Source organism: Pantoea sp. EKM101V, from assembly GCF_011800325.1.
GTDB classification, from domain to species: Bacteria; Pseudomonadota; Gammaproteobacteria; order Enterobacterales; family Enterobacteriaceae; genus Pantoea; species Pantoea anthophila.
In genome coordinates, this window is record NZ_JAALFP010000012.1 from 1 (window position 1) to 115,343 (window position 115,343).

Sequence of the window (115,343 nt, forward strand, 5' to 3'; positions counted from 1 at the left end):
ATCAGCGCGCTGCAGAACACGCAGGCGGCGCTGAACGGGGTGCAGGCGGCGCAGGCAACTGAGCGGGACAGCCTGCAGAACGGCGGAGCGGGCGGGACCAACACCATCGGCGTCAGCGCTTCGTACGGCAGCCAGTCGTCGAAAAGCGAAACCCGTACTGAAAGCCGCCAGTCGCAGGGCAGCACGCTGACGGCGGGCCGGAACCTGACCGTCACGGCAACCGGCAAAAATGGCACGGCCCAGAGCGGCGACATCAGCATCACCGGCAGCCAGCTGAAGGCGGGCGGCGATATGAGCCTGGAGGCGTCGCGTGACATCCTGCTGCAGTCGGCGCAGAACACCCGGAGCACCGACAGTAAGAACAGCAGCAAAGGCGGCAGCGTCGGGGTCGGAATCGGCGTGGGGTCAGGCGGCTACGGCATCACGGTATCGGCGGGCGTGAACGCGGCGAAGGGCAGCGAAAAGGGCAGCGGGCTGACGCACAGCGAAACCACGCTGGACGCGGGCAACCGGCTCAGCCTGACCAGCGGGCGCGACACGACGCTCACGGGCGCGCAGGCAAACGGCAACAGCGTGAAGGTGGACGCGGGCCGCAACCTGACGCTGACCTCGGAGCAGGACAGCGACCGCTACGACGCGAAGCAACAGAGCGCCAGCGCGGGCGGCAGCTTCACCTTCGGCTCAATGACCGGGTCGGCGAACGTGAACGTGAGCCGGGACAAGATGCACAGCAACTGGCAGAGCGTGGCGGAGCAGACCGGGATTTATGCGGGTCAGGGCGGCTTTGACGTGACCGTGGGTGAGCACACGCAGCTGAACGGTGCGGTTATCGCGAGTACGGCAGATGCCAGCCTGAACAGGCTCGACACCGGAACGCTGGGGTTCAGCGACACAGAGAACCATGCGGAATATGAGGTGCAGCATCAGAGCGCAGGCATGAGCACCGGCGGCGGCATCGGCGGGAACTTTGCCGGTAACATGGCGAACGGGATGCTGGCGGGACTGAACGACAGCGGCAGCGCCGACTCGGTGACGAAGTCGGCGGTAAGCGAAGGCACACTCGTTATCCGTGATAAGGAAAAGCAGGTGCAGGACGTGGCGGACCTCAGCCGCGACGTCGAAAACGCGAATCCGGGTCTGGACGTCATCTTTGACAAGGAGAAGGAGCAGAACCGGCTGAAGGCGGCGCAGCTGATAGGCGAAATTGGGGCGCAGGCGGGAGATATCGCGCGGACGCAGGGCGAAATCATCGCGACCCGTGCCGCCAATGAGAAGATATCCGGTGTCTCGCAGGCCGACCGCGACAGGGCGCTGGCGGAGCTGAAAGCGAAGGATCCGACGAAGCAGTACAGCGAAAGTGACGTTAACACACAGGTTTACAGCAACTTTTACAATCAGGCGTTCGTTGACAGCGGGTTCGGGACCGGCGGTAAGGTGCAGCGTGCCATCAGCGCGGTGACGGCGGCGGTGCAGGGGCTGTCGGGCGGGAACGTGGCGCAGGCGATAAGCGGCGCGTCGGCACCTTACCTGGCCGAAAAGATACATGAGCTGACGACGGACGCGAAGGGTAACGTCAATACCGAAGCGAACCTGATGGCGCACGCGGTACTGGGTGCGGTAAGCTCGTATGCATCCGGCAACTTGGCGCTGGCAGGCGCATCGGGCGCGGCGATGGGCGAGTACATCGCGCAGCAGCTGTATCCAGGCGTTAAACGTAAAGACCTGAGCGAAGAGCAGCGGCAGACGATAAGTGCGCTGGGTACGCTGGCGGCGGGCCTGGCAGGCGGCGTAGTGGGAGACAGTTCGGCGGGTGTTGTGGCGGGCGCACAGGCGGGTAAGAATGCGCTGGAAAATAACGCACTAAGTGATATTGCGCAGGCGCAGTCTGAAGGTAAAACGCCGGAACAGAAGGCTGGTGAGTACGTTGAGGCCGAAAACGAGCGCTATAAAGAGGCCAACTGCGGCGGCATGAGCGCCGAAACCTGCTCGGTGAAGATGTACACTGAACGGCGTGAAGCACTGAAAGATATGGCTTCGCTGGGCACTGACTTCGTGCCTGTTGTGGGTGATATCAAAAGCTTTGCGGAGGCGCAGTCGGCGCTGGATTATCTGGCGGCTGCGGCAGGGATTATCCCTGGCGCAGGTGATGCGGCCGGTAAAGTGATTAAGGCAGCGGAAGCGGCGCTGAAGAAAGGGGATGTTGCTGAAGCGTCGAAGCTGATTAATAAGGCCAGCGATAATGTTACTTCAGTAAATTATTTTGGTCAGGATCGTAAATACTGGAGCGCTGAGCCGGTTAATATTAACGGGAATAAGGTTTATCAAAGGAACGACTTGTTTGATCCTAATGCGGTTGACTCCAGAGGAAGATCAAATATTCAAAGAATGGAAAAAGGATTGGCTCCTTTAGATGCAAATGGTCAATCAGTAAACCTTCATCATATGTTGCAAAAGCAGGATGGCCCGATAGCAGAAGTTACTCAGAGTTTTCATAAGGATAATCATAGCATTATTCATATTAATGATAATAGTATACCTTCAGGTATTGATCGCAATGAATTTAATAAATGGCGTTCTGATTACTGGAAACAAAGATCAAATGATTTTAAAAAGTAGGTCAATATGAGCATCGATAACGTCAGGAAAGCTATCTCTATAATAAATCAGCACCAAGATGATGCTGATTTTGAGGGAATTAAAGAAGAAAGCTTGATTGCTCTTGCAGAAAAGACTCTTGGTGTTGAGTTCCCGGATAGCTATAGATTTTTCCTGCAAAATCTGGGCTGTGGTGATATAGCTGGGCAGGAATTTTATGGAATAATCAAAGCAGATTTTATTAACTCTGGTATACCTGATGCTATATGGTTAACTATAAAAGAACGACAAGAATCAAATCTATCTGAAAATTATGTGATTATAAATGCGACAGGCGATGGTGATTATGTTGTGTTGGACTGTAGCAAAGGTGGAAAAAATAAAGTTCTGCTATGGACTCCGGGAATAAAAGACCTAAAAGCTGCTTTTAAACCATATTATGATGATTTTGGAGATTTTTTTTACGATCAAATTGTTACTTCACTTAATTAATGAATCCCAGCCAACCGGATGGGATTTTAATGTTATCAATCAGTTATCCCTCATTCGCCAGTCGGATGATCAGCTGTCCCGGCCCGGTGATCACCTCGGTCTTCTGCCCGGTCGTAAAGCCCAGTGCTTCCAGCCATCGCCCCTTGATAGTGAGCTGTGGCAGCGGGTTCGGCTGGCCCCTGTTAGGCCGGTATCCGACACCTTAACTGGCTGCCCGGTCGCAAACCCCGCCTCTTCCAGCCATTGCCCTTTAAGGTTAAGGGTTGGACAGCGGCTGTAATAGGTGGGCGTATCATTACGGTCTGCGTGTCGGATGCTGGTAGATCCCACCTTCGTTGAGAATAACTGGCTGCACGTTAGTGAGAAGACGGGACTGGAGATAGCGAAGCAGAAACTCAACAGCAAAGACCCAGCAGAGCGCGAGCAGGCGCAGCAGCAGATAAATGCTCTTCGAAGGAAAACAGGCGCAGGACGCGGCAAAAGCAAATCCGGGTCTGGACGTTATTTTCGACAAGGAGAAGGAGCAGAACCGGCTGAAGGCGGCGCAACTCATTGGCGAAATCGGGGCGCAGGCGGGGGATATCGCGCGGACGCAGGGCCAGATAGCGGGCCTGAAGGCGCAGCAGGACCCGGCAGCACTGGCGGCTGCCAGGGAAGAGCTGGCAGGAAAAGGGAAGCTGAACCCGACGTCAGATGAGATAGCGAAGCAGGCTTACGACACGGCGATGAAGCCGTTCGGGACGGGTTCGTCCCTTCAGCAGGGCATCAGCGCGGCAACGGCGGCGGTGCAGGGGCTGTCGGGCGGAAACCTTGCGCAGGCGGTAAGCGGCGCGTCAGCACCGTATCTTGCGGAACAGATACACAAGCTGACGGAAGGCAACCCTGAAGCACAGGCGATGGCACACGCGGTACTGGGTGCGGTAACCTCATATGCATCCGGCAACAGCGCACTAGCGGGTGCAGCGGGCGGGGTCAGCGGCGAACTGATGGCGCAGCTTGTTATGAAGCAGCTGTATCCGGGGAAAACGGTCAGCGAACTGAGCGAGACGGAGAAACAGCAAATCAGCGCCCTTGGGACGCTGGCAGCGGGTCTGGCAGGCGGCGTAGTTGGGAACAGCACGGCGGATGCGGTGGCGGGTGCGCAGGCGGGTAAGAACGCGGTTGAGAATAACCTGCTGGGTGGCAGTGAAGAGTCACAGGCTGCGTGGATACGTCAGCATGGTGTCGATATGGCGAGCTGTTCTGATAATCCTGCCGGAAGCGCATGTCAGAAAGCAAAAAATGAACATGATGCGGTAGAGTTAGCGCTGGCTACAGGCAGTGTTGCTCTCCTGCCTGGTGGTGCTCAGACTATGTGGGGGCTTGGTGCTGGCGCTAATGCGGGGATTAGCTACTGGGCGGATGGAGCAATTGATCCAGCTAATGCGGCTATTGCAGGCTGGGTGAACGTTATCAGTATGGGCAATGGCCTTGCGAGTACAGTCGGCTGGAATGCCGCAGGTGGTGCGCTGGGTAATTGGATTGATGACAAAGACCCACTGTCTGGTGCGCTCATCAATGGTGCTGGTTCTGGTATCGGCTATGGCATTGGTAAAGGGCTCTCATGGGGAGTGAATGCCGGGACAAACTGGTGGAAAGGTGGTTGGGATCCGAAGTTTAATCCGACTTTGCAAAAGTATACTGAGATTAAAGGCGATTTTGGCATATCAAAAGAAGTAACACCCAGTAACATTCCTGGCAGTTTTGGCGACATTGGAGCGTCTTTCTCTTCCGAGTATGGAGGGAAAAAACTCGAACCAATCATTGAGAATAAATTGAAATGAAAATCTTCAATGAGAAAATATTAAATCTGCTGATTCTATTTATCGGTTGTATGCTGGGGATTGTGGTTAGTTTCCTGTGTATAGCCTTGTCTATAGACATTTTAGTTTGGATGCTAACAGGATCTTTCGATTTGACAAAAGCCGATATACTTAAAATCATTAAAATTGGTTTTGTGATTGGTACTTTCACTGGTGTTGTTTTTGTTATTGCCAGGCTATTTAAACTAAAAGGATTTTAGAGTGAAGATAGGATAAAATTTCATCCACAGAGTTGGGATTGTTGTTGAGAATAACTACCTTAGCTACGACGAGGCTCATGCTTTTGACAGAGAAATGACTGCCTGTCGTAAAGCCGGCCGTGAATGCGGAGATATTCAGAACAAGTATGCTGTAATAAGTGCTGATAACCGACTGAAATTGCATATACGCATCCGGCAACTCAGCGCTGGCGGGTGCAGCCGGAGCGGTCAGCAGTGAGCTGATGGCGAAGCTGGTGATCAACCTGCTGTATCCGGGCAAAGCGGTCGGTGACCTGAGCGAGACGGAGAAACAGCAAATCAGCGCCCTTGGGACGCTGGCAGCGGGTCTGGCAGGCGGCGTAGTTGGGAACAGCACGGCGGATGCGGTGGCGGGTGCGCAGGCGGGACAGAACGCGGTCAACAACAATCTGTTTGGTGGTAACGAAGAGGCACAGGCAGAAAAAGCCAGGGAGCATGGTGCTGATGTTCTCGCCTGTAGTGATAATCCTTCCGGTGAAGCTTGTAAGCGCGGCCTGGCGGAAAATAAAGCCTATGCGGCTGCACTGGCTATGGGCGGAGTGGCATCTTTAACCACTTCTGCCCAAGCTATGTGGGCGCTGGGAGCAGGTGCTAATGCCGGGATGCAGTATATTGATAATGGTGTGATTAATCCGGTTAATTCTGTGATAGCTGGCTGGGCAAATGTTCTTACCATCGGAAATGGCCTGACCGGGACAGTTATCTGGAATGCCGCCGGAGGCGCTTTAACCAATCAGATAAATGGCGATGATCCACTAACTGGTGCTATTACAAATGGATTTGGTGCGGGAGCTGGATATGGGGTTGGCAATTATATTGTGAAGCCGATTACAAATACTGCCGGTAAATTGATTACCGGAGGCTGGGATCCCAAGTTTAATCCTGAACTACTGAGATACACTGAGATTAAGGGACAGCTGGGGATCTCAAAGGAAATGTTGCCGAGTCAGATTCCCGGAGCGCCAGGAAACGTTACCGGCTCCTTAAGTTCCGAATATGGCAGTTCTGAGGCTCAGAAGATTATTGATAAGGTCAGCAAATGAATCTCCAGCATGATGTTTTAAAAAGAGAGCTTATTCTAAGTTTTTGCATATTCTTTATCTGCTTAATCTCCGTAATTATCGCTGGATTATTAGTAAAACTCTTTTTTGTCACAATCTTGTGGGTTTTAACAGACGAGTTTGGATTGACATGGAATGAAGTTTTACGAGGAGTGAAAATCGGTGGTGTCGGAGGGGCTATATTAGGCGCTGGAATAGTGTTGTTCCGCCTATTTAAAGTGAAAGGCTTTTAACTTCCACTGAGAAGATCCCGACCACACAGCGCCGGGATTTTTTTATCTGTCGAGCATGCCTCAGCCAGCCGGATGATCAACTATCCCAGCCCGGCGATCACATCGTTATACTCTTCCTTTGCAGTTTTCTACTGTTCAAATATACATCGTCTGCTTTGTAAACTCGCCGAAAGCTTCGGAAAAGATTGCGAGGCATCTCTGAAAAACGGATTTTTTCCGATGGTTAATACTATCTCCAAAAGCGTTTATCCCACTGCTATGAACGAAATAAGCATGCAGTTAATAAAGGTCATGGCTTCTCAATTTTTTAACTAATCCTCTTTAATTAAATAATTAATTACAGTTCAGCATGGGCAATTTGTAAGTGAAATGCTTATATATGGTAACCTGAATTGCCATATCGTAACGTATGATGCACTAAAGTGTATTTGATTAAACGTTGACAGGTATCTGTATCAAAATCCTAACCAGCGATGTTAGATGAATGATGATTCTACGAAATAAATAAGGGTTATTATATGGTCTAAGTGTTTTCGGGTGTTTTAGAATTACAAGCTTAATGGAAAGTTTATATAAAAAATAGCTGCTCATTTATGATGTTTGGGTATCATGAAAATGATGTACTCAGGAAGCAGGAAGGGTGAAATGAATAAGGATGTGAGGATCACCGTATTAAAGGGACCATTCAAAAAAATACGGGAGTGGAACCGAAGAAAAAATTACTATCTCAAAGAGGTGAAGCTCAAAGTAAGAATCGCAATTGCAAAGCTTCTGTGGGATAAACGGACAAAAGTCACCTTTAACCCAGACTCTGTGAAAACCATATTGCTTGTTCGAAATGAAGGCAAAGTGGGTGATATCATCGTTTCGACTCCACTCATCAGGTTGCTTCATCAGGCTGGCTATGCAGTTGATGTGCTGGTAAATGAAGCCTGTTACGACGTAATAAAATATAACCCTTTTATCAGACATGTTTATAAGGCGAGAAATTGCAGTTATAACCATTACCTGAAGTCTTTGAATCATAACGTTTCAAGGGCAACGATAAAGATGCTAAATAGAAATGAATATGATCTAATTATTGATCCTTGTTTATCCGAAACGCCGGTGCATCGGATGAAACTGTTTAATGATATCAATGCGAGGTTCGTTATTGGGTTAAATAAAAAATCTGATATGGGACATTACACCGTTTCAGTACCTTTTAAAAATGAAAAACAGCATGTTACAGAATTATTGTCTTTGTTCTGCATAATGATTGGCGTTAAAGCTACAGGCAGCGTCGATTATAGTTTATATTTTCCTGATGGCGTGCTTAATGAGGTAAAAGACTTTCTAAAACCATGGAAAAATAAGAAAAAGATTATTATTAATGCCTATGCAGGTACCCCAGAAAGAAGCTTCTCACAACAGCAATTGCTGGATCTTATTCATCTGGTTAATAATAAAGGTAAAGAAATAAAGTTAATCGTTCTTGATCATCGTAACGAATTATTAGTGCCGCTCCCTGATGGTGTTATAAAAAATCCCTTTTGTACATTGCATCATGTGATGGCATTGATCAAAGAATCGGATGTGGTCATAACACCTGATACTTCGATAGTACATATCTCTGCTGCGTGGAAAAAAACACTCATCGCCGTTTATAAAAACTTACCTAATAATAATATGTGGGCACCAGGGTATGAAAACGCAAGCCACCTTATTGTTCATGATGATAAAACTTCTGATGCTGATAATATTCCTGAGCGTATTTTCAACGAGATTGTCCGCAGAAATTTACTGGACAGGCATGAGATGAAAATCCAGAACCCAGTATCGGTGACCGAGTTGAAAGAACCTGTTAGTAAGTACGGTTATCATGTTCCGGAGCGCTCTATCGCCTCCTCTGATCAGCTCTGCTGCTGACCAGCAGATAAAATGTTCTACTGTGCCAGACACCATTGCCACTCTTAATAGGTCTGGCTACAGCACCCTCACGCCGCAGGCGGCGTTGTCATTGCAAAGCTCTCACGCTGAAACAGCGTTTCCGCCAGCTTCACCAGTGCCGGACGCTCAACACACCAGTTAGGCACCACGCGGCGGAAATTGAGATAGCCAATCATGCAGCCGGTGGCGATATCCGCCAGATTGAGCTGACCGTTGTTGAGCCATTTTCCCTCTGCGGCTTTCGCTTCCAGCATGTCGAGGCTGCGCTGAATCTTTTCCCGATTGCGCACCAGCACCTCCTCTGACTGCAAATCCCCCGGCCGCAGCTGCTCGCGCACGATCACCAGCGCGGCATCGCAGATGCCATCCGCCAGCTTCTCCAGCTGACGGATGTTAAGCGACGCAAGCGGATCAGCAGGCAGCAGGGCAGGCTCTGCCCCGCGCAGTTCCAGAAATTCCGCGATGATGCTGGAGTCGAACCAGATTTGCTTATCGTCAGCGACCAGCGCCGGGACTTTGCCCAGCGGATTGTAGTGCGGTACGTGGCTGTCATCGCTGTAGGGCGAGGCGTTGACAAATTCAAACGTAATGCCTTTTTCCAGCATGATAATCGAAATCTTACGCACAAACGGGCTGGTATAGCTGCCAATCAGTTTCATCGGGTTCTCCGGATTCATCGCCTATTCGCCAGGAAACATAAAGGGGTTGAGACTGCTGCGAGCAAAACCTTCCTGCTCCATCCGGGCATCCAGTATCAGCGACGCCAGATCGTCGGCCACCGGTTCGATGGCCGGATCTTTCTCCTGATAGAGCATCTTCAGGTAGGTGCCACAGTCGCCGCAGCTCTCTGCCTTCACTGCCGCCAGCTCGCTGTTGAGCGACCAGTAGTGCAGATCGCGGGATTGCTCGCACTGGGTACACTTACTGCGTACCACATGCCATTCACTTTCGCACAGATTACAGTGCAGGTAACGCGCGCCTTCATCACTGCCCATATGGACCACGCTGGCGACCGGCATACTGGCGCACACCGGACAGAACTGCCGCTGATCGCCCATCTCCGCCCGCGCTTTGCCCGGGATCAGGGCCGCCATCTGCGCCCAGTAGAGCGAGAGCGCCGCCCAGATAAAGGGCGCTCTGTCGCTGCTGACCTGCGCATAATCGACGGTAAACAGCGCACTGGCCAGCGTCTCCAGCTCGGTGGCGGAGGCTTTTTCCAGATTCTCCAGCACCGCCAGCGCCTGACCGCTCATCTCCGGCTTCAGTTCGGCAATCAGCGAGTGCAGCAGCCGCTGCCAGTGCGGATCGCGCGGCAGGGTGTGGATGTTCAGCGGCGGCTTACCCTCGCTGGCGCTCTGCGCCAGTCGGGCATGCAGATCGATATGCAGCGGGTGGTCATACAGCACAATCTCCTGCGCTTCGGCGATCGTTGCCGCAAAGCGCAGATAGTCGCCGAGTGGATTTTTCGCCGCCAGGTCGCGCAGTCGCGCAGCACGACGGCTGTATAAATTTTTCAGCCGTGGAAAAAGTAACGGCGGAATCCTCTCCGCCGTGTTCTTTTCGCCTTTCTCCAGCTGATCTTGCGGGATTATGCGAATACTCATCAGGGGCGTTTATCCTGTTTTTCTGGCAGTTTACGCTGCTCACGAAACCAGCGGGGATGGTGATGTCTGGCCCAGTCGGCGCTGACCCAGCCCTCAACCATCGCGGTCAGTGTGCCTTTGACCCACAGTGCAGCATAAACATGCACCATGATGACGATGATCAGTACCACTGCTGACACCGAATGCACCACCAGTGCCAGACGAATCAGCGGAATGGCGAAGGCATCAGCAAAGTAAGGTCGCCAGATCACAATGCCGCTGGCAAGCAGCAGGACTAAGCTGATGATAGCAGCCCAGAACACACACTTCTGACCAAAGTTATATTTACCGGTATCACCCACCTCTTCATTGCGTGCAATCCGGTGAATATTTCTGGCCCAGCAGAGGTCATCACGATTGATCAGGTTCTCTTTCCAGTAGCGCAAAAACATCAGCATAAAAGCGGCAAACATCACCACACCGGTGAAAGGATGCAGAATACGCGCCAGTTGTGGCGTGCCGAATATCTGCATCAGCCAGTTGAAGGAGGGAAAGAAAAAACCCAGACCGCTTAAGGCCGTGATGACAAAGCAGATTGCGACGATCCAGTGATTAATGCGTTCCGGTGCGCGGTAGCGCACCAGACGATCGGGCTTGTTCATTATTTACGCTCCTCAGGCTGATCGTCGTTATCGTGCGCGTCGGTGACGCGATTCGGACCGACGCCGACATAGTGGAAAATGGAGGCGGCGAACGTGGCGGCAAAACCCACCGCCGCCAGCGGTTTCCAGATCCCCTTCCAGAAGGTCACGGTGGGGCTGATGCCCGGATTCGCCGGCAGGCCGTGATAGCGCTGGGGCTTGTCAGCATGATGCAGCACATACATCACGTGGGTGCCGCCTACGCCTTCCGGGTTGTAAAGACCCGCCTGTGCAAAGCCGCGCGACTTCAGCTCTGCTACGCGCTCCTCCGCCAGCGTCAGCATGTCGCTTTTGCTGCCGAAATGAATGGCACCGGTCGGACAGGTCTTCACACAGGCGGGTTCCTGGCCGACGCTGACGCGGTCCACGCACAGGGTGCATTTATAGGCGCGGTTATCCTCTTTATTGATGCGGGGCACGTTGAAGGGACAGCCCGCGATGCAGTAGCCGCACCCGATGCACTGCTCTGACTGAAAATCGACGATGCCGTTAGCGTACTGGATGATGGCGCCTGCTGACGGACAGGCCTTCAGGCAGCCGGGATCGGCGCAGTGCATGCAGCCATCTTTGCGGATCAGCCAGGCGAGCCTGCCGTTCTCTTCCACTTCTGAAAAGCGCATCACCGTCCAGGATTTGGCGCTCAGATCGGTGGGATTGTCATAGACCCCGATGTTATGACCGACCTCATCGCGGATGTCGTTCCATTCGGAGCAGGCAACCTGGCAGCCTTTGCAGCCAATACAGGTGGTGACGTCAATAAGCTTCGCCACTTCGCGCTGATGATCGCGCGCCTGCGGCGGCGGGGTAAAGCCACTGGTCGCAGAGCGACGGATAATATCTTGTGATTGATAAGCCATGGTCATCCACCGTTACGCTTTTTCGACTTTCACTAAAAATCCCTTGTACTCCGGGGTCTGCGAGTTGGCGTCGCCAACGGAAGGCGTCAGCGTATTGGCGAGGAAGCCCTTACGCGTGGTGCCCTCAAAGCCCCAGTGACAGGGAATACCCACGGTATCCACCGGCCTGCCATCAATCATCAGGCGCGGGAGACGGCGGGTGACCACCGCTTTGGCCTCGATATAACCCCGGCGTGACGAGACTCTGACGCTGTCACCGGCCTGAATGCCTTTCTCCTCCGCCAGTTCGGTGCCGATTTCGACAAACTGCTCCGGCTGCGCAATGGCGTTCAGCAGGGCGTGCTTGGTCCAGTGGCGGAACAGCTCAGTGATGGAGTAGGTGGTGGCGACGCAGGGATAGTCAGCGACCTCGCCCAGTTGTGCGACGTCACTGCTGAACAGACGAACGACCGGGCTGTGACGCTGCTGCGGATGCAGGGGGTTGTCGGCGAGGGGACTCTCCATCGGCTCATAGTGTTCCGGGAACGGGCCATCCGCCATTTTATCCAGCGCAAACAGGTGACCCATGCCGTCGGGCTGCATGATAAACGGCCCGGCCTGCTGCTGAGGTGGCAGCGTGACCGGATAGTCCGGCACATCGATGCCGTGCCAGCGTGCGCCGTCCCACTCAATCAGGCGGCGCTGCGGGTCCCAGGCTTTACCCTGCGCATCCGCAGAGGCGCGGTTGTAGAGAATGCGGCGGTTGGCCGGCCATGACCAGGCCCAGCCGGAGACCGCGCCCAGCCCGGAGGGATCGGCATTGTCGCGCCGCGCCATCTGGTTACCGTCCGGCGTCCAGCTGCCGCTGTAGATCCAGCAGGCGCTGGCGGTGGTGCCATCGTTACGCAGCTCTGAAAAGCTGTTGAGCTGCTGCCCTTTTTTCAGCATCAGTTTGCCACTGGCGTCATAAATATCGGCCAGCGCCTGGCCGTTGCTCTCCTGCGCCACCTCTTCCGGCTCAGGATTGAACGGATCGCGGTAGTCCCAGCGCATGGCCATCAGCGGCTCAGGGTTTGCTCCGCCTTCGAGACGATAAAGTTCGCGCAGCCGCATAAACAGATTGCCGAGAATTTTTCCGTCGTGCAGCGCTTCTCCGGGCGGCTCGGCGGCAGCCCAGTGCCACTGCAGCCAGCGTGACGAGTTTGCGACCGAGCCCGACTCTTCCGCGAAGCAGGAGGAGGGCAGGCGGAACACTTCGGTCTGGATTTGCGCCGGGTCGACGTCGTTGAACGCGTCGTGATGTTGCCAGAAGCTGGCGGTTTCCGTGCTGAGCGGATCGATCACCACCATAAACTTCAGCCGGGAAAGGGCCCGCACCGCCTTATTTTTGTCCGCGAAGGCGGCCAGCAGGTTAAAGCCCTGAATCAGACAGCCATTCAGCGCGCCCTGCTCCATCATCTCCGCCTGCGCCATGCAGTCGTAACTCTTGTCCCATTTCGGCAGCCAGTCGTAGCCCCACTGGTTTTCCGCCGTGGCCTTATCGCCGTAAAAACTCTTCATCAGGCTGACAAAAAATTTATCGGTGTTCTGCCAGTAGTTGACCTGCCCCGGCAGAGGCGCAACCGGCGTGGCCTTCTCCAGCCAGCTGGCCAGTGTGGTCATCTTCTCGGAGGGCAGCGGCAGATAGCCCGGCAGACTCTGTGACAACAGGCCGAGATCGGTAAACCCCTGTACATTGGAGTGACCACGCAGCGCATTGATGCCGCCACCCGGCATACCGATATTGCCCAGCAGCAGCTGGATCATTGCCGCCGTGCGGATAATCTGCGAGCCGTTAGTGTGGTGGGTCCAGCCCAGCGCATAGAGGATGGTGGCGGTGCGATTCGGCACGCAGGTCGACGCGAGCTGTTCGCACACCGCGATAAAGGCGTCCTGCGATGTGCCGCACAGGCGCGTCACCATCTCCGGCGTATAGCGGCTGGCATGGGTTTTCAGCAGGTTCAGCACGCAGCGGGGATGAGTGAAGCTCTCATCCCGTCGTGCATGGCCGTTTTCATCCAGCTCATAGTGCCAGCTCTGGCGATCGTACTGACGGGTGTCGGCATCGTAGCCGCTGAACAGACCGTCGCTGAAGCTGAAGCCGTCACTGACGATCAGGGCCGCGTTGGTGAAGGCGCGAACATACTCCTGCTGGATCAGGTTGTGCTGCAGCAGATAGTTAATCACCCCCATCAGGAACACGACGTCGCTGCCCGCCCGCACGGGCGCGTAAAAATCGGCAACGGCGGCAGAGCGGTTAAAGCGCGGATCGACCACAATGACCTGCGCCTTGTTCCGGGTTTTCGCTTCAATGACCCATTTAAAGCCGACCGGATGCGCCTCGGCCGGGTTGCCGCCCATGATCATCACCACATTGGCATTTTTGATGTCGTTCCAGTTGTTGGTCATGGCTCCGCGACCAAAGCTGGGGGCAAGTGCCGCCACGGTCGGGCCGTGACAGAGACGCGCCTGGTTCTCCAGCGCCAGAATCCCCAGCGAACGGGCAAACTTCTGGTCGAGCAGGCCGGTCTCATTACTGGCGGCGGAGGAGCAGAACATGGAGGTGGTTGGCCAGCGGTTTACCGTGACCCCTGCGGCGTTTGTGGTCTGGAAGTGGGCATCGCGATCCTGCTTCATCAGGCGGGCAATACGATCAAATGCCTCCTCCCAGCTGATGCGCTGCCATGTGTCAGAGCCCGGTGCACGGTATTCCGGGTACTTCAGCCGCTGCTCGCTGTGAATAAAGTCGATCACGCCCGCGCCTTTGGGGCAGAGCGATCCGCGACTGACCGGATGGTCCGGGTCACCTTCAATATGGTAAATCGAGGCGCTGGCATTTTTAGCGCCATCCCCCAGGCTGTAGATCAGCATGCCGCAGCCGACGGAACAGTAGGTGCAGTTATTCCGTGTCTCTCTGGCGCGAATGAGTTTGAACTCCCGGACACTGGCTAAGGCTGCGGTGGGGGCAAAACCGAGCAACGCCGCGCTGGTTCCCGCCAGTCCGCCCGCACAGATCTTAAAAAAACTCCGTCTGTTAATTTGCATGTTATCGTTCTTCTTTTCCGGCTCCATTGCGAAGCCCTGCAAAATAACAGCCCTGATTGCCTGTAAGTTGACCGGGGTCAACAGGTTAGCGATTAGTAATTCTTTTTCTAAATTTTGTTAAAAACCTGCGGCGGCGGAGCGGCATTGCAAGTCCATTTTCAGCGTCAGCCGCGGATGGCTGGGGTGATTTGCTCCCGGATGTTAATGCCGGAGCCGTGCCCCTTCTCATTTTGCACACCCGCGGCCGTGGCTGCGCCCCTGGCACACCTCAAACCGCATGAATTGCCCCGCTGTTTATTTGCGCTGTGCCGGGCCTGCAGGCAAAATCAGACGATGTCAGCCCCTCGCCGTGCAGCCGCACCGGCAATTATTTTTTAACAACAGGTCCTATTTTTTGAAAGCTATCCAGCCTGACTCAGGCGAAGATTTAACAATTCAGGCCGGCGTCAGCACAGCGCAGGTCTGGCAGCGTGCCGATCTGATGACGGCTCAGCCTGACTGGCTGGCGGATGAGGTGCCGGTGGCGCTGGTCTATAACGGCATCTCTCATGTGGTGATGATGACCACCCCCAAAGACCTGGAGGCGTTCGCGCTGGGTTTTTCGCTGTCAGAGGGCATTATCGACGCGCCGGGCGATATTTTCGGCATGGACATCGTGCCGGGCTGTCACGGTATTGAAGTCCAGATTGAGCTTTCCAGCCGCCGCTTTATGGCGCTGAAAGCGCAGCGTCGTGCGCTGGCGGGCCGGACCGGCTGTGGCGTGTGTGGCGTTGAACAGCTGGATCAGATCGGCAAGCCGCTGTCGCCGTTACCCTTTACCCAGACCTTTGCGCTGGATCAGCTCGATCGGGCGCTGGGACAGCTGAAAGAGTTTCAGCCTGTCGGACAGAAAACCGGCTGCACCCATGCGGCGGCGTGGATCCAGCCCGATGGTCAGCTGGCCGGCGGCTGTGAAGATGTGGGTCGCCATGTGGCACTCGATAAGCTGCTGGGCTATCGCAGCCAGGCCGCGTGGGGGCCGGGGGCGCTGCTGGTCTCCAGCCGCGCCAGCTATGAGATGGTGCAGAAGTCCGCCATGTGCGGCGTCGAGATCCTGTTCGCCGTCTCTGCCGCGACCCGTCTGGCGGTTGAGGTGGCTGAGCGCTGCAACCTGACGCTGGTCGGCTTCAGCAAGCCGGGCCGGGCCACGATCTACAGCCACCCGCAGCGGCTGCGTTAAATTACCTGCCGTTGCCGCTTCGCTAAACCACGATCAACCGGGGCAGCGCCTGCTGCAACGCATCCAGTTCGGCACCGTTATCCCCGCCGCTGTCGGTAATCAGCAGGCTGATCGCCTGCGGCGGCGCGTAGATTGTCCGGCTGACCACGCCCAGCTTGGTGTGATCGGCCAGCAGATAGCAGGCGGCGGATTGCTGAACCATTGCCCGGGCGATGGCCGCTTCATGCGGATGAAAACTGCTGGCACCACAATCGGCCTCGATGCCAACCGGCGACAGCAGCGCCACATCGGCGCGGTAGCGGATGATTTCGCCCACGGTGATCTCACCGCGCGTCTGTTGCGCCCCGGCGGACATATTCCCGCCCAGCAAAATAATCTGATTATTCAGAGGCTGGTCTTCCTCTCCGGCGCTCAGCGCCAGCGCGGCCTGCAGGCTGTTGGTCACGATCGTCAGGCCGGACAGAGCGTGCAGCTCTTCTGCCAGCAGCGTGGTGGTACTGCCCGCATCAAGGAACAGCGTCTGTCCGGGCTGCAGCAACTGCGCGGCGGCGCGGGCGATCGCGCGCTTCTCCCGGGTCTGCGTACTGCGACGTTCCGTCAGCGGCGGCTCCGCCGAGGGTTCTATCGCCACCAGTCCGCCATGAACGCGGCGCGCCAGCCCCAGGGCTTCCAGCTCGATGATATCGCGGCGCGCGGTTTCGCGTGAGACCCCCAGCTCCCTGATGATGCGCTCGGTACTGACCTGATTGAGTCGGGTCAGCAGGGCGCGGATGCGATGAAGGCGCGTTTCCTGCAGCATAGCGGTTTCCTTTTTAAGCGCGAAGAGCACGGATAATACGCCAGTGAGGCGCAGGAGTCCGTCTGAATCAGGCATCAGCTTAACGCGGCGATCTCCCTGCGTCATGTGTATTTTGTTGTATTTGTGTATTTGGTTGCATTTTATTTTCAGGCAGGCATGATGGAGGGGTCTGATCTTCCTCCTTCATCCTTGTCACGGGAGTCATTATGGCCACGCGTTCCACCATTATGGATACCAACAGTTTTCGTGCCGAACATGCCGATGCGCTGGACAGCGACACGCGCAAACTGACCGATAAACGCAGCAAAGTGCTTGGCGAATCCTATCGTCTGTTCTATCGCAAACCGGTTCATCTGGTGCGGGGTGAAGGGCAATACCTGTGGGATGCCGCAGGTGATAAATATCTCGATGTGTATAACAACGTGGCGAGCATCGGCCACTGCCATCCGGCGGTGATCGAGGCGGTGACGCAGCAGATGAAAATGCTGAACACCCACACCCGTTACCTGCATGAAAATATCCTCGATTACAGTGAAGCGCTGCTGGCGACCACACCTGCGGCGATCGATCGTGCGATGTATATGTGCACCGGCTCGGAAGCGAATGACCTGGCAATCCGCGTCGCGCGCGCCTTCAGCGGCGGCACCGGCATCATTGTCAGCAAGGAGGCCTATCACGGCACCAGTGAGCTGACCTCCGGTGCGTCGCCGGCGCTGGGCAGCGGACAGCCGCTGGCCCCCACCACACGGCTGGTGATGCCGCCGGATGCCTACCGGGTGGATGCGCCCGACCTTGGCGACTGGTTCGCTGACCAGATTCAGCAGCAGATCGATGACATGGCGGCGCACGGCATTAAATTTGCCGGTTTCCTGGCGGACTCGATTTTCTCCTCGGACGGTGTGCTGCCCAACCCACGCGGCTTCCTGAAAAAAGCGGTCGATGTGGTGCACGCCAACGGCGGGATCTTTATTGCCGATGAAGTCCAGCCTGGCTTTGGCCGCACCGGCGACGCCTTCTGGGGCTTTGGCCGCCACGATGTGGTGCCCGATCTCATTACCACCGGCAAGCCAATGGGCAATGGCATCCCCGTTTCCGGGCTGCTGGCAAAAAGTGATGTGCTGGCCGCCTTCAGCGACTCGATTCCTTACTTCAACACCTTTGGCGGCAATCCGGTCGCCATGGCCGCGGCGCAGGCTGTGCTGAAGGTGATCACTGAAGAGGGGCTGCAGGAACACAGTCGGGTCGTCGGCGCGAAGCTGCTGGCTGAGCTGAAAACCCTGATGGATCGTTATGAGTGCGTAGGGGATGTGCGCGGTGCCGGACTCTTTATCGGCTTCGAGCTGGTGACCGATCGACACAGTAAAACGCCGGATAAAACCCTGGCGCTGGATTTAATCGAGAAGCTGCGTGAACATCGCGTGCTGACCTCGGTCGCGGGCCCCTATGGGAATGTGCTGAAACTGCGTCCGCCATTGGCATTCCAGGAGGGTGACATCGACTGGCTGGTCGGCGCACTCGACAGCGCACTGCGCGAGCTGGGCAGGTAGTCCGCAGGCCAGGGCTGACGCGGCAGGCGGGCGGACAGACCGCCTGCTCTGCGTGCGGGATCGGCATCCCGGTCCGGCGGACGGAGAGGGTCAAAAAGGCAGGGTGAAGCACAGCATCTTGTAAAAACAACGGGTTGCTATTGCCGGATTTCTCAATTCCTTAGGTTTTATAGGGCATTGATTACCCTTTTACGCTACATGAATTTAACTATAATGATTCGACTGCTTACGCGGCACGTCCTGAATCCGTCGTGCTGCACCCACTAAATGGAGAGGAAGAACATGAGTTATTCACTGCCATCCCTGCCTTACGCATACGACGCACTGGAACCGCATTTCGACAAGCAGACGATGGAAATCCATCACACCAAACATCACCAGACCTATGTGAACAACGCTAACGCGGCGCTGGAAGGCACTGAATTTGCCAATCTGCCGGTTGACGAGCTGATCACCAAACTGGATCAGCTGCCAGCAGACAAAAAAGGCCCACTGCGCAATAACGCAGGTGGTCACGCTAACCACAGCCTGTTCTGGAAAGGCCTGAAAACCGGCACCACGCTGCAGGGCGACCTGAAAGCCGCGATTGAGAAAGATTTCGGCAGCGTAGAAAAATTCCAGGAAGAGTTTGAGAAAGCGGCAGCCACCCGTTTCGGTTCTGGCTGGGCATGGCTGGTTAAGCAGGGTGACAAACTGGCTGTGGTGTCGACTGCAAACCAGGATAACCCACTGATGGGCGAAGCGGTTGCCGGCGTGTCTGGTTTCCCGATCATCGGTCTGGACGTGTGGGAACACGCTTACTACCTGAAGTATCAGAACAAACGTCCTGATTACATCAAAGCGTTCTGGAACGTTGTTAACTGGGACGAAGCGGCTGCGCGTTTCGCTGCTGCTCAGTAAGTTAACCAAACGTAAACATAATGAAGATAAACCGGTAAATTCTATTTTGCCGGTTTTTTTTATCTCTATTTTATGCAGTCTCAAATTGAGCCAGAAATCGTAAAATATCCGCTTTAATGTTATCCGATATTAACCTGCCGTTGATATTGGCCATGTTATTTTCAGTGACATCGTTGCTTAACTCTTTGTGTGTCGCTGATTATGTCAATTATAACTACTCATGAATCCACGACCGATTCAACTGCCTCGCTTTTTTTCCAGTTAATCAGTGGGAAATATGTGCCGGATAAACTCTGGCTGAGTAAACGCTTCCGGCTGAAATTTGTGTTAAGAACATTAATATCGCCGCTGACTACGCTGCATTATCTGGATGCGCTGTCGCAATTACCACAGCGCGCCCTGCTGATGAGCACCCAGGGACTGCTGCCAGCCAAGCTGCACCGGCCCTATCTGCGCTCGGGGATGAGCATTGCGGCCCGCGCACAGGCCATTCTCGATCACTACACCCTGATGAATAATCTGGCGAATCCGGCGCTGCGTCAGCTGCTGCAGAGCGCGTCTGATAATCCGCTGGCGACGCTGACCGGTAAAAATGGCGAGAAATTCCTGCTCTCCTGCAGCTCGGGTTATTTCGACCGTGAAGGTGAAGTGACGCTGGTATTGCGTTATAACGACGACGTGATCGCCTCGCTCTCTTTTTCTATTCTGAACGAGAATAACCAGCGCACCTTATTAATTGGCGGATTACAGGGCCCGCGGAAACATATCAATAATGAGGTGATCCGCGAGGCGACCAAAGCGGCGCAGGGTCTCTTTCCGAAACGCCTGTTAATGGAAGCGGTATTTATTGTGGCGAAGCAGTGCGGCGTGGAAGCTATTCTGGCGGTGGGCGATGAGACGCACGTCTTCCGCAGTCTGCGTTATCGTCACAGCAAAGGGGATAAGTTCTTTGCCAGCTACAGTGAGTTCTGGCTGTCGCTGAGTGGCGAGGCTCGCCCGGACGGGATGTTCAGACTGCCGCTGAGCCTGCCGCGTAAAACGCTGGAGGAGATCGCCAGTAAGAAGCGGGCAGAGTATCGCCGTCGCTATGAACTGCTGGATTCGCTGGCGGAGCAGGTTTATGCCGCCGCCGGCGAACACCAGGCCGATGTCGATCAGGCTGCCGCCTGATCGCGGGCTCAGAATGCGGTTCTGGCGAAGCCGGTCATTACTTTCAGACCCATTTCACGTCCCAGCGCGGTCATTGGATGCACCACGACCAGGCCGCGCACGCTTTTCTTCAGCGCACCCAGATTTGCCTGCTCTTTTTTGGTAATTTCGCGGCTGAAGCCCATCTTTTGCAGCTTCTGCGCTTCAGCACTCAGCTTTTCAACCCGCTGATTGCGCAGACGCTCAATTTCCGTGACCAGCGTTTCTTTCTCTTTTAGCAGCGCGCCCAGTTTTTCAGCATCACCCGATTCCAGTAACTGCGGCTCTTTGCGGTTCAGTGCGTCCAGCTGATCGCTGAGACGTTTGATTTCGTTCTTTTCTTGCTCTTTCATGACAACAACTCGTTGAGGAAAACAGGCCAAGGATACACCAAATCTGGCGCCGGTTCCCGACAGGTTAAGGCAAAAAAAGCGCCGCAAGGGCGCCTGACAGGATTAGCTGCCGGACTTTTTAAACGCCTGCTTCATACTGATGCGGGCGATAAGCTCGGTGAGGGAGAGAACCATGGTGGATCGCACCATCTGCAGATAGCGCTGCTGCTGCATGCTGCGCAGTTCTGCATCGTCGGTGTGAAACACCGGTGCGGGCGGCCAGGCGGTCACGCAGTGCAGCTCGCCAAAGGGGCCCAGAATTTCATCGTCGGTAAAACGATACTCTCCGGTGTCGTGATTCAGCTCTTCGCGGAGCGCCAGCAGCAGCTCAGCATCTTCATATTCGTGCCGGCTGATGACGCCCAGGCCGTAGATCAGCTTCAGGCGAACCGAGAGTTCGCCTAGAGGCCCATCGCCCAGCAGCAGCGGTTCTACCGCATATTTGACCGCATAGTCATCTTTGCGGAACACCTGCAGCACCAGCAGATTGACGGCTTCCGCCAATAGCTCAACGGCGGCGATCAGAAAGCTTCTCACCGAACGACCGGCGTTCAGGCGCTCAAGCACCCGGTTCTCAAAAGCTTGCTTCTCTTCCATTATTGCCTGCATGGGTTCAATACCGCCGTTGGGCGCAGGCGAACTGCGCCCGGCTTGCGTCACTAACACGCGCGCATTATGCCATAGCGTGCCAGGCGCTCACCACCGAAGCCACGACCTCGCTGTCAGCATCCAGCCCTGAGATCTCCGCCAGCGTCGCCTGTGGACCTTTCTCTGCCAGCAGCGCAGCCAGCTCCTGCGCCTGCGGGTCCTGGTCGCTGTGATAGTGCATCGCCGCCGCAATTCCCTGCACCAGGCTGGCGTGCGGTAACCCGTACTCCAGCGTCCCCAGCGTCGGCTTGATCAGGCGATCGCCCGCACTGAGTTTACGCAGTGGCTGACGTCCGACGCGCTCAACCTCATCTTTCAGATAGGGGTTTTCAAAACGGCCGAGGATCTTGCGGATGTAAGCCGCATGTTTCTCTGCGTCAAAACCGTAGCGCTTAATCAGGACGGCGCCGCTCTCCTCCATCGCGCCTTTCACCACGGCCCGGATTTTTTCGTCAAGAATGGCATCGCGAATGGTCTGGTGGCCCGCCATCTGGCCGAGGTAGGCGGTAATCGCGTGGCCGGTATTCAGGGTGAAAAGCTTACGCTCGACAAACGCCATCAGGTTGTCGGTCAGTTCCATGCCCGGAATAGCTGGCAGGTCACCTTTGAACTGGGTTTTATCCACGATCCACTCGCTGAAGGTTTCAACCGTCACCTCCAGCGGATCGCTGCTGCCCGCTTCGGTTGGCGGCACGATGCGGTCAACGGCAGAATCCACGAAGCCGACATGCTGCTCCAGCCAGGCGTGATACTGTTCGGGCAGCGCCTTGAGCACATGCTGTTTCAGCTGGCTGGTGCCGCGCACCATGTTCTCGCAGGCGATGATATTTAACGGACGGGTATTACCGTTGTCGCTGCGTTTTGCCAGCCCTTTGGCTACGCTACCGGCGATACGCTCCAGGATTTGCGGCCCCACGGCGGTGGTGACCAGATCCACCTCCGCAATCAGGGTGACGATCTCATCACTGGTGCTGTTTACCGCACTGACGCCTTTAACGGTTTCTGTTCTGGCCTGCTCGCCAACCACATGAACGGGATACTCATGACGCGCGTTCAGTGCATCCAGCACCGCCTGATTCACATCAGCAAAAACCAGTTCGATACCTGCATCAGCCAGTAATTTGCCGATAAAGCCGCGACCAATGTTTCCTGCTCCGAAATGTAACGCTTTCATAATTTTTGACCCATATCAAATGACGATGGGGCGGGCAAACCCGCCCCAGGAAATCGGGACGGGCATGACCGCCCCAGGGAAAAACAGCCTTGAATTACGCGAGTGCCGGTTTGCCTGACAGCAGATCCAGCACTTCCTGCACGCTGCTTGTGTTCGCCAGCTTCTCAATCACGCTGTCATCATCCAGCGCATTGGTCAGGCTGGTGATGACCTGAATGTGCTCGTTGTTGCGGGCAGCAATACCAATCACCAGGCGCGCCACATCATCCGCATCTTCGCCGAACAGGACGCCTGCCGGATACTGGCAGAACACCACGCCGGTTTTCAGCACGCGATCTTTGGCTTCAACCGTGCCGTGCGGCACCGCGATCGACTCGCCGAGGTAGGTCGGCGTCAGTTTTTCACGCGCCAGCATCGCCTCAACATATTCAGGCTCAACGTAACCGCCTTTCACCAGCTGCTCACCCGCAAAGCGGATGGCCTGCTCTTTGTTGCTGGCGCTCAGGCCGAGGAAGACGTTATCCGCGCCCAGCTTAAATAGATGTGCGTTGCCTTCATCGTAACTGTCAGACAGGGCAGTGTTGACCGTTTCACGATGGAGGTCGCTGCGGTTTGCCGCCACCAGACGCTCGGTCAGGGTGCTGTAGAGCGCGCTGTCGAGGAAGTTGTTCAGCGAAATATGCTGTGCATGCGGAGCCTGGCGAATGGCGCGTTCGGTCAGGTCGCGGTGGGTGATCACCAGGTCGACATCGCCTGGCAGAGCGTTGATGGCGGTATTGGTTACCGAAACATTGCTCAGACCCGCGTCCTGCACTTTCTTGCGCAGCACGCCTGCGCCCATGGCGCTGGAGCCCATACCGGCATCGCAGGCGACGATGATTTTACGGACGTGATGCAGATCGACGCTCATGGCATCGCTGGCGATAGCGCCACCTGCGGCACCCTGACCTTTCGACTGCGCTTTCATCTCATGCATGCGCTGGGTTGCCGCTTCGATATCGTCATCTTCTTTGACTTTGCTGGTTTTCAGCAGGATCGCAGAGACCACGAAGGAGACAGCGAAGGCGGCAGCAATCGCCGCGATGTTGGCGAAGTAGGCACCTTTTGGCGTCATCGCCAGCACCGCCAGGATAGAACCGGGTGAAGCCGGAGAGACCAGGCCGCCGTTCAGCACGGTCAGCGTGAAGACACCGGTCATCCCGCCCAGGATCACCGCCAGCAGCAGGCGAGGGGCCATCAGCACATACGGGAAGTAGATTTCATGGATGCCGCCCAGGAAGTGGATAATCGCCGCACCCCCCGCAGACTGCTTGGCACTGCCGCGACCAAAGAACATGTAGGCCATCAGCACGCCCATACCCGGACCCGGGTTGGCTTCGATCAGGAAGAAAATCGACTTGCCCGCTTCACTCGCCTGCTGGATACCGAGCGGCGAGAAGATGCCGTGGTTAATGGCGTTGTTCAGGAACAGAATTTTCGCCGGTTCAACGAAGATGGAGGTCAGTGGCAGCAGGTTGTTCTGCACCATCAGGTTCACGCCGGCGGCGAGAATGTGGGACAGACCTTCCACCAGCGGGCCGATGGCCAGGAAAGCCAGCAGCGCCAGGATCATCCCGATAATACCGGCCGAGAAGTTGTTAACCAGCATCTCGAAGCCGCTTTTGATTTTGCCGTCGATCGCCCGGTCAAACGAGCGAATGGCCCAGCCACCCAGTGGACCGGCAATCATCGCGCCGAGGAACATCGGCATATCGGCACCCACGATCACACCCATGGTGGTGATAGCACCGACCACGCCGCCGCGATCGCCGCCCACCAGACGCCCGCCGGTAAAACCGATCAGCAGCGGCAGCAGGTAGGTGATCATCGGGCCGACCAGTTTGGCCAGCGTTTCGTTAGGGATCCAGCCGGTTGGAATAAACAGTGCAGTGATGATACCCCAGGCGATAAACGCCCCGATATTTGGCATCACCATATTACTCAGAAAGCGACCAAAGCTCTGTACTTTGACCTTGACTGATGAGGACATAAACCCACCCCTTATTGAGACGCGCTGCAATAGGAGAGCGCGTTTGTTTTTGTTTAGCCACCCCGACCAGAGCCGGTGGTATTACTGTATGCACGCGGACTCTATCACGCGAATCTGGCACTGCGTAGGGCCCGGAATAAGTGTGATCCACATCACTCATTTGCGGTGGGGACGGGGGCTATTAGCGTGACTTTGATCACAAATACAGAGGCGGGCACGGTGACTTTGCCTGAATTATGACCGGTGCACCGGCTTATCTGTGATGAATATCACATTCGTGATGGCAGGGTTTGTTATGTAAATGTGACTGAGATCACAAACTATTTTTGGTCGAAAATGCGCCAGATCACACTTTAGTCAGCGGGGGATTCAGGGGCAGAAGAGGCGGGGAAAAAAAGGGGCAGGGAGAGGGGCAGGCGATCGGTGCCTGCCCGTAAAAAGTGTTACTGCAGACCCGCCTGAACGGCGGCCTGAGCCTGAGGCAGAGCCTGCGCATTGGCTGACACGGTGCTCATCAGCGCATTGTATTGCGAAGCCTGCTCCTGGGTCGGGAACTGCACACCGCCATCATTGAAGCTGACGCGGGTTCCCTGCGATTGCAGGAAGTCACCGGCCTGGACCGCGCCCTGACTCAGCGCCTGCAGCTGAGGCAACAGCGGGATCAGCTGATTGGCAGGCACCGTCACCACTTTGTTGTAGGCGCTGTCGTAGACCTTTTTCAGATCATCCTGCTGCTTCAGGGTCGCTTTGCTGCTGTCCGCCTGCATTTTGGCGCTCTCAATCTGCTGCGTGACGATCACCAAAGCGCTGGTGGCCTGGCGGAGTGAGTCACGACGGCTGAGGTAATCCTGCGGCACGCGAATGGCAGACAGCTCATCGACCACCGGGCGCATCCCCTGCTCAACGGCTTTATTCGCCTGCTGTGAGAAGCCATACAGGATGGCGTAATCGCTGGCGAAGTTGCCAAAACTCTGCTTCTGATTTTCGCTCAGGCTGGGCAGATGCTCGCCGCTGCGCATAACGGTATTCTGGAGGAAATCGATAAATGCTTTGCGCTGCTCGCCTTCTTTATCACCGCACGCGGTGAGTTGCAGCACGATCAGCACGCCAGCGATCATCATGCCGCTGCGTGCCAGGATGCGGGTAAGTCCTGAAGCCATGGGTTCAACTCCTGTCGGTGATACTGTCTGATATCCAGGTAAGAATGGCCTAAAGAATAGAACAATCCCTGGTCACGGCACAATGTGAAACCACACGTGAAACAGAGACTTTCTGCAACCCGCGCCGTTGCACCTCCGCGCCGGGGCGTCAGGGCGTGCCGGGCAGCACGCCCTCAGTGATGCTGAGCAGGCTGAACCTCGCTTCAGAACACCACCGCCTGACCATCTTTGCGGCTCTCGCTGGCCGCAATGTAGAAGCCCTGAGGATCGCGCACGATTGCCTGCGCACCGCCAAAATTGTAACTGCTCAGCGGATCTTCCAGCACCACGTTGTGTCCCATGCGGCGCAGGGTGCTCAGGGTGTTGCGATCGATCGTTGACTCAAACACCACCTCGCGTCCCTGCACCACCCGCCAGCGCGGCGCATCAATCGCCGCCTGAGGATTTTGCCGGTGAAGCATGATGCGCAGCGCCAGCTGGACATGCCCCTGCGCCTGCATCGGGCCGCCCATTACGCCAAACGCCATCAGCGGCTGGCCCTGCTCATCCCGCGCAAAGGCCGGAATGATGGTATGGAAGGGGCGCTTACCCCCCGCCACAAGGTTGGGATGAGAGGGGTCGAGTGAAAACCCGGCACCCCGGTTCTGCAGGCTGATGCCCGTGTCAGGCACCACCACCCCGGAGCCAAATCCCATGTAGTTAGACTGAATAAATGAAACCATCATGCCGCTGGCATCGCCGGTGGCCACATAAACGGTGCCGCTTTGCTGCGGCGAACCAAAGCGAAAATCGCCCGCCTGGCCGGGGTCAATCAGCGCGGCGCGCTGGCGGAGGTAGTCGCTGCTCAGCAGGCGGTCAGCCGGAAATTCGAGGTGATCTTCATCAGTGACATAGCGCTCCAGATCGACCAGCGCCAGCTTCATCGCCTCAATCGACAGATGCAGCCACTGCGGAGAATCGGGCGCGTAGCGATGAATCTCCCACTCCTCCAGGATGCCGAGCGCAATCAGGGTGGCGATGCCCTGACCGTTAGGCGGCAATTCCTGAACCGATCCGCCGGCAAACGGATGGGAGAGCAGGGTGACCCAGTCGGCGCGATGATTTTTCAAATCCTCCAGCGTCAGGGCTGCGCCATGCTCGCGGGCAAAGGCTGCCATCTTCTGCGCCAGTTCGCCGCGATAAAAACTCTCTCCCCGGCTCTCAGCGATCGCCTGCAGGGTGGTGGCCTGCGCCGGGTTGCGGAAAATGTCACCCGCGCGCGGCGGGCGGCCCTGCGGCGCAAAGCAGCGGCTGAAGCCAGGCTGATCCCGCAGCTTGTCATAGCCGCGCTGCCAGAGCTGAGCAATCAGCGGTGAAACCGGAAAACCGTCGCGCGCATAATCGATCGCTGGCTGCGCCAGGGTGGTCAGCGGCAGTGTGCCGAAGCGCTCAGCCAGGGTGACCCAGGCCGAGACGGCCCCCGGCACGGTGACGGACTCCCAGCCGGTTTCAGGCATGGTGTCTGAAGCGGCAAAGCGTTCAGGATGCCAGGCGGCGGGGGCGCGACCGGACGCGTTCAGCCCGTGCAGCGTGTGGCCGTCCCAGACAATGGCAAAGGCATCGCTGCCGATGCCGTTTCCGGTCGGCTCCAGCACGGTTAAGGCCATGGCCGTGGCGACCGCCGCATCCACGGCGTTACCTCCCTGTTGCAGCATACGAAGACCGGCCTGCGCCGCCAGCGGCTGGGAGGTGGCGACGGCGTTACGTCCCATCATCGGTACGCGATAAGAGGGATAGCCGACATTGAAATCTGTTTCACGCATCGCTTTTCCTTAGAGAGTTCAGCTCCCGGTCTGGCCGTCATCGGCGTGCCATAGCGCCTGCACTTCTTTCGCGCAGGCGCATCAGCATTGACGGAGCGCTGCACCGGCAGAAGGCAGAGACCGTTTCATCAGGGAGTCTGCTGTTTTATCCGGTGATGTCTGGCCGTGCAGAATAGGTGATTCATTCACAATCTGCTGTGAGCCGCCGCGCGGCCGCGCGCAGGGGGTTGCCAGGACTATTCTTAATTTCATAAAGGCAGTGAATATAAGTGTTCAGGAAGTAAACCATTGGCGTATATTTTGCACTCACTATCTGAAGAGGCAGACCGCCTCACAAAATTGAGAAGATGCCCGCGAAAAGCATGACGGCACCCGCATAAATAGCAAACAGCATTTGATTTTTTTGTCCGCTATGAGGGCACAAAAACCAGTTGCCTCAGCGTCTTAGAGGCGTCGGAACAACTCCGGCAAAAGATAGTGAAAAAATAATGAGAAATTGCGCGGCAAATAGTCAGGTCTCTATCCATACTTAGTCTCCCGGCATTTGTTGCATTGAACTGACACCTTTTAAAGCAGTGCACAGCAGGCTGCGTCCCGTAGTGGTTTCAAAAATAACAAAAACAAACCCTTGCGGGATCCAGCCTGTAACAGGCCCGGTTTCAGAGCCCCAGGTTGAGGCTCTTACCTCTCTACTTTCACGTGCTTCATAGCGAGTTTTAAGGAGTTCTCTATGGAATTAAAAGACCCGATGTTTGAATTGCTCAGCAGCCTTGAGCAGATTGTTTTGACACGTGATGATCGCGCCGCCGACTTACTGATTCAGCGTCAGCAACCCGCTCAGCCAGAGCCACAGCGCCTGCGCGAAATGACCGGCATGCAGGTTGATGAGTTTGCTAAAGTGATGGGCGTGAGCGTTTCTTCCGTGAAAAGCTGGGAAGCCCGGCGCACCCGTCCTTCTGCGACGGCACAGAAACTGATGAAGTTGTTACATGCCAATCCCTATCTGGGACGGCAGTTGCTCGACTAACTCTGCTTCAGAAAAGAACCCGCCGCTGGCGGGTTTTTTATGCGCGTAATTCGCTGTATTTGGCGGCCTGCTTCACGAACCAGCTTTCCGGGACGTTATAGGGTGATTCGCGCAGCTGTGCGATCCCACTCTCTATAATGGTGGAAGCCTGCTGCCATAACTGCGCATCGCCCTGTTTCAGCAGCGTAATCTGTATCTGCTTTTCCACCAGATAGACGCGGGCAAAGTCAGGATCGAAGCGCACAATCGCGCGGGTATTGTCGATGATATCGGCCAGTTTTATGGTTTGCGCCTCAGGACTGGCGCTGGCAGTATGGCGAAAGTGCGCCAGTTTACGGGCCGCCCGATTTTTGGCCGTGGCAGGTGCGCTGTCGGTCAGCATTTCTACCAGGCTGGCCACGCGCGCGCCGAAGTGGGCTTCTATATCGCCCGGCGTGGTCGGTGTATCTTCTACGGTGTCGTGCAGCCAGGCGGCTGCCAGCAGGGCATCATCATGGCTGACGCTGCGGACCAGCTCCACGACCGCCGCCGGATGAACGATGTAAGGCTCATCGGTATATTTGCGGCGCTGACCGGCCCGGGCATGCGCCTCGGTGGCGAAACGACGCGCCTGTTCTTCCAGTGAATTCTGCATGCCTGTTCCCCTGATAAAAGTTTGCTTGCAATTATCTAGTGCGCTACCTATATTAAACACCATGAACAGTGATCAAGATGACAAAAAAGTGAAACCGATGCCACTGTTGGTCGATCAGCAGCTCTGCTTTGCGCTTTACTCTGCCAACCTGGCGATGAATAAAGTCTATCGCCAGTTGCTGAGCCAGCTCGACATCACCTATCCACAGTATCTGGTGATGCTGGTGCTGTGGCAGAAAGATGATGTCACCGTCTCAGAGATCGGCGAGCAGCTCTTTTTAGACTCCGCCACCCTGACGCCCCTGCTGAAACGACTGGAGAGCGCAGGTCTGATTAACCGGCAGCGTACCCGTCAGGACGAGCGTCAGGTTGCTGTGACGCTCACCGAAGCGGGCGAGGCGCTGCGCATTAAAGCCGCCTCTATTCCTGAAGCGGTGAAATGCGCCACAGCCTGTGACGATGAGACCCTGCTGGCGCTGAAAACAGAGCTGGATGGGCTGCGGGATAACCTGAACCAGTCCCGATAAAAATTGCTGACGGGTGCGTGGCACCCGTTAAACCTCATCGCCTGATACTGCACAGATAAGTAGCGGGCGATTAAATAGCGTAACGGAGAAATGTCATGTCTTTAGAACAAGTGGTTTACCGCGCCAAAGCCAAAGCAACCGGTGGTCGTGATGGTCGTGCAACCTCTTCTGACGGTGTACTGGACGTGAAACTGGGTGTCCCGAAAGAGATGGGTGGTGCAGGCGGCGAAGCGACTAACCCTGAGCAGCTGTTTGCTGCGGGCTACTCTGCCTGCTTCATTGGTGCGATGAAGTTTGTGGCGGGCCGTGACAAGATCGCCATGCCAAAAGATGCCTGGATCGAAGGTGAAGTTGGTATCGGTCCTATTCCCAACGGCTTTGGTATCGAAGCGACCCTGAACATCCATCTGCCAGGCATGGATGAAGCAGAAGCGCAGAAGCTGGTTGATGCGGCGCATATCGTTTGTCCTTACTCAAACGCGACCCGCAACAACATTGACGTGACGCTGAATATTATTCGCTAAGCGAACAGAGGGCCTGAGTCTCTCAGGCCCTCTTTTTTCCATCCCCGATTCCGCTCTGCCACCCTCTGTTTGCCCGCTACGATCTGTCTTGTACAAAAAATGTGCTAATCAGGTCGACAAAGATTATTTTCTGGTCTATCAAACGCAGCCATGTTTTACTGGGCCACCTCGCGTTATAGCCCATAAACCCGTTCAGAATTTTCCTTCATCTTGTCCGGCCCGCTTATTCAGCGAACTCTGCCGCGTTTCGGCAGTCACATTAAAGATTTGTCAGGCGCTTCACACCGGAGAAACCCCCTTTTTCATGAATTACATTAAAACGCTAACGCAGCAAAAGTTATCGCTATTGCTGGCGCTCTATCTCGGTATCTTGCTGAATTTACCGATTTTCTATCGTCGTTTTGACGGTTTTCTGAAGCAATCTACAGTCACGAACTGGCTGACGGCGGTCACTGAGGTTGTGGCGATCGTGCTGCTGACATTCTTCCTGATGCGCCTGCTGTCGCTGGGAGGCAAGTGGTTTTATCGCGTGCTCGCCACGCTGATTGTGCTGATTTCTGTTGCCGCCGCCTATTACATGGCGTTTTTCAACGTGGTGATTGGCTACGGCATTGTGGCGTCGGTGATGACCACCGACACCGATCTCTCTAAAGAGGTGATCGGCTACCACTTCGTTCTGTGGATGGTGCTGGTCAGTGCGTTACCGTTGCTGATGATCTGGCGCAACCGGCTGAGCATGACGCTGAATGAGCAGCTGCGTACGCCGGGACAGCGTCTGAAACCGACCCTGATTATGCTGCTCTGCGTGGCGCTGGTCTGGCTGCCAATCCGTTATTTCGACAAGCTGCAGAAGCATAATGAAGAGATCACGAACATCGATCTGCCGAGCTACGGCGGCGTGGTCGCGCACTCTTATCTTCCTTCCAACTGGCTGGCAGCGGTCGGACTGTTTGCCTGGACCCGCATGGATGAGTCGCTGCAAAGCGAGGAGCTGCTGGATCCGGCGAAGAAGTTTACCTACGTCGCGCCTGCCGGGCTGGATGATACCTATGTGGTGTTTGTGATTGGTGAGACCACGCGCTGGGATCACATGGGTATGCTGGGTTATGAGCGTGACACCACGCCTAAACTGTCGAAAGAGAAAAATCTGGTCGCGTTCCGGGGTGAATCCTGTGATACCGCAACCAAGCTGTCGCTGCGCTGCATGTTCGTGCGCGAAGGCGGCACGATGAATAATCCGGGCCGTACGCTGAAAGAGCAGAATGTGTTTGCGGTGATGAAAGAGCTGGGCTTCACCTCTGAGCTGTTTGCGATGCAAAGCGAAGTCTGGTTCTACGACAACGTTAATGCCAATAACTTTGCCTTCCGTGAGCAGATCGGTTCCGAGAAGCGCAATCAGGGCAAAGCCGTGGATGATATGCTGCTGGTGCCTGAAATGAAGGCGTCGCTGGATCGTTTCCCGAAGGGCAAGCATCTGGTGATCCTGCATACCAAAGGGTCGCATTATCTCTATTCACAGCGTTACCCGCGCAGCTTCGCGAAGTATCAGCCGGAGTGTATGGGGGTGGATGAGACCTGCAGCAAAGCGCAGTTGATTAACGCTTACGATAACTCGGTGCTTTATGTGGATAGCATGCTGGACAGCGTGCTGGATCAGCTGCGTGATAAGAAAGCGATTGTCTTCTATGCCGCCGACCACGGGGAGTCGATCAGCGAGAATATGCATCTGCACGGCACGCCGCGTGAGATGGCGCCGCCTGAGCAGTTCCGCGTGCCGATGATGGTCTGGGCGTCCGATAAGTATCTGGAAGACAGCCAGAACCGCAGTAATTTTGAGCGTCTGCAGGCGCAGCAGCGTGTGGGGCGAACCCATCGTCACGTTGAGCTGTTCGATACCATCCTGGGTTGTCTGGGGTATACCTCGCCAGATGGCGGCATTAACCCGGCCAATAACTGGTGCCAGGCACCGGCGAAAAGTCAGGCTAAATCGCTGTAATGGTGTACGAAAGGGGAGGGCAGGCGGCTGATTTCCGGTAACCGCATGCTTTCCAGGCGATCGGCGGCAAAAGCTTAAAAAGCGGTTGACGCTAATCCGGGGTAGCAGTAACATGCGCCCCCATCGGCGAGTAGCGCAGCTTGGTAGCGCAACTGGTTTGGGACCAGTGGGTCGGAGGTTCGAATCCTCTCTCGCCGACCATATTTAAGAAACCTGTCTGAAAAGACAGGTTTTTTTTCGTCTGTTGAAAGGCAAAGAGTGATTTTTGAGCGGGCTTCAGGATACGTGTTTTCAGCAGCCGCAGATTAACTCAATGCGCAGGTAACCCGGTCAGAAGAGGAAAGCGTCCCACGCCAGGGACAAAAACGCCGGGAGCGTTTTTGAACAACGCAACGCGTTGGCCCGTTTACGGGCGCACCTCAGGATGAGGTGCGTAATCGCGTGGGCCGAGCGTCCAGGGATGGTTTAAGCGACTTTCCGATCTGACCGGGTTTCCTGAGCAGGCTCGATCTCCCTCGCGAATCTGCCCAGTCACCCCGCTGAGCCGGCTTCAGGGAGCATACGCCTTTCGCAAAGACGCAAAACCCGCCATCCCTGGCGGGCTCAGCGCGTGCCATCCCTGGCCCGCTATGCTTTGCTACAGGCGTATGCTCCCTTCGCTTCACGTCCTGCAGTCGCATTCTGTTTCACGAAGGCCGCTGCAGATAAATCCTTAGCAAGCCCAATCTCCCCTACTAACCAGACGCGCTCTCACAGCGAACCGGCTCACCGCGTCCTTCACTGCTGCACGTTTTATCTGTCCTCTTCCAGAAAGTTCCAGAAAAAGGCATTCGCCGCGCCAGATGCTTACCAGCCGTTATTATCGCCGTTTTCCTGCTCGCAGGCCTTGCCACATCAGAGATGCCACCATAATTCGCGACACGTTCTTCTTATGACCGAAAGCAGCAACATGCTGATTTCTTATACATCAAAACCAGCATATTCCGCTGGTTGAACGTCATAACGCACGGTGAATCGTTCAGTTATTCAACATTTGCCGGTAAAAGTTTTAAGTTTTTTAGCGGTGAGAATCACTAGCGATAAAGCTGGCATCCAGCACAATGCACGGATATCGGGGCTGCAGCACTGTGCATTGTATGGCTTTTGTGCGGAAACGGTATTTATTACCGTTGCATGCTATTCCTCACACTCTGTGTAAATAAGTAACCCTTGTATTGACGTTCTTTGCAACTGTTGACAAATTGATGCGTCAATAAGCCGCAGTTACGGAATTTTCTGAATGCCCAACCCGCTTCGGAAAAACAAAAAAAACGTAGCGCGATTTAACCACCTGTTCGGTGGTACGCCTGAACCGCATAAAAAAACCAGAGGTCAGGCAATACACACAACATCACATCACAATGGAGCAAAAGCATGATCAACTCCCTGGCTAAATCCGGGATGCTGAAGGTCGGTCTGAGCCTGATTGCTATGACTGTCGCCGCCGGTGTTCAGGCAAAAACCCTGGTCTACTGTTCTGAAGGTTCTCCGGAAGGCTTTAACCCGCAGTTATTCACTTCGGGCACCACCTACGATGCCAGCTCACGTCAGATCTACAACCGACTGGTTGAGTTCACTGTCGGCACGACCGAACTGCATCCTGCGCTGGCAGAGAAGTGGGACGTCAGCGACGATGGCAAAACTTACACCTTCCACCTGCGCAAGGGTGTGAAGTGGCAGACGACCAAAGATTTCAAACCTACGCGTGACTTCAACGCGGATGATGTGGTGTTCACCTTTGAGCGCCAGCTGGATAAAAACAACGCCTATCACGGCGTCTCCGGCGGCAGCTATGAATATTTCGAAGGCATGGATATGCCGAAGCTGATCAGCAAAATCGAGAAGGTGGACGACAACACCGTACGCTTTGTGCTGACCCGCCCTGAATCGCCGTTCCTCGCCGACCTCGGCATGGACTTCGCCTCTATCCTGTCCAAAGAGTATGCGGACAACATGCTGAAAGCCGGCACGCCGCAAAACGTCGACCTGAACCCGGTCGGAACCGGTCCGTTCCAGCTGCTGCAATACCAGAAAGATTCGCGCATCCTCTACAAAGCGAACCCGAACTACTGGGGCGAAAAGCCAAAAATCGACCGCTTAGTCTTCTCCATCACCCCGGATGCGTCAGTGCGCTACGCCAAACTGCAGAAGGGTGAGTGCCAGGTCATGCCTTATCCGAACCCGGCTGACATCGCACGCATGAAGCAGGACAAAAACATCAACCTGTATGAGCAGGCTGGCCTGAACGTCGGCTATCTCTCTTACAACGTTGAGAAAAAACCGCTGGATAACCTGAAAGTGCGTCAGGCACTGACCATGGCCGTCAACAAAAAGGCCATTATCGACGCGGTTTATCAGGGTGCAGGCCAGCCGGCTAAAAACCTGATCCCGCCAACGATGTGGGGCTACAACGACGCGGTCAAAGACTACGCCTACGATCCTGAGAAAGCCAAAGCGCTGCTGAAAGAAGCGGGCATGGCCGACGGCTTCTCCATCGACCTCTGGGCGATGCCGGTTCAGCGTCCTTACAACCCGAACGCACGCCGCATGGCGGAAATGATCCAGAGCGACTGGGCGAAGATTGGCGTGAAAGCCAAAATCGTTACCTACGAGTGGGGCGAATACCTGAAACGCGCCAAAGCGGGTGAACATCAGACCGTCATGATGGGCTGGACCGGTGACAACGGAGATCCGGACAACTTCCTGGCGACCCTGTTCAGCTGTTCAGCCGCGAAAGATGGCTCTAACTACTCGCGCTGGTGTGACAAATCCTTTGAGGATCAGATCCAGCCTGCGCGCGCCACCGCCGACCAGGCGAAGCGTATCGAGTACTACAAACAGGCACAGGTTGTGATGCATGACCAGGCACCGGCGCTGATGATCGCGCACTCTACGGTATACGAACCGGTCAGCAAGAAAGTCACCGGGTACAAAGTCGATCCGCTGGGCGGACACTACTTTGCTCAGGTAGACATTCAGGAATAATTGTCGCCTTTTCCGGGGCGGCCCTGCGTCGCCCTGGCTTTTTCTCCCTGTTTTACTGGAAACGGTAGAGGCGCAGTCTGACTGCGTCGCGGTCGGACCTACCCGATCGTCAGATGTAAGCAATAACAACCCTCGCGGCGACGGTCGCGCGGAGAAGAGAGAACCCGGATTATGCTGCAGTTCATACTCCGACGTCTGGGCCTTGTCATCCCAACGTTCATCGGTATTACATTACTCACTTTCGCATTTGTTCACATGATCCCCGGCGATCCGGTGCTGATCATGGCGGGCGAACGCGGGATTTCTCCTGAACGTCATGCACAGTTAATGACGCTGCTGGGTCTGGATCAGCCGCTGTGGAAACAGTACCTGAACTACATCAACGGCGTACTGCATGGCGACCTGGGCGTTTCACTCAAGAGCCGCATCCCGGTCTGGGATGAGTTTGTTCCGCGCTTCAAAGCGACGCTGGAACTCGGCATCTGCGCCATGATATTTGCCGTTGCGGTGGGCATCCCGGTTGGGGTCCTGGCCGCCGTGAAGCGTGGCTCCATTTTCGATCACACCGCCGTAGGCATCTCCCTGACCGGCTACTCCATGCCGATCTTCTGGTGGGGCATCATGCTGATCATGCTGGTCTCAGTGCAGCTTAACCTGACGCCGGTTTCCGGGCGGGTCGGCGACACCGTCTTCCTGGATGACAGCATGCCGCTGACCGGCTTTATGCTGATCGACACCTTCTTCTGGGGTGAGCCGGGCGACTTCCATGACGCGGTCATGCACATGATTTTACCGGCCATCGTGCTGGGCACCATTCCGCTGGCGGTGATTGTGCGTATGACGCGCTCGGCGATGCTGGAAGTGCTGGGTGAAGATTACATCCGCACGGCGCGCGCCAAAGGCCTGACGCGGATGCGGGTGATCGTAGTGCATGCGCTGCGCAACGCCATGCTGCCGGTGGTCACGGTCATCGGTCTGCAGGTCGGCACGCTGCTGGCCGGGGCGATTCTGACCGAAACCATCTTCTCGTGGCCGGGTCTGGGTCGCTGGCTGATTGAAGCGTTGCAGCGCCGCGATTATCCGGTGGTGCAGGGCGGTGTGCTGCTCACGGCAGTACTGATTATCCTGGTCAACCTGCTGGTTGATCTGCTGTATGGCGTGGTGAACCCGCGCATACGTCACAAGAAATAAGGGGGCATCATGTCTGTTGTTGATCCCGGCAGCGTTACCGTTGCACCCAAGCCGATGACCCCGTTTCAGGAATTCTGGCACTACTTTAAACGTAACAAAGGCGCGGTAATTGGCCTGGTGTACATCATCATCGTGTTGCTGTGCGCCATTTTTGCCGATGTGCTGGCTCCGCATGCGCCAGCTGAGCAGTTCCGCGATGCGCTGCTGCATCCGCCGGTCTGGCAGGACGGGGGCAGCTGGAACTTTATTCTGGGCACCGATGATGTGGGCCGCGATGTGCTGTCGCGCCTGATGTACGGCGCGCGCCTGTCGCTGCTGGTGGGCTGCCTGGTGGTGGTGCTGTCGCTGATTTTCGGCGTGATATTCGGCCTGCTGGCCGGTTATCTTGGCGGCCTGGTCGACGTCATCATCATGCGTGTCGTTGATATCATGCTGGCGCTGCCCAGTCTGCTGCTGGCGCTGGTGCTGGTCGCCATCTTTGGCCCCTCGATCGTCAACGCCTCTATCGCGCTGACCTTTGTCGCCCTGCCGCACTACATCCGTCTCACCCGTGCGGCGGTGCTGGTGGAGGTGAACCGCGACTATGTCACCGCCTCCGGCGTGGCCGGTGCCGGTATGCTGCGTCAGATGTTCGTCAATATTCTGCCTAACTGCCTTGCGCCGCTGATCGTGCAGGCGTCATTAGGCTTCTCCAACGCCATCCTGGATATGGCGGCGTTGGGCTTTCTCGGTATGGGTGCGCAACCGCCAACGCCGGAGTGGGGCACCATGCTCTCCGACGTGCTGCAGTATGCGCAAAGTGCCTGGTGGGTGGTGACCTTCCCTGGATTGGTCATCCTGCTCACCGTGCTGGCATTTAACCTGATGGGCGATGGTTTGCGTGATGCACTCGACCCGAAACTCAAGCAGTAAAGAGGCACCGAGATGGCGTTATTAAATGTAGACAAACTGTCGGTGCATTTCGGCGACGACAAAGCACCGTTTCGTGCGGTTGACCGCATCAGTTATCAGGTTGAGCAGGGCCAGGTGGTCGGCATTGTCGGCGAGTCCGGCTCCGGTAAGTCGGTGAGTTCACTGGCGATCATGGGGCTGATCGATTTCCCCGGCAAAGTGATGGCGGAAAAGCTGGAGTTTAACCAGCGCGATCTGAAGCGTATCTCCGAAAAAGAGCGCCGTCAGCTGGTTGGCGCAGAAGTGGCGATGATCTTTCAGGACCCGATGACCAGCCTTAACCCCTGCTACACCGTGGGTTTCCAGATTATGGAAGCGATCAAGGTGCATCAGGGCGGCAACAAACGCACCCGGCGTCAGCGGGCAATCGACCTGCTGACCCAGGTGGGAATTCCCGATCCCGCATCGCGGCTTGATGTCTATCCTCACCAGCTGTCGGGGGGTATGAGCCAGCGTGTGATGATCGCGATGGCGATCGCCTGCCGGCCTAAGCTGCTGATTGCGGATGAGCCGACCACGGCGCTCGACGTGACCATTCAGGCTCAGATCATCGAACTGCTGCTGGAGTTACAGCGTCAGGAGAACATGGCGCTGATCCTGATTACACACGACCTGGCGTTAGTGGCGGAAGCCGCGCACCACATCATCGTGATGTATGCCGGTCAGGTGGTGGAGAGCGGTAAAGCGAGCGATATCTTTAAAGCGCCGCGTCATCCTTACACGCAGGCGCTGCTGCGCGCGCTGCCGGAGTTTGCGGCGGATAAAGCGCGTCTGGCCTCGCTGCCTGGCGTGGTGCCGGGCAAATATGACCGCCCAACGGGCTGTCTGCTTAACCCACGCTGCCCCTATGCGACCGATCATTGTCGTCAGGTGGAACCTGAATTGCGCACCATTCCAGGACGCCAGTCCAAGTGTCACTATCCGCTGGACGATGCCGGGAGACCAACGTATGAGTCATGAAACAACCAGAGATCAGTTCCTGTTGCAGGCGATTGATCTGAAGAAGCACTACCCGGTGAAAAAGGGTCTGTTTGGTCAGGAGCGTCTGGTCAAGGCGCTGGATGGCGTCTCCTTTAATCTGGAGCGGGGCAAGACCCTGGCGGTCGTGGGCGAGTCGGGCTGTGGTAAATCCACCCTTGGCCGTCTGCTGACGATGATTGAAACCCCGACCGAAGGGCAGCTCTACTGGCACGGTCAGGATCTGCTGAAACACGATCCCCAGGCGCAGAAGCTGCGCCGTCAGAAAATCCAGATCGTGTTCCAGAACCCCTATGGCTCGCTCAACCCGCGTAAAAAGGTGAGTCAGATTCTGGAAGAGCCGCTGGTGATCAATACTCAGCTGACTAAAGCGGAACGCCGTGAGAAGACGCTGGAGATGATGGCGAAAGTCGGCCTGAAAACCGAGCACTACGATCGCTATCCGCATATGTTCTCTGGCGGACAGCGTCAGCGTATTGCGATTGCGCGCGGGCTGATGCTCGATCCGGACGTCCTGATCGCCGATGAGCCGGTTTCGGCCCTCGACGTCTCGGTGCGCGCCCAGGTGCTTAACCTGATGATGGATCTGCAGCAGGAGATGGGGCTCTCCTACGTCTTTATCTCGCACGATCTGTCGGTGGTGGAGCACATCGCCGATGAGGTGATGGTGATGTACCTCGGCCGTTGCGTTGAGAAGGGCAGCAAAGAGGCGATTTTCAGTAATCCGCGTCACCCTTACACCCAGGCGCTGCTCTCCGCGACACCGCGACTGAATCCTGACGATCGGCGTGAGCGGATTAAGCTGACCGGCGAGCTGCCCAGCCCGCTCAATCCGCCGCCGGGCTGCGCCTTTAATGCGCGCTGTCACCGTCGTTTTGGCACCTGTGTTCAGCTGCAACCGAAGCTGAAAAACTACGGCGGACAGGAGATTGCCTGTTTTGCGGTGGATCAGGATGAGAATCAGCCGGTCGGTGTGGCAGAAAAGGTCAGTTAAGGATCGGCAGGCCCCGTCGGGGGCCTGCGTTTCCTGATATCGCACGGGCTCAGCCCTCTTCAGCCTGAACCGGCAGAGTCATGGCCTGACGATCAGTCCCCCCGCTTTATTTTCCCTATCCCTTATCGCAGCCCGTCGCTGTTATTCGCCAGCAGCGCTGCATTATCCCTCAGCGGTGCCATCGTTATATTAGTGCGGCTGGCTGTACCAGGAAATGTCTGAGCCCTCTCTGCTGAAACATTATTCAGACAGGAATAGCCAGTTTAACTTAAGTTTAATTTATTAATTTTAAGTGCCGGTTGGCTATTAAAGGCGTCATCGGGAGATTAGCGAATCTGTATGATTAAAATAGTTAATTAAATATGCTTTTTTTATAATCAGGTTTTCCTGACTGCGAATAAAAGGATGTGGTATATTCCAGGAAAATTCCCCCCTTGTGGCAGGCCACCTCAAATGAAGAATTATGATGATTTGCAGCGTTTTAAAGAAAAAACACAAACGCTCGACATCGCCTTTAAAGATATGTCTGGCCAGACGCAGGAACCGGCGGAACAGAGTAAATGGGCACTGCTTCGTCAGCTGGCGAAGGAGGAACATCACACGCCGTTCGGTGGCGGTCAGCGAATAGACCTGCCACAACCGCAGCCGCTGCGCGGTGATGAGTTTACGGCACCTCCGCCAGAGCCACCGCGCCCCGCAACGCTCTCTGCGTCGCCGGCAGAGGCACAGCCCCGTTACGCCGCGCTCAGTGCGCAACCGGCGGCAGCCCGCAGTTCGATTCTCGACAGCCTGGCAGGCAGCAGCGCCCCTGCGGCCACGCCAGCGTCTGAGCGTGGCCCGTCGTCCTTATTTCCGCCACCCCCGCCGCCAGAAAAAGCCATCGTCGCGGAACCTGTCGCCGCGTCGGTCCGGCCCGCCAGCGTGGCTGGACTTCAGCCCGCGGTGGCACCGTCTGCGCCTCATGCTGAGCCGGGACGGTTTGGCGCGCTGTTCCGCTCACGCGAAGTCAGCCTGCCGAAAGAAACCTTACTGAAACCGTTACTGGAGAAGATTGCGCTATGCCGTTAGTTTGTGTGTGCTCGCCGAAGGGGGGCGTGGGGAAAACCACGCTGGCGGCGAATCTGGCCTGGAGCCTGGCGCGATCCGGTAGCAAAGTTCTGGCCATCGATTTTGATGTGCAGAACGCATTACGTCTGCATTTTGGCGTGCCGCTCCACGACGGCCGCGGATTTGTAGCGCGTTCAGAAGAGCAGGCGGACTGGAGTCAGTCGATTCTCACCACCGGCGGCAATATTTTTGTTCTGCCTTATGGCGACGTCACAGAGCCGCAGCGCGAACGGTTCGAAGAGAACCTGATGAAAGATCCCCACTTTATTCAGCGCGGTCTCGACACAGTGCTCAATTATCCCGGCCTGGTGATTGTGGCTGATTTTCCGCCCGGCCCCGGTCCGGCCCTTAAAGCCATGACGGCGCTGGCCGATATGCATTTAGTGGTGATGTTAGCGGATACCGCATCGGTCTCGTTATTACCGCAGATAGAAGAGAACCGGATGATCGGTAAACCGCTTAATAATAAGCAGGGGCACTATTTTATCCTGAACCAGTGCGATAACCGCCGCAATATTAATCGTGATGTGACGGCCTTTATGCAGCAGCGACTGGGGGATAATTTACTGGGCGTGGTTCACCGTGATGAAAGTGTTGGCGAAGCCAACGCGTCTCAGCAGTCTGTTTACGATTTCAGCCCCGCTTCCGCCGCGGCATTTGATATTGAACTGATCGCGAAACGCGTCAGCAGCATTCTCAATATCACCGTAGGCAATGGCGAAGTTCAGGCACCTATCCGTACTCACCATTTTTAACCGGCTGGTTTCGCCAGACAGCTGATTTACACAGCGCTTCTCAGGGTGAATCATGAGTAAAATCGGGTTTTACCTGCTGCTGCTGGTGCTTGCACCCGTTGCGGCGGTGATCATCACTACGCCGATGGACAGCCAGAAACAGTATATTTTTGGTCTGATCAGCATTGGCATGATGTTTTTATTGGGTTTCAGCAAGAGCCGCAAAATTACCGTGGTGATGGTGATCCTCTCGGCATTAATGTCCAGCCGTTATATCTGGTGGCGGACGACAGAGACGCTGCATTTTAATTCCGAAGTCGAGGCTATCTTAGGGATTGGCTTATATCTGGCGGAGCTTTACGTCTGGCTGATTTTAATTCTCGGCTTCCTGCAAACCACCTGGCCTTTAAAACGCACCATCGTTCCGATGCCGGACGATACCCGGTTGTGGCCGACGGTGGATATTTATATCCCCTCCTACAATGAAAGCCTGGAAGTGGTGCGCGACACCGTGCTGGCGGCGCAGTGTATTGACTACCCGCGCGACAAACTCAGGGTCTACCTGCTGGATGATGGCAAGCGCAGCGAATTTGCCCGCTTCGCGGCCGATGTGGGGGTGGGCTATATCACCCGCGACGACAACAGACACGCCAAGGCCGGTAACCTTAACCATGCTATGAAAATCACCAAAGGTGAGCTGATCTGCATTTTCGACTGCGACCACGTCGCAACCCGCACTTTCCTGCAGGCGACGGTCGGCCCCTTTCTGAACGACCCAAAGCTGGCGCTGCTTCAGACGCCGCACTACTTCTACTCACCCGATCCCTTCGAGCGTAACCTGCGCGCCGCGCGCAGCATGCCAAACGAAGGGTCGCTGTTTTATGGCCCGGTGCAGCAGGGCAACGACAACTGGAACGCCACCTTCTTCTGCGGCTCCTGTGCGGTGATCCGCCGTTCCGCGCTGGAAGAGATTGGCGGCTTTGCCGTTGAAACCGTGACGGAAGATGCGCATACCGCCCTGAAAATGCAGCGGCTGGGCTGGGGGTCGGCCTTTCTGTCGATCCCGCTGGCGGCCGGTCTGGCCACAGAACGTCTGGGGCTGCACATCATTCAGCGTACCCGCTGGGCGCGCGGCATGACGCAGATTTTCCGCGTCGATAACCCGCTGTTTGGCCGGGGTCTGAAGTGGCAGCAGCGTCTCTGCTATCTCAACGCCATGCTGCATTTTCAGTTTGGTCTGCCGCGCGTCGCCTTCCTGACCGCGCCGCTGGCTTACCTGCTGTTTAACCTCAACATTATTCACTCCTCGGCGTCGCTGATTTTCGCCTACGTGCTGCCGCATCTGGTGATGTCACTCTACGTCAACTCCCGCATGAATGGCCGTTTCCGCTACACCTTCTGGGGCGAGATTTATGAGACGGTGATGTGCTTCCACCTGGTGATCCCGACCATCCTGACCCTGTTGTCGCCTAAACATGGCAAATTTAACGTGACCGATAAAGGCGGCGTGCTGGATCAGGGCTTCTTCGACTTCCATATTGTGCGTCCGCACGTGATCGTGGCGCTGCTGCTGAGCATCGGCATTGTGGCTGGCGTGGTGCGGGCGGTGATGCATGACTACTTTGGCGTCGATCCCTACGTGATTGCCCTGAACGTCGGCTGGGCGATTTTCAGCCTGATCATTCTGATGGCCGCAATTGCCGTGGCGCGCGAAACCAAACAGGTGCGCAAAACCATCCGTATTGAGGTGCAGATCCCGACGATTATTCACTACGCCAGCGGCATTTCATCGCGCACGCTGACCAGTAACCTCTCCATGGGGGGCGCGCAACTCGACGCGCCCGACGGGCGTCACGAGTCTGATGAAATCGAAGAGATCGATCTGCTGCTGAAGTCAGGCGCGATTACGCTTCCGGTCACGAAGATTTCCGGCGATGCGGAGAGCATTCGTCTGCGCTTTGAAGCGATGCCGCTGGCGCGCCGTCGCGAGCTGGTGCGCGTGGTGCTGGCGCGTGCCGATGCGTGGATTCAGCCGGAGTATAAACAGGACAACCCATTGATCTCGCTGGGCACCATTATCCGTACCGTGTTTGAGCTGTTCTGGCTGACCTGGAAGGGCCGCCACGATAAACGTAAAAATGTCGACCCGGTTGCCGCGGCGGCGAAAGAGGATGGCGCGGCATGAAGATCCTGACGCAGACATTGCTGGCCAGTTCACTGACGGCGGCATTGTGGCTGACGCCTGCCGGTGCGGAAACGCCAGCGGCGGCGGACAACAGCGGCGCGGCGCCGGTAAACAGTTCAGCCCCGACGCCGCCCGGGGCGGCTCCGGTCACGCCGTCTGTCACAGACGCTACGCCGTCTGCCACGCCGGGAACCGATTCCGCACAGGCTCCGGCCAGCGAGACGCCGTCAGCCGCGCCAGCTGCGGCAGCCGGGAACAGCGCAGCGTCTGCCACGCCGGGAACCGATTCCGCGCAGGCTCCGGTCAGCGAAACGCCGTCAGCCGCGCCAGCTGCGGCAGCCGGGAACAGCGCAGCGTCTGCCGCGCCGGGAACCGATTCCGCGCAGGTTCCGGCCAGCGAAACGCCATCAGCCGCGCCCTCTGTGGCACCAGCGACCGGCGCGGCCCAGCCATCCGCCAGCGATGCGCCCTCTGCCGCACCGGTGAACAGTGCGGCCCCGGCCAGCGGAGCGGTTCCCTCCGCGACACCACCATCCGCCTCACCCGGTGACACGTCAGGATCAGCGCCAGCCGCAGCCGTTCCCTCTGCTGAGGCGACAGCCGCTCAGCAGAATCCTGCCGCGACGGGCGATGCTGCGACCCCGACGGCGCACAGCGGAGCCGTCACGCAGGACAGCAGTGCGCTGTCAGCGGTGCCGTTGCCGCAGGGGCTGAGCAGTGCGGACCCGGCGCTGGAAGCGGCCGCCAGCGCGCTGCCCTATGCGCCAGGCCAGGCGACAGCACCGGCGGCAGACGCGCCGTTACCGGTCATGGCGGCGATCAATCAGCCGATCAGCAGCACCCTCTCCGTGGCGCAGATGGGCCAGACGCGCGGCATCACGCTGACCGGCGGCCAGTTGCAGTCAGGCATTACCTTTACCCTGCCCAGCGATGAGGTGATTACCAATGCGCGGCTCAATCTGTCGCTGCGCGTCTCAGCCGCACTGGCAGCGCGGAATACGTCGCTGCAGCTGATGCTGAACGGTCAGCCGCTCGGCACACTGCCGCTGGGCGCGACCGACAGCGATGTCAGCGACTATGAGCTGGAGATTCCGGCGGCGATGGTGGTCTCTGAAAACAACCTGAGTTTTAAAATCAACGATGCGGACAAGTTGCTGTGTGAGAAAGAGAGCGCACAGCAGTATCAGGTCACCATCCTGCCGCAGACCTCCCTGCACCTTGAGGGGCAGCAGCTGAATATCGGCACCCGCCTGCGCAATTTCCCGCGACCGTTCCTCGATCCTCAGCGGATGACCGCCGCCACCGTGACCATCGGCTTCGCCAGCAACCTCTCTCCCGATGCGGTGAGTGCGGCGGCGCTGGTGGCATCCTGGCTCGGCATCCAGAGTGATTATCGCGGGATTCGTTTCCCGGTGGTGCGCGGTGAGCTGCCGGAGAACAACGGCATCCTGTTTGGTCATCCCGGAGAGCGCATCGGCACGCTGACCTTCCCGGCCAGCAACGGCCCGATGCTGCAGCTGGTGGATAACCCCATCAATCCGGTCTACAAACTGCTGCTGGTCAGTGGCAACAACGCGGATCAGCTGCGTCAGGCGGCAAACCGGCTGACGCAGCCCCTGGCGACCGATGAGAGCCAGCTGCCGGTCTCTTCGCCGCTCCCTGACAGCCGTAAGCCTTACGATGCTCCGCGCTGGATTAACACGGACCGCCCGGTACGGCTGAGCGAACTGCTGCGTAAAGATCAGAGCCTGACCAGCAGCGGTATCTGGCACGACGCCCTGCGCGTGAACTTCCGCGCCGCGCCTGACCTTTTCCTGTGGGATGGCGACACGGTGCCGGTCAATCTTCACTATCGCTTCCCGTCGGAAACCTGGATTGATGAGGAGAATTCGTTCCTTAACGTCATGCTTAACGGCACCTTCCTGCGCAACCTGACGGTGAACAAAGTCGGTCTGCTGGAGAATGCCTGGCACCGTTTAGGCGGGGATGCGCGGCAGGAGCAGTATCGGCTTAATCTCGAACCCTATCTGATCTACGGCGATAACCAGCTGGCGCTCTACTTCAATATCAAACCGCGCGCGGACGCGCCCTGCGGCGTGCTGCTGAATAACAACATCAAGAGCCGGATTGAAGAGGACTCGTGGATCGATCTGAGCCATACCCGCCACTTCAGTATGCTGCCGAACCTCTCTTACTTTGTCGGGGCCTCATTCCCGTTCTCGCGTCTGGCCGACTTCGGTCAGACCACGCTGCTGCTGCCGGAAACCCCCAGCAACGCCGAGCTGTCGACGCTGCTGGATCTGGCGGCGCGCGCCGGGAATGCTACCGGCGTGGCGCTGACGCAGAATCAGGTCATGTTTGGTCTGCCCGCAGGTGGCACCCATCTGGCACGTTTACAGCAGAGCGATCTGCTGGCGGTCAGCACCACCGGCAACAGCGCCTTTAATCAGGCGATGCTGGCGGCGTCACCGTACGACGCCAGCGGCAACACCTTTGGCGTGAAAGAGCCGGATACGCTGGAACAATTACGCGGCTGGCTGACCGGCGACTGGAGTCGGCAGCAGCTGGATGCCGATCGCTACTTCTCCTCCAACGAGGCGTGGCGCGGCTTCCTCAGCTATCGCTCGCCGTGGAACCCCGATCGACTGGTGGTGATGACGGTCGCAACCAGCGACGACCAGCTGCTGCGACTGCACAACGATTTAAGTTCGGCGCAGATCAACGCCGCCGTGCGCGGCGATACCGCGATCATTACCGATGAAAACGGCATTCGCAGTTTCCGCGTCGGCGCACAGTTCCCCAGCGGCGAGATGCCCTGGTACATGATGGTGGTGTGGTACGCCAACCAGCACTCGGTGCTGCTGGCACTGGCGGCGCTGCTGGTCTCTGCGCTGGTGGGCAGTGCGGCCTGGGCGATGCTGAAGCGCCATGCCTGGCGGCGTCTGCATCCAAAGCAGGACCGTGATTCCGGCAGGAAGTAAGGATAAAAAGAATGAAAACGACTCTGATAAGTGCCGGAATCCGCCATGCGCTGCTGCTGGGCAGCACGCTGATCTTCTCTTCGCCGCTGCTGGCGGCGGAAAGCAGTAACCCGGCGTTGCAGGCGCTGTTCGACCAGGCTTCTTACTGGCACCAGAAGGCGCATGACGATCTGGCGAAGGCTTCGCTGCAGAAGGTGCTGATGGTGGAACCCGGCAACACCCAGGCGCTCTACCTGCTGGCGCTCTATTCCCAGCAGGGCGGCGACACGGCGGCGGCGGCGCAGTATCGCGCCCGCCTGAGTCAGGTTGCCCCTGGCGATCCCCATCTGAGCGAGCTGGATAATGCGCGCCAGATGCAGACCATTCCGCAGGCGCAGCTTTCGCTGGCGCGTCAGCAGGCGCGCAGCGGCAATATACCGGCGGCGTTACAGACCTGGCGCAACACCTTCAGCGGCAATGAGCCGCCCGCCAGCGTGGCGGCGGAATATTATCTCACCATGGCCGGCGACCGTACGCTGCTGCCGCAGGCGGTCGAGGCGCTGCGGCAGTTTGCGGCGCAGCATCCGCAGGACACGGGTGCGCAGCTGGCGCTGGGGAAAGCGCTGACTTATCAGGAGTCGACCCGCCGTGAAGGCATTGAAGTGCTGAGCGCGCTGGCGAGCGGCAATCAGGATGCTGACCGTTCACTGCGTCAGGCGCTGCTGTGGCTCGGCCCGCAGCCCGCCGATGCGGCGCGTTATCAGACCTGGCAGCAGCGTCATCCGCAGGACACAGCGGTCATGGACTACTACCGTAAGAATGTGGGTGGCGCAGAAAAAGGGGCGGGCTTCAGCGCGCTCAACAGCGGGGATGTCGGCGGGGCGCAGGCCAGCTTTGAAAAAGTGCTGGGTGCCAATCCTCAGGATGCGGATGCGCTGGCGGGCATGGGCTACGTGGCCCAGCGTGACGGACGTTATCAGGAAGCGGCCGATTATCTGCAGCGGGCGGCGCAGCTTGGCGGCGATCAGAGTGCGTCGCGTCAGCAGCAGGCCGACGATGCCCGCTTCTATGCGCAGCTGGCCAGTGCGCAGCAGGCGCTGAAAAACGGCGACAGCGCACAGGCGCTGACATTAAGCGAACCACTGATGCAGGCGCAGGGCGAAAAAGGGCTGGCCGCCAGGCTGTTCCGCGCCGACGTGCTGCGCCGCACGAATCAGCCCGTCCAGGCAGAGCAGATCTACCGCGAAATCCTGCAAAGCGATGCGGATAACCGCAGCGCCAAAGAGGGGCTGTTTTACGTGCTGCGCCAGCAGAATCGTACGGCTGAAGCTGGCAGCCTGCTGGGCTCCCTGCCGGAGAGCGTACGCCAGAGCGTCGCACCGCGGGCGAATGAAGCCGATGCGCTGCGCCAGCAGGCGAAGCGTCAGCTGGCCGCCGGTAACAGCGCCGCGGCGATGGCGACGCTGCAACAGGCTATTCAGCGCTATCCCACGGAGGGGTGGCTGCGGCTCGATCTGGCCCGGCTCTACCGCCAGCAGGGGGATACGCTGCTGGCCGCTAACGTGATGCAGCCGGTCATGCGCAGCGGTGCCAGCAGCAGCGAGCTGTATGCTGGCGCACTCAACGCCAGCGAAAGCGGCGGCTGGCAGCAGGCCAGCACCTTACTGTCACGCATTCCCGCCAGCGCACAGACCGCAGCGATGCGTGAACTGGCGCAGCGGGTCAATTTCAACCTGCAGATGAGCACCGCCGATCGCTATCTGGCGCAGGGGGCCACGGCCGCCGCTGCCAATACCCTGAAAGCGCTCACGGTCAATCCGCCCGCGAATCCGGTTGATGCCGGTAACCTGGCGCAGAAGCTGGCGCAGGCGGGCGATCTCCCCAGCGCCGTCTCGCTGGTGCGGGCGAACCTGCAGCGCGGCGTGCAGGGGAATGCGGGCGACTATGCAGCGCAGATGGCGGTGCTGAATCAGGCGGGCCTCGGCAGTGAGGCACAGCGCTTCCTCAGCAACCCTGAGCTGCAGGCGCGCAGTACCCCGACCCAGCTGGCCGGCATTCGCAACGGCTATCTGATTAATGAAGTGGATCGCCTGCGGCAGCAGCGGCAGTATGCGGTGGCCTATGACAAGCTGATTGGTGCCCTGCAGCAGGATCCTCAGAACCGCGACCTGATGTTCGCGATGGCCCGTCTTTACCAGGACGGTAAGATGAACCGGGATGCCGGTGTGGTGTATGACTACCTGATGACCCAGGATACCCCGACTCAGGATGCCCGCGTCGGGGCCATCAACGTGGCACTGGCGCAGAACGATGTGCAGCGCGCCAGTGCGCTGAGTCGCGGCCTTAACCGCACCGCGCCGTCGGCCGATCGCCTGCTGCTGCTGGCGCGCGTCGCGGAAGCCAATGGCGACCATACGCAGGCGATGGGCTATCTGCGTTCCGCGCGTGGTCAGCTGATCGGCCTGCAGGGCGCGCAGCCTGGCAGCGTGCCGACGATAGGCGGGCTGGCGCTGGCGGATAACCCCTTTATCAATCGCCACACTTCGCCGGTAGGACGCACCGCGTCCAGCTACGGCACCGTGCTGCCGTGGCAGGCAGCGCCTGCCGGGGTGACGGCACAGGGCGAACCGGCAGCGGGCAGCGAAACCGCGTCCCGACAGGCGCAGACGCTGCACGAGATCGACACCATGATGGATTCGCTGCAGGAGAAAACCGGCACCTGGAGTCAGGGTATGGTGCAGGTGCGCGGGCGTGATGGCGAGTCAGGCCTGAGCAAACTCACCGAAGCCAAAGCGCCGCTGACGTTCTCTACCGTGCCGTTTGAAAAGGCGCGCTTTGACTTTACCGCCACGCCGGTCTCGCTCACGGCGGGCAGCGGCGCGGCCGATGCGTGGCGTCGTTTCGGCACCAATGCGCTGAGCCAGGGCAATGTGGTCGCCGCAGGCGGTGCCACGGTCAATGATCTGCCGAACGCCACCACCGATTCGCAAACGGCGTCGGGCGTGGAGCTGAATCTGGCGCTGAAGGGCGACCGTTACAAGGTCGATCTCGGCAGTACGCCGCTGGGGCAGGATCTCAGTACCCTGGTGGGCGGCGTTCAGTGGTCACCGAAGCTGACCGACTTCCTGACGCTGATCCTGACCGGCGAGCGCCGCGCCATTACCGACAGCCTGCTCTCATACGTGGGCGCAGAGGATAAGAGCAGCGGCAAACGCTGGGGCCGCGTCACGAAGAATGGGGCTAACGCCCTGTTAAGCTATGACAATGGCGATGCGGGCTTCTACGCCGGGGCAGGCGCTTACAGCTATCTGGGCGAAAATGTTGCCAGCAACAACAGTCTGCAGGCGACGGCAGGCGCTTATGTTCGTCCGTTCCACAGCGACGATCGCGAGCTGAAAGTGGGGATGAGCCTGTCGTGGATGGACTTCTCGAAAAACCTCAGCTATTTCAGCTACGGGCAGGGCGGCTACTTCAGCCCGCAGAACTACGCGGCGGTCTCTTTCCCGGTGGAGTTCTCACGCCGGTTTAACGATCTGAAAGTGAACATCGGCGGTTCCGCCGGTTATCAGAGCTACAGCCAGGATAAGAGTGCGTACTTCCCGGCCGATGCCCGGCTGCAGTCGCAGCTGGAGGCGCTTGCCGCCGGTGGCAGCGTGAAAGAGGCGTACTATTCGGGTGGCAGTAAAAACGGCGTCGGCTATAACCTGCACGCGGGGGCTGACTATAAACTCAATAAAGATGTGACGATTGGCGGCCAGCTGGGCTATGACACCTTTGGTGACTACAACGAAAGCAGCGCGCAGCTCTATGTCCGCTATCTGTTCGGAGAGAAGTAATGAGTGAGCATTCGGGCGGTTCGCATCCCTGGCAGCCGGGCTGGTTTGACCTGGTCAGCGTGTTGATTGAGGGGATGATCGCCAACGCCGGTCAGCAGGAGGCGGAAGCCTTCCTCTACCGCATGGGGGAGTCGCTGGCGACCCGCTATCCGTTGCCAGCGGCACGCACCGTGCAGGATCTGGAACGCGAGTGTAATCTGCAGCTGGCGCGCTTTAACTGGGGGTTTGTGCAGCTTCAGCCGGAAGAGGCGGCGCTGCGGATTACCTGTCACGCTACACCGGCAGGCGACAACATCCTTTCACCGGCTGAGTGGCAGTCGGCGTTTGGTGCGGTGCTGGCCGGTCTTTTTTCGGGCTGGCTGCAGGAGCAGGGCGGCAGCAACCGGGTGCCGGTGACGGCTGAACGCAGTGAAGGCAGTACGCTGTACTATCGATATCAATAGGATCAACTATGAAACGTAAGCCATTCTGGCTGGGCTGGATCTGCTCAGTGTTACTGCTGGCCTGCAGCGCGCAGGCCAGTGCCAGCGGCTGGGACACTTTTAAAAGCCGTTTTGTCACCCCTGAAGGGCGGATCATCGACACCGCCAATAACAATGTCAGTCACACCGAAGGTCAGGGGTATGGCATGCTGCTGGCGGTCGCTAACGATGACCGTGCCACCTTTGATCGGCTGTGGCAGTGGACGCGCACCCAGCTGCGTAATCCGCAGACCGAGCTGTTCTACTGGCGCTATGTGCCGGGCAGTGACAATCCGGTTGCCGACAAAAACAACGCCTCGGATGGTGATGTGTTGCTCGCCTGGGCGCTGCAGCGTGCCGCGCAGAAGTGGCAGGCTGAGAGCTATCAGCAGGCCTCTGACCGCATCCAGCGTGCCATCATCCGGCTGGATGTGGCGAATTTTGGCGGGCACACCGTGCTGTTGCCGGGGGCGCAGGGCTTTAACAAAGGCAGCTTTGTGGTGCTGAACCCCTCCTACTTCCTGTTTCAGGCCTGGCATGAGTTTGGCGAGCGCAGCCATCTCCAGGTCTGGGATAAGCTGATCAATGACGGCTTCGATCTGCTGGGTAAGCTGAGCTTTGGGAAAACCGGGCTGCCGCTGGACTGGGTGGCGCTGAATGCTGACGGATCGGTTGCCCCGGCAGTCGGCTATTCCAGCCGCTTCAGCTACGACGCCATTCGCGTGCCGCTGAACATCTGGTGGTATGACCCGCACAGTCTGGCGCTGGTGCCGTTTCAGCGCGTCTGGCAGGGTTACAGCCGGATGCTGACGCCAGCCTGGTTTGACGTGCTGGCGAATACCCCGGCCCCTTACCATCTTGAGGGCGGTCTGCTGGCAGTTCGTGACCTGACGCTGAATGAGACGGGCTATCTGAGCGATACCCTGGCGGCGGATCAGAACTACTTTTCGGCCAGCCTGCAGTTACTGACCTGGCAGGCTTTTCAGGAGAAGCGCTGATTGCTCAGCGCCCTGTTGCGGATAGCAGCGGGTTCATTCCGGTTCAGGCGCGTCGCCGCGCCTGAACCCCTCCATCGCTGCGCTACTGCGGGTAGGCGACCCAGTCGCCGCCGTTAAGCCGGATCCAGGGTTTGCCCTGATACATCATCACCACCGCACCATCATTCTCCGACACGACAGGCGTCTGAGGCAGCTTGTCCGTCAGCACCGACATGTTCACATTCGGCGCATTAAACACCTGACCATCGACCACGCGCGAGACAAGCTCTGAGACAGCCAGCAGGCTGGTTGGTGCATCAATATTCAGGGGCTGTCCCTGATGCGGTGCCTTCATGCCGACAAACTTAATTCCCACCGGCACGTGCGTGATGTCGGGGCTGGGGATATCGCGCAGGCCGGACATCTGCATTTTATCGCCCTGCAGCGCGGCACCATGCTCCGGCACCACCAGAACCATCACCCGGCGGCCCGATTTCTCCAGCTGCGTCAGGAAGGCGTCGATCTGGTCAAACAGCAGCTGAGCGCGCGGCTTCCACGGGGCCGTTTTCGTGCTGCCCAGGTCGCGCGTGCCGTCGTGCAGCGGGATCAGATTGTAGAAGGTGGCGCTGCGGGCATCGCTGCTCTTGCTGCGGTCATCCAGCCAGCGCTGCATCACCTGGGCATCGTTAAGCACCGGCGAGCCGTCGAACGAGGTCAGTTCCGGCGCAATGCCCGCCTGGGACATCAGCGGAGCCTGAATATCGCCTGACTCGCGTAACTCCTTGAGATAGTTACCGAACACACCGGTATGATCCATCATCAGCTGCTCTTTAAAGCCCAGTTTCGCCAGATTATCGAACAGATAGCAGCGTGAATCGGTGGGCTTATAGAGGTCACTGTGCGAGGTCTGACCGCAGCTGGCGCGCAGCAGGCGAATCCCCGCCGGGCCGCTGTAGCTGGTGGCCGAGTTGAAGTTGGTCAGCATGATGTCGAAGTGCTGCCACAGCGGGTGATTCCGCAGCTGGGATGCATCCATATCAGACCAGGCGAGCGAACAGATATTGATCACCAGTATGTCGAACGGCTGCGAATCGGCTGGCAGGCTGTCAGGGAAGTGGGTGACGCGCTTGCGTTCACTCTCATAAAAGCGGCTGAGCCAGGCGGTCAGGCTGGCGCTGGTGGGGGCAGCCGACTGATCGAGCCCCTCCGCTGCCGCCGCGGGCTGGCTGGCGGCGGCTGGCGTCTGGTTCAGAACCACCTGCGGCGTGGCGGCGCGCGTGGGCAGCAGCGACATCGCCGGGCCGGCGATAGTCAGCACGTTGAGCCAGATCATCATCAGCGACACCAGCACGGTGATGCGGATCCAGGGCGAAACAAACAGGTAGATCACCAGCAGCACAAATAGCGCACCTAACATCTGCCAGTTAATAAAGCGGTCAGCCAGATCGAGCAGGTAAGCGGCAGAGAAGCCCGCCAGCTGGTCGCCCTGGCTGAGCAGGCTGCTGAGCCCGGGCAGCCAGGTGTCATGCCAGAACAGCCCGATCCCGATGGGGAGGGAGATCCAGTGACGGAGGCGATGCAGGCGCAGCGACGGCAGCGGGAAGAGGAGCCAGGCGAGAAACACCAGATTGCTCAGGGCGTGAAAATTAAGATAGCCGTACCACAGCAGGGCAAACTTCACTAAGAAGTAGAAATTCCAGCCGCCCAGGCCGCGCCAGCAGGACCACAAACGGGAAGCGTGGGCCGCAGCGGGTTGATCATTTTTCATTAATGTTGGCATCCGTTTTTGAAGATTGACGCTGCCAGTGCCCCTCAGACTTCAGCGCACGTGCAGGTAACAGGCGATTCAGCAGACCGTTCCAGCGGCGCGGCAGCCACTGCTGCCACACGGGTCTGGCGATCAGCAGAATGAACAGCAGCAGCAGCGCAATCTGCACCCAATCCATCAGGTTCATCAGGACTCTCTCTCCGGCAGTAATGTAATGGGCTGCGGAACCGGGCGCTCCGGCGCGGCCACTGGCGGGGTCTCCGCGGGGCGCACCGAATCGGAAACCGGCGTCAGCACCTGCAGCGCCATCGGCGTCATTTTTTTAATGTTGCCGATCTCGGCGAGGATCTGGTTGTCCTCAAACCAGATAATCCGGTTGGCAAACAGCTCATCGTGCGGCAGTGAAAAGATAAATTTCAGCGCTTTATCCAGGTCGTTGTAGCGGCAGGAGGAGAGGAACAGAATCACCCGATCCTCCAGCACCGTGACCAGATCGCCAAAGCGGCGCGGTTTACAGAGTGTCAGAACCTGCTGAGGGGTGAGCTGCGGCACCGGGCGCAGGGCGACCAGCAGGCCTTTGTCATTTTCCGGCAGCAGGGTGTTGCTGATTAACTGGCTGACCGCCTCACAGAACGCATCCAGGCGCAGATAGCCCTTTTCATGCAGCGGCTGCAGGGAGGCGATCAGCGCATCCAGGCTGGCGGGCACGCGACGACTGAACCGCTGCCCCTGAATCCCTTCAAGCATGGTGAGAAAGCGCGACATCGCCGCCGTGGTAGGCACAATGGTGTTCACGCCGCAGGCCTGCAGCAGGCGCTCATCGCTGTAACGCAGGCTGACGCCCATCTCACGCACCACAATTTTCAGCCCGTTGCCGCGCGCGCGGCGCAGGCTGTGCACCATTTTTGCCAGTTCACCGATCTGTTCACTGTGATTCAGGCTGAAGATCACGGTGGCCGCATGGGCCTGCTGCGCCTGTAACCAGACCTGCTGATTATCATCAAACAGCTGCCACTGGCGGGAAAGCGGCGGCGCGCCTTCAAGCACGCTTTTATCGGCCAGATAGTGTTGCTCGTCATTCAGGCTCAGCGGTTCCTGCGTTTCTTTTAACGCAAAGAAATGCGCATCTTCATAGCCCAGACGAAGCGTGCGATCGGCAAACAGTCTTTCGCCGGTATACCACCAGCTTATTTGATACAGCCAGCTATCCTGCTCAACGGTTAAATAAGCCAGTCCATCTATCTGACGATAATAACGCTGAAGCGAGCTGGTCTGATTAAAAAGAGTAATACCGGTGGTGACGATGAGAAGTGTAATATTTCGTTTGCGCAACATTCTGCGCATGCGTGTTATCCAGTCACGCAACTCCGCTTCGTTTAATTTATCCCATTGCGCCGTACTGCTGCTGAAGATCACCAGCCCACTTTTATGACTGAGCGTGCGGGATAAATCCCTTTCCAGTTGCAGCAGACTTTTTTTATTTGCCGGCAGAGAAAAGAGCGGGATACGGCCGGGGCCGCCCGTCAGGTCGGGCGTCAGCAGCTCGCGGGGCGGCAGCCCGGCGCTGATGAGCGTGGCGGCATGCTGCTGGGAAATAACCTGTCGAATAAAGGCACGCATATCCTGCTGACGTGCGCAGGTGACCCAATAAAAACCGGGATTTTGCAACGTTATGACTTCAGGCTGAACCTGTCGCAGCCCCAGTGAAAAAGAATTTTTCATAATGAATTCGATATTGTTCCAGCCCAGGCTAGTTTATTATAGTCAGCACAGGTTGTAACCTGACGAATTAAAAATTACTGCGACAGGCCAATTACGCTTTTCTGATAGCGTCCTTATTCTGGAAACCCCTTTTCAGAAAAAAGGCGAAGAGGCCACTGTCCTCAATCCGACACTGTTTGTTCGTGGCGAAAAATAATGACAAACCCGAATGTTTATACGCCGGTCGCCGTTGAGGGTGGACCTCAGGATGATATCAGCGCACTGCGTGACGCCTTTTCTCTGCACGCGTTCCGTTATATCGATATTGCCCGCGAAGAACGGCTGGCAGAGATCGTATCGCGCTGGCCATTATTAACCGAAACCGTTGCCGCACAGCCGGAGCCGCATCGCTGATGGCGCTGATGGCACTTCAGGGCATCCGGGGCGGTGTCGGCACCTCCTCTCTCTGCGCGGGCCTCGGCTGGGCGCTGTCGGCACTGGGTGAACAGGTTCTGCTGATTGACGGCTCGCCGGTCAGCCAGCTCGGCATGCATTTTAATCTGCCGGTGCAGGCGGAGCAGGGCTGGATGCAGGCGCTGTGTCACGGCGGCGACTGGCTGCAGAGCGCCCGGCGCTATCCGCAGGGGCCGGATCTGCTCCCCTATGGTCAGCTCTCCGCTTCCGCCTCCGCTGCGGTTCAGGACAGCACGATTGCTGCCCCGCTGCTGGCGGCGTTACCGGCGCTGCGGGGGCGCTACGGCTGGATAATTTTTGATCTGCCCGCCGAAAGCGCGCCGTGGCATACGGCGCTCTATGCGCAGCTGGATGGCCTGCTCGGCGTCATTACGCCCGATGCGAACTGCCATTTGCGCCTGAGTCAGCAACGCTTTCCTGCGGCGACCCGTTTTCTGATCAACCAGTTCAACGCCAACAGCCGGCTGCAGCAGGATCTGCATCAGCTCTGGATGGCGTCGCTGAATCCGCTGATCCCGCTGCTGATCCACCGGGATGAAGCGCTGTCAGAAGCGCTGATGATGAAGCAGCCGGTCGGAGAATACCGGCCCCACGCGCTGGTCAGCGAAGAGCTCACCACCCTGGCGAACTGGCTGCTGCTTCATCTGAAAGGCGATCGCGTATGAACCCGCTGCGCTGGCTGCTGACCCGACCCGCCTGGCTGGCGTTGCAGCGTCGCTACAGCACCGCCCGGAACAACGGAGCATCCCGCTTCGCCAGCGCGCTGCATCTCTTCTGGTGCGGGCTGGCGGTGACGCTGTTGCGGCTGGAGGCACCGGGCTGGCAGCAGATTATTCAGCAGCGCCGCCGCCTCTATCCGCATATTTCGCCCGAACGCCCGCAGCCGCTTGATCCTGTGCGCTATCTGATCCAGACGCTCTGGCTGGTGTTTATCCTGCCGGGTGATGGCCGCCGCCGCGTGAACGGCTTCGCCACGCTGGCTGGCTGGCGGCAGCGGGTCTATCGCTGGCTCGACAGGCGTGGCAGGCAGGCAGAGGCGCAGGGGCTGGGCGCGCGGGCGGAAAAACGGCTGAAGAGACTGCCGCCCCTGCTGCGTTACGCTCTCCTGGCCGGAATGGGCGTGATCGCGTCGGTACTGGCGCTGCTCTGTATCAGCCAGCCCTTTGACCTGCTGACGCAGTTTATCTTTGTGCTGCTGCTCTGGAGTCTGGCGATGGTGGTGCGGCGCGTGCCGGGTCGCTTACCGACCATGATGCTGATCGTCCTGTCGCTGACCGTATCCTGCCGCTATCTCTGGTGGCGTTACACCTCGACACTCAACTGGGATGACCCGCTCAGCCTGGTGCTGGGTCTGCTGCTGATCGCCGCCGAAACCTATGCCTGGGTGGTGCTGGTGCTGGGCTATTTCCAGACGCTATGGCCGCTCAACCGTCAGCCGGTTTCGATGCCTGCCGATCGTGCGCTGTGGCCGTCGGTGGATCTGCTGGTTCCGACCTATAACGAACCGCTCAGCGTGGTCAGGCCGACGCTTTACGCCGCGCTGGGTATCGACTGGCCGAAAGATCGGCTTAACATCTATCTGCTGGATGATGGCAACCGGCCCGAATTTCGCGCGTTCGCCGCCAGCATTGGCGTTAACTATGTGGTGCGTCCCTCGAATGAACACGCCAAAGCGGGCAACATCAACCATGCGCTGAAAAAGCACTGCCGCAGCGACTTCGTGTCGATCTTTGACTGCGACCATGTGCCGACGCGCGCCTTTTTGCAGATGACCATGGGCTGGTTTATCAAAGATCCCCGGCTGGCCATGCTGCAGACGCCGCACCACTTCTTTTCGCCCGATCCGTTTGAGCGCAATCTGGGCCGTTTTCGCCGCACGCCGAATGAGGGATCACTCTTTTACGGCCTGGTTCAGGATGGCAACGATACCTGGGATGCGACCTTCTTCTGCGGCTCGTGCGCCATTCTGCGCCGCACCGCGCTGGAGGAGATTGGCGGCATCGCGGTCGAAACCGTAACGGAAGATGCGCATACCTCGCTGCGCCTGCACCGGCTGGGTTACACCTCGGCCTATATCCGTATTCCTCAGGCCGCCGGACTGGCGACCGAGAGCCTGTCGGCGCATATCGGACAGCGAATCCGCTGGGCACGTGGCATGGTGCAGATCTTCCGTCTGGATAACCCTCTGTTCGGTAAAGGGCTTAAGTGGGTGCAGCGACTCTGTTATGCCAACGCCATGCTGCACTTTCTCTCCGGCATTCCGCGGCTGATCTTCCTGCTGGCTCCGCTGGCGTTTCTGCTCTGCCACGCCTACATCATCTACGCGCCCGCGCTGGCCATCGCGGTCTATGTGCTGCCCCACATGCTGCACACCAGCCTGACCAACTCGCGTATTCAGGGGCGCTGGCGACACTCGTTCTGGAGTGAAGTCTACGAAACGGTGCTGGCGTGGTATATCGCCCTGCCCACGACCGTTGCGCTGATCAATCCCCACAAAGGCAAGTTTAACGTCACCGCCAAAGGCGGGCTGGTGGAGAAGCGGCATCTGGACTGGGTCATCACCCGGCCTTATATGCTGCTGGTGTTGCTTAACCTGGCGGGGGTAGGGATGGCGTTCTGGCGCATGCAGCACGGCCCGGCCAACGAAGTGTTAACGGTGTGGGTCAGCCTGGTGTGGGTCATCTACAACATGGTGATTCTGGGGGGCGCGGTGGCGGTCTCGGTTGAAGCCCGGCAGATCCGCGAGGCCCATCGCGTGGAGATTGCGATGCCTGCCGCCATTGCGCGCGAAAACGGCCACATGCTGCCCTGTACGCTGCGGGACTACTCCGATGGCGGGGTGGGTCTGGAGCTGCGCGAGCCGGATGCGTTGCGGGAGGATGAAAAGGTCTGGCTGCTGCTGCGTCGCGGTCAGCAGGAGTTCAGCTTCCCCTGTACGGTGCAGCGCGTCTTTGGCCGTCGGGCGGGCGTTCGCCTTGAGTCCCTGACCACCCGGCAGCACATCGATTTTATCCAGTGTACCTTCGCCCGTGCCGATACCTGGGCGTTGTGGCAGGACGGTTTCCCGGAAGATAAACCGGTGCAGAGCCTCACCGATATCATGATCCTCGGCTTCAAAGGTTATCTGCGCCTGGCGGAATATGGTCCGCCGCAGTTACGTCGGTTGTTTAACCTGCTTACCGCTGGGGTAAGCTGGCTGGCTTCGCTGTTGCCGCAAGGCATCGGACGCGTGCCCGCCTCAAAAAATCTGCATTGAGTTGATGATATGACGACAACGAGAATAAACAGGTGGGTCGCTGCGCTGTTGCTGGGTTCCGCAACATTAAGCTGCGCTGCAGCAGAGGAAAATGCACCGGTCAGCGCGGCCGGAGAGACGGCGCAGCAGGCCGTGCCGCAGCCGTCGGCTGCGCCGTTGCGAAACAGCCAGCTGAGCTTTGCTAAGCTGGCACCGCCGCCAGGCAGCATGACGCTGCGCGGAACGCGCACCACCGGGCAGATTGAGTTTGGGGTGCGCAGCGACGAAGTCGTCACTAGTGCTATGCTGAACCTCAGCTATCGGCCATCGCCTGCGCTGCTGCCGACCCTGTCGCAGCTGAAGATCTATCTCAACGATGAGCTGGTGAGCCTGATTACCCTGACGCCGGAGCAGATCGGCAAAGAGAATCAGACGCAGCTGGCGCTGGACCCCCGGTTTATCGCCGATTTTAACCGCGTCCGCTTTGAGCTGGTCGGTCACTACGCCAACATCTGTGAAAACCCGGCCAACAGCACCATCTGGCTCGATATCGGTAAAGCCAGCAGCCTGGATCTGACGCTGCAAAAACTGCCGCTGAAAAACGACCTGTCACACTTCCCGGAGCCTTTCTTTGATGCGCGCGACACGCGGCCGCTGACCCTGCCGATGGTGTTTGCCGCCCAGCCCGATGTCGCGCAGCAGCGGGCCGCCGCCATCCTCGCCTCCTGGTTTGGCAGCAAAGCCGCCTGGCGCGGCCAGCGCTTCCCGGTCCTCTACAACCAGCTGCCGCAGCAACAGCACGCGGTGGTGTTTGCCACCAACGATGCGCGCCCGGCATTCCTGAAAGATCTGCCGCCGGTGAGCAAACCGACCGTAGAGCTCGTCAGTCAGCCTGACAATCCCTATGAGAAAATGCTGCTGATTCTGGGCCGCAACGATGACGACCTGCTGACGGCCGTGCAGGGCATTGCGCAGGGCGAGTTACTGCTGCGGGGCGATACCTCCACCATTGACCGCGTCACGCTGCTGGCCCCGCGCCAGCCTTATGATGCGCCAAACTGGGTACGCACCGATCGCCGCACGACTTTTGCCGAGCTGACGCAATATGAAAATCAGTTGCAGTCTGATGGTCTGCAGCCTAATCCGATCAGCCTGACGCTGAATCTGCCACCCGATCTCTTCCTGGTGCGGGCGCGCGGTATCGATATGGATCTGAACTATCGTTACACCTCGCCCACCCAGCCGGACGGCTCCAGGCTGGCGGTCAACCTGAACAATCAGTTCATTCAGGACTACCCGCTGCAGCCGAAAAACACGGCCGGACAGCAGCTGCTGCACCTTCCCCTGCTGCAGGGGACGACAGACAAGAGTCATGAGCTTAAAATCCCGGCGCTCCGTCTGGGCGTGATGAATCAGCTGCGTTTCGATTTCGACTATGCCACCACCTTTATGGGCGGCACGGCGGACGGACGCTGCGAAACCGTCACCCCGGTGAGCAATCATGTGGTGGTGGACGATAATTCCAGCATCGACTTCTCCGGTTATCGCCACTACATCGAAATGCCGTCGCTGCAGACCTGGGCGAATGCCGGCTTCCCGTTCAGTCGCTACGCCGATCTCTCCCAGACGCTGGTGCTGGTTCAGCCGGATCCGGATGCGCAGCAGGTCGCTACCCTGCTGAATGCGGTGGGCAATATCGGCGCGCAGACCGGGTATCCGGCGCTGCGCGTGCAGCTTACCGACGACTGGCGCACGGCGCAGAAGCAGGACGCGGATCTGCTGCTGATCGGCGACATCCCCAAAGATCTTCAGGACGACCGCCGGATCAGCGCGCTGGTTGACGCCACCGCCAGCTGGCTGAAAACCCCGGCGCGACGGGCATCTTTGCCGGCTCAGACTCTCAGCGAGGCGGAACGCAGCGCAGAAAGCACCACCGCCATCGGCTCCCGGGGTCCGCTGGCCACCGTGATTGGTTTTCAGTCGCCGTTCTACGATCAGCGCAGTGTGGTTGCGCTGCTCGCCGATGGCAGTCCGCGCAGCTGGCAGCTGCTCGATGAGGCGCTGGCTGACAGCGGCAAACGTGCGGCCATCTCAGGCTCTACGGCAATTGTCCGTGAGTCGGGTGTGAACAGTCTGCGTGTCGGCGAGACCTACTATGTGGGCCACCTCCCCTGGTGGGAGCGGCTCTGGGCCGCGCTGGCTACCCATCCTTTCTGGCTGGCGCTCTGCTCGGTGGGTGTCGTGGTGCTGTTTGCCATGCTGGTCTGGCGTCTGATGCGTCTTATCTCGCGCCGCCGTCTGCTTGATGATGAAGATGAATAAGTCGCTTCTGCTGCGGGCAGGTGTGCTGATCGGCCTGCTGGGTGCGCTGCCGGGGCAGGCTGCGCCTGTCGCCGGTCCGCAGGTTTCACCGGTTGACTGGCTGCTGACCCAGGTGCGCATCGGCGAATCGACCAACAAGTATGAGCTGGTGCAGCAGTCGCTCTACCGGCTGGAGAAGATTGACCCGGAGAATCCCCAGGTGCTGGCGGCGCGTCTGCGACTGGCGCTGCATCAGGGCGATCTCACTACCGCACAGACCCTGCTGGATCAGCTCAACCGGCTGGCGCCCGACTCCGCAGCGGCGCGGGAATCTGCCGCCGGCCTGCGCATGATGTCGTCTGACGGACGGCAGCAACTGCAGCAGGCGCGGCTGCTTGCCACCTCAGGACGACTGGCGGAGGCGAAAAGCGCCTACGATGCCCTGTTTAACGGCATCTTCCCCGATCCCAATATTGCCCTGGAGTACTGGCGGCTGGTGGCGCGCCTTCCCGGCCAGGAGGATCTGGCCTGGCAGCAGCTTCAGGTGCTGGAGCAGCGCTATCCTGGCAACGTCGGGGTCGGATTACAGATCGCCCGCATGGCCTTTGCGCGTCAGCAGCCGGAGCAGGCAATTACACAGCTGAAGCGGCTGGCGGAGCGCGGCGGCGGGCGTGAGGCCGCCGCCGACCTCTGGCTGCAGCAGATCACTGACCAGCCGGTCAGTGACAGCAGCGTGGCGCAGCTGAAGGCCTATCTGGCGGTATTTACCGACGGCGAGCCTTATCAGCAGGGTGTGGAGGCGTTATCGAAGCAGCAGAGCCAGCTGGCCGATCCCGCTTATCGCGACCGGATGCAGGCGCTGGCGCGGGTCGATGCCGGTAACGCTGACAGCGCCATGCGCGCCCTTGAACGGGCGCTGAAGAGCAATCCCGGGGATGCCGAACTGATGGGCGCAATGGGGCAGATTCAGGCCCGCGCGGGCCATCGTGAGGTGGCCATTCGCTGGCTGGAGCGCGCGATTCAGGCGGGTCAGCAGAGCACGCTGATTGGCAAATGGCAGTCGCTGCTGCAGACCAGTCATTACTGGCTGGCGATTGAGCAGGGCGATAAAGCGCTGGCGCAGCACGATATCGACGGGGCTGAAAAGGCCTACCGCGCGGCGCAAACCTATGACAGCAGCGACAGCTACGCCCTGATTGGTCTGGGTGATGTGGCGATGGCGCGCAACGATGCCCCCGGCGCTGAACGGTTCTGGCAAAAAGCGCGCCGGCTGGATGGCACCAATATCACCGCGGTGCGGCGGCTGGCAGGATTTTACCGGACGGTATCGCCCGCCCGCGAGATGGCGTTTATCGATACGCTGCCCGCCGACCAGCAGCGCGCACTGGCCGACACGATTCGCACGCTGCGCAGCGACAGCCTGCGTGCGGAGGCCGATGCGCTGGCGCAGCAGGCGCGCTGGCCCCAGGCCACCGATCGCTATCGCCAGGCACTGGCGCTGACGCCGGATGACGTCTGGCTCAGCTACCGGCTGGCGGGAGCGCTGCGTAACAGCGGTCGTGCGCAGCAGGCGGAGGCGGTGATGCGCGGCGTGGCGCAGCAGCACCCGCAGGATAGCACCGCGCTCTACGCCGCCGCCCTCTGGTTCTCGGGCAACGATAACGCCGCTGAGGCCCGCGCCACGCTGCATCGTCTGCCGGAAGCACAATGGAGCAGCGATATGCGCCAGCTGGCTGAGCGCCTGACGCAGGATCAGCGCTTTGCCGAGGCCGATGCCCTGCGCGAGGCGGGCGATGAGCCTGCCGCAATCGCGCTGCTTCGGCAGCAGCCGGATTCCAGCCGCCGCGATCTGACCCTGGCCGACTGGGCGCTGGCGCGGGGGGACGCGCAGCAGGCGCTGCAGGGGTATCAGCAGGTGCTGTCGCGCCAGGCGGACAACCGCGATGCGGCGCTGGGACGGATTGAGGCGCTGGTGGCGCTGCAGCGCAACGGCGAAGCCCGTCAGTCGCTGGAGACGCTGCCGCCGCAGCAGAGCACGCTGAATGCGGATCGCCGCGCGGCGCTGGCGTGGCAGGCGGTGGGTGAAACCACGCGGGCCGCGGCGCTGTTGACCGATCTGAAACAGCGTGCCGCCTCGCTGCCCCCTTCGCAGGATAAAGCGCTGGTCTATCGTGACGCGGCACGGCTGGAAGGGGCGCAGCAGCAGCCTGAACAGGCACTGGCAGACTATCGTCAGGCGATGACGGCCAGCGGCATCGCGAGCCGTGGCAATATCAGCCGCGCAACCCGCAACGATCCCCAGGATGACTGGCTGAAGCGCAGCCTGCGCAGCGACACGGCCGATCTCTACCGTCAGCAGCAGACCACGCTCACGGTGCAGCAGGACTATTCACGCAACAGCGGCACCGGCGGCATCTCCGATTTTACGGCGCACACCACCATGCTGCAGGCGGAACATCCGTTTGCCGATGGCCGGGGCTTTTTCCGTCTTGATCGGGTGGATGTCTCCGCAGGCACCTTTACCACCCGGAACGGCAGCATCGACGCCCTGTTTGGCAGCTGCGACGATGCCAATTCTGGCGGCTGTAATCGTGACAACCGCCAGCGCGATAGCGGGACGGCGCTGGCCGCGGGCTGGCATAACGCGACCTGGTCCGCTGACCTCGGAACCACGCCGCTGGGTTTTGAAGTCACGAACTGGACCGGCGGCCTGAGCTGGAAAACTGATGTGAAACAGCTCGGCGTCACACTGACGGCCTCACGCAGGCCGATCGCCAGTTCGCTGCTCTCCTATGCCGGGACGCGCGATCCCGCAGCCAGCGGCGGCAAAAGCTGGGGCGGCGTAGTGGCCACCGGCGGCAGCATCGGGCTGAGTTACGATCAGGGCGGCGCGCATGGCGTCTGGGGCGACATCAGTGCGCATCAAATCACCGGCAAAAATGTCGCCGATAACAGCCGCGAGCGCCTGATGGGCGGCTATTACTATAAGCTCATCAACAGCGACAACCGCCGGGCGACCGTCGGGCTGAACAGCATGCTCTGGCACTATCAGAAGGATCTCAGCGATTATACCTTCGGCCAGGGTGGCTACTACAGCCCGCAGCAGTATCTCTCTTTTTCCGTGCCGGTCACCTGGCGGCAGCGGACAGAGAACTGGTCGTTTGATCTGGGCGGCTCTGTCTCCTGGTCCCATTCGCAAACCCATGCCCAGCAGCGCTATCCGGTTAATCCGGGCTATACCCTTGCCAGTAACCCCTCTTCTGCCAGCAGTTCCGGCGGCGGTACCGGCTATACGCTGCAGGCAGTGATTGAGCGACGGCTGACGTCGAACTGGTTTATCGGTGCCGGTGTGGATATCCAGCAGGCGAAAGATTACACCCCGAGTCATGGTCTGCTTTATGTGCGCTATGCTGCCGGTGGCTGGGAAGGGGACCTGGATATGCCGCCACAGCCGCTGACCCCTTACGCGGATTTTAAATAATCCTGACCGGGAAAAAGCCGGACTTTTCAGACGGTAAAAAAGTCAGTTTATGGGATATACTGGCTGGCATTGTACTGTCTGCTATCTGGGCTTTTTTCATCGTCAGGAGAGAATTTTTTGCGCGTAAGCCGGTCACTTACGATAAAGCAGATGGCGACGGTTTCGCTGGTTGCGGTTATCACCATCAGTATTTTTATCGTCATCCAACTGTTTCATTTTGTGCAGCAGCGCAGGATTGACTACGCGCAGCAGATGGAGAATATCGCCCACACCGTTCGTCAGCCGCTGTCGGAAGCGGTGCTGCGGGCCGATATCCCCCGGGCCGAACACATTCTTCACTCTCTGAAACCGGCCGGTATCCTGTCGCGCGCCGATGTGGTGCTGCCCAATGCGTTTCAGGCGCTGCATGCTGACTTTGAGACAGAAAAACCGGTGCCGCGTCTGGTGGCCCGCCTGTTTGAGCTGCCGGTGCAGATTACGCTGCCGCTCTACTCGATAGAAAATACCAGAATGCCAAAACCGCTGGCCTATCTGGTGCTGCAGGCGAACTCAACGCGCGTCTACCAGTTTATTCTCAGCACGCTCTCGACCATGATCATCACCTATCTGCTGCTGGCGCTGATCCTCTCCGTGGCGATCAGCTGGTGCATCAACCGGCTGGTGGTGCATCCGCTGCGTCATCTCTCGCGCGAGCTGCAGGAGCTGCCGCCGCAGGCGATTCTGACCCATAAACTCTCCCTGCCGCACAGCCATCACGATGACGAGATCGGCATGCTGGTGCGCAGCTACAACCGCAATCAGCAGGTGCTGGAGTCGATTCATGATGAGATGAGCCGGCTGACCACCCACTTCCCGGTCACCGACCTGCCCAACCGCACCCTGTTCCTGGCGCTGGTCGAACAGTTCATGTGCAATCCTGAACGGTCGCTGGGTCTGATGGTGATCCGCATTGAAACCCTGCAGGAAGCCAACGGCATACTCAGCGATGAGCAGCGCGACACGCTGATGCTGACGCTGGTGGAGAAGATCCGCCATACGCTGGATGACCACACCCTGCTGGCGCAGACCGGCGTCAGCGATTTTGTCCTGCTGATGAAGCGCGCCAGTAATCCGTTCCGCGCCCTGCGTCTGGCGCGCAATCTGATGATTCGCCTTAATCAGCCGGTCAGCCTGCACCAGCTGCAGCTGCGCCCTAACGTCAGCATCGGTCTGGCGCTGCGCGACGATCAGCCGCTGAGCGCCAGTGAACTGCTGGACAGGGCGATCTCGGCGATGATGTCGGCCCGTCATCAGGGCAAAAATCAGATCCTCTTCTTTGACGCCGCGCTGACCGAGCGCGCACAGAAACGCCTGACCCAGGAGCATGACATTCTGCAGGGTCTGCACGATGAGCAGTTTGCTCTCTACCTGCAACCGCAGGTCGATATGCGCACCGGGGCACTGGCGGGCGCGGAAGCGCTGCTGCGTATGCGCCAGCCGGATGGCAGTTACGGCCTGACGGAAGAGTTTATCGCCAGCGCCGAAGAGATAGGCGTGATTAGCGCAGTGGGACGCTGGGTGTTTGAAGAGGCGTGCCGCATTCTGGCTGGCTGGCAGCGGCAGGGTATGATGCTGCCGCTGAGCGTGAATATCTCGGCGGTACAGTTGCGCGATACGGGCGTGGTCTCCCATCTGCAGTCTCTGCTGACCCGTCACCGCATCGCCCCCGGCACTTTTGTGCTGGAAGTGACCGAAACGGCGCATCTGGATGATGCAGAACAGGCGATAGCGATGCTGCGACTGTTGCAGCAGGCCGGGGTGGCGGTGGCGCTGGATGATTTCGGCATGGGCTACTCCAATCTCAACTATCTGCATCAGCTGAAAGCGTTGCCGGTCAACAAGCTGAAGATGGACCGCAGCTTTGTGGCGGCGCTGCCGCATGACGACACCATGGTCTGCATCGTGGCGGCTATCGCCGAGATTATCCACCTTGAGGTGATTGCCGAGGGCGTGGAAACCGCGGAGCAGCGTGACTGGCTGCTGGCGCGCGGCATTCACATCGGGCAGGGCTACCTCTACGCGGAAGCGCTGCCTCTGACCCGATTCAATCAGGCCTGGATAGAAAACTCCTCACTGCCGCAATAATTGCCTGATTCATTGATTTTGCGAGAATTTTAGTTACAAAACCCCTTGCTGAAGCGTTTCAGTTCAGAATTACGATCCTGACATTTCCTGGGGGTTTGTCGCCCTGTATTAATCACGTAAACACAGTGTTATTTTCGGGTTACTGTCAGGCGCCACCTCTGTTGCCCGCCAGTCACAATAACGAATCCGACAACATCACCTCACGGCGTTAGTGGACACCTGTTTATGAAAACCTCACTTTTTAAAAGCCTTTATTTCCAGGTGCTGATGGCGATTGGCATCGGCGTTTTGTTAGGCCATTTTTACCCGGAGCTGGGGACCCAGATGAAGCCGCTGGGCGATGGCTTTGTTAAGTTAATCAAGATGATTATCGCCCCGGTCATCTTCTGTACCGTGGTGACCGGCATCGCCGGTATGGAAAGCATGAAAGCCGTCGGGCGCACCGGCGCTGTCGCGCTGCTCTATTTTGAAATTGTCAGTACCATCGCGCTGATCATTGGTCTGATCGTGGTTAACGTGGTGCAGCCAGGCGCAGGAATGAACGTTGATCCCGCCACCCTGGATGCCAAAGCGGTGGCGGTCTATGCGCAGCAGGCGGAACAGCAGGGCATCGTCGCCTTCCTGCTGGATGTCATCCCTAACAGCGTGATTGGCGCCTTTGCCAGCGGCAACATCCTGCAGGTGCTGCTGTTTGCCATTCTGTTTGGTTTTGCCCTGCATCGTCTGGGTAACACCGGCACGCTGATCTTCAACGTGATTGAGAGCTTCTCGAAAGTCATTTTCGGCATCATCAACATGATCATGCGTCTGGCACCGATAGGGGCCTTCGGCGCGATGGCGTTCACGATCGGTAAATATGGCGTGGGGTCACTGGTGCAGCTCGGCCAGCTGATCGTCTGCTTCTATATCACCTGTGTGCTGTTTGTGGTGATTGTGCTGGGGCTGATTGCGCGTCTGTTTGCCGGATTCAGCATCTTTAAGTTCATCGCCTATATCAAAGAAGAGCTGCTGATTGTGCTGGGCACCTCCTCGTCCGAGTCGGCGCTGCCGCGCATGCTGGATAAGATGGAGAAGCTGGGCTGTAAGAAGTCTGTGGTCGGGCTGGTGATCCCCACCGGTTACTCCTTTAACCTCGACGGCACCTCGATTTATCTGACCATGGCGGCGGTGTTTATCGCCCAGGCGACCAATGCTCACATGGATATTTTCCATCAGATCACGCTGCTGGTGGTACTGCTGCTCTCCTCGAAGGGCGCGGCGGGAGTGACCGGCAGTGGATTCATCGTGCTGGCGGCGACGCTCTCGGCGGTCGGCCATCTGCCGGTGGCGGGTCTGGCGCTGATTCTGGGTATCGACCGCTTTATGTCCGAAGCGCGTGCGCTGACTAACCTGATCGGAAACGGTGTGGCGACCGTGGTGGTGGCGAAATGGGTCGACCAGCTGGATCACAAACAGCTCAATGACACGCTCGCCGGCCGGAATAAAGAGAATAAAGCGTCCGAATCTTCAGTTTAATCATTGAATTTCACTTAAATCCCCTCAAATGCCCGCTGTCGCTTGCCCTGACAGCGGGCATTTGCATAATAAACCCCACTTGTTTTTTTTGACGTTTTTCACTTCGTTGCGCGACATCCTGAACTTCCTGTGGTCAAACACGTTGTTGTTGGATAACAGCGCGATTCGGCGCCAGCCGATTCGTTAATAACAGCGGCACGTCGCGCCAGTGATAACGATATTTGAATTATTTGAGTAGGGGTTCACATGCAGGGCACCAGAATTCGGCTTTTGGTTGGTGGATTAGTGCTGGCAGCAAGCAGCTATGGTCTCCAGGCAGAAACGCTGCAACCGGATCCGGCCTGGCAGGAAGGCAAGCTGGATAACGGATTTAACTGGCAGTTACTGGCCACACCGCAACGCCCCAGTGACCGCATCGAACTGCGGCTGGTGGTCAACACCGGCTCACTGGTGGAGAGTGCGCAACAGACCGGCTTCAGCCATCTGCTGTCGCGTCTGGCCATGGTGCACAACACCGCGCTCGACACCCAGCAGCAGCGCGCGCTATGGCAGCAGGCGATGGATCCTCAGCGCCCCCTGCCGCCCGTCATCGCCTCTTATGATTCCACCCAATATAATCTGAGCCTGCCGAACAACCGCCCTGAGCTGCTGAAAGAAGCGCTGAACTGGCTGGCGGCCACGGCGGGCAATATGGCGATTACCGAACAGGTGGTGAGCACCGCGCTGACGGCCTCCGATCCGGTCGCCACCTGGCCGAAAGATACGCAGGATGTCTGGTGGCGCTACCGCCTGAAAGGCTCGGCGCTGCTGGCGCACGATCCTGCGGCGCAGCCACGCGCCCCGGTTGATTTAACCCAGCTCAACGACTTTTATCATCAGTGGTACACCCCGGATGCGATGACGCTCTACGTGGTCGGCAATGTCGACAGCCGCAACCTCTCTGAGCAGATCAACAAAACCTTCTCGGCACTGACCGGCAAACGCGAAACACCTGCGCCACTGCCCACCCTCTCCCCGCTGCCGCACGAGCCGGTGAATCTGGTCAGCAGCAACATGACGCAGGATCGCCTCTCACTGGTGTGGGATACGCCGTGGCAGCCGATTCGTGACTCGCAGAATCTGCAGCGTTACTGGCAGGGCGATCTGGCCCGTGAAGCGCTGTTCTGGCACGTTCAGCGCGCGCTCAGTGACAGCAAAGCGCAGGGCATACAGGTGGGATTTGACTGCCGCGTGCTCTATCAGCGTGCGCAGTGCTCGATCAATCTTGATGGACGCAACGACAGTCTGGCGCAGAATATGAATCTGGTGGCTCGCGAGCTGGCTAATGTGCGCGATAAAGGCTTACCGCAGGAGGAGTTTGATGCGCTGATGGCGCAGAAGCTGCTGGAGCTGAATAAGCTGTTCACCACTTATGCCCGCACCGACACCGATGTGCTGATGAGTCAGCGGCTGCGCTCCCAGCAGAACGCCGTGGTCGATATTGCGCCTGAGCAGTATCAGAAGCTGCGGCAGGCCTTCCTGGCGGGTCTGACCCGCGAGCAGTTAAACCAGGAGCTGCGCCAGCAGCTGACCCAGGAACTGATGATGGTTCTGATCCAGCCGGAAGGCGAAGCGGAAACCAACGTGAAAAGCCTGCAAAACAGCTGGGATAAAGTGATGGCACCGTCAGCGGCACCGGCGGCCAGCAATGAAGCCACGCCGCCGGACAGCAACGTCAAAGACGTGCCGCCTGCGGCTTAAGATCAGGTCTTTGCCCTGAGCCACTCGGTCACTAACATCGGCCAGCTGGCGAGGGGCAAATCTGCCACACCGCGGATACCGAATCCGTGCCCGCCTTTCTGATAGAAATGCACCTCTGCCGGGACCTTATGCTCCCGCAACGCACTGAAAAACGCCATGCTGTGATTCACCGAGACGGCTTCGTCGTCGGCGGCGTGGATCAACAGCGTTGGCGGCACCAGCGGGTGAACCCGGGTTTCCAGGGAGTAGGCCTCAATCGTTTTCTGATCGGGCCAGGCACCCAGCAGGCGGGTTCGGGCGCCTTCATGGGCAATGCCATCACGCATGCTGATCAGCGGATAGACCAGGATCATCGCATCCGGGCGAGGTGAGAAGTTTTCTGCGCCATCCTGCACCGGATAGAGTTTTTCCGCGAAGCGTGTGCCCAGACTGGCCGCGACGTGGCCACCCGCCGAAAAGCCCATCATCACAATGTACTTTCCATTCAGGCCACGCTGCGCCCGTTCACGCAGCACACGCACGGCGCGCTGTGCATCGGCCAGCGGCGCATCGGGGCCTTCATGATGACCATCATAGGGCAGGCGGTAGGTCATGACCGCCAGGGTATAGCCCATTGAGGTGAAGAAGGTCGCCAGGGCGCTGCCTTCACGGTCGATCATCACACGCTGATAACCTCCGCCTGGCGCGACCAGCAGGGTGATCCCGTTGGATTCGACCGGATGCCAGATCGCCATCTCCGGGCAACGTACGCCGGTGGCAGCGCGATCGTAAGGCTCATACTCTTTTGCCATATCGACGATCTGCGGCTGTGCCCGCGAATCGCTGGCACCTGGCGCATCACCGTGTGGCCAGATATTAATGATTTCTGTGTGCATAAATAGGTCCTGATGCGGAGAATATTTTAGTTGTTTTGTTCACGGCCGGAGAGCACAGCGTCCTGCTGTTGTTGATTAAAAGATGGTCTTTTTTACGGCGAACGTCCATCCGAAAAGGGCCGAATCGGGCAGATTCGGACTATGCCTGGTGGCGCTCAGGTGGTTATAACTGGCTAATTTTATTCAATAAATTATAAGTCTGGTTGAAGGGGATGGCCGGGTCGCCTGTGCGATTAACCACAATTTTTCAGCGTAAGGGAAATGAGTGGCATGGCCCGCTTTACTAGCCGCAATTTACCGGATATCACACTGCGGGCGCTTAAGAGGCGATAATGATTTTATCCCCGCCAGATCCGGGCCTGGAGGCAGGGGAGAAGTACCAGTCTCATTTGAGACTGTTTATGATTCCTGGCGACAGGGCAGTTTCCGGTTGGTTGATACGGTTTAACATATCATCATCCGTTTCTACACAACGGTAAGATGCATGCCATGTCTGAACCCACACTCTCTGCCAGACAGACGTTTACGCGACTGTGGCCCACCATTTCACCCTTCAGGCTGGGCCTGGTGGTCGCCGGGATAGCCCTCATCGTCAACGCCGCCATAGACCCGTTTATGCTGACATTGCTGAAAAGCCTGCTGGACGATGTGATGGGCAGGCGGCATACGGGGATGCTGCTGTGGATGCCGCTGGTGATTATCGGGCTGATCCTGATCCGCGGCGTCAGCGGCTATATCTCCGGTTACTGTATCTCCTGGGTCTCCGGTAAAGTGGTGATGAGCCTGCGCCGTCGTCTCTTCAGCCATATGATGGGGATGCCGGTGGCGTTCTTTGATCAGCAATCAACCGGCACGCTGCTCTCCCGCATCAGCTACGATTGCGAGCAGGTCGCCTCCGCCTCTTCCGGCTCGCTGGTCACGGTGGTGCGTGAAGGTGCCTCTATCCTTGGCCTGTTTGTCATGATGTTTTACTACAGCTGGCAGCTTTCCCTGATCCTGCTGGTGCTGGCGCCCGTGGTGTCGCTGGCGATCCGCATCGTCTCCCGGCGCTTTCGCCGTATCAGCAGGAACATGCAGGACACCATGGGGCAGGTCACCTCCCATGCTGAGCAGATGCTGAAAGGGCATAAAGAGGTGCTGATGTTCGGCGGTCAGCGGGTGGAGACAGAGCGGTTTGGGCAGGTCAGCAACAGGATGCGTCGCCAGGGGATGAAAATGGTGTCGGCCACCGCGTTGTCCGATCCGCTTATCCAGCTGATCGCCTCTTTCGCACTGGCTTTTGTGCTCTATGCGGCCAGTTTTCCGTCGGTAATGACGACGCTGACGGCGGGCACCCTCAGCGCGGTCTTTTCCGCCATGCTGATGCTGATGCGTCCGTTAAAGTCCCTGACCAGCGTCAATGCGCAGTTCCAGCGTGGCATGGCTGCCTGCCAGACACTGTTTGCGATTCTGGATACTGAGCAGGAAAAAGATGAGGGCACCCGCGTTATCGGACGCGCCGCCGGTCATATCGCGTTCCGCAACGTCAGCTTCACCTATCCCGGTTCGGAAACGCCCGCCCTGAACGCAATCAATATTGATATCCCGGCCGGGAAAACGGTCGCCCTGGTAGGCCGTTCCGGCTCAGGTAAATCGACCCTCGCCAGCCTGCTCACGCGTTTTTACGATATCGACAGCGGCGAAATTTTGCTGGATGGGCACGATCTGCGTGACTACACCCTGGCCTCGCTGCGCGAGCAGATGGCGCTGGTCTCTCAGCATGTTCATCTGTTCAATGACACCATTGCCAACAATATCGCCTATGCCCGTCGTGATCTCTTCAGCCGCGCCGCGGTCGAACAGGCGGCGCAGATGGCTCATGCCATGGAGTTCATCAATAAAATGGAGAACGGGCTGGATACGATGATTGGGGAGAATGGGGTGCTGCTGTCGGGTGGACAGCGCCAGCGCATTGCCATTGCCCGCGCCCTGCTGCGCGACAGTCCCGTTCTGATCCTCGACGAAGCGACCTCGGCCCTCGATACCGGCTCAGAACGGGCGATTCAGTCTGCGCTGGAGACGCTGCAGCAGAACCGCACCACGCTGATTATTGCGCACCGGCTCTCAACCATTGAGAAAGCCGATGAGATCCTGCTTATCGAAGAGGGCCGGATCGTTGAGCGCGGCTCGCATCAGCAGTTACTGCAGCAGAATGGCGCTTATGCCCGGCTTTATCAGATGCAGTTCAGTCAGGCATCGCCTCTGCCGGAATAATCGCGCCACGATGCTGAATCACCGTGCTGGCGATCAGATGCCCGCGCTGTGCGGCGGCTTCAGCCGATGCGCCGGTCAGGCGGCGCGCCAGATATCCGGCGCTGAACGAATCGCCCGCGGCCGTCGTATCCACCACCTTCTCCTTCGCCAGCCGGACCGCAGGCACCTCAATCAGCGGCGCATCACCTATGGCGACCAGGCAGGCCTCCGCACCCCGTTTAATCACAATTTCGCTGGCGCCTGCTTCGCGGGTTCGCGCGATAACCTCCTCCAGCGGCTGCTCGCCCCACAGCAGATGTTCATCATCCAGGGTGAGAAAGGCGATATCGGTACAGCTGAGCATGGCGCGATACGCGCTCTGCGCACTGGCCCGATCGGCCCATAAACGCGGGCGATAGTTATTATCGAAAATCACCCTGCCGCCCTCTGCCCGGCAGCGGGCCAGAAGCTGCATCAGTTTTTCCCGGCTGGCAGCGGGCAGAATCGCCAGACTGATGCCGCTGAGGTAAAGATAGTCATAGTGCGCCAGCTGGTCGGCGATCGCCTCTGACTGCAGGCTGTCGAGCCAGTAGCGGGCCGCGGCGTCGCTGCGCCAGTACCAGAAGGTGCGCTCGCCCTCCGCATCGGTTTCAATCACATACAGGCCTGGCATTTTATTATCGAGACGCTGAATCAGGCCGGTGTTGACCTTCTCCTGCTGCCAGGCGGTTATCATCTGATCGCTGAACGAATCCGTTCCCAGCGCCGTGACGTAATCGACCCGTAACTGCTGCTCATCCACCTGGCGGGCGAGATAAACCGCCGTGTTCAGCGTATCGCCGCCAAAACCCCGTTTGATGTTCTCACCCTTTTCCGACAGCTCAATCATGCATTCGCCGATAATGGCAATTTTCTTCTGCGTCATGGTTTGCAACCCGTAGTGAAAGAGTGCTCAGTCTCGCGTCTGGTATGGCAGTCGTCAACGCTTTTAAAACGCTGTTTTGATTTAGCTTAAGGTGCAGGAGAGGGCTAATCTGGCGGATAAGAGGCGCTAATTTCGGCTTTTTTTACCGATTATGCGGGCGACGCAGCTGATAGACTTTCCCTTTTTGTGGCCGGGTCGTTCATCTCTTTACCACAGACACTCACGATAATCGCAGCTGCGTCACCCGTTTTGGGGACATATTATCAACCAGGAAAATACCATGGTGATGGAGAGTATTAGTCAATGGCTGCCGTCTTCGATTGACCCTGATTATCAAACGGAAACCCCGCTCTTCTGGCAACAGTGCCAGCGGCGCTATCGGTTCCAGCCTATCTATCGGGTAACCGGTCGGTTACTCGCCATTGAACTGCTGACCGCCGTTTCTCATCCTGCCCAGCCGGAACGGAATCTGTCACCCGAGGCCTGGTTTGCCGGGCTCGATATCGCCCAGCGCCTCAATGTGATCTATGAGCAGCTGGAACTGCTGACGCAGTGGTCCGCCTTCTTCGAGCGCAACGGTGTGGTCGCGTCGGTCAACATCGATGGCCCCTCGCTGCTCTCTATTCAGCACCGGCCCGCCATTCGTCGCCTGATCGCTCGCCTGCCCTGGATCCGCTTTGAGCTGACAGAGCATCATGCGCTGCCACAGGCGGAGAGAGTCGCTAAGATCCCGGAACTGGGCCCGCTGTGGCTGGATGATTTTGGTTCTGGCATGGCCAATTTCTCCGCGCTGACCGAACTGAAATATGACTACATCAAGCTGTCGCGCGACCTGTTTATTCTGCTGGGCAGTTCTGATGAAGGGCGCAGCCTCTTTTCGATGCTGCTGGCGCTCATCAATCGCTACTGCAACGGCGTGATTGTCGAGGGCGTGGAAACGGAAGAGCAGTGGCAGCAGGTCAGGCATTCCCCGGCCATCGCGGCTCAGGGCTACTACTTTTCGCGGCCTGTCCCGTTTTCTGAACTGAATCATCTGACTCTCCAGCTTCCCTGATGCCGTTGCCCGCCGTCTCGACTATCTTTAACGCAGGCCGTGAAAGAGCAAGGAGAAAGCGACATGTCGCGTACCGGGAAAATCGTCAGTTGGGTTGCAGGCATTCTGGTGTTGTTGATTGTGGTGATTATTGTGGTGATCGCGACATTTGACTGGAACCGTCTGAAGCCCACCATCAATCAGAAAGTCTCAACCGAACTCAATCGTCCTTTTGCCATCCGCGGGGATCTGGGGATCGACTGGGTGCGCCATCGCGACGAGTCGGGCTGGCGGCGCTGGGTGCCGTGGCCGCAGATACACGCCGAAGATATCATGCTGGGTAACCCGCCCGGCATTCCTGATGTCACCATGGTCCATCTGCAACGAGCCGACGCGACGCTGGCACCGCTGTCGCTGCTGCACAAAGAGCTTTTCATCCCGTGGATTAAGCTGCAGCGACCCGATGCGCGCCTGATTCAGACGGCGGATAAAAAGAATAACTGGACGTTCGATCTCGCCGGTAGTGACAAGGATGACAAGGACAGCGCGCCTTCGGCCTGGTCCTTCCGGCTGGATAATATCCTGTTTGATCAGGGGCAAATCCGCTATCGCGATGCGGTTAACCGCGCCGATGTCACGGTACAGGTGAATCCGCTGGGCAAACCGGTGCCCTATGGGCAGATTGCCGGCGGTGACGACCAGCAGAAGGGCGCGGGAGACTTCGTCTTTGGCTGGCAGGCCAGTGGCACCTACAACAATGAAAAGCTCAGCGGTGAAGGCAGGATTGGCGGCATGCTCTCGCTGCGCAGCCAGAACACCCCTTTCCCGGTGCAGGCCGATGTGCGAAACGGCACCACGCGGGTTCAGGTAACCGGGGGCGTGCAGGACCCGATGAACCTGGGCGGACTGAATGTGCGTCTGCGCTTCTCCGGCGATACGCTGGCGAACCTCTATGGCCTGACCGGCGTTCTGCTGCCTGATACTCCGCCTTATGAAACGGACGGCCATCTGATCGCGAAATTCAGCGGCGAAAAGGGCGCGGTCTACCGCTATGAGAAATTTAATGGTCATATCGGCGACAGCGACATTCATGGCTCGCTGATCTACACCCAGGGCAAACCGCGTCCCACCCTCACCGGGGAACTCACCTCTGAGCAACTGCGCATGGCCGATCTGGGGCCGCTGATTGGTGTGAACTCCGGCAAAGGGAGTGAGAAGACCGCCCAGGCCAAAGCCCGGCGCGGTGAGAAATCGAATCAGCCTGCTGACCGTGTACTGCCGCACGACAGGTTTGAAACCAAAAGCTGGGATGTCATGGATGCCGACGTGAAGTTCAGCGGCAAACGTATCGAACACAGCAACTCACTGCCGCTGAGCGATCTCTATACCCACTTACAGCTCAAAAACGGCGATCTGCTGCTGGATCCGCTGCGCTTTGGTATCGCGGGCGGCAATCTCAACAGCACTATCCGGCTGGAGGGCGATCGCTCACCAATGCGTGGCCGGGTTGACCTGCATGCACGCAAGCTGCGTTTGCGTCAGCTGTTCCCGGATGTGCAGGCGATGAAGAACAGCCTGGGTCAGCTCAACGGTGATGCCAGCTTTACCGGCACCGGCAACTCGGTCGCCGACCTGCTGGCGACCAGCAACGGTCAGCTGAAGCTGCTGATGAATGACGGGCTGATCAGCCGCAATCTGATGGAGATCGCCGGACTCAACGTGGGTAACTACGTGGTCGGCAAACTCTTTGGCGACGATCAGGTGCGCATCAACTGCGCGGCCACCGATATCAGACTGCAGAATGGTCTGGCGACGCCGAACCTGTTTGTGTTTGATACCGAGAACGCGATTATCAATGTGTCAGGAAACGCCAACTTCGCCAGTGAGCGACTGGACCTGTCGATCAATCCGGAGAGTAAAGGTGTGCGCATCGTCACGCTGCGCTCCCCGCTCTACGTGCGCGGCACCTTTAAGAATCCGGATGCGGGCGTGAAAGCGGGGCCACTGCTGGCCCGTGGGGCCGCTGCCGTGGCGCTGGGTGCGGTCGTGGGACCGGCAGCGGCGCTGCTGGCACTGATCTCCCCCAGCGACAACGAAGACAACCAGTGCAGCAACGTTCTGCAGCAGATGAAGCAGAAGAAGTAACTAGTTGCGGTAGAGCACTTTGATAATGTGATAACCAAAGCCGGTCTTTACCGGCCCGTAAGGCGTCAGCAGCGGGCAGGTAAAGACCGCTTTATCAAAGGCCGGTACCATCTGCCCCTGCCGGAACTCGCCCAGATCGCCCCCCTTACGGCCGGAAGGACAGGTCGAATGCTTCTTCGCCAGCTGCTGGAAATTGCCGCCCTTCGCCAGTTTCGCCAGAATCTCTTTTGCCAGCGCTTCCTCTTTGACCAGGATGTGTAAAGCCGCCGCGGTTTTCGCCATGTTGGTATCTCGGTTGTGTATAATTGCCGCCCAGTATAAACCCCTTTCTTTTGATTCAATCAGGCGATTTCTTCTATGCGTTTAAACCCCAGCCAACAACGTGCCGTCGAATTTGTTACCGGTCCCTGTCTGGTACTGGCGGGCGCGGGATCGGGCAAAACCCGCGTAATTACCAATAAAATCGCCCATCTGATTCGTGAGTGCGGCTATCAGGCGCGACACATCGCTGCGGTGACCTTCACCAATAAAGCCTCGCGCGAAATGAAAGAGCGTGTGGCGCAGACGCTGGGTCGCAAAGAGGCGCGCGGGCTGCTGATCTCCACCTTCCACACGCTGGGCCTGGAGATCATCAAGCGTGAAACGGCGGCGCTGGGCATGAAGTCTAACTTCTCGCTGTTCGACGATCAGGATCAGCTCGCCCTGCTGAAAGAGCTGACCAGAGAGTGGCTGGAGGAGGATAAGACGCTGTTGCAGCAGCTCATCTCCACCATCTCAAACTGGAAAAATGACCTGATCGATCCGCAGGGCGCGGCCGCGCAGGCGCGTTCACAGCAGGAGAATATTTTTGCCCACTGCTATGGCCTCTACAGTCAGCATCTCAAATCGTGCAACGTCCTCGATTTTGACGATTTAATCCTGCTGCCGACGCTGCTGCTGCAGCGTAATCAGGAGGTGCGCGAACGCTGGCAGCAGCGTATCCGCTATCTGCTGGTGGATGAGTACCAGGATACCAACACCAGCCAGTATGAGCTGGTTAAACTGCTGGTTGGCGCGCGGGCGCGCTTCACGGTGGTGGGTGATGATGACCAGTCGATCTACTCCTGGCGCGGCGCGCGGCCTCAGAATCTGGTGCTGTTGAGTCAGGACTTTCCGGCGCTGGAGGTGGTGAAGCTGGAGCAGAACTACCGCTCCTCGCAGCGCATTCTGAAAGCGGCGAACATCCTGATTGCCAACAATCCGCACGTCTTTGAAAAGCGGCTCTTCTCCGAACTGGGGCAGGGCAGCGAACTCAAAGTGGTGACCGCCAACAGCGAAGAGCATGAAGCGGAGCGGGTCACCGGCGAACTGATTGCGCATCACTTTATCAACAAAACGCAGTACAAAGATTACGCGATCCTCTACCGGGGTAACCATCAGTCACGCACCTTTGAAAAGTTTCTGATGCAGAACCGCATTCCCTATCGCATCTCTGGCGGCACCTCGTTCTTCTCACGGCCGGAGATTAAAGATCTGCTCGCCTATCTGCGCGTGCTGACTAACCCTGAGGATGACAGCGCGTTCCTGCGCATCGTCAACACTCCGCGTCGCGAGATTGGTCCGGCGACGCTGCAGAAGCTCGGTGAATGGGCGAATCTGCGCAGCAAGAGCCTGTTTCATGCCAGTTTTGATGTCGGGCTGGGTCAGACGCTCAACGGACGTGGCCTGGAGCATCTGCAGCGCTTTACTCACTGGCTGAATGAGATCATCCAACTGACCGAACGCGAGCCGGTCAACGCCGTCCGCGATCTGATTCGCGGCATCGATTACGAAAGCTGGCTGTTCGAAACCTCCGGCAGTCCGAAAGCCGCAGAAATGCGGATGAAGAACGTCAACACGCTGTTTCAGTGGATGACCGAAATGCTGGAGGGCAGCGATATCGACGAGCCGATGACGCTGGCCCAGGTGGTCACGCGCTTTACCCTGCGCGACATGATGGAGCGCGGTGAAAGTGATGAAGAGCTGGATCAGGTGCAGCTGATGACGCTGCACGCCTCCAAAGGGCTGGAGTTCCCCTATGTGTTCCTGGTGGGCATGGAGGAGGGGCTGTTGCCGCACCAGAGCAGCATTGATGAGAACAATATCGAAGAGGAGCGTCGTCTGGCCTACGTCGGCATCACGCGGGCACAGAAAGAGCTGACCTTTACCCTCTGCCGTGAACGGCGGCAATATGGTGAGCTGGTGCGACCGGAGCCGAGCCGTTTTCTGCTGGAGCTGCCGCAGGACGATCTGCAGTGGGAGACGGAGCGCAAAGTGGTCAGTGCCGAGGAGCGGATGAAAACCGGGCAGAGCCGGGTTGCCGGTCTGCGGGCGATGCTGGATAAAGCCAGAAAAGGGTAAGCGCGTCGGGCGGAGAGGCGAAGGCGATTCGCCTCAGACGCAGGTATTACGACAGGGTTAACAACCAGTGGACATAGGACTGATAGTGGCTCTCCTGCTCCAGCAGCTCGCTGCGCAGCGGATGCGCTTCCAGCCAGCCAGCGGGCAGGGTCAGATGCAGGGCATCATCGTCCGCCTGGAGTCGCACCGCTGGCAGGGTGTCATCGCGGCGGCGGGTTGAGAAAATAATCGCCAGCCGCAGCAGACGGCACATCCGTTCCGCCAGACGCGGCGGCAGGGCGTTTTGCTGGGTCAGCAGCGCCAGATCGATGCTGCCGCTCTGGTTTTGCAGCAGGCAGGCCAGCAGCTTCTTCTGCGCCGGGGTGAAGCCAGGCAGGTCCAGATGACGCACCAGGTAAGCCGCATGCTGTGGCGCATGCCGGAAGTCGACGCTGAGGCCGATTTCGTGGATCGCACAGGCGCTGAGCAGCAGCTCACGACAGCGCTGATCCAGCTTCCACGAGGTGGAAACCTGACGGAAGAAGCTCTCCGCCAGCTGACGCACACGATCCGCCTGTTCAACATCAATGCTGAACCGGCGCTGGACGTTGTGAAGTGTGCGGGTGCGGATATCGCGGTCAACGGGCAGATGCAGCATGCCGTAGACCAGCCCTTCACGCAGCGCGCCGCCCGCCAGGGTCATGCTATCGATACTGAGCGTCTGGAAAATGGCGATCAGGATCGACAGACCGCTGGGAAACACCAGCGCCCGTTCCAGTGTCAGCCCTTCGATTTCAAGCTCTTCCAGTTTGCCGCACTGGATTGCGCGCTGTTTAAGCTGCTGCAGCTTGCTCAGCGTGATGCGCTCATCCATGCCCTGCGCCACCATAATCTCCTGCAGCGCCTGCACCGTGCCGGACGCACCGACACAGGCCTGCCAGCCCTGCTGACGCAGCTGCGCGGCGACAGGCTGGATCATCTCGCGGGCAGCCTGCTCCGCCTGGTCAAAATTCTCTTTTGCCAGATGACGATCGCTGAAGAAGCGCTCCAGCCAGGTGACACAGCCCATCGACAGACTGAACAACACCGACGCGTGCGAACCATCGCCGGTTGCCAGCTCGGTACTGCCGCCACCGATATCCACCACCAGACGCTGGTCGGAGCCGCCCGTGGTGTGAGCCACGCCCTGATAAATCAGGCGCGCCTCTTCTTCACCGCTGATGACGTTGATGGTGCAGCCAAGAATCTGCTGGGCGGTATCGAGGAAGGTCTGCGCATTCGCGGCCAGACGCAGCGTGGCGGTCGCCACCACGCGAATCTGATCGGGGGGAATATCCTGCAGTTGCTCAGAGAAGAGCCGGAGGCATTGCCAGCCACGCGCCATGGCTTCGGCTGACAACTGATTACTGGCATCCAGACCGGCGGCAAGGCGAACCTTGCGCTTAATTTTTGCCACGGTCTGAATACTGCCAGAGACCTCGCGCACCACCAACATATGAAAGCTGTTAGACCCTAAATCAATCGCTGCATAAAGTGACGACGCGCTGAGCATGGTGGCCTAACCTGAACGTTTACGGTTGTTGTTGCGTGGCGCACCGCGACGATTAGCGTTATTGCCTCCACGGCGTGGGCCATTGCCGGAACGGCTGCGCTGCAGACGCTTAGGCGGCGGTAAATCGGTTAACAGGGCTTCGCTGCTGTACTTACTGACCGGAATGCTGTGGCCAATGTACTCTTCAATCGATGGCAGATTCAGCGCGTACTCTTCACAGGCCAGGCTGATAGAGTGTCCGCTGGCACCTGCACGACCGGTACGGCCAATGCGGTGAACGTAATCTTCACAGTCATCAGGCAGATCGTAGTTAAAGACGTGGGTGACCGCCGGGATGTGCAGACCACGGGCAGCAACGTCAGTCGCGACCAGAATATCCACGTCCCCTTTGGTGAAATCATCAAGAATGCGCAGGCGCTTCTTCTGTGCCACATCGCCGGTCAGCAGGCCAACGCGGTGACCATCAGCGGCCAGGTGGCCCCAGATATCTTCACAGCGGTGCTTGGTGTTTGCGAAGACAATGGCGCGATCCGGCCACTCTTCTTCCAGCAGGGTCTGCAGCAGGCGCATTTTCTCTTCGTTAGACGGATAGAAAAGCTCTTCCTGGATGCGATGGCCGGTTTTCTGTTCCGGTTCCACTTCAACATATTCCGCGCTGTTCATGTGCTCGAACGCCAGTTCACGAACGCGATAAGAGAGCGTTGCTGAGAAGAGCATGCTCAGGCGCTGCGTGGCAGGCGGCATACGGCGGAACAGCCAGCGAATATCTTTAATAAAGCCGAGATCGAACATGCGATCGGCTTCGTCCAGCACCATGACCTGGATGGCACCGAGGTTAACGTGATTCTGCTTCGCGTAGTCGATCAGGCGACCGGTGGTGGCCACCAGAATATCTACGCCCTGCTCCAGCACTTTCAGCTGTTTATCATAACCGTCTCCGCCATAGGCGAGACCCAGTTTCAGGCCGGTTGAGGCGGTAAGGGGTTCGGCATCTGCATGAATCTGCACAGCAAGTTCACGCGTTGGCGCAAGAATAAGTGCCCGTGGCTGATTAACCTGACGACCTTCCGCCGCAGGATAAGAGAGAAGATGATGAAACGTTGACGTCAGAAACGCCATCGTTTTGCCGGTACCGGTTTGCGCCTGGCCTGCAACATCACGCCCTGAAAGCGTAAAAGGCAGAGCTAACGCCTGAATCGGCGTGCAGTATTGAAAGCCTTTACTATCAAGGGCTTCAACCACTTTAGGGTGCAGGGCGAAGTCGGAAAACTTCTGTTCAGTTAAGTGTGTTTTGCTCATAGTGTGGTAGAATATCAGCTTACTATCGCTTTACGAAAGCGTATCCGATGAAATAAAGTCAACCAACATTGGTATATATTACGCCAATTCGCCAGGCATAATCTTGTGGAGTAAAACATGAGCAGCGATAAAATCGTTCATCTGACTGATGACAGTTTCGACACCGACGTGCTGAAAGCCGACGGCGTTACACTGGTAGATTTCTGGGCTGAATGGTGTGGTCCTTGCAAAATGATCGCGCCAATCCTTGATGAAGTTGCAGAAGAGTATGATGGCAAGCTGACCATCGCTAAGCTGAATATTGACGATAACCCAGGCACGGCACCGAAGTATGGCATTCGTGGTATCCCGACGCTGCTGCTGTTCAAAAATGGCGAAGTCGCCGCGACCAAAGTGGGCGCGCTGTCTAAAGGCCAGCTGAAAGAGTTCCTGAACGCCAACCTGGCGTAATGCAGGACTGAATGTCTGGCAGTGGTGAATTTATCTCCTGCTGCTGGACGTTCGCTTTCAGGCGTGCTAATTTACTCACACTGCATTACGAACTTACCTTGTAGTTAGCATCTAAAGTTTTCCCTTGTTGAACCCATTCGCCCTGTACCTTATAAAGATAGAACGGTTCAGCAATCTTACGGTTAGCTCCAACTCTGGCATTACATTCGGACATCTCCCTGCATACCGATCGCCATTCCATTCGATGATCGTCGGGAAGAGCCGAAAAGAGCCATTAACGGCATGGATTAGTTGCCATACCATTCACGACAAACATTCCGAGTATTACCCCGAGTTTAAGAACCCATCACTATGAATCTTACCGAATTAAAGAATACGCCGGTTGCTGAGCTGATTACTCTCGGCGAAAATATGGGGCTGGAAAATCAGGCTCGCATGCGCAAGCAGGACATTATCTTTTCAATCCTGAAGCAGCACGCGAAGAGCGGCGAAGACATCTTCGGTGATGGCGTGCTGGAGATTCTTCAGGATGGATTTGGATTCCTCCGTTCCGGAGACAGCTCCTACCTCGCCGGCCCTGATGATATCTACGTTTCCCCCAGCCAAATCCGCCGCTTCAACCTCCGCACTGGTGACACCATCTCTGGCAAAATCCGTCCACCGAAAGAAGGTGAACGCTATTTTGCGCTGCTGAAAGTTAACGAAGTTAACTACGACAAGCCGGAAAACGCGCGTAATAAGATTCTGTTCGAAAACCTCACGCCGCTGCACGCCAACAAGCGTCTGCGTATGGAACGGGGTAATGGTTCAACGGAAGATTTAACGGCCCGCGTTCTGGACCTGGCGTCACCGATCGGTCGTGGTCAGCGTGGTCTGATCGTTGCACCGCCAAAAGCCGGTAAAACCATGCTGCTGCAGAACATCGCGCAGAGTTTGGCGTATAACTACCCGGACTGCGTGCTGATGGTCCTGCTGATCGATGAGCGTCCGGAAGAAGTGACCGAGATGCAGCGTCTGGTCAAAGGTGAAGTCATTGCCTCAACCTTCGATGAGCCGGCGTCACGCCACGTTCAGGTTGCGGAAATGGTCATCGAGAAAGCCAAGCGCCTGGTTGAGCACAAGAAAGATGTCATCATCCTGCTCGACTCCATCACCCGTCTGGCGCGTGCTTATAACACCGTGGTGCCGGCGTCAGGTAAAGTCCTGACCGGTGGTGTGGATGCCAACGCCCTGCATCGTCCAAAGCGTTTCTTTGGTGCTGCACGTAACGTGGAAGAGGGCGGCAGCCTGACCATCATCGCCACCGCGCTGGTTGATACCGGTTCGAAGATGGACGAAGTGATTTACGAAGAGTTCAAGGGTACCGGTAACATGGAACTGCATCTCGCCCGTAAAATCGCTGAAAAACGTGTCTTCCCGGCGATTGACTACAACCGCTCCGGTACACGTAAAGAAGAGCTGCTTACCTCTCAGGAAGAGCTGCAGAAGATGTGGATCCTGCGTAAGATTATTCACCCGATGGGCGAAATCGACGCAATGGAGTTCCTCATCAACAAACTGGCGATGACGAAAACCAACGATGAATTCTTCGACATGATGAAGCGTTCATAATCTGATACGGCCAGGCCGGACCACTGATTCGGCTTTTTTAATCCAGATTTGCAGAAAATCGCCCTTACGCCACGTCCCGACGTGGCGTTTTTCATTTGTGAGCTATAGGATTGAACACTGGCAGGAGCATTTATAATGACTGTGGTAGCGATGGCGAATTTTTGACCGTTCGTCTGTCTCTTGATGCAGAATTCGGAATCCGACACAGCGATAAACGCGCTTTTTCGCGTATTGTTGTGCGGGATGTTAGCTGAGAGCGTTTAACGTGAATTTACTCACTATGAGTACTGAGCTTGGTTTAATTTTTCTCTTTTCACTGGCTTTCCTCTTTTTTGCTCGAAAAGCAGCTAAAAAAATTGGTTTAGTTGATAAGCCTAACTCACGTAAACGCCATCATGGCGCGATTCCGTTGGTGGGCGGCATTTCCGTGTTCGCAGGGATCTGCTTCACGTTCGCGATTACCAACTACTATCTGCCACACGCGCTGCTCTATCTGGGCTGTGCCGGTGTGCTGGTGCTGGTCGGGGCGCTCGACGATCGCTTTGATATCAGCGTTAAAATCCGCGCGGTGGTGCAGGCGCTGGTCGCTGTCGTCATGATGGTGGGGGCAAAACTCTATCTGCTGAGTCTGGGCTTTATCGTCGGTCCGTTCGAGCTGATCGTGGGGCCCTTTGGCTATGTGCTGACGCTGTTCGCCGTCTGGGCCGCGATTAACGCCTTTAATATGGTGGATGGCATCGACGGTCTGCTGGGCGGCCTCTCCTCAGTGACCTTTGCCGCTATGGGCATCATCCTCTATTTCGACGGCCAGACCAGCCTGGCGATGTGGTGCTTTGCGATGATCGCCGCCACGCTGCCCTATATTCTGCTCAACCTGGGCTTTCTTGGCCGCCGCTTTAAAGTCTTTATGGGTGACGCCGGCAGCACCATGATCGGCTTCACCATCATCTGGATTCTGCTGGAAACCACGCAGGGTCTGAGTCACCCCATCACGCCGGTGACCGCCCTCTGGCTCATCGCCATTCCCCTGATGGATATGGTGGCGATCATGTATCGCCGTCTGCGCAAAGGCATGAGCCCGTTCTCGGCTGACCGTCAGCACATCCACCATCTGATTATGCGCGCCGGCTTCAGCTCGCGTCAGGCCTTTGTGCTGATTACCGTCGCGGCCGCGATTCTCGCCGGTATCGGGGTGCTGGGTGAGTATCTGGCGTTTATCCCTGAGTGGGTGATGCTGCTGCTTTTCCTGGGCGCGTTCATGGTTTATGGCTACTGCCTGAAACATGCATGGCGCGTGGCGCGGCGTATCCGTCGCATCAAGCGCCGTCTGAGCCATCATCGCGAAGCAAAAAATAAATGAACCCGATGCTGATTAAAGGATATCTCTGCCATGCCTTCTGACGTTGTGGACAACGAACTGGATCTTCGCGGCTTAGGCTGCCGGTTATGGCGTGGCAAGCGCTGGATTGTGGGGCTGGCCCTGCTGTTTGCCCTGGTCGCCTGGCTGGCGACGCTGCTGCTGAAACAGGTCTGGAGCACCACGGCGATCACCGATCGTCCGACGGTGAATATGCTGGGCTCCTACTATGCACAGCAGCAGTTTCTGACCAACCTGGATGTGCGGAATAACGCGTTAACCCTGGCGGCGCCCTCGCCAACGGTGATGGATGAGGTCTATCAGGAGTTCATCATGCAGCTCGCCTCGTGGGATACGCGTCGCGAGTTCTGGCAGCAAACCGACTACTACAAGAGTCGTAAAACCGGCAACGCGCACAACGATGCCGCGCTGCTTGACGACATGATCGGCAACATTCTCTTCACCCCGGCGGACGCGGCACATAACCTGCCGGACAACGTCAGACTCAAAGCGGAAACCGCAGGCGACGCCAACAACCTGCTGCGTCAGTATATTGCCTACGCCAGCGAGCGTGCCGCACGTCATCTGAATGATGAGTTAAAAGGGGCCTGGCAGGCGCGCACCGATCAGTTGCAGGCGCAGGTAAAACGTCAGGAAGATGTGGCGAACGCCGTATTCCAGCGCCAGCAGCACCGTCTGGAGCAGGCGCTGAAGATCGCCAGTCAGCAGGGTATCAATGAGAAACAGACGCGCGAAGCGGGTGAAAATCTGGCGGACAGCGATCTCTTCCTGCTGGGCCAGCCCGTGCTGCAGGGACAGCTTGAAACCCTGCGTGCCACCGGTCCCAGCTTCGATATCAGCTATGATCAAAACAGAGCTATGCTGGCCACGCTGCAGACCGGCCCCAGACTGAACAGCCAGTTCCAGACCTACCGTTATCTGCGTACGCCGGAAGAGCCGGTATCACGTGACAGCCCGCGACGTCTGTTCATGATGATTATGTGGGGTGCCGTTGGGGCATTAACCGGCGCGGGCGTGGCGCTGGCACGTCGTCCGCGTCTGATGTCAGACACGCATGATTGAGAGAAACAGTGTGAAAGTTCTGACCGTATTTGGTACTCGCCCCGAAGCGATAAAAATGGCCCCGCTGGTTCAGGCGCTGGCGCAGGATCCCGCGTTTGAATCACGGCTGTGCGTCACCGCCCAGCATCGCGAAATGCTCGATCAGGTGCTGCGTCTGTTCAGGCTGCAGCCGGACTACGATCTCAACATCATGCGGCCTGAGCAGGGGCTGACGGAGATCACCTGTCGCATCCTGGAGGGCATGAAAACCGTTCTGCTCGACTTCCGGCCCGACATCGTGCTGGTGCACGGCGACACGACCACCACGCTGGCGGCGAGTCTGGCCGCCTTTTATCATCAGATTCCGGTTGGCCATGTGGAAGCCGGGCTGCGCACCGGCGATCTCGCGTCGCCGTGGCCGGAAGAGGGCAACCGTAAGCTGACCGGCCATCTCGCCCGCCTGCATTTCACCCCGACCTCGCGCTCGCGACAGAATCTGCTGCAGGAAAATCTCGCCGACTCACGCATTATCGTGACCGGCAATACGGTTATTGACGCGCTGCTGTGGGTACGTGATCGGGTGCTGGATGACACCAATCTGAATGCGCAGCTGGCCGCGCGCTATCCGTTTCTCGATCCGGAGAAGAAACTGGTGCTGGTCACCGGTCATCGTCGTGAAAGCTTTGGCGGCGGGTTTGAACGGATCTGCAGCGCGCTGGCGCAGATTGCCCGCCAGCATCCGGAAGCGCAGATTGTCTATCCGGTGCACCTCAATCCCAATGTCAGCGAACCGGTTAACCGGATACTCAGCGGCATTGAAAATATCATTCTGATCGAACCGCAAGAGTATCTGCCTTTTGTCTGGCTGATGAACCGCGCCTGGTTAATCCTCACCGACTCCGGCGGTATCCAGGAAGAGGCGCCGTCGCTGGGTAAACCGGTGCTGGTGATGCGCGACACCACCGAGCGGCCGGAAGCGGTCGATGCCGGCACCGTGAAACTGGTGGGAACCGATGTCGCCACTATCGTGGCCAGCGTGAGCGAACTGCTGAGCGACGATGAGGCCTGGCAGGCGATGAGTCATGCCCATAATCCTTATGGCGATGGCAAAGCCTGCGGTCGTATTTTACAAGCCTTAAAAGATAACCGAGCCGAATTATGAGTTTTGAAACCATCTCCGTGATTGGACTGGGATACATTGGGCTGCCGACGGCAGCCGTTTTTGCCTCAAAGGGAAAAAAAGTGGTGGGCGTGGATATCAACGCGCGCGCCGTAGAAACCATCAACCGTGGCGCGATCCACATCGTGGAGCCCGATTTAGATCAGGTGGTACATGCTGCCGTCACGCGTGGCGACCTGCGTGCCACCACCCAGCCTGAGCCTGCGGACGCCTTTCTTATTGCCGTGCCGACTCCGTTCAAAGATGACCATCAGCCCGACCTGCGCTTTGTGCAAGCCGCCGCAGAGTCGATAGCTCCTGTGCTGAAGAAGGGCGACCTGGTGATTCTGGAGTCGACGTCGCCGGTTGGCAGCACGGAACAGATGGCCGACTGGCTGGCGGCGGCGCGTCCCGATCTGCGTTTTCCGCAGCACGGTGAGACGCCCGATGTCTTCGTCGCCTACTGCCCGGAGCGCGTACTGCCGGGTCAGGTGATGGTCGAACTGATCAATAATGACAGGGTCATCGGCGGCATGACACCCGCCTGTTCCGCCCGCGCCAGCGAGCTGTATCGCATTTTCCTGAAAGGCGAGTGTGTGGAAACCAACGCCCGCACCGCCGAGATGTGCAAGCTGACTGAGAACAGCTTCCGCGATGTGAACATCGCCTTTGCCAATGAGCTGTCGCTGATTTGCGCCGATCAGGGGATCAACGTCTGGGAGCTGATTGCGCTGGCGAATCGCCATCCGCGCGTCAACATTCTGCAGCCAGGGCCGGGCGTCGGGGGACACTGTATCGCCGTCGATCCCTGGTTCATCGTGGCGCAGAATCCCGAATTAGCCCGCCTGATCCGCACCGCGCGTGAGGTCAATGATGCCAAGCCGCAGTGGGTGCTGGACCAGGTAAAAACCGCGCTGGCGGAGTGCCTGACCCAGACCGGCAAGCGCGCCAGCGATATCACCATCGCCTGCTTCGGCCTGGCTTTTAAACCCAATATTGACGATCTGCGCGAAAGCCCGGCGGTGGGCGTAGCGCAGAAGATTGCGGAGTGGCACCGCGGCACAACCTGGGTGGTTGAGCCTCACATTGCGCAGATCGCTGACGCGCTGGCAGGTAAAGCTGAGCTGGTTTCGGGCGAGCAGGCGCTGGCCCAGGCCGATATTCTGGTGATGCTGGTGGATCATCGCGCCTTCCGCGCCATCGATGCCGCTCAGGTACAGCAGCAATGGATTGTCGACACCAAAGGTGTGTGGCGATGAGGCGTTTTAGCGTTTAAATAACTGACATGTGCGGTTGCCTGGCGTAACGGCTGGCTGAGTGACGAGCAGCTGCGCGCCGCGGGTGACGCGTTGACGAAAACCGGCTACGGCCAATACCTGCTGGATTTATTACATGCCCGTCCACGTCAATATTAACCCCCTCAGCTGGGAGAGCGCATTCTTCGGTGTTGAGACGGTGCGGCTGGAGCTGCAAGGCGACACCCCACTGGAGCAGGCGCTGCGCCATCCCTGTGCACTGATGCAGATGAAAGTCGCTACGGGTGAAACGGCGCTGATTGATACGCTGCAGCAGCATCAGTTCCAGCTGGTGGAGGGCGAGGCCGATCTGACGCTGGCGATTGACCAGACGGAACGGCAGGCGGGTATTCGCATTGCGCGTGAGGCACAGATCCCCTCTCTGCGTGACGCCGCGTCGCAGCTCTTCAGTCAGAGCCGCTTTCGTGCGCCCTGGTATGCGCCGGACGCCAGCGGTCGCTTTTATGCGCAGTGGATTGAAAATGCGGTGCGCGGGGCGTTTGACGATCAGTGCCTGGTCGCCTGCGATGCCGCGGGTGGAGTGCAGGGCTTTGTTTCGCTGCGTGCGGTGGAGGGCGATGCCCGCATTGGCCTGCTCGGCGTCCTGCCCGACGCACAGGGACAGGGACTGGGTCAGCGACTGATGCTGGCGGCGGCGGACTGGGCGCGGGTCAGGCAGCTCGCGCAGCTTCGGGTGGCGACTCAGCTCAGCAATCTTACGGCGATGCGCCTCTATTTACGCAGCGGTGCCCGGCTCGACAGCACCGCCTACTGGTTTTACAGGAAAGGTCATGATTCCATTTAATGCGCCGCCCGTGGTGGGCACAGAAATTGAGTATATGCAGTCGGCGATGAGCAGCGGCAAGCTGTGCGGCGACGGCGGCTTTACCCGCCGCTGCCAGCAGTGGATGGAGCAGCGTTTCGGCAGTAAAAAAGTGCTGCTGACCCCCTCCTGCACCGCTTCGCTGGAGATGGCGGCGCTGCTTATCGATCTGCAGCCTGGCGATGAAGTGATCATGCCGAGCTACACCTTTGTCTCTACCGCCAATGCCTTTGTGCTGCGCGGCGCGCGTATTGTCTTTGTCGATGTCCGCCCGGACACCATGAATATTGATGAAACCCTGATTGAAGCGGCCATCACAGAAAAAACCCGTGCCATTGTCCCGGTGCACTACGCAGGCGTCGCCTGTGAAATGGACACCATCATGGCGCTGGCGGCAAAACATAAGCTGTTTGTCATCGAAGATGCGGCGCAGGGTGTGATGTCACGCTACAAAGGCCGTGCGCTGGGTACCATCGGCCATATCGGCTGCTTTAGCTTTCATGAAACCAAGAACTACACGGCGGGTGGCGAAGGGGGGGCAACCCTGATTAACGACGCCAGTCTGGTCGAGCGCGCCGAAATCGTGCGGGAAAAGGGCACGAACCGCAGCCAGTTCTTCCGCGGTCAGGTCGATAAATACACCTGGCGCGATATGGGGTCGAGCTTCCTGATGGCCGATCTGCAGGCGGCCTACCTCTGGGCACAGCTGGAAGCGGCTGAACGCATTAACCAGCAGCGTTTACGTATCTGGCAGCGTTATTATGAGGCGCTTCAGCCACTGGCGGCACAGGGACGCATTGACCTGCCCGTGATCCCTGCCAGCTGCGAACATAATGCGCATATGTTTTACATCAAGCTGCGCGATCAGGATGATCGTCAGGCGCTGATTAACTGGATGAAAGAAGCCGAGATACTGACGGTGTTCCACTATATTCCGCTGCACAGTTCGCCCGCCGGTGAGCGTTTCTCGCAGTTTGTCGGGGAGGATCGCTTTACCACGGCGGAAAGCGAACGCCTGCTGCGCCTGCCGCTGTTTTATAACCTGTCGGATAATAATCAGAGCACGGTTATCAGCTCACTGCTGAGCTTCTTTTCCTGATGTCATTAGCCAGAGCCTCAGTGTGGACCGCGTCGTCCACGCTGGTAAAAATTGTGTCTGGTCTGCTGGTGGTGAAACTGCTGGCGGTCAGCTTCGGTCCTGAAGGTGTGGGGCAGGCGGGGAACTTTCGTCAGCTGATTACCGTGCTGGGTGTACTGGCCGGGGCGGGCATCTTCAATGGTGTCACCACGTATGTGGCGCAGTATCAGCAGCAGCCCGTCCAGCTGCGGGCGCTGGTGGGTACGGCGTCGGCCATGGTGCTGGGCTTTTCCGGCGCGCTGGCGCTGCTGTTTCTGCTGGCGGCGGCCCCGATCAGCACGGCGCTGTTTGGTCACGACCGCTATCAGGGCGTTATCCGCGTGGTCGCTTTCCTTCAGCTCGGCATCGCCTGGGCCAACTTTACGCTGTCGCTGCTGAAGGGGTATCGCGACGCGCGCGGCAATGCGCTGGCGCTGATCGCTGGCAGCCTGATTGGGGTCATGGGCTATCTGGTCTGCTGGTGGCTGGGTGGCTATCAGGGCGCACTGACCGGCCTGGCGCTGGTGCCGGCCCTGCTGCTGCTGCCGGCACTGGTGATGCTGAAACGCCGCGCGCCGCTGCCGCTGAGCTGGCTGCGTCCGCAATGGCATCCTGAGCTGGCGCGCAATCTGGCGAAATATACCCTGATGGCGCTGATCACGGCGGTAACCCTGCCGGTGGCCTGGGTGCTGATGCGTAACCTGCTGGCAGAGCAGCAGGGCTGGGCGCAGGTCGGCCTGTGGCAGGGCGTGACCAGCATTTCCGATGCCTATCTGCAGTTTATTACCGCCACCTTCAGCGTCTGGCTGTTGCCGACCCTGGCACGGCTCGATAACAAGCGCGACGTCGCGCGGGAGATTGGCCGGGCGCTGCGCTTTGTGCTGCCTGCCGTGGCCGTCGCCAGCCTGGCTGTCTGGGTGCTGCGCGATTTCGCCATCAGCCTGCTCTTCTCCGAAGCCTTTCGCGGGATGCGCGATCTCTTTGTCTGGCAACTGTGCGGCGATGTTTTTAAAGTTGGCGCCTATGTTTTCGGATATCTGGTTATCGCCAAAGCCTCGCTGCGCTTTTATGTTCTGACTGAGATCAGCCAGTTTCTGTTACTGACCCTGTTCTCTCGCTGGCTGATCCCGTTACATGGCGCAACGGGGGCCGCACAGGCCTATATGCTGACCTACATGGCTTACTTTGCCCTGTGTTGTGGCGCTTTTATTGTTTACTGTCGGAAAAAATGAGTTTAATTCACGTTCTGGGATCGGATATTCCCCACCACAACCTCACGGTGCTGCGCTTTTTTAACGACGTTCTCAGCGTTGAGCAGCCTGCGGCTTCGCCACGCCATTTTATGGTGGTGACCGGGCAGCCCGAGAGTCTGGCAACGTTCAGTGCGTTACAGATCGAGTGCTTCGCCAGCAAGAAAGCGCTGGCGCAGGCGGTAGTGCAGCGGGCAAAAAACCGTCAGCAGCGTTTTTTCTGTCACGGCCAGTTTAACCCGTGGATCTGGCTGGCACTCCTTAGCGGTAAGCTGCGCCGTTCACAGCTGTTCTGGCATGTCTGGGGAGCCGATCTTTATGAAGACTCACGCAGCCTGAAGTTTCGCCTGTTTTATCACATTCGCCGGTTAGCTCAGGGACGGGTGGCACAGGTTTTTGCCACCCGTGGAGACCTGCACCACTTTCAGCAGCGGCATCGCCGGGTGCCGGGTTCACTGCTCTATTTCCCGACCCGAATGCCTGCCGCCGCCGTGCAGGCCGATCCGACGGAACCGTTCACGCTGCTGCTGGGCAACTCGGGCGATCCGAGTAACCGCCACATTGAAGGCTTAAAAGCGATTCACGCGCAGTTTGGTGAGCAGGTGCGTATTGAGGTGCCGCTGGGTTATCCGCCGGGCAATGAGGCTTATATCAGCCAGATTCAGGCCGCAGCGGATACGCTATTCCCGCAGGGGCAGGTGAACCTGATACGCGAAAATATGGCGTTTGAAGCCTATCTGGCCCTGCTGGCGCGCTGCCACGTCGGCTATTTTATGTTTGAACGTCAGCAGGGGGTAGGCACACTCTGCCTGCTGATTCAGGCGAACGTGCCGTTTGTGCTGACCCGAAAAAATCCATTCTGGCGCGATGTGGCAGAGCAGCAGTTGCCGGTCCTGTTCAGCGAAGATACGCTGTCGCCTGCTGTTATCGCCGAGGCGCGTCGCGAGCTCATGACCTGTGATAAAGCGGCGATCGCCTTTTTCGCTCCCGGTTATCTGGCGGGCTGGCGGGCAGCGTTACAGCTCAGCGAAGGGGAAAAGTCATGAGTCTTATGCAGTTTGGCGGCCTGCTGGTGGTCTATCTGCTGTCGCTGGGTTTCATTCTGACCCTGACCTGGCGGGAGTTTAAGCGTGTCCGTTTTAACTTCCACCTCTTTTTCACGCTGCTGTTTTTACTGACCTTCTACTTCGGCTTTCCGCTGACCTCCCTGCTGGTGTTCCGGTTTCATGTTGAGGTGGTGCCGGTGGAAAACCTGCTGGAGGCGCTGCTCTCGGCCACGGCGTTTTATGCCATCTATTACGTCAGTTATAAGGTGCGGCTGAAACCGGCCAATGCACCGCCTGCAAAGCCCTGGCTGCAGATGAACCGGGTCGAAACCCACCTGACCTGTGTGATTCTGGCGCTGGTGGCGCTGGGCACCGTTACGGTGTTCTTTATTCACAACGGTTTTCTGCTGTTCCGCCTGACGGCCTATAACCAGATCTTTTCCAGCGAAGTGTCGGGCGTGGCGCTGAAGCGCTTCTTCTATTTCTTTATTCCGGCGATGCTGATCCCCTATTTTCTGCGTCCGACGCGTCGCAACTGGCTGCTGTTTCTGGTGGTGACGGTGGCCTTTGGCCTGCTGACCTACGCGCTGGTGGGCGGGACTCGCGCCAATATCATTATTGCGTTTGCTCTGTTCCTGTTTATCGGTATCACGCGCGGCTGGATCACCCTGTGGATGTTGGCAACGGCGGGGGTGATGGCTATCGCGGGAATGTTCTGGCTGGCGCTGCGCCGCTATAACCTGGACGTTATGGGCGATGAAGCGTTTTACACCTTCCTTTATCTGACGCGGGATACATTCTCGCCGTGGGAGAATCTGGCCCTGCTGCTGGATAACTACGCCAGAATAGAGTTTCAGGGGCTGGCACCGCTGTGGCGCGATTTCTACGTGTTTATTCCCACCTGGCTGTGGCCGGATCGGCCGCTGACCGTGCTGAACAGCGCGAACTATTTCACCTGGGAAGTGCTGGATAACCATTCGGGCCTGGCCATTTCCCCGACGCTGATCGGCTCGCTGGTGGTCATGGGCGGCGTCTGGGCGATTCCGATCGGTGCCGTGGCGGTGGGGATGATTATTAAAGCCTTCGATGCGATCTACCAGCGTGGCTGCCGTGAGGCCAACCGCTACAGCGGTGCTATCCTGCAAAGCTTCTGTTTTGGTGCGGTCTTTAACATGATCGTGCTGGCACGCGAAGGGCTGGATGCCTTCGGTTCACGCGTAGTGTTTTTCTGCATCATTTTTGCTGCCTGTCTGGGCCTGGCTAAATTACTTTTCTGGTTACTGGATCGCGCAGGTTTAATTCGCGACCGCAGTGGACGGGTGCTACACAGCCCGCTCTGATTAACCTCTGGGATTAACGGAAGATATGACACAGTTAACGGATACGCCGCAGTACCGCATCCGCGGCGTTGACCTGTATGGCTTCGAAAATATGTCGTCGGCGGTGAGCTTTCTGATGCCGCCGCAGAGCGTACGCAGCGGCATTCTGGTGGCGATCAATGCGGAGAAGATTTTGACCGCCGAGCGGGATGAGGGATTACGCACGCTGCTGGCGCAGGCGGAGTATGCGTATGCCGATGGCATCAGCATTGTGCGCTCGATCCGTAAAAAGTATCCGCAGGCGTCAGTGCAGCGTATTGCGGGCGCAGATTTGTGGGAGGCGCTGATGGAACGCGCCGGGCGGGAAGGGACGCCGGTGTTTCTGGTCGGCGGTCGCCAGCAGGTGCTGGATGAGACCTGTGCGAAGCTGCGTCGTCAGTGGAATGTGAATATTGTCGGGGCGCAGGATGGCTATTTTGCGCCAGCGGATCAGGATGCCCTGTTTGCCCGGATTGCCGCCAGCGGCGCGAAGCTGGTGACCGTGGCGCTGGGGTCGCCGCGTCAGGAGCTGCTGATGCTGGCGTGCCGCGCACACTGGCCGGATGCGCTTTATATGGGGGTAGGGGGAACCTACGACGTCTTCACCGGCCATGTGAAGCGCGCGCCCAGAATCTGGCAGCGGCTGGGACTGGAGTGGCTCTACCGTCTGATTCGGCAGCCGAGCCGCCTGCGCAGGCAGTTAAAACTGCTTAAATATTTGCGCTATCACTGGCGCGGCGATCTCTGATATCGCTGATAAATGCCGCATTTTTACGCACGGCGAGCGCGGAAATGTACTATTTGTCGACGAAATGCACAAAGCGTAATCAAACGCGCCTTTTTATTTAAAAAGCACTAGACACGATGGGCGCTTATCTCTAGTATGCACATCCGCAACGGCGCTACGCGCCCGTAGCTCAGCTGGATAGAGCGCTGCCCTCCGGAGGCAGAGGTCTCAGGTTCGAATCCTGTCGGGCGCGCCATATCGTTTGTGCGCATGAGCTTCGGTGGTTGATTTACCGCGGTTGGCAGTAAAGATTTACATGCTGCAGGTCTTTGACTTGTAACATTAAGTACAGTGGTGGCTATAGCTCAGTTGGTAGAGCCCTGGATTGTGATTCCAGTTGTCGTGGGTTCGAGTCCCATTAGCCACCCCAGATTTTGCTGGGATACGCGAAGGTGGCGGAATTGGTAGACGCGCTAGCTTCAGGTGTTAGTGTCTTAACGGACGTGAGGGTTCAAGTCCCTCTCTTCGCACCAGGCAAAACAGTTAAAAAAATCGGCGAGTAGCGCAGCTTGGTAGCGCAACTGGTTTGGGACCAGTGGGTCGGAGGTTCGAATCCTCTCTCGCCGACCATTTTTAGAAACCTGTCTGAAAAGACAGGTTTTTTTTCGTCTGAAAAAAAGAGGATGAGAACCTCCGAAGGAGGTTTGAGCCGAGCGTAGCGAGACAACGTTGCTTCAGCAACGGCCCGGAGGGCGCTGCTCGCAGAGCAGTGTAATCCTCTCTCGCCGACCATTTTTAGAAACCTGTCTGAAAAGACAGGTTTTTTTTCGTCTGTAGAAAAGTGGGTGAGGACCTTTGCAGAAGGTTCAGGCAGGTACGGCGAGATAAGTTTGCTGTAAATCTGAGCCTGCGAAGGGAACACGGTCAGATCGGAAAGTCGCTTAAGCCATCCATGGCCGCTCGGCCCACGCGATTATGCACCTCATCCATGAGGTGCGCCCGTTGCCGGGCCAACGCGTTGCGTTGTTCAAAAACGCTCCCGGCGTTTTTGTCCCTGCGTGGGACGCTTTCCTCCTCTGCCCGTGTTACCTGTACGTTGAGCTTCTTCATTGCTGTAAACCCTCTGAAGCTTATGTCAGTACTTAATGCGTCTGCCACACTTAAAGCGAAGGGAGCATACGCCTGTAGCAAAGCATAGCGGGCCAGGGATGGCCCGCGCTGAGCCTGCCATGGATGGCGTCTTTTGCGTCTTTGCGAAAGGCGTATGCTCCCTGAAGCCCGCACTGTGGTGAGAGCCGGCGTGCTCGTTAGCGTATTGTTTGATGCCAGATTACCCGCTTTGAGTGAGTCAGTTGTCAGAGAAGGTTGCTGAAGCAGAATCGCTAGCGTCGTGAATTGCCGACAAATAAGTTATTGTTATTTATAGATTCATAAAGAGTCCGGGCTCGCTGTCTCCGTTCAGAGACAGAGAAAGTCTCTGCTGTCGCCGGATACCGACACTTACCCGCCATCTGCTCCGCTGGAGCACTCAGCCTCTTCGATAACCGAATGATTTAAAATAATTTTTAAAATAACCTTCAAACTGGCACGGCTTGTGCAATACTCCTGCTGTAGATGCTCATTCCACCTCTTATGTCTGCTGATGCTGCATAAACCTGGGAATGATGCAGAGCCAATTTTAGGTACCTGTTGTCTGCCTGCCTGTATCGCGAAAGCCTTACAGGATTACCAGACACCACGTTGAGTCGGGTACCTCCCGGTTGTCTTACCGACCTGATCTTACACCTGCCACTGGCAGGTGTTTTTTTTTGCCTGAGGAGAAGGAGCGGCAGATTGCGGGCACAAAAAAGCCGGGCGAGCCCGGCTTAGTTAGCTTTGCGCCTGTCAGGCGCCAGGATTATTTTTCAGCGTCAGCAGTAAGCCTTCACGGCGCATCTTCGCGGCCTCTTCCGGACGATGCAGACGATCATACACATCCGCCAGCCACGCATAATCGAATGCGTCAGGACGCTGTGCCAGCGCCTGCTGCAGAGCATCCGCTGCCTGCTGCCACTCTCCATGACGCATCAGCAACTGTCCCAGCGTGCTGTGCAGCAGCGGCGTTGCGCCATGCTGTTTGATCTGCTGACGTAAGGCCTTCTCAAGTGCTTCCGGATTGCCGCTTTTAATGCGGGGCATCAGCAGCACCAGACGATCGTCATAATGACGCTTGAGGCCTTCCAGCACGATCGACTGCGCGGTGTCATGATCGTTGCACTCAATCAGGTGATCCGCCATGGCGACCTGCAGCGTGGTATCCTGACGGGTCTTACGGCTCAGCGTATTCCACCAGCGTTTCAGACCGTCACTGCCCTGATCGGCCATCGCCTGATTCATCAGGCCCAGCCAGGCCTGCTGCTGCAACGCGTCGCGATGGAGGTCGTCGCCGACCTGCGCTTTCTGCATCGCAGGCAGAATATCCAGCAGCGCACTCCAGGCGCCGGTACGGACATAGGCCTGTTCAGCCAGACGCAGCACTTCAGGATGACGTGGTGCCACTTCCAGCAGACGATCGATGCTGTGACGTGCAGCGTGATCTTCATTGCGCGCCAGCTGAATACGTGCGCGGGCAATTTCTACCGGAATAGTATTGTTTTCGGACAGCTCTGCCGCGCGTTCAAGATGCTGATTGGCACGCACTTCATCACCGCGCTGCTGCGCGGCTTCCGCAGCCAGCAGGTAGTTTGCTACCGGCACATCCGCGTGGTCGGCATCTTTAGAGAGCAGTTTTTCCGCCTGACGGTGGTCACCTTCCGCCAGCTTCATCAGCGCAGTCTGCGTATGACGCTGGGCGCGGCGGCGTTTACGTCCGGTAAACCAGCCCCGGGTGCGTGCGCCGGTTCGCAGCACGCGACGCAGCAGCCACTCCACGGCCAGAATCACCAGCAGGCTGAGAATAAGGATAATCACCAGCCCGGTGACGCTGGTTTCGATATTCCAGTTATCAGTCTGAATCAGCACATAGCCCTGATGACCGGCAATCATCGGTCCCAGTACCACGCCCGCAATCAGCAGGATAAAGAGGATAAATACCTTAAGCATGCTTAGCCTCCCTGCTGAGTGGCAGCGGCAGAGGGCTGTGCTAACAGGTTCCGCACACGGGTCTGCATCAGCTGTTCCAGCAACGGCTGGCTTTCCAGCGTGTCAGGCAGATCCATATTGATGTTCTGCTGGCTCAGCTCATCCAGCTGGGCAAGAAAGGCTTTCGTTGCCGCATCGTTAGTGTCATACCAGGCGCGAACCCAGGCGGAGACGGTATCGATAGATTGTTTGTAAATCTCATCCTGATGACGCGGCACAGCCTGCGCTGCGATCAGCAGACGCGAGCGGATATTCTCCCGCAGATAGACATCCTGATTCGGGGCCAGCAGCGGCTGGGCGGTATTATCGCGGCGGCGGATGGTAATAAAGTCATCCATAAAGTTGTGCCAGCTCTTCACCAGATTCTGACGCCACTCGCGCACGGAACCCGACAGTTCGCCGCCATCGCTGTCCATCGGCGCATCATCGCTATCGTTGTCTGCCAGACGCAGATTATCGACGTTGTTCGACAGCTGATTCAGCTTGAGGATCACGCCGTCATAATCGACCTGCGTCACGGAGGAGAGATTGCTGATATCCTGGGTCAGGGCGCGACGCACGTTCATTACGCTGGGATCGTTCATGTCGGCCAGGCTGGCATCGGCGCTTTTCAGCAGCGCAGCGGCGGTCGTGACATCCTGATCGCTCCAGAGCTTGCGGCCAGCCAGTTTCACCAGATAATCGGCCTGGGCCAGCAACCAGCTGCGCACGTCATTGCCGGAAATCACGGCCATTTTTTCACGCAGGGTTTCCAGCTCTTTGGCTGACGCGTTCTGCTGGGCCTGTGCCGTCTGCAGTGCGGTTTCAGCGCCGCTCAGCTGCTGGGTCAGCTGCTGTTTGTCGCTGCTGGCCTGCTGCTGCAGCGCACTCAGCTGGTCACTCAGCTTCTGATTGGTTTGTGCCTGTAAATCAGCCTGATGTTTCCCGTAAAGGTATAAACCTGCACCCATCGCCAGCGCAATGACGATCGCCACTGCCCCCAGCGCCATGCCACCTTTATTCGCATTGCGCGGAGGCGTGTCGTTGCTGGAGAGAGAGCGGTCGACCGCTGGGGTGGTTTCTTCAACCATGGCGGAGGAATCTTTTTGTTCCGTCATATGTGGCACATCCCATTGTTAAGTTCATCGTAACGCGCGCAGCAGCGCATCGTTATCGGCACCATCGGCTACCTGAATATCCTGCCAACCCAATCCTGCGGCCAGGGTAGCCAAACGTTCACTGACGACAATCAGTCGGCAGTTGAGCAGCCATTCCTCGCGATCGACTGCGGGGAACAGCGAAAAGAGCTGTTGTAACATTTCACCGCTGGTGACCACCAGTACCGAGACGCCGCGATCGCGCCAGCGGCGGCCTTCGACCGGTCCGTCGTAATGCTTCTGACAGCGCTGGTAACAGGCAGCAAACGTCACCTCAGCACCACGCCGGGTTAATGTCTCTGCCAGCAATTCGCGTCCGGGGTCGCCGCGCAGGATCAGCGCACGTTTACCGGCAATCTGCTGCAGCGTATTCAGCTGAATCAGTTCTTCACTGGTTTCATGAGCATGGGGCCATGTTACCTGCCGGCCGCTGGCGGTGTGAAACGCCAGCGCAGTGCTGCGACCAATTGCATAATAGTCCAGCTCGCCGGGCCATGCTTTGATCGCGTGCTGCGCGTAGTGAATAACCTGCTGAGAAAGAATGAAAATCAGGTCGCCCGGGCGGAGGGCGGCGAGCTTCTGAGGCAGAAAGGGGAGGTCCGCGCCCGGTGCGAACTCGATTAGCGGCAGGCTCCACGCCTGCCTGCCAAGGGCATGCAGGCGTGACACCAGCTCTGCCGCGGCGGGTTCCGGGCGCGTCACCAGAATGGTCATGCCGGTGGCTGCCCCTGGTAAACGTCCTGCAGAATCTCACGGGCGCCACCGTCCAGCAGCTCGTCGGCCAGGGAAATGCCCATCTCGCGGGCCTGATCCCGCGGACCACGACGCTCGCCGCTGACCATTACATGACCATCCGGTGCACCGACCATGCCGCGCAGCCAGAGTTCATCGCCTTCCAGCACGGCGAAACTGCCGATAGGCACCTGACACCCCCCTTCGAGACGGGTATTCATGGCGCGTTCCGCTCTGACACAGACTTCCGTGTCGTCGTGATTCAGCGCCTGCAGCAGGCCGATCAGGGTGGTGTCATCCAGACGGCATTCAATACCGACTGCGCCCTGGCCCACGGCGGGTAAGGAGACTTCAGCAGGCAGGGCCTGACGAATACGATCTTCCAGTCCCAGACGTTTCAGCCCGGCAACGGCGAGAATAATCGCGTCATATTCACCGGCATCCAGTTTGCTCAGACGGGTGCCCACATTGCCCCGCAGCGAGCGGATTACCAGATCCGGGCGGCGAGCGCTAATCTGGCACTGACGACGCAGGCTGGAGGTGCCGACAATAGCACCCTGAGGCAGCGCGTCCAGGCTGTCATAATGATGAGAAACGAACGCATCGCGCGGATCGTCGCGCTCGCAGATGGTTACGAGGCCCAGACCTTCAGGGAAATCGACCGGCACATCTTTCATTGAGTGCACCGCCATATCGGCCCGGCCATCCAGCATCGCCAGTTCCAGCTCTTTGACAAACAGCCCTTTACCGCCGACTTTCGCCAGCGGCGTATCAAGAATAATGTCACCCTTGGTGACCATTGGCACCAGTTCAACGCGCAGTCCCGGATGGGCGCTCATCAGGCGTTGCTGTACATAATGTGCCTGCCATAATGCGAGCGGGCTTTGTCTTGTAGCAATTCTGAAAATTTTGTCTAACATGCTGTTAACCATTTTTATCGTTCACTGAATATCCTATCATCTCTGGGTGAATACTGTCAGTTTCAACGGATTGAAAACGGCCTGTGAGCGGTTTCAGGCCCGGTTTATCAAGCCATCACGTGGGAACCAGTGCTGAAAAGGCGGGAAGCTGGTAAGAACGTGCTAAACTGTTAAGTAGCGCAACTTTCTTTACGGTCAATCTGCCGGGTGTTAGATTGATCACGTTTCCAGCAATTATCTGCCCACTTTTTTACTTTTATAAGCGGCAGAGCGGGGAAACAGGGTGCTTAAACACTGGGACAATCAGGCGAAACGTCTTGTACCTCTACATTGAGACACTGAAACAGAGACTGGATGCAATCAACCAGCTGCGCGTTGATCGTGCGCTGGCTGCCATGGGACCCGCTTTTCAGCGCGTCTACAGTCTGCTGCCAACCTTATTACATTATCAACATCCGCAGATGCCGGGTTACCTTGAAGGTAACGTTCCACATGGCATCAGCTTTTTCACGCCTGATGAAAACCAGCGTCAGCTGCTGGCCGATCTCACCGGTGACAGCGACCTGCGCCATGCTGATGCGCCGAAAGGCGAAATGCCGATCACGGCGATCTACTCCATGGGCAGCACCTCCTCTGTCGGGCAGAACAGCGTCTCAGATCTCGATATCTGGGTCTGCCATCAATCCTGGCTGGATAATGAAGAGCGGCTGAATCTGCAGCGCAAATGCACGCTGCTGCAGAAGTGGTGCGTCTCGATGGGCGTGGAAGTGAGCTTCTTCCTGATCGACGAGAACCGCTTCCGTCACAACGAAAGCGGCAGTCTGGGCGGGGAAGATTGTGGCTCAACGCAACACATTCTCCTGCTGGATGAGTTTTACCGCACCGCGGTGCGTATGGCGGGTAAACGCCTCCTGTGGAATATGGTGCCGGGCGAAGAGGAGCATCACTACGACGATTACGTGATGTCGCTCTATGCCAAAGGGGTGCTGACGCCTAACGAGTGGCTCGATCTGGGCGGCCTTGGCACCCTGTCGGCGGAAGAGTATTTCGGTGCCAGCCTGTGGCAGCTCTATAAGAGCATCGATTCGCCCTATAAAGCGGTGCTGAAGACCCTGCTGCTGGAAGCCTACAGCTGGGAATACCCGAACACCCAGCTGCTGGCGATGGACATTAAACAGCGTCTGCACGATGGCGAAATCATCTGCTTCGGGCTGGACCCTTACTGCATGATGCTGGAGCGCGTGACGCACTATCTGACCAGCATCGACGATCAGCCGCGTCTCGACCTGGTGCGGCGCTGTTTCTATCTCAAAGTGTGCGAAAAGCTCAGCACGGACGACCATCCGCAGCGCAGCGGCTGGCGTCGCGAAATTTTATCGCAGCTGGTGAAAGAGTGGGGCTGGAACGACGAGAAGCTCGCTATCCTGGATAACCGCGCCGGGTGGAAAATCGAGCGCGTGCGTGAAGCCCACAATGAACTGCTGGATGCGATGATGCAGAGCTATCGCAACCTGATCCGCTTTGCCCGCCGTAACAATTTAAGCGTGAGCGCCAGCCCGCAGGATATCGGCGTGCTGACCCGTAAATTGTATGCCGCCTTTGAGGCGCTGCCGGGCAAAGTGACGCTGGTGAACCCGCAGATTTCACCCGATCTCTCTGAGCCGAACCTGACCTTTATTCATGTGCCGCCTGGCCGTGCCAACCGCTCCGGCTGGTATCTCTATAATCAGGCGCCGGATATGGATTCGATCATCAGCCATCAGCCGCTGGAATATAACCGCTATCTCAACAAGCTGGTGGCATGGGCGTGGTTCAATGGCCTGCTGACCCGCAAAACCCGGCTGCATATCAAAGGCAATGACACCTGCGATCTGGCGCGCCTGCAGGAGCTGGTTAACGACGTCTCCAGCCACTTCCCGCTGCGCCTGCCTGCGCCGACGCCCAAAGCGCTCTACAGCCCGTGCGAAATTCGTCACCTGGCGATTATCGTGAACCTTGAGCACGATCCGACGGCGGCCTTCCGCAATCAGGTGGTGCATTTTGACTTCCGCAAACTCGATGTCTTCAGCTTCGGTCAGCAGCAGCAGTGTCTGATTGGCAGCATTGACCTGCTCTACCGTAACTCCTGGAATGAGGTGCGAACCCTGCACTTCAGCGGTGAACAGGCGATGATCGAGGGACTGAAAACCATTCTGGGCAAGATGCACCAGGATGCCGCACCGCCAGACACGGTAGAGGTCTTCTGCTACAGCCAGCATCTGCGCGGTCTGATTCGCACGCGCGTTCAGCAGCTGGTGTCCGAGTGCATTGAGCTGCGCCTCTCCAGCACGCGTCAGGAGCCTGGCCGCTTCAAGGCGCTGCGTATGGCTGGCCAGACCTGGGGACTCTTCTTTGAACGCATGAGCGTCTCCGTGCAGAAGCTGGAAAACGCGGTAGAGTTTTATGGCGCGATCTCCAATAACAAGCTGCACGGGCTATCGATCAAAGTCGAAACCAACCAGACGCCGCTGCCGCCGGTGGTCAACGGCTATGCCAGCGAAGGCATTATTCAGTTCTTTTTCGAGAACACGACGGACGACCAGGGCTTCAATATCTATATCCTGGATGAGTCCAACCGGGTTGAGGTTTATCATCACTGCGAAGGCAGCAAAGAGGAGCTGGTGCGCGACGTCAGCCGGTTCTACTCCTCCTCGCACGATCGCTTTACCTACGGGTCGAGCTTCATCAACTTTAACCTGCCGCAGTTCTACCAGATAGTGAACACCGGCGAGCGTTTTCAGGTGATACCGTTCCGCAGTCAGACGCTGACTCAGCTCTGCACCAGCCAGCCTGACAACGACAACAGCGACTATCAGCCACGCTATCAGGTGCACTGATGCCGACCGGCTGCCTGCGCTCAGCAGGTGGCCGCGCGCTTCCTGACCGCTTATCAGGTTCACGCTATTTGCGGGGATTTCCTGTTGCTTTTCCACCTTCAACTGCGATGATAAGCATCCAGGTAAAGGACATGAAGAGCATAAAGAATGAAGAAAGTGATAAGCCTGTTTGCCATGACACTGGCAGTAATCAGCCTTGCAGGTTGTGGTCTGAAAGGGCCGCTTTACTTCCCGCCGAAGGATCAGCCGAAGAAACAACAAGCGCCGACCGAACGCCAGAAAGCGGACGCCTCTAAAGCCGATGTGGGCGGGCTGGTAACCGGCAATTCAGGCGTAAAAGCGAACTAATCTGATGGCTTACCCGGCGGAGCAAAAAATGCAGTTCTCCAAAATGCACGGTCTCGGCAACGATTTTATGGTTGTGGATGCGGTGACGCAAAACGTCTTCTTTTCGCCGGAATTGATCCGCCGGCTGGCCGATCGTCATCTGGGGATCGGCTTCGATCAGCTGCTGATTGTTGAACCGCCCTACGATCCCGATCTCGATTTCCACTACCGCATTTTCAACGCCGACGGCAGCGAAGTGGCTCAGTGCGGTAACGGCGCACGCTGCTTTGCCCGCTTTGTGCAGCTGAAAGGGCTGACCAACAAAAGCGATATCCGGGTCAGTACCCAGAATGGCCGCATGGTGTTAACCGTGACGCCGGACGATCAGGTGCGCGTGAACATGGGCGAACCGAACTTTGAGCCGCAGCAGGTGCCGTTCCGTGCCAATAAAGCGGAAAATCTCTATCTGCTGCGCGTGGCCGAACAGACGGTGATGATGGGCGCGGTGTCGATGGGCAATCCGCACTGCGTGATTCAGGTTGAAAGTGTGAAAACCGCACAGGTTGAACTGCTGGGTCCGATTCTGGAAAGCCATGAGCGCTTCCCGGAGCGGGTCAATGTGGGCTTCATGGAGATCGTCAATCCCGAACACATCCGCCTGCGCGTCTACGAACGCGGCGCGGGAGAAACGCAGGCGTGCGGCAGCGGCGCCTGTGCTGCCGTGGCATGCGGCATCCAGCAGGGCATTCTGGCACCCAAAGTGCGTGTCGATCTGCCCGGCGGAACCCTGCATATCACCTGGAAAGGGGCCGGACAGCCGCTCTACATGACCGGTCCTGCGACACACGTCTACGATGGGTTTATTCATCTATGAAAAATATCGAAGAGCAGGCTGACAGTTCGGTTCTGCTGGACGATCAGGCCGTCAGTGATTATCTGCGGCAGAATCCCGATTTCTTTATCCGTAACGCCCGCGAAGTGGAACAGATGGCCGTGCCGCATCCGGTTCGCGGCAGCGTCTCGCTGGTGGAGTGGCATATGGCGCGTCAGCGCAACCACATCCAGCGGCTGGAAGAGGAGATCACGCTGCTGATGGAGCAGGCCAGCGCCAACCATGAGCTGTTTGATCGTCTGCTGTCGCTGGAGAGCCATCTGGCTGCGGCTGACTCCCTGCAGGATATGCTTAACCGGCTGCATCGCTGGGCGCGAGAGCTGGGGCTGGCGGGTGCCAACGTGCGGCTGTTCAGCGATAAATGGCTGCTGGGTGCCCCCTCCGATTTCTTCCAGCTGAGCCTGTCACGTCAGGCCTTCGAACCGCTGCGTATTCAGCGTTTCGGTCATCAGCATCACTATCTCGGCAACATCAACGGCCCGGAACTGCTGCTGCTGCTGCCGCAGGCTAAAGCGATCGGCTCGGTGGCGATGTCGCTGATGGGCGAAGCGGGCGACCTCGGCGTGCTGATTTTCAGCAGCCGCGACAGCCAGCACTATCAGTCAGGCATGGGAACGCTGCTGTTGCAGCACCTGTCACAGATGATGCCAGGTCTGCTGTCGCGCTGGGTTGAACGCGCATGAGCAGCGCGCTGCAGGAGGCCGTTGACGGATTTCTGCGCTTCCTGAAAGTGGAACGCCAGTTAAGTCCGTTGACCCAGAGCAGCTATGCGCGCCAGCTGGCTGCGCTGGTCGCCATTGCGGATGAGATGAAGCTCAGCAGCTGGGCCGCGCTGGAGCCCGCCCAGGTGCGCAGTATGGCGGCGCGCAGCCGCCGCGCCGGACTCTCGGCCAGCAGCCTTGCGCTGCGTCTCTCAGCCCTGCGCAGTTTCCTGGACTGGCAGGTCAGTCAGGGTATGCTCGCCGCTAACCCCGCCAAAGGGGTGATGACGCCGCGTAAAGCGCGCCATCTGCCGAAGAATATCGACGTTGACGAAGTGAATCAGCTGCTGGAGATCGATCTCAGCGATCCGCTGGCCGTTCGCGACCGGGCGATGCTGGAGGTGATGTATGGCGGCGGGTTGCGTCTCTCTGAACTGGTCAATATGGATTGCCGCCACGTCGACCTCGATTCCGGTGAGGTGTGGGTGGTGGGTAAGGGCAGTAAAGAGCGCCGGGTGCCGATTGGCCGCACGGCCGTGACCTGGATCGAACAGTGGCTGCCGCTGCGTGAGACCTTCGGCTGTCAGGATGATGCGCTGTTTCTTTCAACGCGCGGCAACCGCATCTCGCCGCGCAGCGTGCAGAAGCGCTTCGCCGAATGGGGCATTCGCCAGGGCGTCGCCAGTCATATCCATCCGCATAAGCTGCGTCACTCCTTTGCAACGCATCTGCTGGAATCCAGCGGCGATCTGCGCGCCGTGCAGGAGCTGCTGGGGCATGCGAACCTGTCGACCACCCAGATCTATACCCATCTCGACTTCCAGCATCTGGCTTCGGTGTATGACGCCGCGCATCCCCGCGCCAAACGAGGAAAGAACGAATGAAGTTTTATCGTCCGCTGTCGGCCATCAAAGCCATGACTTTCGACCTTGATGACACGCTTTACGATAACTACCCGGTGATCCGCCGCACCACGCTGGAGTCTCATGCCGCGTTACAGGCTTTTCATCCGGCGCTGCGCGACTTTACGCCGCAGGATTATCAGCAACTGCGTGATGAGCTGTTGCAGCGAGAGCCCGACATCTTTCACGACGTTTCGGAGTGGCGCCGCCGTTCGGTTGAGCTGGCGATGCTGAATATCGGCCTCTCTGCAGCGGAAGCCACGGCGGGCGCGGCAGAGGTGATGGCGGTCTTCCACCAGTGGCGGAGTCAGGTTGTGATGCCGGAGGAAACCCATCAGACGCTGAAAGCGCTGGCGGAGAAGGTGCCGCTGGTGGCGATCACCAACGGCAACGCCAGCCCGGAAAAAATGGGTATTGCCGGCTATTTTCAGTTCACTCTGCGCGCCGGGCCCGACGGGCGCGCCAAGCCGTGGCAGGATATGTATCAGCTGGCGGCGCAGCGTCTTGCTATCGCGCCTCACCATATTCTGCATGTGGGCGACGATCTCACTACTGACGTGGCGGGTTCGCTGCGCGGCGGGCTGCAGGCGTGCTGGATTAACCTGCGGCAGGGCAACCTGATGCATATCCCGGACGCGCGCCTGTTGCCGCATGTCGAAATTTCGCGGTTGGCATCACTCACCTCACTGCTATAATGGCTGTAAATTTATCCAGTCGTTGCCGCTTTCAGCTTTGCCGCCAGCCTTGTCTGTGGCAGGCGCAATACCGCGCGCGATGACGGCGTTTTCTCTTTGGTAACCGGTGCTTATGGACGTTTCTGAACTGCTCGATGGGTTAAATGACAATCAGCGTGAGGCCGTAGCGGCCCCGCGCAGTAACCTGCTGGTGCTGGCAGGCGCGGGCAGTGGCAAAACGCGGGTGCTGGTGCATCGCATCGCCTGGCTGATGTCGGTAGAGAACTGTTCACCCTATTCCATTATGGCGGTGACCTTTACCAACAAAGCGGCGGCGGAGATGCGTCACCGTATTGAGCAGCTGATTGGCACCAGCCAGGGCGGGATGTGGATCGGGACTTTCCACGGTCTGGCGCATCGCCTGCTGCGTGCTCATCATCTTGACGCCGGTCTGCCACAGGACTTTCAGATCCTCGACAGTGAAGATCAGCTGCGCCTGCTTAAGCGCCTGATTAAATCGATGAATCTGGATGAGAAGCAGTGGCCTGCGCGCCAGGGCATGTGGTACATCAACGGCAAAAAAGATGAAGGCCTGCGGCCAAAGCATATCGAAAGCTACGGCAATCCGATTGAGCAGACCTGGCTGCGCATCTATCAGGCCTATCAGGAAGCGTGCGACCGCGCCGGTCTGGTGGACTTTGCCGAGCTGCTGCTGCGCGCGCATGAGTTATGGCTCAACAAGCCGCACATTCTGAATCACTACCGCGAACGCTTCACCAACGTGCTGGTGGATGAGTTCCAGGATACCAACAACATTCAGTATGCCTGGATTCGGATGCTGGCGGGTGACAGCGGCCGGGTGATCATTGTGGGTGACGATGACCAGTCGATCTACGGCTGGCGTGGCGCGCAGGTCGAAAATATCCAGCGCTTCCTGCAGGATTTTCCCGGCGCGGAAACCATCCGTCTGGAGCAGAACTACCGCTCAACCAATAACATCCTGAAAGCCGCCAACGCCCTGATCGCCAATAACAATGGCCGGCTGGGTAAAGAGCTCTGGACCGATGGCAGCGATGGGGAACCGATCTCTATCTACTGCGCCTTCAATGAGCTGGATGAAGCGCGCTTCGTGGTTAACCGCATCAAGGTCTGGATGGAGAACGGCGGGGCACTCAATGACTGCGCCATTCTCTACCGCAGTAACGCCCAGTCGCGTGTGCTGGAAGAGGCGCTGCTGCAGAGCAGCATGCCCTACCGGATTTATGGCGGCATGCGCTTCTTTGAACGTCAGGAGATCAAAGATGCGCTCTCCTATCTGCGTCTGATCGCGAACCGCAATGACGACGCGGCGTTTGAGCGTGTGGTCAATACCCCGACGCGCGGCGTGGGCGATCGGACGCTCGACGTGGTGCGTCAGACTGCCCGCGAACGTCAGATGACCCTGTGGCAGGCGACGCGCGAACTGCTGCAAACCCGTGCGCTGGCTGGCCGGGCCGCCTCGGCGCTGCAACGCTTCTGTGAGCTGGTCGATTCCCTGGCGACCGAAACCGCCGAATTACCGCTTCATGTTCAGACCGATCGGGTGATCAAAGACTCCGGTCTGTGGCTGATGTATGAGCAGGAGAAAGGCGAGAAGGGTCAGGCGCGAATCGAAAACCTTGAGGAGCTGGTGACGGCAACCCGCCAGTTCAGCTATCAGGACGAAGATGAAGATCTGATGCCGCTGCAGGCGTTTTTATCTCATGCGGCGCTGGAAGCGGGCGAAGGTCAGGCAGACAAATGGCAGGATGCGGTTCAGCTGATGACGCTGCACTCGGCAAAAGGGCTGGAGTTCAGCCAGGTCTTCATCGTCGGCATGGAAGAGGGGATGTTCCCGAGCCAGATGTCGCTGGATGAGGGGGGCCGGCTGGAAGAGGAGCGTCGTCTCGCTTATGTCGGCGTCACCCGTGCGATGCTCAAGCTGACGCTGACCTATGCTGAAACCCGCCGACTCTATGGTAAGGAAGTGTATCACCGTCCTTCCCGTTTTATCGGTGAGCTGCCCGAAACGTGCATTGAAGAAGTGCGGCTGCGCGCCAGCGTCAGTCGTCCGGTCAGCCATCAGCGGATGGGAGCACCGGTGACCAAAAATGACAGCGGATTCTCGCTGGGCCAGCGTGTTCATCACGCCAAATTTGGTGAAGGCACCATCATTAACCTGGAAGGCAGCGGCGAGCACAGCCGCCTGCAGGTGGCGTTTCAGGGGCAGGGAATCAAGTGGCTGGTGGCGGCTTACGCGAAGCTGGAAACGCTTTAGCGTGCGGTTGACGGCTTTTTCGTCTCAGCGTAACATGCGCCCACTATTATCATGAGAGGACAACGCCTTGGACACGCCCAGTCGATGCTGGCTCAATGACCTGGATACCAGGCATAACATCTAAGGCTACCTCTTTACGCGGGTAGCCTTAGCGGTTATCAGCGACCTCCCTTTTTGATCCCGTCGCACGAGTCAGCACTGATTTACCTTTGAAACTCTGTTTCCGTGTTCAGGCCGCCCGTTCTGTGTTGAGGAACGGCGGATTGCCTTGTCCCATTTAGTCTGCAATGGGGAGTATTGCTATGCTGAGCGCATTTAAACTGGACCACAGCCGCCTGACGCGACTGGAGCTGGAAGACGAAAACGACAAGCTGACCACCTCCGTCTGGGTCGATCTGATCGAGCCGGAAGAGGGCGAGCGTGACCGGGTGCAGTGTGAGCTGGGCCAGAGCCTGGCAACCCGACCTGAGCTGGAAGATATCGAGGCGTCGGCGCGCTTCTTCGAAGATGAAGATGGTCTGCACATCCACTCCTTCTTCTTTTATGAAGATGCGGACGACCACGCCGGTAACTCCACGGTGGCGTTCACCATCCGTGAAGGCCGCCTCTATACCCTGCGCGAACGCGAACTGCCCGCTTTCCGTCTCTACCGCATGCGCGCCCGAAACCAGACCCTGATCGACGGCAACGCGTTTGAGCTGCTGCTCGACCTGTTCGAGACCAAAATCGAACAGCTGGCGGATGAGATCGAAAACATCTACAGCGCGCTGGAGAAACTCAGCCGGGTGATTATGGAAGGTCAGCAAGGCGAAGAGTACGATCAGGCGCTTTCACGCCTGGCAGAGCTGGAAGATATCGGCTGGAAAGTGCGTCTCTGCCTGATGGATACCCAGCGCGCCCTGAACTTCCTGGTGCGCAAAGCGCGTCTGCCGGGCAACCAGCTGGAGCAGGCGCGTGAAATCCTGCGCGATATCGAGTCGCTGCTGCCGCACAACGAATCGCTGTTCCAGAAGGTCAACTTCCTGATGCAGGCCGCGATGGGCTTTATCAACATCGAGCAGAACCGCATCATCAAGATCTTCTCGGTGGTCTCCGTCGTCTTCCTGCCGCCGACGCTGGTGGCCTCCAGCTACGGGATGAACTTCGAGTTTATGCCGGAACTGAAGTGGAGCTTTGGCTATCCGGCTGCAATTGGCCTGATGATCCTGGCGGGTCTGGCACCCTATCTCTACTTCAAACGTAAAAACTGGCTGTAAAAACGTTCCGGGCCATCGTCGATGGCCCGTTCTGCTGGCTCCCGTCGCCATTTCTGCGTACTCTGTCCCCCTTGTTTTTACAAATAATTAACTTTTATGGACGCTTTATCCTTACGCGCGCAGTGGGCGCTGCTGCTGCTGGTGTCGGTCCTGCTGGGGACGCTGCTGCACCACTTTCAGGTGCCCGCGGCGCTGCTGCTGGGCCCGATGGTGGTCGGCGTGGTGATGGGGTTATCAGGCGCAACGCTGCGCATCGACAGGCGGTTGTTCCTGCTGGCGCAGGCGGTACTGGGCTGCATGATTGCACAGAGCCTGTCGCTGTCGATTCTGACGCCGCTGATTCAGGAGTGGCCGGTGGTGCTGGCGGTGCTGCTGCTGACCCTGGCGGCCAGCGGCGTATCGGGTTTTCTGCTGGTGCGTTTCAGTCAACTGCCTGGCCCGACCGGCGCCTGGGGATCGTCACCGGGTGGCGCATCCGCCATGGTGGCGATGGCGGGCGACTTTGGGGCCGACGTGCGTCTGGTGGCGTTCATGCAGTATCTGCGGGTGCTGTTTGTCGCCTCGGCGGCGGCGCTGGTGGCACGTATCGGTCTGGGGGATGAGGCACACAGCGTCCCGCTGCTCTGGTTTCCCGCCCTGAATCGCGGCTTTGTCATCACGCTGGCGGTGATGCTGGCGGGCGCGTGGCTGGGCACCCGGCTGCGCATCCCGTCGGGGGCGCTGTTGCTGCCCGCGCTGGCGGGGGCGGCACTGAACGGCAGCGGTGTCGCGGTACTCCAGGTGCCGGAGTGGCTGCTGGCTCTGGCCTACGCGCTGATCGGCTGGAGTGTCGGGCTCCGGTTCACCCGTCCGATTTTCCTGCTGGCGCTGCGCACGCTGCCGCAGATGCTCGCTTCCATCTTCGGGCTGATGCTGTTATGTGGCGGGCTGGCGTGGATGCTGACGCAGATGCTGGATATCGATCTGATGACCGCCTATCTCGCCACCAGTCCGGGCGGGCTGGACACGGTGGCGATAATTGCCGCGGGCACCCAGGTCAACATGGCTTTTGTGATGGCGTTACAGACGCTGCGTCTGTTCACCATCCTGCTGACCGGTCCGGCGATGGCGCGCTTTATTTCACGCTACGCGCGCACGGGTGCGGAATGAAAACGCCACCGCATCGCAGACAAACACCAGCAGCGCCAGCCAGATGAAGCCAAAAGTGACCATCTTGTCTGGCGTGATGGTTTCCCCGTAGAAAACGACCGCCAGGATAAACATCAGGGTCGGGCCGAGATACTGAAAGAAGCCAACCGTGGAGAGACGCAGCCGGCTGCAGGCCGCCGCAAACAGCATCAGCGGAATGGTGGTGATAATCCCTGCCGCGACCAGCCTGAGGTTGAGGCTCAGCGGGTTAGCGGAGAGATGGCTGGTAGGGCTGTCGGCAAAGCCGAACAGATAGATGGCCGCCAGGGGGAACAGCCACAGGGTCTCAATCAGCATGCCGCTCTGAGCATCGACCTGAATCTTTTTACGCACCAGACCATACAGGGCGAAGCTCAGCGCCAGCCCCAGCGCAATCACCGGCAGCGAACCGAACTGCCACAGCTGCACCAGCACGCCGAGGGTGGCCAGCAGCACCGCCAGCCACTGGAGACGACGGAAACGCTCGCGCAGAAACAGCATGCCGAACACCACATTAATCAGCGGATTAATAAAGTAACCCAGGCTGGCTTCCAGCATATGCTGATTATTGACCGCCCAGATAAACAGCAGCCAGTTGCCGCCAATGGTCAGCGCGGTCAGCGCCAGCATCAGCACTTTTGCTGGCTGAGACAACACGCTGCGTACGACGGGCCAGCTGCGGCTCAGCGTAATCAGCAGCAGCATAAACAGCGCAGACCAGATAACCCGGTGCGTCATGATTTCCGTGGCCGGAACCTGCTTCACCAGTTTGAAGTAAGCCGGCGCGATGCCCCAGATAAAGTAAGCCCCCAGGGCGAAACCCACGCCCTGGCGGGTTTGTTGCGTATCCATATGAGATCCAGATGGCGTGCTTAGCCGATAAGATAGGTGGCGGTTGCAGTGGCGATATAGTCGCCCTGTTGGTTGTGCAGCTCGACGCGCGCCACGGCGACTTTGTTACCGGCACGCAGCAGGCTGCTGGTGGCAGTAAAGCGCTCGCCGCGTCCGGGGCGCAGATAGTCAACGCGCATATCGATGGTGCCCATGCGGGAGAGACGCTGGCGAAGCTCGGCTTCGCTGATGCTCTCCTGACGGGTCAGCGCGTTACTGACGCAGACCATGCCAGCCGCCACATCCAGAACCGACGCGATCACCCCGCCGTGCAGGATCTGTTGTGCCTGGTTGCCCACCAGCATGGTTTTGTTGGCAAAGCTGATTTCGGCGTAGTCCGCCTCCAGGCGCATCAGTTCCAGACCCAGCGCCTGATTGAAGGGCATGTGATAAACGAAAATTTCGCCGACCAGCTGGCGAGCGTCCTGCGGTGTCAGCACGGGTGATGACATGATGATGTGTCCTGAAAAAATCGGGCCAGAGGGGCGCGCAATCTGAATGAGTTGTGTATTCTATGCCGCCTGCGAGGGGGTTTCCAGTTTAAGAAATCAGCACTCTTGCTCACTGCCATTTGCGTGTAGAATGGCCTGCTTTTTACGACACCCTTTCAGTTGTTTTGATACGCAGCGCTCACCGGAGAATTTTATGCGTAAGCATCGCGCCTTGCTGGCGGCAATGTTGATAATTCCTGCGCTGGCGCAGGCAGATGAAGCTCAGATCAAAGAGGTTCATGACGCGCCACAGGTTCAGGGCAGCATCATTGCTAACCTGCTGGAGAAGCATGATAATCCGTTTGTTCTCTATCCTTATGAGAACAACTATCTGCTCTACACCTACACCAGCGACCTGAATAAAGAGGCGATCTCCTCCTATAACTGGGGAGAAAATGCCCGCAAAGATGAAGTGAAATTCCAGCTCAGCCTGGCGTTTCCGCTGTGGCGCGGTATTCTGGGTGATAACTCGGTGCTGGCCGCCTCTTACACCCAGCGCTCCTGGTGGCAGCTGTCGAATCGCGGTGAATCCTCGCCCTTCCGTGAGACCAATTATGAGCCACAGATTTTCCTTGGCTGGGCCACGGATTATTCGCTGGGTGGCTGGACACTGCGGGATGTCGAACTGGGTCTGAATCATGAGTCTAACGGGCGCAGCGATCCCACTTCGCGCAGCTGGAACCGCGTTTATGCGCGGCTGATGGCGGAGAACGGGAACTTCCTGGCGGAGATCAAACCCTGGTATCGCATCCCGGACGGGGCAAATAATGACGACAACCCCGATATCACCAAATATATGGGTTACTACCGTACCCGGCTGGGCTATAAGCTGGGCGACAGTATCTTCAGCGTTGAAGGCAACTATAACTGGAACAGCGGTTATGGCGGTGCGACGATGGCCTGGAGCTACCCAATCAGTGAGCATGTCCGCTTCTATACGCAGGTGTTCAGCGGCTACGGTGAATCACTGATCGATTACAACCATCGCCAGACGCGTCTGGGTGTGGGTGTAACGCTCAACGACTTGTTCTAATCCCTAACGTACGACAGGAATCGCGTGGCAACCTCGGCAGTTCTCAATCAGGAAGCGCTGGCGCAGCAGGTATTGCAGGATACCTTCGGCTACCAGCAGTTTCGTCCCGGTCAGCAGACGATCATCAATCAGGCGCTGAGCGGGCGCGATTGTCTGGTGGTCATGCCCACCGGCGGCGGTAAATCGCTCTGCTATCAGATCCCGGCGCTGGTGCGCGAAGGCCTGACGCTGGTGGTCTCGCCGCTGATCTCACTGATGAAAGATCAGGTCGATCAGCTGCTGGCAAACGGCGTAGCCGCGGCGTGTCTCAACTCCTCCATGACGCGCGAACAGCAGCA

Annotated in this window: 88 protein-coding genes, 5 tRNA genes, 1 other RNA gene and 5 pseudogenes (1 of these 99 running past the window's edge); 70 read left to right on the forward strand and 29 right to left on the reverse strand. The window is 58.0% G+C overall.

Going from position 1 to position 115,343, the window contains the following annotated elements; genetic code table 11:
* Positions 1-2,616 (forward strand): hemagglutinin repeat-containing protein (locus tag HFD92_RS17215; RefSeq protein WP_185185211.1); only part of this gene is annotated, 2,616 nt, incomplete at its 5' end.
* 6 nt (positions 2,617-2,622) lie between these two features.
* Positions 2,623-3,087: an SMI1/KNR4 family protein gene (locus HFD92_RS17225; RefSeq protein WP_111209052.1), complete on the forward strand. Its 465-nt coding sequence runs from the start codon at positions 2,623-2,625 to the stop codon at positions 3,085-3,087.
* A gap of 43 nt (positions 3,088-3,130) precedes the next feature.
* On the opposite strand, the pseudogene HFD92_RS21815 reads toward HFD92_RS17225, so the two are convergent.
* Together HFD92_RS21815 and HFD92_RS21920 are read right to left on the reverse strand one after the other, a co-directional pair.
* Positions 3,131-3,286: pseudogene (locus tag HFD92_RS21815) on the reverse strand (SymE family type I addiction module toxin); the annotation flags it as partial.
* A gap of 53 nt (positions 3,287-3,339) precedes the next feature.
* Positions 3,340-3,417: pseudogene (locus HFD92_RS21920) on the reverse strand (hypothetical protein); the annotation flags it as partial.
* Positions 3,418-3,551: 134 nt separating this feature from the next.
* On the opposite strand from HFD92_RS21920, the pseudogene HFD92_RS17235 reads away from it, so the two are divergent.
* The 5 genes and pseudogenes from HFD92_RS17235 to HFD92_RS17255 all read left to right on the forward strand — a co-directional run.
* A pseudogene (locus tag HFD92_RS17235) lies at positions 3,552-4,910 on the forward strand (VENN motif pre-toxin domain-containing protein); the annotation flags it as partial.
* A complete protein-coding gene (locus HFD92_RS17240; protein WP_111209054.1) occupies positions 4,907-5,149 on the forward strand; it encodes a hypothetical protein in 243 nt (80 codons plus the stop codon). The pseudogene HFD92_RS17235 and the gene HFD92_RS17240, both read left to right, overlap by 4 nt.
* A gap of 185 nt (positions 5,150-5,334) precedes the next feature.
* Positions 5,335-6,231: pseudogene (locus tag HFD92_RS17245) on the forward strand (VENN motif pre-toxin domain-containing protein); the annotation flags it as partial.
* A complete protein-coding gene (locus HFD92_RS17250; RefSeq protein WP_111209056.1) occupies positions 6,228-6,482 on the forward strand; it encodes a hypothetical protein in 255 nt (84 codons plus the stop codon). The pseudogene HFD92_RS17245 and the gene HFD92_RS17250, both read left to right, overlap by 4 nt.
* Before the next feature lie 645 nt (positions 6,483-7,127).
* Entirely contained in the window at positions 7,128-8,390 is a 1,263-nt protein-coding gene (locus HFD92_RS17255) for a glycosyltransferase family 9 protein (protein WP_167429377.1), read from the forward strand.
* Between the two features lie 68 nt (positions 8,391-8,458).
* On the opposite strand, the gene HFD92_RS17260 is transcribed toward HFD92_RS17255, so the two are convergent.
* The 5 genes from HFD92_RS17260 to fdnG are packed head-to-tail and all read right to left on the reverse strand — an operon-like array spanning position 8,459 to position 14,615.
* Positions 8,459-9,070, reverse strand: coding sequence for a glutathione S-transferase (locus HFD92_RS17260; protein WP_058957167.1), 612 nt, complete (start codon positions 9,068-9,070; stop codon positions 8,459-8,461).
* A gap of 21 nt (positions 9,071-9,091) precedes the next feature.
* Positions 9,092-10,015, reverse strand: a complete 924-nt coding sequence (gene fdhE, locus HFD92_RS17265) for a formate dehydrogenase accessory protein FdhE (protein WP_167429378.1) — start codon at positions 10,013-10,015, stop codon at positions 9,092-9,094.
* Positions 10,015-10,656, reverse strand: a complete 642-nt coding sequence (gene fdoI / locus HFD92_RS17270) for a formate dehydrogenase cytochrome b556 subunit (RefSeq protein WP_111209058.1) — start codon at positions 10,654-10,656, stop codon at positions 10,015-10,017. Before fdoI ends, fdhE begins: the two co-directional genes overlap by 1 nt.
* Positions 10,656-11,552 carry a formate dehydrogenase subunit beta gene (gene fdxH / locus HFD92_RS17275; protein ID WP_167429379.1) on the reverse strand — a complete coding sequence of 299 codons (897 nt, stop codon included), beginning with the start codon at positions 11,550-11,552 and terminating at the stop codon, positions 10,656-10,658. Before fdxH ends, fdoI begins: the two co-directional genes overlap by 1 nt.
* Positions 11,553-11,564: 12 nt before the next feature.
* On the reverse strand, positions 11,565-14,615 hold the full coding sequence (gene fdnG / locus HFD92_RS17280; protein ID WP_167429380.1) for a formate dehydrogenase-N subunit alpha: 3,051 nt from the start codon (positions 14,613-14,615) through the stop codon (positions 11,565-11,567).
* Positions 14,616-15,009: 394 nt separating this feature from the next.
* Here fdnG and fdhD point away from each other — a divergent pair, with 394 nt between their 5' ends.
* Positions 15,010-15,834, forward strand: coding sequence for a formate dehydrogenase accessory sulfurtransferase FdhD (gene fdhD, locus HFD92_RS17285; protein ID WP_167429381.1), 825 nt, complete (start codon positions 15,010-15,012; stop codon positions 15,832-15,834).
* A 22-nt stretch (positions 15,835-15,856) separates the two neighbouring features.
* On the opposite strand, the gene HFD92_RS17290 is transcribed toward fdhD, so the two are convergent.
* Complete coding sequence (locus tag HFD92_RS17290; RefSeq protein WP_009088330.1) at positions 15,857-16,633, reverse strand: DeoR/GlpR family DNA-binding transcription regulator; 777 nt, start codon at positions 16,631-16,633, stop codon at positions 15,857-15,859.
* A 206-nt stretch (positions 16,634-16,839) separates the two neighbouring features.
* Between HFD92_RS17290 and HFD92_RS17295 the strand changes: the two genes are divergently transcribed.
* From HFD92_RS17295 to HFD92_RS17305, 3 genes are all read left to right on the forward strand, one after another.
* Complete coding sequence (locus tag HFD92_RS17295; protein ID WP_140029631.1) at positions 16,840-18,180, forward strand: aspartate aminotransferase family protein; 1,341 nt, start codon at positions 16,840-16,842, stop codon at positions 18,178-18,180.
* 282 nt (positions 18,181-18,462) lie between these two features.
* Positions 18,463-19,080, forward strand: coding sequence for a superoxide dismutase [Mn] (sodA, locus tag HFD92_RS17300; RefSeq protein WP_009088335.1), 618 nt, complete (start codon positions 18,463-18,465; stop codon positions 19,078-19,080).
* Between the two features lie 201 nt (positions 19,081-19,281).
* Positions 19,282-20,250 (forward strand): VirK/YbjX family protein, encoded by a 969-nt coding sequence (locus HFD92_RS17305; RefSeq protein WP_167429382.1) that lies wholly within the window; start codon positions 19,282-19,284, stop codon positions 20,248-20,250.
* Between the two features lie 8 nt (positions 20,251-20,258).
* Here the strand turns inward: HFD92_RS17305 and HFD92_RS17310 are convergent, their stop codons facing one another.
* From HFD92_RS17310 to HFD92_RS17335, 6 genes are all read right to left on the reverse strand, one after another.
* Positions 20,259-20,621: a YibL family ribosome-associated protein gene (locus tag HFD92_RS17310; RefSeq protein WP_058957163.1), complete on the reverse strand. Its 363-nt coding sequence runs from the start codon at positions 20,619-20,621 to the stop codon at positions 20,259-20,261.
* Positions 20,622-20,723: 102 nt separating this feature from the next.
* A complete protein-coding gene (gene mtlR, locus HFD92_RS17315; protein ID WP_181161962.1) occupies positions 20,724-21,269 on the reverse strand; it encodes a mannitol operon repressor MtlR in 546 nt (181 codons plus the stop codon).
* Between the two features lie 64 nt (positions 21,270-21,333).
* Positions 21,334-22,482, reverse strand: coding sequence for a mannitol-1-phosphate 5-dehydrogenase (gene mtlD / locus HFD92_RS17320; protein WP_046100926.1), 1,149 nt, complete (start codon positions 22,480-22,482; stop codon positions 21,334-21,336).
* Between the two features lie 94 nt (positions 22,483-22,576).
* Positions 22,577-24,511, reverse strand: coding sequence for a PTS mannitol transporter subunit IICBA (locus HFD92_RS17325; protein WP_009088344.1), 1,935 nt, complete (start codon positions 24,509-24,511; stop codon positions 22,577-22,579).
* Positions 24,512-24,954: 443 nt separating this feature from the next.
* Positions 24,955-25,671 (reverse strand): DUF3053 domain-containing protein, encoded by a 717-nt coding sequence (locus HFD92_RS17330; RefSeq protein WP_009088346.1) that lies wholly within the window; start codon positions 25,669-25,671, stop codon positions 24,955-24,957.
* Positions 25,672-25,874: 203 nt separating this feature from the next.
* Positions 25,875-27,473 carry a gamma-glutamyltransferase family protein gene (locus HFD92_RS17335; protein WP_167429383.1) on the reverse strand — a complete coding sequence of 533 codons (1,599 nt, stop codon included), beginning with the start codon at positions 27,471-27,473 and terminating at the stop codon, positions 25,875-25,877.
* Positions 27,474-28,203: 730 nt separating this feature from the next.
* On the opposite strand from HFD92_RS17335, the gene HFD92_RS17340 reads away from it, so the two are divergent.
* Positions 28,204-28,500 carry an HTH-type transcriptional regulator gene (locus HFD92_RS17340; RefSeq protein ID WP_009088351.1) on the forward strand — a complete coding sequence of 99 codons (297 nt, stop codon included), beginning with the start codon at positions 28,204-28,206 and terminating at the stop codon, positions 28,498-28,500.
* A gap of 37 nt (positions 28,501-28,537) precedes the next feature.
* On the opposite strand, the gene HFD92_RS17345 is transcribed toward HFD92_RS17340, so the two are convergent.
* Positions 28,538-29,134, reverse strand: coding sequence for an HD domain-containing protein (locus HFD92_RS17345; protein WP_058957159.1), 597 nt, complete (start codon positions 29,132-29,134; stop codon positions 28,538-28,540).
* A gap of 61 nt (positions 29,135-29,195) precedes the next feature.
* Here HFD92_RS17345 and HFD92_RS17350 point away from each other — a divergent pair, with 61 nt between their 5' ends.
* The 16 genes from HFD92_RS17350 (at position 29,196) to HFD92_RS17425 (ending at position 51,599) form a co-directional block, all read left to right on the forward strand.
* Complete coding sequence (locus HFD92_RS17350) at positions 29,196-29,660, forward strand: MarR family winged helix-turn-helix transcriptional regulator (RefSeq protein ID WP_046100928.1); 465 nt, start codon at positions 29,196-29,198, stop codon at positions 29,658-29,660.
* A gap of 95 nt (positions 29,661-29,755) precedes the next feature.
* On the forward strand, positions 29,756-30,184 hold the full coding sequence (locus tag HFD92_RS17355; RefSeq protein ID WP_009088357.1) for an organic hydroperoxide resistance protein: 429 nt from the start codon (positions 29,756-29,758) through the stop codon (positions 30,182-30,184).
* A 304-nt stretch (positions 30,185-30,488) separates the two neighbouring features.
* The gene (gene eptB / locus HFD92_RS17360) at positions 30,489-32,180 is read left to right on the forward strand and encodes a kdo(2)-lipid A phosphoethanolamine 7''-transferase (protein ID WP_009088360.1); all 1,692 of its coding nucleotides are present in this window, start codon (positions 30,489-30,491) and stop codon (positions 32,178-32,180) included.
* Between the two features lie 124 nt (positions 32,181-32,304).
* Positions 32,305-32,381 (forward strand) — tRNA-Pro (locus tag HFD92_RS17365).
* A gap of 1,212 nt (positions 32,382-33,593) precedes the next feature.
* On the forward strand, positions 33,594-35,204 hold the full coding sequence (gene dppA / locus HFD92_RS17370) for a dipeptide ABC transporter periplasmic-binding protein DppA (protein ID WP_058957158.1): 1,611 nt from the start codon (positions 33,594-33,596) through the stop codon (positions 35,202-35,204).
* A gap of 171 nt (positions 35,205-35,375) precedes the next feature.
* The gene (gene dppB / locus HFD92_RS17375; protein WP_009088364.1) at positions 35,376-36,395 is read left to right on the forward strand and encodes a dipeptide ABC transporter permease DppB; all 1,020 of its coding nucleotides are present in this window, start codon (positions 35,376-35,378) and stop codon (positions 36,393-36,395) included.
* A 9-nt stretch (positions 36,396-36,404) separates the two neighbouring features.
* Complete coding sequence (gene dppC, locus HFD92_RS17380) at positions 36,405-37,307, forward strand: dipeptide ABC transporter permease DppC (protein ID WP_009088366.1); 903 nt, start codon at positions 36,405-36,407, stop codon at positions 37,305-37,307.
* 12 nt (positions 37,308-37,319) lie between these two features.
* Positions 37,320-38,306: a dipeptide ABC transporter ATP-binding protein gene (gene dppD, locus HFD92_RS17385; RefSeq protein ID WP_009088368.1), complete on the forward strand. Its 987-nt coding sequence runs from the start codon at positions 37,320-37,322 to the stop codon at positions 38,304-38,306.
* On the forward strand, positions 38,296-39,318 hold the full coding sequence (gene dppF, locus HFD92_RS17390) for a dipeptide ABC transporter ATP-binding subunit DppF (RefSeq protein WP_046100930.1): 1,023 nt from the start codon (positions 38,296-38,298) through the stop codon (positions 39,316-39,318). The genes dppD and dppF overlap by 11 nt, the downstream gene beginning before the upstream one ends.
* Positions 39,319-39,771: 453 nt before the next feature.
* The gene (gene bcsO / locus HFD92_RS17395; RefSeq protein ID WP_167429384.1) at positions 39,772-40,386 is read left to right on the forward strand and encodes a cellulose biosynthesis protein BcsO; all 615 of its coding nucleotides are present in this window, start codon (positions 39,772-39,774) and stop codon (positions 40,384-40,386) included.
* Complete coding sequence (gene bcsQ, locus HFD92_RS17400; protein WP_009088374.1) at positions 40,377-41,180, forward strand: cellulose biosynthesis protein BcsQ; 804 nt, start codon at positions 40,377-40,379, stop codon at positions 41,178-41,180. Before bcsO ends, bcsQ (HFD92_RS17400) begins: the two co-directional genes overlap by 10 nt.
* A gap of 52 nt (positions 41,181-41,232) precedes the next feature.
* Complete coding sequence (bcsA, locus tag HFD92_RS17405; RefSeq protein WP_009088376.1) at positions 41,233-43,344, forward strand: UDP-forming cellulose synthase catalytic subunit; 2,112 nt, start codon at positions 41,233-41,235, stop codon at positions 43,342-43,344.
* Positions 43,341-46,325, forward strand: coding sequence for a cellulose biosynthesis cyclic di-GMP-binding regulatory protein BcsB (gene bcsB, locus HFD92_RS17410; protein ID WP_167429385.1), 2,985 nt, complete (start codon positions 43,341-43,343; stop codon positions 46,323-46,325). Before bcsA (HFD92_RS17405) ends, bcsB (HFD92_RS17410) begins: the two co-directional genes overlap by 4 nt.
* Positions 46,326-46,336: 11 nt before the next feature.
* Positions 46,337-50,140, forward strand: coding sequence for a cellulose biosynthesis protein BcsC (locus tag HFD92_RS17415; RefSeq protein ID WP_167429386.1), 3,804 nt, complete (start codon positions 46,337-46,339; stop codon positions 50,138-50,140).
* Positions 50,140-50,583, forward strand: a complete 444-nt coding sequence (bcsD, locus tag HFD92_RS17420; RefSeq protein ID WP_167429387.1) for a cellulose biosynthesis protein BcsD — start codon at positions 50,140-50,142, stop codon at positions 50,581-50,583. The genes HFD92_RS17415 and bcsD overlap by 1 nt, the downstream gene beginning before the upstream one ends.
* A gap of 8 nt (positions 50,584-50,591) precedes the next feature.
* Positions 50,592-51,599 (forward strand): glycosyl hydrolase family 8, encoded by a 1,008-nt coding sequence (locus HFD92_RS17425; RefSeq protein WP_009088382.1) that lies wholly within the window; start codon positions 50,592-50,594, stop codon positions 51,597-51,599.
* An 82-nt stretch (positions 51,600-51,681) separates the two neighbouring features.
* Here the strand turns inward: HFD92_RS17425 and bcsG are convergent, their stop codons facing one another.
* Genes bcsG through bcsE form a run of 3 tightly spaced genes read right to left on the reverse strand, consistent with a single transcriptional unit; the run spans position 51,682 to position 55,068 of the window.
* On the reverse strand, positions 51,682-53,346 hold the full coding sequence (gene bcsG, locus HFD92_RS17430; RefSeq protein ID WP_167429388.1) for a cellulose biosynthesis protein BcsG: 1,665 nt from the start codon (positions 53,344-53,346) through the stop codon (positions 51,682-51,684).
* Entirely contained in the window at positions 53,336-53,533 is a 198-nt protein-coding gene (locus HFD92_RS17435; RefSeq protein ID WP_009088386.1) for a cellulose biosynthesis protein BcsF, read from the reverse strand. The genes bcsG and HFD92_RS17435 overlap by 11 nt, the downstream gene beginning before the upstream one ends.
* Positions 53,533-55,068 carry a cellulose biosynthesis protein BcsE gene (gene bcsE / locus HFD92_RS17440; protein ID WP_167429389.1) on the reverse strand — a complete coding sequence of 512 codons (1,536 nt, stop codon included), beginning with the start codon at positions 55,066-55,068 and terminating at the stop codon, positions 53,533-53,535. The genes HFD92_RS17435 and bcsE overlap by 1 nt, the downstream gene beginning before the upstream one ends.
* A 195-nt stretch (positions 55,069-55,263) precedes the next feature.
* Between bcsE and bcsR the strand changes: the two genes are divergently transcribed.
* The 8 genes from bcsR (at position 55,264) to HFD92_RS17480 (ending at position 69,917) form a co-directional block, all read left to right on the forward strand.
* A complete protein-coding gene (gene bcsR / locus HFD92_RS17445; RefSeq protein WP_009088390.1) occupies positions 55,264-55,461 on the forward strand; it encodes a cellulose biosynthesis protein BcsR in 198 nt (65 codons plus the stop codon).
* Positions 55,461-56,186: a cellulose biosynthesis protein BcsQ gene (gene bcsQ, locus HFD92_RS17450; RefSeq protein ID WP_009088392.1), complete on the forward strand. Its 726-nt coding sequence runs from the start codon at positions 55,461-55,463 to the stop codon at positions 56,184-56,186. The genes bcsR and bcsQ (HFD92_RS17450) overlap by 1 nt, the downstream gene beginning before the upstream one ends.
* A complete protein-coding gene (gene bcsA, locus HFD92_RS17455; RefSeq protein ID WP_009088393.1) occupies positions 56,183-58,777 on the forward strand; it encodes a UDP-forming cellulose synthase catalytic subunit in 2,595 nt (864 codons plus the stop codon). Before bcsQ (HFD92_RS17450) ends, bcsA (HFD92_RS17455) begins: the two co-directional genes overlap by 4 nt.
* 9 nt (positions 58,778-58,786) lie before the next feature.
* Positions 58,787-61,078 (forward strand): cellulose biosynthesis cyclic di-GMP-binding regulatory protein BcsB, encoded by a 2,292-nt coding sequence (gene bcsB / locus HFD92_RS17460; protein ID WP_167429390.1) that lies wholly within the window; start codon positions 58,787-58,789, stop codon positions 61,076-61,078.
* The gene (gene bcsC, locus HFD92_RS17465) at positions 61,071-64,538 is read left to right on the forward strand and encodes a cellulose synthase complex outer membrane protein BcsC (RefSeq protein ID WP_167429391.1); all 3,468 of its coding nucleotides are present in this window, start codon (positions 61,071-61,073) and stop codon (positions 64,536-64,538) included. The genes bcsB (HFD92_RS17460) and bcsC overlap by 8 nt, the downstream gene beginning before the upstream one ends.
* A gap of 117 nt (positions 64,539-64,655) precedes the next feature.
* Entirely contained in the window at positions 64,656-66,662 is a 2,007-nt protein-coding gene (gene hmsP / locus HFD92_RS17470) for a biofilm formation regulator HmsP (protein WP_167429392.1), read from the forward strand.
* A gap of 225 nt (positions 66,663-66,887) precedes the next feature.
* A complete protein-coding gene (locus tag HFD92_RS17475; protein ID WP_009088401.1) occupies positions 66,888-68,177 on the forward strand; it encodes a dicarboxylate/amino acid:cation symporter in 1,290 nt (429 codons plus the stop codon).
* 246 nt (positions 68,178-68,423) lie between these two features.
* Positions 68,424-69,917, forward strand: a complete 1,494-nt coding sequence (locus tag HFD92_RS17480; RefSeq protein WP_009088402.1) for a pitrilysin family protein — start codon at positions 68,424-68,426, stop codon at positions 69,915-69,917.
* 2 nt (positions 69,918-69,919) lie between these two features.
* On the opposite strand, the gene HFD92_RS17485 is transcribed toward HFD92_RS17480, so the two are convergent.
* Positions 69,920-70,792, reverse strand: a complete 873-nt coding sequence (locus tag HFD92_RS17485; RefSeq protein WP_009088404.1) for an alpha/beta hydrolase — start codon at positions 70,790-70,792, stop codon at positions 69,920-69,922.
* 489 nt (positions 70,793-71,281) lie between these two features.
* On the opposite strand from HFD92_RS17485, the gene msbA reads away from it, so the two are divergent.
* Positions 71,282-73,045, forward strand: coding sequence for a lipid A ABC transporter ATP-binding protein/permease MsbA (msbA, locus tag HFD92_RS17490; protein WP_370525233.1), 1,764 nt, complete (start codon positions 71,282-71,284; stop codon positions 73,043-73,045).
* On the opposite strand, the gene HFD92_RS17495 is transcribed toward msbA, so the two are convergent.
* Positions 73,017-73,949 (reverse strand): sugar kinase, encoded by a 933-nt coding sequence (locus HFD92_RS17495; RefSeq protein WP_167429394.1) that lies wholly within the window; start codon positions 73,947-73,949, stop codon positions 73,017-73,019. The genes msbA and HFD92_RS17495 overlap by 29 nt on opposite strands.
* Before the next feature lie 280 nt (positions 73,950-74,229).
* Here HFD92_RS17495 and pdeH point away from each other — a divergent pair, with 280 nt between their 5' ends.
* A complete protein-coding gene (pdeH, locus tag HFD92_RS17500; protein ID WP_009088409.1) occupies positions 74,230-75,003 on the forward strand; it encodes a cyclic-guanylate-specific phosphodiesterase in 774 nt (257 codons plus the stop codon).
* A gap of 63 nt (positions 75,004-75,066) precedes the next feature.
* Positions 75,067-77,127: an AsmA family protein gene (locus HFD92_RS17505; protein ID WP_167429395.1), complete on the forward strand. Its 2,061-nt coding sequence runs from the start codon at positions 75,067-75,069 to the stop codon at positions 77,125-77,127.
* On the opposite strand, the gene ppiC is transcribed toward HFD92_RS17505, so the two are convergent.
* Entirely contained in the window at positions 77,128-77,409 is a 282-nt protein-coding gene (ppiC, locus tag HFD92_RS17510; protein ID WP_009088412.1) for a peptidylprolyl isomerase PpiC, read from the reverse strand.
* A gap of 75 nt (positions 77,410-77,484) precedes the next feature.
* Between ppiC and rep the strand changes: the two genes are divergently transcribed.
* A complete protein-coding gene (gene rep / locus HFD92_RS17515; RefSeq protein WP_058958107.1) occupies positions 77,485-79,506 on the forward strand; it encodes a DNA helicase Rep in 2,022 nt (673 codons plus the stop codon).
* 46 nt (positions 79,507-79,552) lie between these two features.
* On the opposite strand, the gene gppA is transcribed toward rep, so the two are convergent.
* Together gppA and rhlB are read right to left on the reverse strand one after the other, a co-directional pair.
* On the reverse strand, positions 79,553-81,037 hold the full coding sequence (gppA, locus tag HFD92_RS17520; RefSeq protein ID WP_009088415.1) for a guanosine-5'-triphosphate,3'-diphosphate diphosphatase: 1,485 nt from the start codon (positions 81,035-81,037) through the stop codon (positions 79,553-79,555).
* Between the two features lie 6 nt (positions 81,038-81,043).
* Complete coding sequence (rhlB, locus tag HFD92_RS17525; protein ID WP_009088417.1) at positions 81,044-82,336, reverse strand: ATP-dependent RNA helicase RhlB; 1,293 nt, start codon at positions 82,334-82,336, stop codon at positions 81,044-81,046.
* A 117-nt stretch (positions 82,337-82,453) separates the two neighbouring features.
* Between rhlB and trxA the strand changes: the two genes are divergently transcribed.
* From trxA to HFD92_RS17615, 18 genes and pseudogenes are all read left to right on the forward strand, one after another.
* On the forward strand, positions 82,454-82,786 hold the full coding sequence (gene trxA / locus HFD92_RS17530; RefSeq protein ID WP_003851963.1) for a thioredoxin TrxA: 333 nt from the start codon (positions 82,454-82,456) through the stop codon (positions 82,784-82,786).
* A gap of 351 nt (positions 82,787-83,137) precedes the next feature.
* A complete protein-coding gene (gene rho / locus HFD92_RS17535; protein WP_003851960.1) occupies positions 83,138-84,397 on the forward strand; it encodes a transcription termination factor Rho in 1,260 nt (419 codons plus the stop codon).
* A 280-nt stretch (positions 84,398-84,677) separates the two neighbouring features.
* Positions 84,678-85,757, forward strand: a complete 1,080-nt coding sequence (gene wecA, locus HFD92_RS17540) for a UDP-N-acetylglucosamine--undecaprenyl-phosphate N-acetylglucosaminephosphotransferase (protein WP_033736131.1) — start codon at positions 84,678-84,680, stop codon at positions 85,755-85,757.
* Positions 85,758-85,787: 30 nt separating this feature from the next.
* The gene (gene wzzE, locus HFD92_RS17545) at positions 85,788-86,837 is read left to right on the forward strand and encodes an ECA polysaccharide chain length modulation protein (protein WP_009088421.1); all 1,050 of its coding nucleotides are present in this window, start codon (positions 85,788-85,790) and stop codon (positions 86,835-86,837) included.
* A gap of 10 nt (positions 86,838-86,847) precedes the next feature.
* The gene (gene wecB, locus HFD92_RS17550; RefSeq protein WP_009088424.1) at positions 86,848-87,978 is read left to right on the forward strand and encodes a non-hydrolyzing UDP-N-acetylglucosamine 2-epimerase; all 1,131 of its coding nucleotides are present in this window, start codon (positions 86,848-86,850) and stop codon (positions 87,976-87,978) included.
* Complete coding sequence (gene wecC, locus HFD92_RS17555; RefSeq protein WP_167429396.1) at positions 87,975-89,234, forward strand: UDP-N-acetyl-D-mannosamine dehydrogenase; 1,260 nt, start codon at positions 87,975-87,977, stop codon at positions 89,232-89,234. Before wecB ends, wecC begins: the two co-directional genes overlap by 4 nt.
* 33 nt (positions 89,235-89,267) lie before the next feature.
* Positions 89,268-89,390 (forward strand): annotated as a pseudogene (locus tag HFD92_RS17560) (glucose-1-phosphate thymidylyltransferase 2 RmlA2); the annotation flags it as partial.
* Complete coding sequence (rffC, locus tag HFD92_RS17565) at positions 89,368-90,075, forward strand: dTDP-4-amino-4,6-dideoxy-D-galactose acyltransferase (RefSeq protein ID WP_167429397.1); 708 nt, start codon at positions 89,368-89,370, stop codon at positions 90,073-90,075. The pseudogene HFD92_RS17560 and the gene rffC, both read left to right, overlap by 23 nt.
* Positions 90,062-91,192 (forward strand): dTDP-4-amino-4,6-dideoxygalactose transaminase, encoded by a 1,131-nt coding sequence (gene rffA / locus HFD92_RS17570; protein ID WP_009088429.1) that lies wholly within the window; start codon positions 90,062-90,064, stop codon positions 91,190-91,192. The genes rffC and rffA overlap by 14 nt, the downstream gene beginning before the upstream one ends.
* Positions 91,192-92,442 carry a lipid III flippase WzxE gene (gene wzxE, locus HFD92_RS17575; protein WP_167429398.1) on the forward strand — a complete coding sequence of 417 codons (1,251 nt, stop codon included), beginning with the start codon at positions 91,192-91,194 and terminating at the stop codon, positions 92,440-92,442. Before rffA ends, wzxE begins: the two co-directional genes overlap by 1 nt.
* Complete coding sequence (locus tag HFD92_RS17580) at positions 92,439-93,506, forward strand: TDP-N-acetylfucosamine:lipid II N-acetylfucosaminyltransferase (protein WP_167429399.1); 1,068 nt, start codon at positions 92,439-92,441, stop codon at positions 93,504-93,506. Before wzxE ends, HFD92_RS17580 begins: the two co-directional genes overlap by 4 nt.
* Entirely contained in the window at positions 93,503-94,846 is a 1,344-nt protein-coding gene (gene wzyE, locus HFD92_RS17585; RefSeq protein ID WP_058958101.1) for an ECA oligosaccharide polymerase, read from the forward strand. Before HFD92_RS17580 ends, wzyE begins: the two co-directional genes overlap by 4 nt.
* 25 nt (positions 94,847-94,871) lie before the next feature.
* The gene (gene wecG / locus HFD92_RS17590) at positions 94,872-95,612 is read left to right on the forward strand and encodes a lipopolysaccharide N-acetylmannosaminouronosyltransferase (RefSeq protein ID WP_111208480.1); all 741 of its coding nucleotides are present in this window, start codon (positions 94,872-94,874) and stop codon (positions 95,610-95,612) included.
* 158 nt (positions 95,613-95,770) lie between these two features.
* Positions 95,771-95,847 (forward strand) — tRNA-Arg (locus tag HFD92_RS17595).
* A gap of 98 nt (positions 95,848-95,945) precedes the next feature.
* Positions 95,946-96,021 (forward strand) — tRNA-His (locus tag HFD92_RS17600).
* A gap of 16 nt (positions 96,022-96,037) precedes the next feature.
* Positions 96,038-96,124: transfer RNA gene (locus HFD92_RS17605), tRNA-Leu, on the forward strand.
* A gap of 20 nt (positions 96,125-96,144) precedes the next feature.
* A tRNA-Pro gene (locus HFD92_RS17610) sits at positions 96,145-96,221 on the forward strand.
* 32 nt (positions 96,222-96,253) lie between these two features.
* A non-coding RNA gene (locus HFD92_RS17615) (RtT sRNA) lies at positions 96,254-96,383 on the forward strand.
* A gap of 1,092 nt (positions 96,384-97,475) precedes the next feature.
* Here the strand turns inward: HFD92_RS17615 and hemY are convergent.
* Genes hemY through hemC form a run of 4 tightly spaced genes read right to left on the reverse strand, consistent with a single transcriptional unit; the run spans position 97,476 to position 101,499 of the window.
* Positions 97,476-98,672: a protoheme IX biogenesis protein HemY gene (gene hemY / locus HFD92_RS17620; protein WP_009088436.1), complete on the reverse strand. Its 1,197-nt coding sequence runs from the start codon at positions 98,670-98,672 to the stop codon at positions 97,476-97,478.
* Between the two features lie 2 nt (positions 98,673-98,674).
* Positions 98,675-99,808, reverse strand: coding sequence for a uroporphyrinogen-III C-methyltransferase (gene hemX / locus HFD92_RS17625; protein ID WP_009088438.1), 1,134 nt, complete (start codon positions 99,806-99,808; stop codon positions 98,675-98,677).
* Positions 99,809-99,832: 24 nt separating this feature from the next.
* Entirely contained in the window at positions 99,833-100,561 is a 729-nt protein-coding gene (gene hemD, locus HFD92_RS17630) for a uroporphyrinogen-III synthase (protein ID WP_167429400.1), read from the reverse strand.
* Positions 100,558-101,499 carry a hydroxymethylbilane synthase gene (gene hemC, locus HFD92_RS17635; protein WP_111208493.1) on the reverse strand — a complete coding sequence of 314 codons (942 nt, stop codon included), beginning with the start codon at positions 101,497-101,499 and terminating at the stop codon, positions 100,558-100,560. Before hemC ends, hemD begins: the two co-directional genes overlap by 4 nt.
* Before the next feature lie 317 nt (positions 101,500-101,816).
* Between hemC and HFD92_RS17640 the strand changes: the two genes are divergently transcribed.
* From HFD92_RS17640 to HFD92_RS17680, 10 genes are all read left to right on the forward strand, one after another.
* Positions 101,817-104,375: a class I adenylate cyclase gene (locus HFD92_RS17640; protein WP_009088443.1), complete on the forward strand. Its 2,559-nt coding sequence runs from the start codon at positions 101,817-101,819 to the stop codon at positions 104,373-104,375.
* A gap of 147 nt (positions 104,376-104,522) precedes the next feature.
* A complete protein-coding gene (locus HFD92_RS17645; RefSeq protein WP_009088446.1) occupies positions 104,523-104,723 on the forward strand; it encodes a lipoprotein in 201 nt (66 codons plus the stop codon).
* Between the two features lie 28 nt (positions 104,724-104,751).
* Complete coding sequence (dapF, locus tag HFD92_RS17650; protein ID WP_111208492.1) at positions 104,752-105,576, forward strand: diaminopimelate epimerase; 825 nt, start codon at positions 104,752-104,754, stop codon at positions 105,574-105,576.
* Entirely contained in the window at positions 105,573-106,277 is a 705-nt protein-coding gene (locus HFD92_RS17655; protein ID WP_009088449.1) for a DUF484 domain-containing protein, read from the forward strand. The genes dapF and HFD92_RS17655 overlap by 4 nt, the downstream gene beginning before the upstream one ends.
* Complete coding sequence (xerC, locus tag HFD92_RS17660; RefSeq protein WP_058958097.1) at positions 106,274-107,179, forward strand: tyrosine recombinase XerC; 906 nt, start codon at positions 106,274-106,276, stop codon at positions 107,177-107,179. Before HFD92_RS17655 ends, xerC begins: the two co-directional genes overlap by 4 nt.
* The gene (yigB, locus tag HFD92_RS17665; RefSeq protein ID WP_009088454.1) at positions 107,176-107,892 is read left to right on the forward strand and encodes a 5-amino-6-(5-phospho-D-ribitylamino)uracil phosphatase YigB; all 717 of its coding nucleotides are present in this window, start codon (positions 107,176-107,178) and stop codon (positions 107,890-107,892) included. Before xerC ends, yigB begins: the two co-directional genes overlap by 4 nt.
* Before the next feature lie 112 nt (positions 107,893-108,004).
* A complete protein-coding gene (uvrD, locus tag HFD92_RS17670; protein ID WP_009088456.1) occupies positions 108,005-110,167 on the forward strand; it encodes a DNA helicase II in 2,163 nt (720 codons plus the stop codon).
* 67 nt (positions 110,168-110,234) lie between these two features.
* Positions 110,235-110,291, forward strand: coding sequence for a YsgD/CorL family protein (gene ysgD / locus HFD92_RS21925; RefSeq protein ID WP_350769477.1), 57 nt, complete (start codon positions 110,235-110,237; stop codon positions 110,289-110,291).
* 178 nt (positions 110,292-110,469) lie between these two features.
* Positions 110,470-111,423 carry a magnesium/cobalt transporter CorA gene (corA, locus tag HFD92_RS17675; protein WP_009088458.1) on the forward strand — a complete coding sequence of 318 codons (954 nt, stop codon included), beginning with the start codon at positions 110,470-110,472 and terminating at the stop codon, positions 111,421-111,423.
* Positions 111,424-111,519: 96 nt separating this feature from the next.
* Positions 111,520-112,572, forward strand: coding sequence for an AbrB family transcriptional regulator (locus HFD92_RS17680; protein WP_167429401.1), 1,053 nt, complete (start codon positions 111,520-111,522; stop codon positions 112,570-112,572).
* Here HFD92_RS17680 and rarD read toward each other — a convergent pair.
* The gene (gene rarD, locus HFD92_RS17685) at positions 112,543-113,442 is read right to left on the reverse strand and encodes an EamA family transporter RarD (RefSeq protein ID WP_167429402.1); all 900 of its coding nucleotides are present in this window, start codon (positions 113,440-113,442) and stop codon (positions 112,543-112,545) included. The genes HFD92_RS17680 and rarD overlap by 30 nt on opposite strands.
* Before the next feature lie 20 nt (positions 113,443-113,462).
* Positions 113,463-113,933, reverse strand: coding sequence for a thioesterase family protein (locus HFD92_RS17690; RefSeq protein WP_009088464.1), 471 nt, complete (start codon positions 113,931-113,933; stop codon positions 113,463-113,465).
* Between the two features lie 193 nt (positions 113,934-114,126).
* On the opposite strand from HFD92_RS17690, the gene pldA reads away from it, so the two are divergent.
* Entirely contained in the window at positions 114,127-115,005 is an 879-nt protein-coding gene (pldA, locus tag HFD92_RS17695) for a phospholipase A (RefSeq protein WP_009088467.1), read from the forward strand.
* Between the two features lie 24 nt (positions 115,006-115,029).
* Positions 115,030-115,343: the 5' end (the start) of an ATP-dependent DNA helicase RecQ gene (gene recQ / locus HFD92_RS17700; RefSeq protein ID WP_167429403.1), read on the forward strand. 1,513 nt of this gene lie beyond the right edge of the window; 314 of the gene's 1,827 nt are visible here — the first part of the coding sequence; its start codon is at positions 115,030-115,032; the stop codon falls past the right edge of the window.

Excerpts from the sequence above, each read along its gene's own strand:
- HFD92_RS17310 (WP_058957163.1), bottom strand. The coding sequence starts at position 20,621 with ATGAAAGAGCAAGAAAAGAACGAAATCAAACGTCTCAGCGATCAGCTG.
- HFD92_RS17335 (WP_167429383.1), bottom strand. The coding sequence starts at position 27,473 with ATGCGTGAAACAGATTTCAATGTCGGCTATCCCTCTTATCGCGTACCG.
- msbA (WP_370525233.1), top strand. The coding sequence starts at position 71,282 with ATGTCTGAACCCACACTCTCTGCCAGACAGACGTTTACGCGACTGTGG.
- rffA (WP_009088429.1), top strand. The coding sequence starts at position 90,062 with ATGATTCCATTTAATGCGCCGCCCGTGGTGGGCACAGAAATTGAGTAT.
- fdxH (WP_167429379.1), bottom strand. The coding sequence starts at position 11,552 with ATGGCTTATCAATCACAAGATATTATCCGTCGCTCTGCGACCAGTGGC.
- bcsQ (WP_009088392.1), top strand. The coding sequence starts at position 55,461 with ATGGCGCTGATGGCACTTCAGGGCATCCGGGGCGGTGTCGGCACCTCC.
- ppiC (WP_009088412.1), bottom strand. The coding sequence starts at position 77,409 with ATGGCGAAAACCGCGGCGGCTTTACACATCCTGGTCAAAGAGGAAGCG.
- HFD92_RS17295 (WP_140029631.1), top strand. The coding sequence starts at position 16,840 with ATGGCCACGCGTTCCACCATTATGGATACCAACAGTTTTCGTGCCGAA.
- wzzE (WP_009088421.1), top strand. The coding sequence starts at position 85,788 with ATGCCTTCTGACGTTGTGGACAACGAACTGGATCTTCGCGGCTTAGGC.
- HFD92_RS17505 (WP_167429395.1), top strand. The coding sequence starts at position 75,067 with ATGTCGCGTACCGGGAAAATCGTCAGTTGGGTTGCAGGCATTCTGGTG.
- HFD92_RS17305 (WP_167429382.1), top strand. The coding sequence starts at position 19,282 with ATGTCAATTATAACTACTCATGAATCCACGACCGATTCAACTGCCTCG.
- rep (WP_058958107.1), top strand. The coding sequence starts at position 77,485 with ATGCGTTTAAACCCCAGCCAACAACGTGCCGTCGAATTTGTTACCGGT.
- wzyE (WP_058958101.1), top strand. The coding sequence starts at position 93,503 with ATGAGTCTTATGCAGTTTGGCGGCCTGCTGGTGGTCTATCTGCTGTCG.
- mtlR (WP_181161962.1), bottom strand. The coding sequence starts at position 21,269 with ATGCAGGCAATAATGGAAGAGAAGCAAGCTTTTGAGAACCGGGTGCTT.
- HFD92_RS17340 (WP_009088351.1), top strand. The coding sequence starts at position 28,204 with ATGGAATTAAAAGACCCGATGTTTGAATTGCTCAGCAGCCTTGAGCAG.
- hemY (WP_009088436.1), bottom strand. The coding sequence starts at position 98,672 with ATGCTTAAGGTATTTATCCTCTTTATCCTGCTGATTGCGGGCGTGGTA.
- corA (WP_009088458.1), top strand. The coding sequence starts at position 110,470 with ATGCTGAGCGCATTTAAACTGGACCACAGCCGCCTGACGCGACTGGAG.
- bcsG (WP_167429388.1), bottom strand. The coding sequence starts at position 53,346 with ATGAAAAATGATCAACCCGCTGCGGCCCACGCTTCCCGTTTGTGGTCC.
- bcsD (WP_167429387.1), top strand. The coding sequence starts at position 50,140 with ATGAGTGAGCATTCGGGCGGTTCGCATCCCTGGCAGCCGGGCTGGTTT.
- HFD92_RS17355 (WP_009088357.1), top strand. The coding sequence starts at position 29,756 with ATGTCTTTAGAACAAGTGGTTTACCGCGCCAAAGCCAAAGCAACCGGT.
- wecC (WP_167429396.1), top strand. The coding sequence starts at position 87,975 with ATGAGTTTTGAAACCATCTCCGTGATTGGACTGGGATACATTGGGCTG.
- gppA (WP_009088415.1), bottom strand. The coding sequence starts at position 81,037 with ATGCTCAGCGCGTCGTCACTTTATGCAGCGATTGATTTAGGGTCTAAC.
- yigB (WP_009088454.1), top strand. The coding sequence starts at position 107,176 with ATGAAGTTTTATCGTCCGCTGTCGGCCATCAAAGCCATGACTTTCGAC.
- dapF (WP_111208492.1), top strand. The coding sequence starts at position 104,752 with ATGCAGTTCTCCAAAATGCACGGTCTCGGCAACGATTTTATGGTTGTG.
- HFD92_RS17475 (WP_009088401.1), top strand. The coding sequence starts at position 66,888 with ATGAAAACCTCACTTTTTAAAAGCCTTTATTTCCAGGTGCTGATGGCG.
- bcsA (WP_009088393.1), top strand. The coding sequence starts at position 56,183 with ATGAACCCGCTGCGCTGGCTGCTGACCCGACCCGCCTGGCTGGCGTTG.
- uvrD (WP_009088456.1), top strand. The coding sequence starts at position 108,005 with ATGGACGTTTCTGAACTGCTCGATGGGTTAAATGACAATCAGCGTGAG.
- dppA (WP_058957158.1), top strand. The coding sequence starts at position 33,594 with ATGATCAACTCCCTGGCTAAATCCGGGATGCTGAAGGTCGGTCTGAGC.
- sodA (WP_009088335.1), top strand. The coding sequence starts at position 18,463 with ATGAGTTATTCACTGCCATCCCTGCCTTACGCATACGACGCACTGGAA.
- HFD92_RS17250 (WP_111209056.1), top strand. The coding sequence starts at position 6,228 with ATGAATCTCCAGCATGATGTTTTAAAAAGAGAGCTTATTCTAAGTTTT.
- bcsC (WP_167429391.1), top strand. The coding sequence starts at position 61,071 with ATGAATAAGTCGCTTCTGCTGCGGGCAGGTGTGCTGATCGGCCTGCTG.
- dppC (WP_009088366.1), top strand. The coding sequence starts at position 36,405 with ATGTCTGTTGTTGATCCCGGCAGCGTTACCGTTGCACCCAAGCCGATG.
- HFD92_RS17225 (WP_111209052.1), top strand. The coding sequence starts at position 2,623 with ATGAGCATCGATAACGTCAGGAAAGCTATCTCTATAATAAATCAGCAC.
- fdnG (WP_167429380.1), bottom strand. The coding sequence starts at position 14,615 with ATGCAAATTAACAGACGGAGTTTTTTTAAGATCTGTGCGGGCGGACTG.
- bcsO (WP_167429384.1), top strand. The coding sequence starts at position 39,772 with ATGAAGAATTATGATGATTTGCAGCGTTTTAAAGAAAAAACACAAACG.
- hemX (WP_009088438.1), bottom strand. The coding sequence starts at position 99,808 with ATGACGGAACAAAAAGATTCCTCCGCCATGGTTGAAGAAACCACCCCA.
- bcsE (WP_167429389.1), bottom strand. The coding sequence starts at position 55,068 with ATGAAAAATTCTTTTTCACTGGGGCTGCGACAGGTTCAGCCTGAAGTC.
- HFD92_RS17255 (WP_167429377.1), top strand. The coding sequence starts at position 7,128 with ATGAATAAGGATGTGAGGATCACCGTATTAAAGGGACCATTCAAAAAA.
- rffC (WP_167429397.1), top strand. The coding sequence starts at position 89,368 with ATGCCCGTCCACGTCAATATTAACCCCCTCAGCTGGGAGAGCGCATTC.
- HFD92_RS17240 (WP_111209054.1), top strand. The coding sequence starts at position 4,907 with ATGAAAATCTTCAATGAGAAAATATTAAATCTGCTGATTCTATTTATC.
- HFD92_RS17485 (WP_009088404.1), bottom strand. The coding sequence starts at position 70,792 with ATGCACACAGAAATCATTAATATCTGGCCACACGGTGATGCGCCAGGT.
- trxA (WP_003851963.1), top strand. The coding sequence starts at position 82,454 with ATGAGCAGCGATAAAATCGTTCATCTGACTGATGACAGTTTCGACACC.
- wzxE (WP_167429398.1), top strand. The coding sequence starts at position 91,192 with ATGTCATTAGCCAGAGCCTCAGTGTGGACCGCGTCGTCCACGCTGGTA.
- bcsQ (WP_009088374.1), top strand. The coding sequence starts at position 40,377 with ATGCCGTTAGTTTGTGTGTGCTCGCCGAAGGGGGGCGTGGGGAAAACC.
- HFD92_RS17350 (WP_046100928.1), top strand. The coding sequence starts at position 29,196 with ATGAACAGTGATCAAGATGACAAAAAAGTGAAACCGATGCCACTGTTG.
- HFD92_RS17645 (WP_009088446.1), top strand. The coding sequence starts at position 104,523 with ATGAAGAAAGTGATAAGCCTGTTTGCCATGACACTGGCAGTAATCAGC.
- rarD (WP_167429402.1), bottom strand. The coding sequence starts at position 113,442 with ATGGATACGCAACAAACCCGCCAGGGCGTGGGTTTCGCCCTGGGGGCT.
- rho (WP_003851960.1), top strand. The coding sequence starts at position 83,138 with ATGAATCTTACCGAATTAAAGAATACGCCGGTTGCTGAGCTGATTACT.
- xerC (WP_058958097.1), top strand. The coding sequence starts at position 106,274 with ATGAGCAGCGCGCTGCAGGAGGCCGTTGACGGATTTCTGCGCTTCCTG.
- bcsB (WP_167429385.1), top strand. The coding sequence starts at position 43,341 with ATGAAGATCCTGACGCAGACATTGCTGGCCAGTTCACTGACGGCGGCA.
- eptB (WP_009088360.1), top strand. The coding sequence starts at position 30,489 with ATGAATTACATTAAAACGCTAACGCAGCAAAAGTTATCGCTATTGCTG.
- HFD92_RS17345 (WP_058957159.1), bottom strand. The coding sequence starts at position 29,134 with ATGCAGAATTCACTGGAAGAACAGGCGCGTCGTTTCGCCACCGAGGCG.
- HFD92_RS17655 (WP_009088449.1), top strand. The coding sequence starts at position 105,573 with ATGAAAAATATCGAAGAGCAGGCTGACAGTTCGGTTCTGCTGGACGAT.
- HFD92_RS17325 (WP_009088344.1), bottom strand. The coding sequence starts at position 24,511 with ATGTCCTCATCAGTCAAGGTCAAAGTACAGAGCTTTGGTCGCTTTCTG.
- bcsB (WP_167429390.1), top strand. The coding sequence starts at position 58,787 with ATGACGACAACGAGAATAAACAGGTGGGTCGCTGCGCTGTTGCTGGGT.
- bcsR (WP_009088390.1), top strand. The coding sequence starts at position 55,264 with ATGACAAACCCGAATGTTTATACGCCGGTCGCCGTTGAGGGTGGACCT.
- HFD92_RS17680 (WP_167429401.1), top strand. The coding sequence starts at position 111,520 with ATGGACGCTTTATCCTTACGCGCGCAGTGGGCGCTGCTGCTGCTGGTG.
- fdhE (WP_167429378.1), bottom strand. The coding sequence starts at position 10,015 with ATGAGTATTCGCATAATCCCGCAAGATCAGCTGGAGAAAGGCGAAAAG.
- hemC (WP_111208493.1), bottom strand. The coding sequence starts at position 101,499 with ATGTTAGACAAAATTTTCAGAATTGCTACAAGACAAAGCCCGCTCGCA.
- HFD92_RS17435 (WP_009088386.1), bottom strand. The coding sequence starts at position 53,533 with ATGAACCTGATGGATTGGGTGCAGATTGCGCTGCTGCTGCTGTTCATT.
- pdeH (WP_009088409.1), top strand. The coding sequence starts at position 74,230 with ATGGTGATGGAGAGTATTAGTCAATGGCTGCCGTCTTCGATTGACCCT.
- HFD92_RS17580 (WP_167429399.1), top strand. The coding sequence starts at position 92,439 with ATGAGTTTAATTCACGTTCTGGGATCGGATATTCCCCACCACAACCTC.
- wecG (WP_111208480.1), top strand. The coding sequence starts at position 94,872 with ATGACACAGTTAACGGATACGCCGCAGTACCGCATCCGCGGCGTTGAC.
- dppD (WP_009088368.1), top strand. The coding sequence starts at position 37,320 with ATGGCGTTATTAAATGTAGACAAACTGTCGGTGCATTTCGGCGACGAC.
- HFD92_RS17290 (WP_009088330.1), bottom strand. The coding sequence starts at position 16,633 with ATGCTGCAGGAAACGCGCCTTCATCGCATCCGCGCCCTGCTGACCCGA.
- pldA (WP_009088467.1), top strand. The coding sequence starts at position 114,127 with ATGCGTAAGCATCGCGCCTTGCTGGCGGCAATGTTGATAATTCCTGCG.
- HFD92_RS17690 (WP_009088464.1), bottom strand. The coding sequence starts at position 113,933 with ATGTCATCACCCGTGCTGACACCGCAGGACGCTCGCCAGCTGGTCGGC.
- mtlD (WP_046100926.1), bottom strand. The coding sequence starts at position 22,482 with ATGAAAGCGTTACATTTCGGAGCAGGAAACATTGGTCGCGGCTTTATC.
- wecA (WP_033736131.1), top strand. The coding sequence starts at position 84,678 with ATGAGTACTGAGCTTGGTTTAATTTTTCTCTTTTCACTGGCTTTCCTC.
- dppB (WP_009088364.1), top strand. The coding sequence starts at position 35,376 with ATGCTGCAGTTCATACTCCGACGTCTGGGCCTTGTCATCCCAACGTTC.
- rhlB (WP_009088417.1), bottom strand. The coding sequence starts at position 82,336 with ATGAGCAAAACACACTTAACTGAACAGAAGTTTTCCGACTTCGCCCTG.
- HFD92_RS17415 (WP_167429386.1), top strand. The coding sequence starts at position 46,337 with ATGAAAACGACTCTGATAAGTGCCGGAATCCGCCATGCGCTGCTGCTG.
- HFD92_RS17495 (WP_167429394.1), bottom strand. The coding sequence starts at position 73,949 with ATGACGCAGAAGAAAATTGCCATTATCGGCGAATGCATGATTGAGCTG.
- fdoI (WP_111209058.1), bottom strand. The coding sequence starts at position 10,656 with ATGAACAAGCCCGATCGTCTGGTGCGCTACCGCGCACCGGAACGCATT.
- bcsA (WP_009088376.1), top strand. The coding sequence starts at position 41,233 with ATGAGTAAAATCGGGTTTTACCTGCTGCTGCTGGTGCTTGCACCCGTT.
- HFD92_RS17330 (WP_009088346.1), bottom strand. The coding sequence starts at position 25,671 with ATGGCTTCAGGACTTACCCGCATCCTGGCACGCAGCGGCATGATGATC.
- dppF (WP_046100930.1), top strand. The coding sequence starts at position 38,296 with ATGAGTCATGAAACAACCAGAGATCAGTTCCTGTTGCAGGCGATTGAT.
- HFD92_RS17425 (WP_009088382.1), top strand. The coding sequence starts at position 50,592 with ATGAAACGTAAGCCATTCTGGCTGGGCTGGATCTGCTCAGTGTTACTG.
- HFD92_RS17480 (WP_009088402.1), top strand. The coding sequence starts at position 68,424 with ATGCAGGGCACCAGAATTCGGCTTTTGGTTGGTGGATTAGTGCTGGCA.
- hemD (WP_167429400.1), bottom strand. The coding sequence starts at position 100,561 with ATGACCATTCTGGTGACGCGCCCGGAACCCGCCGCGGCAGAGCTGGTG.
- HFD92_RS17260 (WP_058957167.1), bottom strand. The coding sequence starts at position 9,070 with ATGAAACTGATTGGCAGCTATACCAGCCCGTTTGTGCGTAAGATTTCG.